Genomic DNA, 115343 nt, shown 5'->3' on the forward strand with positions numbered 1-115343 from the left:
GCTCTGGCTGCCGCCCAGCCCGCCACCTCCGCCGAGCCCGCCGGCCCCACCGGTGGCCCCCGTCAGGCCGCCGCCCGCGCCACCAGCCGCAAAGTCGCCGCTGCCGCCGCCGCCGCCGGCCACCAGGACCCGGTTGGTCAGGGCCGTGCCCCCGGCGCGGATGTCGCTGGCCCCGCCGCCGCCATCCTGGTAGGTACTGGCACCGCCGCCGTTGTAGCCGCCAGCGCCCGCGGTCCCGGCTCCGCCCACCACCACGGTGAGCACCTGGCCCGGCGTCACAGCCAGCGTGGCCTGCACCCGCCCGCCCCCGCCCCCGCTGGATGCCCCGGCCATGTCCACGGCCAGCGACGTCACGCCCGCCGGCACGGTGTAGGTCTGCACCCCGCCCGTGTAGGCAAACGTCACGCTCGTTGCGGGCGGCGGGGTGGTGTCAGCCAGGGCCGCCACCCATCTGGTACCGTTCCAGGTGTTGAGCAGCCTGGTGCTGGTATTATAGATGGTCAGGCCCGCCGCTGGGGCGGCGATGGCGTCGCGCTGGGTCTGGCTCAGGCGCGGGGGCAGCAGCCCCTTGGCGGTGCTGCTCACGTCGAGCGCGGCCGAGGGGTCGGGGGTGCCGGCCGTGCCGATGCGCACGCCGCCGGTTTGGGCCTGAGCGGCCAGCGGTACAGTGGCCAGTAGCCCAACCAGGAGCGCTAGGCCCCGGCCCGCGCCGCGCCGCAACGGCGCCGAAATAGAGGAGAGACGTTGCATAAGAAAACGGAACATGGGATTAGCGAAAAGCGAATGAATGGTGGGGACTGCGGAGGGCAGCGGGGCCGGCGCTGCCGAACAGCGGCGTCGCGGAGAAAAAGGCGTCTTGGTTTGTAAGGAGGTATGCCAAAAAACCAAGGCAAGCGCCGGCCGGCAGGTGCGCCCACGGGGGCAATGCCCGGCCAGCGAGGCTGCCGCTCTTAAGGTTTTCCCACATGGGTTTGTTGCGTCCGTAACCCGTCGTTGGCTTTGTGTTGGGGCAGTGGCTGCAGTGGCCGCAACTGCCCCACAAAATTCCTCCTTTTCCGCCCAACACGTGTGCACATTCCTGCCAATCTTGCACAAACTGGAGGCTGAGCTGCATTTTGGCAGAAAATTGCACGTGCCCAGCGGGCCCGCTTCGCTGCTTCTGCCACTGTCGGGATTTCCCGCGTGTGCTTTCATTTTTCCCCACTCACGCGCTGCCCCTAACTGGCCCCCGGCGGCGCGACAACGCTCCCGGGCGCGCCACCCGGCGCGGGGGTGACGGCGTACGACGCGCTATGCCGCTCTCCGCGGCGCGCTAAGGACGGGGGGGACGGTAGTCGCTGGGCCGGCGGCCAAACCGCTCGACGTAGAGGTCGCTGAAGTTCCGGGCCGAGCCGAAGCCCACCGCCTCGGCCACCGCCGCCACCGTGCCGAAGCCGCCCGCTTCGAGCAGCAGCCGGGCTCGGTGCAGTCGCATTTCACGCAGCCAGGCCGCGGGCGTAAGGCCCGCCAACTCGCCGAGCCGGCGGTAGAGCGTGCGCTCGCTCACGGCCAGCAGGCGGGCCAGCTCGGGCGGGCCAAACCGCTCATCGGCCAAGTGCGCGGCCACGCGCGCCTGCCATTGCTCCAGCTGTTCGCCCGCCCCGGCTGGCGGCGGAGCTAGAACTTCGGCCCCGCCTGTCTCCGCCGCGACTAGCGCGGCCACTGCAACAGCGGCCGGCTCGTTCACCTCTTCCACCGGCCGGGCGGCAAATTGGCGGCGCACGTCGTGGCGGGCCAGCAGCGTGCGCACCCGGGCCAGCAGTTCAGCTGGGGCGAAGGGTTTGGTCAGGTAATCGTCCACGCCCACGGTGAGGGCGGTCCGGCGGTGGGCCGAATCGGCCCGGGCCGTAAGCATGAGCACGGGCACGCCGGCCCGCGCGGGGTCGGCCTTGAGGCGGGCCACCAACTCCGTGCCGCTCAGGCGCGGCATCATGGCGTCGGTGGCGATGAGGTCGACGGGCGCTTCGCGGCTCAGCAGCTCCAGCGCCTCCTGGCCGTCGGCGGCGGTGAGCACCTCGCAGGTGGAGGACAGCAGCTCGCCCAGGTACTCGCGCAGGTCGGGCTGGTCTTCCACCACCAGCACCCGCGGACGGGAGAAGTATGCAGGGGAAGCAGCGACGGCATCCGTTGCGGTGGCTCGCCCGGTTCCTTCGGCCTCCCCGTCCTCAAATCGAGCCGCTTTAACGGCATCACGCTGGGCTTGCATCTGCTCGTCCGTCGCTACCTCCGCCGGGAAACGCAGGGTGAAAGCGGCGCCCTGGCCCGGCGTGCTGTTCAGCGTGAGCCTGCCGCCCAGCAGCTCGGCCAGCTCGCGGCTCAGGGCCAGGCCCAGACCGGTACCGCCCTGCGCCTGGCTTTGCGGGCTTTGGTAAAACCGCTCGAACACCCGCTCCTGCTCGGCCGGCGCGATGCCGGGGCCGGTGTCGCACACGGTCAGGGTATAGTACCCGTCGGCGGCGGGCAAGACGGCCGTCAGGCGCACGGTACCGCTGGCGGGGGTGTGGTTCAAGGCGTTGCCTAACAGGTTGGTCAGAATCTGGTCCACTTTGTCGGCGTCGAAAAACAGGAACAGCTTCTCGGGCAGCGGCTCGGCGCCGTGCAGGGCCAGGCCCCGGGCGGCGGCCAGCGGGGCAAACGACGCCACCACCCGCCGCAGAAAAGGTGCTACGGCCGTGGGCTCGGGCTGCACAGGCAGGCGGCCGGCCTGCAGGCGCGTTAGGTCCAGAATGCGGTTCACCAGCTCGTGCAGGCGCCGGGCTTGGCGGTGGGCCAGGGCCACGGGCGCGCGCGCAGCTGGGGGCAGCTTGTGCGCGGGGTTGCTCAACAGCCCTTCGAGGGGCGCCAGCACCAGCGTGAGCGGGGTGCGCAACTCGTGGCTGGCGTTGGCAAAAAACTGGTTTTTAGCCGCGTCCAACTCGCCCAGTCGCTCGGCCTGGGCGTGCAGTTGGGCGGTTTGGACGGCCAGCCGCCGGTTGAGGCGGCGGGTGATGTAGAAGGCCAGCGAAATGGCCAGCGCCAGCAAGGCCAGCAGCCCGGCCCCGGCCCCGGCCAGGCGCACCAGGCGGGCCTGCTGGCGTTCGCGCTCGGTGAGGTGGGCAATCTGGGTGGCCTGCTCGCGGGCACGAAACCGGCCCTCGGTCGCGGCTAGGGCCGCAAACTGCTGGGCCTGCCGCAGCGTGTCGGTGATACCCTGAGTGCGACAGGCGTACAGGTAGGCGCTGTCGTAGCGGTCAACCCGGGCATAAGCCTGTGCCAGCTGTTTAGTGGTTTGGCTCAGGGGCAGTGAGCTGTGTAGTTGCTGGTAACTCCGCCGCAGCGGCCGCAACAAGGTCAGCGCGACGACCGGCTCTCCCATGGCCAGGGCAAAGCCCGCCAGCTTCTGGCAGGACTTGCGCTGGGAAGAGGTGGGGGTTTCTTGGGTGAGCAGGGCCACGGCCTCGGCCAGCAGGCGGCGGGCACGTTCGGGCTGCGCCGCGTGCTGCTGCCAAGCGGTTAGCCCCAGCGTTAAGGCCCGCGTCTCCGTGTAGGCAAAGTCCTGGCCCTGCCAAAGGGCCGTCGTCGTGTGGGCCGAAACCCCGTGCAGCAGCCAGGCGCGGGCGCGGGCCAGCCAGGGGGCCGCCTTCGCGGGCGCTCCGGCCTGCAGCGCCAGTTGCGCCGGCACCAAGCTGAGGCCCGTGATTAGCAGGGCAACATTGGGGTCGGCGCGTCGGGCAGCGGGCGAGGTCCCCGCCTGTAACATGGCCGTGGCTTCGGCAACCAGGGCGGTGGCGTCGGCGTCCGACCGGCGGCTGTGCCCCTCCAGCACCAGGGGTAGGTAATAGTTCAGCAACACGTCGGCCAGTATCACCCCCGCTCCGACCCCGGCGGGAAGTTGCTGTTCGTAGCGGCGCGCAGTGGCCAGCGCCTGCTCATAGGCGACTTCGGCCTGGGAATAGTTACCCTGGGCCGCGTACGTTTCGCCTATCAAGCTCTGCATCCAGCTAATACCGGCCAAGATGTGCTGCTTCTGGTAGAGGTTCCGGCCCCGCTCGTAGTAGCGCAGGGCCTGCGGCAAGCGGCCTAAGGCGCGATAGGCTGAGCCGGTATTGGCCAGAATACCGGCCAGCGGGGCTTCTTCCAGCCAGCTGATAGCGGCGGGCTGGGCCGTGGCCGGGGATGGCACCGAACTGCTGTCGAAGCCCGCCACGCGAAACTGCCGGGCCGCTTGCCGGTAGTAGTAAAGTGCGCTGTCGTAGTTGCCACGCCAATAGTGCTGTATCCCGATGGTGTGAGCCAACTTTATTACCTCAACCGGCAGTTGCTTCCGTTGCCGGACACCGGCCAGCCGCCAAGCTCTCCCCAGGTAATAGAACGCGGAGTCGGGGCGATGCAGGGCTAAAAAATCATTCGCCAAGCGCACGCACGCCCGCAGTCGGGCCAGCGAGTCGGCAGGCCAACGGGCACGGGCTGCTTGCAGGCGGGCCAGGTCGGCGGGCCGGAGTGGTGGCCGGGCCAGGGAACGGGGCCGCGGGCGCAGGGTATCGGCGCGCCGGCTGGCCGGCGCGCGCTGTAGGGAGTCGTGGCGGGCATCCCCGTGGGCTTGGGCCACGCGCACGGCCGGCAGACCGCGCAGGTCGTGGGCGAGGGCCGCCGGGCGGGCGTCGGCGAATGCAAGCCCAGGCAGTAGAAGCAACGCGCCAAACAGCCTGCGAATCAACTTTTTTCGGCGGCCCGGACCAGACAACTGCTGGAACAGTTCTATAATACAGTGCATAACAGCTTCATAACAAGCGCGGTGCTCGGGCCTAAGAGGCGTCAAAAATATGTCCCAATCTTGTTGTTCGGCGCCTCTTTCACCGGTCAGGCTCAATAGAGAACGGCGGCTGGCTTACGTGTTCCGCGATGCAGCGCGCCGGGATTTCTGCACCAGCGTCGCTTGCAAGCGGCTTCGGCCCAAACCGGATTCCCAGCGCCTGCACCCGCGGCTTTTCCTGCGCTACCGCTCACCATGTCGAGAACTGCCGATACGTCGGGTGCTGTGGTGCCGATGCCCACGTTGTTAGTCGGGGTCTGGTGGGCCAGCAGCCCCCGACCGAGCAGGAAGGACTAGCTGGAGCCTTTACAGAAGTAAAACGCCGGGGAGGAAAAGGTTTTCATCATTTATAATAACGAGCGTGTCAAAATAGGAAAGCAGGCGGCAACGGGTGGGGATGCCCACGAATGGGCAATGTTCACCGGAGCCGTTTCGCCCTGGCTTTCACGCTTGGTACTATCTCACCCATACTCCATCGTTGGTCCTGCCCCTGTGGGAGCCAGTCATGTGCCTACAGGCGCTATCTATGCTTACATAAAGCTCCTAATTCCCACACCAAAACATGTGCGCATTTCTGCCAATTTCGCACAAACGAGCTTTTGTGCTGCATTTTGGCAGGGATTTGCGCTTGTTTAAGGACCTAGCTCTGGGTTTCCCTAGCAGTTGAGCTTGCCACACGGGCTTTGCCGCTGCCCTGCAGCTTGGCGGCGAGTTACACTTAGGACATGCGTTAATGACCAGAGAAGTGGCGGGCGGGACCAGCGGGCGTAACCGTGAAGGTCATCAGCTCCACTAACGGAATTAACCGTTCAGTGAAAGGGTCCAAGTAGCGAAACGAGCCTATTACAATGCCGGCTAGTGCGGTGCGCCGTTCAGGGGCAAGGCCACGGAGAAGGTGGTGCCCCGGCCTTCCTGACTCTCCACGCGGAGCGTGCCCCCGTGCCCCTGCGCGATGATATCATGGCTCAGACTCAGCCCCAGTCCGGTGCCTTCGCCGGTGGGCTTGGTGGTGAAGAAGGGCTGGAATATCTTGGCCAGTACCGCGGCCGGCATGCCCGGGCCGTTGTCACTCACCCGGATTTCGACGTGGCCGTTCACCCGCTCGGTGGCCACTCCGACGGTGGGCGCGTAGCCCGCCTCGCCGGTCTGCTGGCGCTGGCGCACGGCGTAGAACGCGTTGTTGAACAGGTTGAGCAGCACCCGTCCGACATCGGCGCCCACGGCCTCGACCAGCGGCAAATCCGGTGCAAAGTCGGTTGTCAGCGCGGCGTTGAAGCTTTTGTCTTTGGCCCGCAATCCCTGGTAGGCCAGGCGCAGGTATTCGTCGCAGAGCGGGTTGAGGTCGGTCGGCGCCCGCTCGCCGGTGCTTTGGCGTGAGTGCTCCAACATGCCCTTCACAATGCCCGCCGCCCGGCGGCCGTGCTCGGTGATTTTGCCCAGGTTCTGGCGCACGTCGGCGGCCAGGGCCGCTACCTCTCCCGTGTCGCCCGCCGCCTGGGCTTCTTCCAGCTCGCTCATCAGCTCGGCGCTGACTTCGGAGAAGTTGTTGACGAAGTTGAGCGGGTTCTGAATCTCGTGGGCGATGCCGGCGGTTAGTTCGCCCAGGCTGGCCATTTTCTCCTTCTGAAGGAGCTGCGCCTGCGTGGCGCGCAGGTTGGTGAGCGAGCGCTGCAGCTCGCCGGTGCGCTGGGTCACCTGCGTTTCGAGCGTTTCATTTTGAGCGGCCAGCAGGGCTTGTTTCTCCTGCTCCTGGGCCAGGGTTTGGGCCGAAAGGCGTTCGACTTCGCCCAGCTTGACTGCCAGCAGTTGGGCATCGAGGGCAAACTCTCGGGCCAGGTACAGCGAAATGGCCAAGACCGGAGCCAGGCCCGCCAGTGTCCACAGCGCCCCGTAAATGAGAGGATAAGCGTCCAACGACGCCCACTGCGGAAACAGGGCGTCCAGCGCCACCATCGCCAGCACCAGCAGCAAGCCCGTGGCAAAGCCGCTGCCGACCAATAGGCTCCCGCGTTGGCGACGCTGCACGGCTTGCCACGTCAGGCGAATCTGCATCAGCGTCGTCCCCACGAAAACGCTCAGGTAGGGCCAGGAAGAGGGGGGGGCGCCGAGCAAGTTGGAATACGCCTGCCAGGGCACCAACAGGCCGGCTAACAGGCACAGGCCCGCGTACACCCAGCCGGGCCGCATGCCAAACAAGGCGTAGAGCGCCCGCAACCCGGCAATAAATCCGAAATACAGCACCGCATACCGGACGATGGAAAGCACCAAGCTGGTCCCTCCCAATACAAGGCGTGGCGGGTAAAGAACGTTGAGCAAATAGTCCGCCACCGCCAGCAGCGCATACAGGGCGAAGTAGGCGTTGGCGCGTTGGGCCGGGTTGTGGCGAAAAAACGCCACGTGCAGCAAGCAGAGCAGCAGGAACATCCCGGCTTTCAGGGCCGAGAGCGAATCCGCGATTTTCGCTTGCTCCGCTTGCTGGCGCAACTGCGGCTGTTTGCACAAGCGAAGCTCAAAATCCATTAAATGCTCGCTTGGGACCCGCCAGGCCCGCCCGGGCAGCGCGGGCCGGTAAGGGGCAAAGCGGACGGCCAACAGCAGTTCCGGCCCAGGGCCGGACCAAACCAAGTCCATATTCAGCAGCGAGCCCCGGCGGCTGACGGGCCGCACCCGGGCGGGGAGGGTGCTGAAGATGCCGGAGCGGCCGATGCGGCGGCCATCGGCGTACACTTCCAGGCCCGCCGATTGTTCGGCCAGTTGCAGTGCCAACGCCTGGGCCCGCAGGCTATCAACCAGGCGCAGGCGCAGCCGAAACCACCCCGCGCCGGCGCGGGCGCGCACCGGGAGCGGCAAGCCATTGCGGGCCACGGTAACCGTATCCCAGCCGCTATCATCAAAGCCCGGCTGGGCCCAGGCGGGGTCGTCGCCGGCGTGGTAGCGCCAGCCCTTTTGTAGCAGCAGGCCGGCGGCGGGCAGGGCATTTATGCGCAGCGCAGCGGTGTCGGCGGGGGACCGCGGCGTGGCCCGGGCGGGCAGGGCCAGCAGCCAGATGGCCGCCAGCAACAGAACGTAACGCATGGGGCAGGGCCACGCCGCCAGCCCTGCGCGGCAGTGGAATGAATTAAAGGGAAAGTTGGGCTTTGAACAGGCAAGCTACGACCCAATGGGGTGCTTTTTACCCGCCACCGGGGTGACAACCAACAATGTTGGAAATGCCAGTGCTGACCGAGGGCGTGAGTTTAAGCAAAGGGTGGATTTCGTATTCTATTTCCCAAATCCACGCTGCCCCATGTGGGCTGGCTCATTCATCGCCTTAGTTAAAAGAGGGCAAAAGTCGCATGTGCTCACTCTTTCAGGAATTGTCCACGAAGGAGGCAGGTGCTATTTAATATCCAGCCGATTAAGTTGGCTCATAAACTATGGGTCAACTATGATGGCACTAACCAGTTGGCCATACTGCCATGCTTTGCATTAATCATTTACTAGATGATGTTAGCTATGCTGGTCCTCGGCTCCGTATGGCGTGCCTTTCTGGTCCTACTCGTGCTATGTAAGAGTTGCCTGCGCTTGTACTAATGAGCATACGAACGCGGGCAGCCCCGTTAATCGAAGCCAGAGCAATTCGCGTCGAGCGGCAACTTTACTAGGGCGCTGATGAGACCTGTTTCCTTTAAGCGTGCTGGTAATTGAATCACGATATCGTGGCAATGGGTTTGTTGTCAGGTACTGGCTCGCAAATCCGTGAGTGGGCTCAAATAATTTCCAAAATCGGATAGGGGTATTAAAGACATCGTGTCTCTTAGAGTCAGCCAAGTCGGCATCGCGGGCATTGGTCGAGTGACTGATTCAAACGGCCGATTACGTGGCCCCTGGCCCGCCAAGGCATTCATCTTTGATATAAAACCGCAAGGAATGGGTTGCGCCCGCCTTGCGGCCCCATACTACTCCTCATTTAGCGCTCCGCCATGCAACGTTTCGAAGACGACACTGACGGCCTGCTCCGCACGGTATTGAAAGCCGATGAATATGCCCGGTTGCAAGCCAAGCGCGCTTCCCGGAAACGGGTCCGGATTTCTGGGAGGCGGCCACCCGAGTAAGAAGAGCTCGCGCGCCAAGTCCCGGCTTGTCGCATGATGCTAACTATACCAAAGGGGAGCGGAGCGACCTGCCGCACTGCGCTGATTAATAGTCTTTCTGCGCGGCCAAGGCAAGTAACCTGCCCCTTTACAAGAACCCTGGTTCAGCGCGGCTGGTGCACGGAAACCACCAGGCTGAGCCGTGGTAGTGCGGCGCAGGTGCCCTACCTGAGGTAAGGCACCTGCGCCGCCATGTTTGATTCATTTTTCACCATTTCTTCCAACTTTTATGCGGATTTCTTCCCTCCTACGACTAGCCAGCGCGGCAATGCTGCTGTGCTCCATGAGCAGCTTCGGCTGCGAAAAAGAAAATGTCGGCCCCAACGGCGGCTGCCAGAAGAAAACCACGACGACCACCACCACGACCACCACGACGACTGGTACCACTAAACCCGGCGGGGCCAGCTAAAATACCCGTGGCGGCTCCGTGGCCGCCGCGGGCTTGGTGGGGCCTGGCCTTTCTCTGCGAAGAAAGGCCAGGCTTTGCGGCCGGATTTTGCGCTGGCGGCGTGGTTTTTTCATGCTATGCAGCGGGCGGCTTACTCGCAACAGTTGATTGCGCTCATTCAACCCCCTTTTTCCTTAACCAAGGTGCTACCCTATTCATCTACCAACCGCAACCGACCATCTCCGCTGCACGAAGCAGCAAGCGACCTTATCAAAGCCTATTTGCCAGCAGGTCGCCCCCTCACGCCCACGATGCACCTGCGCGATGAAGTCGGGCTGGATTCGCTTGAGTTTGTGGAGCTGGCAATGCGTCTGGAAAGCCGCTTCCGGGTGACGCTGCCCGATGAACAAATTGGCAAATGGCAGACGGTGGCCGATGTGTTGCATTGCCTGGACCAGTTTGTGCCGCAGCAAGTATCGCAGGCCGTTTAGCACCTGATATTTTGACTACACCAGCTACCGAATATTTGGGCAGGATTGTGACTGCCGCAGGTTTAATGGGCCGATACCAAAGGGCCCTGTTGCTGGTGGCGGGCCTGCTCGCGGCTGGTTCCGCCGTGGGCCAAACCGCCGAAACAGGGCAACGGCCGATGCCCGCCGATAGCAGCAGTCACCGGCCAGAAACGGATGTTTCCGACGTGGCCCGCCGCCTCTTTCCACGCCTGCTTTCCTCGGCGCGCGACACGGCGGCGGTAGCGCCCGGGCGACGGTACACGGTGCTGCTGCCGGCGGTGAGCTATTCGCTGGCCACGCGCGGCTTGGCCCAGGTGGCCAGCAGCACCGCCTTCCGGCGCCCCGGGGCCAACATGTCGAGCGTGGTGGCGTCGCTGGCTTACACCCAGAACAACCAGTTGGTATTCAGCACCATTTCCTCGGTGTGGACCGCTGCCAACCGCTACTACCTAGTGGGTGACTGGCGCCTGATGCACTACCCGCTAAGTACCTACGGCCTGGGCATGCACACCACCGTAGCCAATGCCATTCCCATGGATTACAAGTACCTGCGGCTGTACCAGAGCGTGCTGCGCCAGGTGCGACCCCGCCTGTACGCGGGCCTGGGCTACCAGCTCGATTACCACTGGGACGTGACGAGCCAGCAGAACCAGCGGCCCGTGGCGGCCGTGTCGGAGCACCGGCAGGGCGTGCAGGGCAGTTCCACGTCGTCGGGCGTGGCGCTTACGCTGCTCTACGACAGCCGCAGCAACGGCATCAACGCCGTGGCGGGCGGCACCTACCTGAACCTGCTGCTGCGCTCAAATAATGGGGCCCTGGGCAGCGACGCCAACTACCAGTCCATCATCGTCGATGCGCGCCGATACCTGCGCCTGCGGCCCGGCTCGCGCAATGTGCTGGCCCTGTGGTCCTACGACGCCTTTGTTTTTGGCGGGCAGGCCCCGTTCCTCGACCTGCCCGGCACGGGCTGGGATACCTACAGCAATACCGGCCGCGGCTACATTCAGGGCCGCTACCGGGGCCAGGGCTTCCTCTACACCGAAGCCGAATACCGCTACGGCATCACCCACAACGGCCTGCTTGGCGGGGTCGTTTTCGTGAATGCCCAGAGTGCCTCGGAGCCCCGCCGCCAGCGGTTCGACGCGGTGGCCCCCGCCGCCGGCGTGGGCCTGCGCCTGAACATCAATAAGCACACGCGCACCAACCTGGCCGTGGACTACGGCGTAGGCCTGCAGGGCTCTCGGGGACTGTTTTTCAACTTTGGAGAGGTGTTTTAAATCCTTTGTAAGTATGCAGTTAGCTGTTCTCGCTCGCTCATCTCTGCGGTCCTGCTGGGGGTGCTTGCTGCTTTTGCTATTCACGGGGTTGAGGGAAAGCACGGCCCACCCCATGCCCAACTCCCTGGTGGTGCTGGACCTGCAGCCGGGCGGCGTGGCCGCCGAGTTACAACTGCCGCTCAGCGAATTGGAGCCGGCTTTTGGGCACGACATCGCTCAGCATCCCCAAAGCGTAGTGACCACCTTCGGCCCTGAGTTGCGGGCCTACCTTGCCCGGCACGTGCGCCCCGTTAGCCCGGACGGCCGGCCGTGGACGGTGCGCGTGGGCGAGCTGCAGGTGCACGCGGCCGAGCAAACCGCCACCGGGCCCTATCAGGAGCTCACCGCCCAGCTGTGGCTGCAACCGCCGGCCGGGGCCAGCCCGCGCACGTTCACGCTGCGCTACGACGTCATCCTGCACCAGGTCGTCACGCACGTGGCGCTGGTGTCGGTGCGGCGCGACTGGGAGGCGGGCCGCGTGGCCGCCGATGCGCTGACCGAAGTGGGCATCATTCGGCTCGACGTGGTGAACAACGTCATTCCCCCACTGGAGGTAAATCAGGGCGGGGCCGGCGGCGGCTGGTGGGCCGGCTTCCGGGGCATGGTGGGGCTGGGGGTGCGCCATATTGCCGAGGGCACCGACCACCTGCTGTTTCTATTGGTGCTGCTGCTGCCCGCGCCCCTGCTGCTGGACGACAAGCACAGGTATATGAACCGGCGGCGCATCCCCATGGATGTGCGCCGGCCGCGCTGGGGGAGTTTTGGCGGGGTGCGCTACAGCGTGTGGCGCCTGTTGGCCATTGTGACGGCCTTTACCCTGGGCCACTCGCTCACGCTGCTGCTTGGCGCGCTGGGCTGGGTGCGCTTGCCCGCGCAACCCGTGGAGGTGCTCATCGCCGTGTCCATCCTCGTGTCGGCGGTGCATGCCTGGCGGCCGCTGTTTCCGGGCCGGGAAGCCTACGTGGCCGCGGGCTTCGGCCTGGTGCACGGCCTGGCCTTTGCCGGCACGCTCGCGGGCCTGCACCTACCGGCCGGCCCCTTGGCGTTGAGCATCCTGGGGTTCAACATCGGCATCGAACTGATGCAATTGCTGGTCATCGCCCTGACGGTGCCGTGGCTCCTGCTGCTCAGCCAGACGCCGGCCTACCCGGCGGTGCGCGTGGCGGGAGCCGCGGGCGCGGCCATCGCGGCAGTGGCGTGGATACTGGAGCGCACCGTGCTGCCCACCACGCCTTTTTCAGCGGGTATTGCCCGGGTGGCGGCCCTGGCGCCTTGGCTGTTGGCGGCTTTGGCGGCCGGGGCGCTGCTCAGTTACTGGCGGATGCGCCGCCGGGCTCCGGCCGCCGCCTGAGCCCCACCTATTCACCCTCAATTTTTTGGTCTTATTGTTCAACCCTTACCCCAGTCGTGATGAATAAATTCGTGTTTGTAGCTCCGCTGCTGCTTGCGGCCGCGACCTACGAGAAAGTAGCCGAGCTGTTGGCGCCGGCGGCGGCACCAACCTATGTTGCGGCACCTGCAGCAGCTCCCCAGACCACTGCGGGCGCTAAAAAAGCACAAGGCACCGCCGCCGTTTCCGACGTGGTGAACGCGGCCAACGCCTTCCTGGCCACGCTCACCGCCGCGCAGCAGAGCACCGTGCTGCAAACGTTCAACGCGGCCAATGTCGTGAAGTGGTCGAACTTCCCGATTGCCGGGTACAACGGGCGCATCGGCATCCGCCTCGACGCGCTGACCGCCGCGCAGCGAACCGCTGCGATGGCCGTGGTGCAAGCTGCCACCGGCACCCTGCCCAACGAAGGCTTCAACGAGATTCAGCAGATACGAACGGCCGACGATTACCTGGTGTCCGCTGGCAGCAACAGCGCCATCTTCGGCAGCAACATTTACTTCATCGCTTTCCTGGGTACGCCCAGCACCACGGGCACGTGGATGCTGCAATGCGGCGGCCACCATTCGGCGACCAACATCACCTTCGGCGGCGGCAACGTGACCGGTGCCACCCCCAAGTTTGAAGGCGTGGAGCCGCTGACCTACACCGCCCCGAACGCCAACGTGCTGCCCACCGGCACGGCCTGTGCGCCCCAGGCCCAGGAGCAAGCCGGGATGGTGGCCCTGATTAGCGGCCTGACCACGGCGCAGCAATCCACAGCCCGGCTCACCCAAACCTTTAACGACATTGTCATCGGGCCCCAGCGCGACGGGCAGTTTCCGGCCACGCGGGTTGGCTTGCCGGTGAGCCAGCTCAGCGCCGCCCAGCAGCAGCTGGTGATAGACGCCATGGCGCCCTGGGTGCTGGACGCGGACGACGCCACCGGAGCGGCGCTGCTGAGCACCTACCGGTCGCAGCTGGCCAGCACCTACATCGCCTATTCGGGCACCGGGGCCTTCAACACCGTCTCGGATTACGTCCGCATCGACGGGCCTAACGTGTGGATTGAGCTGGTTGTGCAGCGGGGAGCCGAAAACCCGGCCATTGTGCACTACCACACCGTGTACCGCGACCGGGCCCGCGACTACGGCGGCAATTTCTACGGCACCTACACCACCGCGCTAGGCACGAAAGCGGCCGCCGCGGCGCAGACGTTCTCGGTATTTCCCAACCCCACCGCCGGCAGCCGCGGCCTGCAAGTGAAGCTGGCCAAACCGGCCGCCAAGGCCTCGTACACGCTGCGCAACGTCCTGGGCCAAACCATCGCCACCCACGCCTTTGCCGGCGAGTCAGTGGAAGTGTCCACCCAAGGCTTGGCGCCCGGCACCTACGTGCTCAGCCTCGAAGCCGACGGCCAGGAGCCCGTCACCCACCGTTTCGTGGTGGAATAGGCCCTGCCAACGCGCAGCCGGTTAACAAAAACAGCAGCTCCGGCCATAAGGTCGGAGCTGCTGTTTTTGCTTGACTTCTGGTTGGTTAGTTGCCCCCGTAGTCGCTCGTTCGGTCCCGCCAGACGGAGTGTGGGTGCACCGTGCCCGGAAAATCCCGGCTGGGTTGCGCCGAGTATTCGAGCCAGAGACTTGGGCCGTCCAGCCGCACGTATTCGTCGCCCTGGCTCAGGGTGCCGCTGCCGACGTAGGCCAGGTAGGTATCGGCCAGCTGGGTGGTGTAGCGGGCCAGGATGGGCGCCGCCGTGGCCGGGTCGAGGTCGTTGACGTAGCGCTTAATGGCTTGCAGGGCCAGCTGCTGCTGGGCAGCGCTCAGCTCGCCCAGGCGCAGGCCCTGCCGGGTGGCGGGAAACTGGCCGTCCTGGCCCGGCCCCAGAAGCACGTCCCGGAACGAAGTCGACAGTTTGGCCGTGGCCTGCTGCGGCGGGCTGAGGCTGCCCAGTAGCGCGGCAAAGGCTTGCCGCTCCTGTTCCATGGGCTGGTAAGTGCGGCCGTTGGCTTTCACCGGCGTCATCGGCTCCACCCCGCGGAAGGAGGGCGTCACGCCGACGATTTTGCCGGCCTGGTAGGTGTTGGCAAAGGCGAAATGGTGCCCGCCGTACTGCAGCTCCCAGCGGCCGGTGAGGCTGGGTGTGCCCAGAAACGCGAGGAGGTAATTGCCCGCGCCAAAGGTGTCGGTTTTTCCCGTGGCCTCGCCCAGATATGTATCGGCCGCCAGGCCGCCTTCCAGCTCCTCGTAGCCTTCGTTTGTCACCCCAGCGGCGAGCACCGACGCCATCAGGGCTTTGGCGGCCGCCAGCTGGGTAGCGCTGAGCGAACCGAAGCGCAGGCCCACGCGCTGGGGCCGCGAGAAGGCCTGCGGGAAGTTCGACCATTTCGCGGCGTCGGCTTTGGCATAGGGCCGCTGCACTAGCGCTAGCTGGTCCGGCGTCAGGGTGGCTTTGAACGCGTCGGCCAGGCAAATCACCTTCGCCAGCCCCTTCGCCGAGCCGCAGTCCGGGGAGGCTGCGGTGGGGCTCTTTCGGGCGGGCCCGGCCACCGCTGGCCGCAGGTGAGGCAGCACAAAGAAGGCAGGCAGGAGCAGCAGCGTCATGCCGGTAATCAGGGAGGGGGTCTTCATGACTTCAAAGTTGGCGAAGGAGGGTTGCAAAAATGGCGTGGTCCCAAGCGACGGGCCGGCGGCTGGTAGGCTGTTAAACGGAAAACCATCAGCTGCCCCGCTGGGCGACTGATGGTAGTATTCCCGCAGACTGGTTGCCGCGTCATGTGCGTTAGTTGCCGCCGTAGTCTTTGGTTTTGTCGCGCCACACCGAGTGCGGGTGCGTGGGCGAGAGCACAATGCCGTTCTGGCACGTGTACTCTATCCAGACCGAAGGACCGTCAATCCGAGCGTAGTCGTTGCGGGTTGTCATGGCCGTGGTGCCGGAGAAGGACACGTAGGTGTTGTCTAACTCACTGGCGTACTTGGCCATGATGGTGGCCGCGTCGGCGGCGTCTACATCGCCCACGTAGGTTTGGATGGCCGCCAGCACCAGTGCTTTCTGCGCCGCCGAGAGGTTGCTGCCTTTGATGCCAACCGGCGTGGCAGGGAACGCGCCATCCTGCTGCGGCCCGAGCAAAATGTCGCTGAAGGTACTGCTTAGCCGGGCGGTGGTTTGCTCACTCGACGAGAGGCCATTGAGCATGGCCGACAGCGCATCTTTCTCTTGCACCAGCGGCTGGTTGCTGGTCCCGTTCCAGTTAAACACCGCAAACGGCTCCACGGCCCGGAACGAGGGCGTTGCGCCTACCAGCACTCCGTCTTTGTAGGTGTGCGACACGGCTAAATGGTGCCCGCCAAACTGGATTTCGAAGGTGCCCGTCAGGGCCGGCGTGCCGAGCAGGGCAATGTAGTAATTGCCCGCGCCGTAGGTAGTGCCGCCGCCGTTGGCCGCCAGGTACTCGTCGGCGTTGATGATTTGCTGAATCTCGTCCCAGCCCTCGTTGGCCGCGGTGCCGGCCACTTCTTTGATAAGCGCCTTGGCGTACTGAATTTGGGTGGTGGTCATCGCGCCGAAGTTCAGGCCCACGCGCTTGTTGGCACTCGACACCAGGCCTTGCGGCAGGTTCGACCATTTTTTGGCTTCGGCCACCGAGTAGGTCCGCTGCACGGTGGCGAGCTGCGTGGCGTCGAGCTGCGACTTGAACGCCTCGGCCAGGCAAATGACCTTGGCGATGCCCGTGGCCGACGTGCACGCGGTGACGGCAATCGGCTCGGGGTTGGCGGCCGTGTTGCTGCTGGTGGTGGTTACGGTGTCGTCTTTCGAGCAGGCCGTAAAGCAGGCCGCAGCGGCTACGGCGGCCAAGAAGAATTTAATACGCATGGCGATGCAAGGGGCTGAAAAGGTTGGGGTGAAGTATACCGGTTAGCATCCGCGCACGGCTTTATTAGCTGATTTAGTTACGTTTATCTTTTTGCCCTGAACAGAACAACAGGCTTTAAACAGGGCCTGCTTCATTCTTTTGTGGCTGCACACCCCTACCCCCCCGCAAGACTTCGTTGAAAGCACATCTGTGGGAAGCCGGGTCCGAGCTAGGCCTTTGGCGGCCGCCGTCCGGAGCGGTATTGGCGCTTGAGGGCGGTCCGCTGGCCCTGATATTTGGCGAAGTCGTTGGCGGACAGCAGAGTCCGAAGTTGCTCGTTATCGGAGTCGGCAAGGTGGTGAGCTGGCAGCTTCATCAGTTGAGAGTATGAGTTTGGTGGAGGTATGAAGGGCAGAAACGAACTCCGGCAAAGCTCGGCGGCCCGCTCCCCGGAAAGGTGCTTGATTCGGCCACTGTGCCTTTCTCATCGACCAGCCTGTCGCTTGATGCGCCCAATACCGCCCAGAGGCGCCCATTTTGATTTCGCCTGCGTAGACGGATGGTTTGGTAGAGCTGGGGAGGCATTGCGTCGATATGTTTCGCCTTCTGTGGCCTTGTTACCTCCACCTTCGCGCACCTGGTGCCTGCCTTGGGTACGTGAAACACCTGGTTTCTCGTCTAATCCTTCCCGTTGCCTATGCCTGCTGCTGACCCCGTAACTGCTGCTCCCCTCACCGAACGACTGGAGCGCTGGCAGGACCGGATTCGCGAGCCTTCCCTGACGGTGCTGCTCCTCGGGCAAGTGCTGCTGCTGTTCGTAGTCACGCCCCTTTCCAGCGCCCGCGTGCTTACCTACGCATCGGTGAACGCGCTGCAAATCCTGCTCCTGTTCATCGCCTCCTTCGCGTTGCCTCGCCGCAGCAAAATGCTCCGGGGGCTCGTCCTGGTCTGCGTCGCGGCAATGCTCGGGGTGACTTTTGTTGGGTCGAACCAATACATTGGCCTGCTGCTGCGCATGGTCGGGACCCTGAGCATCACCCTGGCCGTGGGCCGGGCCGTGTTTCAGGCGCAACGCATCACCACGCACCAGCTGCTGGGGGCCGTCGTGGTTTACCTGAACATGGCCCTGCTGTTCATGGGCGGCTTTATTGCTCTCAATACGGTCTTGCCCGGAGCCTTCACCACTGTTGCCGGGGCTGCCCTGAAACCGGGCGAACTGCTGTATTTCAGCCTCACCACGCTCACCTCTACCGGGTACGGCGACATTGTGCCGGTGCACCCGCTGGCGCGCAGCCTGGCCAACCTGGAAGCAGTGCTTGGGCAACTGTTTCTGGCCATTTTGCTGGCCCGCCTCGTGAGCCAGCACACGCAGCGCTAACCGCCGCAAATAGTCGCCCGGCCTGCTTATTATTGCGGGCCCGGATTGGTCCGAAATGCTTTTCCTGGTGGCGCTGGGCGGCCTGGGTTCGCCACTGCCTGCCTCCTCTTCGTAGTCCGTTGCATGGCCGCTCCCGATGACGCTGCGCTGAATGCCCGCCTGACGCAGCTGCGCCAGACCGACCCGGCGGCCTTCATCGAACAATTGTTCAAGACCTTTTACGCGCCGCTTGGGGCCGTGGTGTACCGCGTGGTGCCCGACCGCGACGTGGTAGAAGATATTCTGCAGGACGTATTTCTGCGCCTGTGGCAGGGCATCGAGGCCTTGCCGGCCATCGATTCCTACCGGGCCTACCTCAACCGCATGGCCCTGAACGCGGCCCTGCGCCACCAGCAGCGCGCCCAGCGCCAGGTGGCCTGGGACGATGCCCCGCCCGACACCGCCCCCGTCGCGCCCGATGCCCTGGCCGGCCTGCACGCCGCCGAAGCCGCCGATGCCGTGGCTGCGGCCCTGGCGCAGCTGCCGCCCCAGTGCCGCATCGTGTTCGAGCTGAGCCGCTACGAGGAAATGAGCTACCAGCAGATTGCCGAAGCCCTGGAAATTTCGCCCAAAACGGTGGAGAATCAGATGGGCAAGGCCCTGCGCATTCTGCGCCGCGAGCTGGCCGGCGTGCTGAAAAACCTGTACGGGCTGCTGCTGTGCGGCGGACTGGCGTTGCTCAGCCGGCACGCCCCGCCCACTGCCGCCCCCGCGACGCCCGGCGGCCAGCGCGCCCATCCCGCTATTTTTGGGGGCCGCGTGGGGGTAACGCCCCCGTCGCGTATCTAGTAGTTATACCGGGCATGTGTCCGGGCCTGAATTCATTATGACGCAGAATTACCCCGACCCGGTTGATGCCCCCTGGGCGCTGCTGGCCCGCCACCTGGCTGCCGAAGCGACGGCCAGCGAGCGGGCGGACCTGCGCGCCTGGGTGCAGGCCGACCCCACCCACCTGCAAATCCTGACGACCGTCACCCGCGCCTGGGAGCGGGCCGCCGAGGCCGCGCCCGCCCCGGTGCTGTTCTCGCCCGCCGACGTGGAAGCCGCCTGGCAGCGTTTCCGCCCCCTGATGGCCGCCGCGACGTATCCGGCCCCGGCAACCGAGCCGGTGACCGCGGCACCCGCTGCCCCGGCCGCGCAACCAGCAGCCGAACCATTGGCGCCGCCCGCCGCCCGTCCCATCTGGCCGCTGCAGCGCCGCGCCGCCGCCCGGCGCTGGCAGTTGGTGGCCTCCCTGGCCCTGCTCCTGGGTGTCGGATTCGTGCTAGCCAGAACGTGGCTTTTCAAGCCGCAACAGCACATGGTCAGCTACGCCAGTGCCGATGGCCGCCGCCAGATACGGCTGCCCGACGGCAGCACCGTCTGGCTCAACGCCCATTCGCGGCTGCGCTACACCGGCGCGGGCCCCGCGCCGGCCCACGGCCTGCGGGCGGTGCAGCTCACGGGCGAAGCTTATTTTGAAGTGCAGCACAATGCCGACCGACCCTTTATCGTGAGCACCGCCACGGCCCGCGTGCGGGTCACGGGCACCGCCTTCAACGTGCGCGCCTACGCCGCCGAAGACTCGGTGGAAGTCAGCGTGACCCACGGCCGCGTGTGGCTCACCCATCTGTCGGCCGCCGACAGCGTGCAGCTCACGGCGGGTACCCGCGCGGCCCTGCACGCCGCCGACGCCCCCGGCCGCATTGCCGCCCGCCTGCAAAGCCAGCCAGCCGCCGACCCGAATTTCCGAGCCTGGCAGACCGATACCCTACGCTTCGCCGATGTGCCCGTGGCCCAGGTAGCCCGCACGCTGCAAGCCAATTTCGGCACCGCCGTGCAGCTGAGTACGCCCGGGCTGGGCCAGTGCCGCTTCACCGGAACGTTCCCCCACCCGCAGCCCGCTCAGGTGCTGGCGGTGCTGGCAGCCGCCACGGCCAGCCAACTGGCGGACGATGGCCACGGCGGCTACCTGCTGCAGGGGGCTGGTTGCGGCGCACCCGGCCGCGCTACCCGCCGCTTCCGCACCGGCCACCCAGCCTTCCGGCCGTGATTAAGCCGCGTGGGCATAACTCCCGGCAGTGGCATGTCTGGCGGTTGCTGGTGGTGGCGTTATGGCTTGGCTTAGGCGCTGGGCGGGCGTGGGCGCAACCAACCGACCCAGTACTGGCGCGGCTTGTGCGCCCCACTCCGGGCACCCGTCCGCTCGGCGAGGTGTTAGCCGAGCTTTCGCGCCAGGGCCACTTGCCCTTAAGCTACAGCAGCTCGCTGGTGCCCGTGGCGCACCCGTGTCGCTTACCGGCTGGTCCGGCCCGGCCGTTGGGCACGGTTCTGGGAGAGGTATTGGCGGCCGAGCATTTGTCATTTGGGCTGCTGAATGGGCAGCTGGTGCTATGGCCCGCGCAAGTTGCGATACCCGCCGGGGTGGTGGCCGTGAATGGCCAATCTACGCGGCCAGCGCCGCTGGCTGGTTCGCAGGAGACTCGCGGGGCGACTACCGCCGCAGCTACGCTACCCGTTCTCGCTACGAATGAGAGCAAAAGTGCGGCTAAAATCGTTGCAACAGGAAGCTTGCCGGTTGTCTCACCTGCCCCAACACCGGCCGCAGGAAGGGCCGTTGCGTCCGCAGTACTAGCACAGCGCAAAGGAACAATTGCCCGGAAAGAGCCAGCCAATGCTGGCAATCGCATCGCCACGACGCGCCCAACGTCCGGCGCATCTCCAGTTGCTCCAGCAAGGCAGCTACCGACGGATGTCTCCATTAATTCGAGGACCGAATCTCGGACTGTTCGCCCAGTATCCACTACCAAGCGGGCATCCTCTTCGGCCACGGGCATTGTTTCAAACCCGCGCGGCAAAACGGGACCACCACTGGAATCCGGCCTTACCCCAGGCCGAGGCCGCCCTTCGGAAGTTCGCCCGGAGGGCAGCGTCGTTACGCGGCCATCTTCGGTTGGGTCTGCCCTTCCATCCAACACTGCCCGTACCACCACCGCCAAATCTGCCCGCGTCCCCGCACCCGCCGCTTCCCTTACCCGGGGAGCCACAGCCAGTGCGCAACGCGCCGGCATTGGACGTCCGAATATTCGGGAACAAGCCGTGCGCCCCCGGGTACCGGGGCCGCCCCCTTCCGCAGCTCCGGCACGAGGTCCCGTGGCCTTGCTGCCGACCATAGCGGTGATGCCGGCTCCGGTTTCGGGTTCCGGCGAGTTGCCTCCCTCACTTCCGATACCAAGTGGGCTGGCGCTCCCTGCCGCGCAAAACCCGTCCGCGAGGTCGGATAATGCGGCGGCGGCGAAGACTCCTTTTGCGCTGACCAGCCTGTTGCATCCCAGCTACCTGCACGCCGAAGCGTGGGGCAGCGAAAGCCTGCCGCTAAATGCGGCCGTTAAGGTGGGCTTCCCCCGCATTTACCTGACCCTGGGGATAGCCGCCGGGCCGGGTGGCCGCCAGTCCGGCGGGGTGGCCGGGGGCGTGGGCCTCGGCACGGTGGGCCAGCCCCGGGGGCGCTTCACCCCCAGCCTCGATGTGATGCAGTGGTTCCTGTCCGGCAACCGGGAAACGCCGGGCAGCTCACTCACCCAGCTGCGGCCCTTGCTGGCCTGGCAGCTCAAGTCGGGCGGACGCCTGCAGCTCATCGGGGGCCCCACGCTCAACCTGGCCACCGGCCGCCGCGAAGACGGCCGCACCCGCGAAGGCCTGGGGCAAGACCAATGGCTCTGGCTCAATTCCAGCGACGAGCATTCTTTCCTGCGCCTCTGGCCGGGCCTGCAGCTCGGATTGCGGTTCTGAAAAGGGTAAACATCGCCCCGTTTGATACGACACCAATAAAAAGGGCGTCCGGCAGTTGCCGGACGCCCTTTTCAGCATGTAGCGGGCGCTTAGTTCGCGCCGGTCGTGGTGGGCGTCGTGGTCGTGGTCACGGCAGTGATGCAGCCAATTTCAGCCGTTGCAGTCGAGCTGGTGGTTTTGGAGCTGCCGCAGTCGGCTTTTTTGGTGTAGTAGCCGATGGTCACCTGCTGGCCGGCGGTGGCGCCGAACGAGGTCCAGTTCGTGCCGCTGGGGGTCAGGATGGTGCCGTCGGCCAGTTGCAGCGCCAGGGTGCCGGAGGCACTCGTTACCACGGTGGCGGCGGTGTTGCACACGCTGTTGTCGGGGGTGGTGCTTTCTTCTTTTTCGAAGCAACCGGTGAGCATCGTGCTGGCGCTCAGGCCCAGTAAAGTGAGGGTGGCGAATATGCGAGCGCGATTTGCAAGGCTTTTCATAAAAAATGGGGATTGATTGGGGTTGAACATGAAGGTTGAAAAAATGGGTAAGCGAGAAAAAAACGGAGGCAAAACGGGGCGGCCCGGCGCCGGGCAAGGGTCAGGGCCGCACTTCGAGCCAGCCCTTGAAGCGGCGCCCGTCGGTGAAGGTGACGAGGTAGTAGTAGACGCCGCCGACCCCTGCGCCTGGCCACTGGAAGGTGCGCGCCGGCGACTGGTACACCTGCTGGCCCCAACGCGAGAAAATGCGCACGCCGGCAAACTGGCTGCCACAGAAATTGGGCGGCAGGGCCTGGTCGAGGGCGAAATACTCGTTGAGCCCGTCGCCGTTGGGCGTGATGATGTTGGGCGGGCGAAAAGCCAGCGAATCATTGGGCCGAACCACCTCGAAGCGGATGAGGCGGGTGAGCGTTTTCGGGCTGCACACGGCGCTTTGCACCAGGTCGAATTGCACCACCAGCCCGGTATCGCGGGCCGTGGCCAGCCCGCAGGCCGGCAGCCAGTCGAAGGTGGCCGTGGCCCGGCCCGGGCCGTTGGCGGCGCTAAAGCGCATGCCCACGGCGGCTAGGTCGAACCCTCGGCCCGTGGCTTTCAATGCCAGCGGATTGGGGGCCGCATCGGTGCCGAGCAGCGTGGCGGTGTAGGGCTGCCCCAGGGCCACGCGCACCACCACGGGCGCGGCTTCGGGCGACGGGGCCGGCGGAAACGAGGTGGTGAGCACCGGCGTGGTGAGCACCGGCGGCGCGGCCATAAAGGCCACCTGCACCGTGTCGCGCTTGGGCAGCGGGCAGCCGTTGTCGGCCACCAGCACGTTCACCAAGTACACTTTGCCCTTGGTATCGGCGCATTCCGGAAAGCAGAGCGTGGCCGTGAGCGTGTCGCGGACGCCGCTCACCGTGCCGCTGGTGCTGGTGGTGAAGCTCGGCGCGGTGGCCGCATCGGTGAAGTTGACGGGCTGCGCGGTGAGCGTGAGCGTCGAGCTCGGGTCCGGGTCGGTGTAGCGAATGGTGAGGCAGCGCGTGCCGCCGGGCAGCAGGCGCACGGTGTCGCGCCCGGCCAGGTAGCGGCGGCCGCTGGCCTGCACGCTCACCGCGGGCGGGTTGTTGGTGGGGCAGGTTAGCACGTAGAGCTGGAAATCCCGGCGCGTTTCGCCGATTTTCACGCCCCGCCGGTACTCCGAGCAGCGCACCCCGAACACGAACAAGCCCAGGCGGTTGGGCCGCACCGTCAGGCGCCCGGTGCGCGCATCAATGCCCAGCGCGGGCGCGCCCGGTATCTGGTTGGCGGTGCTCAGGCCGGTGGTCCAGGTCACGGGGGTATAGGGCGCGGCTGCGGGCGCAGGCGTGTTGTTGGTGGCCGTGGAGTGGCCTTTGAGGGGCGTCACCATGTCGTAGGCCAGGGAGTCGCCGTCGGGGTCCTGCCCGCCAAAATCGTAGTAGAACAGGTTGTTCAGGCAGGCGTAGTCGCCCAGCGCGGGGAAGATGCGCGGCGTGGAGTCGATGAACGCCGCGCCGTTGCGCACCACGGCCGGAAACTCCAGGTAGAACGTCTGGCCGGCCGCGCCGGGGCTGATGATGTTGCTGATGCTCAGGTTGCGGCAGCAGCGCTCCACCGCCGCGTAGTAACCGCCGGCGCTGGCGTAGGTGGCTGCGTCGAGGGTGATGTCTTTGCTATACATCAGCTTGCGCGTGCTGAGCGTGCCCACCGCGCAGGCCGGATTGGTGTAGCCCACGAACGTGTTGCTGGTCAGCGGCAGCACCACGCTGGTGATTTGGCGGTTGGTGGCTTTCTCAAAAATGCCCGCCGTCAGGTTTTGGTCGAGGGCGGCGGGGTCGCCGTTGATGGCGTCGAAGTACAAGGTCAGCGTGAGGGTGTAGGTGCTGCCGGTTTGGTGCAGCAGGTCCATTTCGCCGCCCACAATGTGGGTGGCCCAGGCCGGCCCGGCCAGCATAGTCAATAGCAGGACAGTCAGCCCCCACCGCGCAATGCGCAGCGGAGCGGAATAAGTGGGTTTCATAAGAAAAAACAGCTATTCGGGTACTAGGCGGCGCGGCGCTTGAGGGCAGCTCTTCGCCCCGGTTTTGGAGCAGCGGCCGGCTTGCTGGGCACACGCACCGGCGGGGCCGTCCAACCCGCTAAGTCGCGGGTGATTTCGGCGAGAGAAAGAGGTATCATCGGCTGGTCGTCCTGGACCAGTAGCCGGCCCGCCTCCATCTCGTCATAAACGGCTTGCTGATAGTCCAGCAGGTAATTCCGGCGTTGTTCAGTGGTCCGCAACGGCTGGGCCAGGTTGGGCGCACGGCCCAGAACCGGCGCGGCATCCTGGGCTGGCTCAACGGCTGGGCTGGCCAGATTCAGGCGGTAGGTAACCAACGCCCGGGGCGGGAGTCCTTGGGCCGGGCCGAAATCCGCCAGGGCAACCAGCCAGTACACTACCGGGCCCCGGGCCCGATTGAACGCCGCGGTCTGGCACACCACCCGCGCGGCAACGCCCTGGTATGGCAGCGTGTATTCGGAGAAATAGGTGAGGTACGTCACGGCTGGCGTTGGCAATAATCCCGGTGAAAGTGGCTGGCCCCTCGGGGGCTTTCCCGCCGGTTGGGCGGCTCAACTACTAGATTCACAAAGGCGGCGCTACCCCTACGCGCCGACAACTTTTATTTTGAAAAAACCGGCTGTTTTTGCGAAATGGCGGGTTTTAAGGCAATTAGTGGAGTGGCCTCAGCGGATGTTGCCGCCCACGGGCAGGCCGCTGGGCACGGCGGTGGGCACGGTGCGGTCGTAGGTGCTGGCCGTGAGCGTGCCCAGGAAATCGATAATGGCTTGCTTGTTGTTGACGCGGCCCGGAAAAAGCGGGTCGCGCTGCCCGGCCGACACGTGCGGATTGGGCGTGCCGTTGCCGCGGCCGGGGTCGTAGAAATCGAGCACGGCCGCCAGGGTGTTCAGCGTGCCGCTGTGCATGTAGGGCGCGGTGAGGGCCACGTTGCGCAGGCTGGGCGTGCGGAAGGCGTAGTTGCCGTTCGGGCCGGCGTCGGTGGCGGCGTTTTTGCCGTTGTCGGCCACGCCGAGGGTGTGCAGCTGGTAGTCGCTGAGCATGGGGCCGCTGTGGCACTTGGCGCAGCCGCTGGCCACGAAGGCATTCAGCCCGGCTATTTCCTGGGTGCTGAGGGCCGCCTGATTGCCGCGCAGGTACTGGTCAAACCGCGAATCGGTGGCCACCAGCGTGCGCTCAAAGCAGGCAATGGCTTTGCCGATGTTGGTGGCCGTAATGGGCGTAGCCTCGGAGAAGGCTGCGCTGAACATGGCCGCATACGCCGGAATGCGCCGCAGCCGGGCCACCACCGAGTCGAGGGCCACGCCCTCGGCGTACTGGTGGCCGCGCATCTCTTCCAGCGAGGCCACGGGCAGCAACGACTGCGCTTCCAGCGACTGGGTGCGCAAATCCCAGAACATGGGGGCCGTGGCCGGGTCTATGCCGCCGGCCGCGTTCAGGCCGTTAAACGCCGCGTTGAGCACCGTCGGCGAGTTGCGCTTGACAAAGGGAATGTTATTAGGGGTACGGAAATGGCGGCTGGTGCCCAGGCCCTGGCCATTTTCCCCAATGGAAAGGTCGATGGCGTCGGCGTAGCCGTTGGCGGGGTGGTGGCAGCTGGCGCAGCTCACGTCCTTGCCGCCGGAGAGCACCGGGTCCCAGAATAGGGCCCGGCCCAGCGCGATTTTCTCCGGGCTGCCCGCGTTGTTGGCCGGCGCAGGCGCCACCAGCGGCAGGGCGGTGAAGTCGTTGGCGGGCGTTTCGGCCTCCTTCTGGCAGGCCACCACCGCCAGCAGCAGGCCGGCGGCAGCGAGCACAGAAGTAAGCCGGGCGGCAGTAGAGGAAACCCTTAATAGCATAATGCTTTCGATAAACTATATCCACTAAAGACAGAGGGGCTGGCACCGGCATTCGCGGGCATTGCGGAGCGCACAACGCCGGCCGGGGCAGCTAATAGAGAGATACAGCAGGCCGGCCTCACCCCTACGCCCGTTGAATATTTAGTTGAAAAACTATCCTCACCAATGAAGGCCGACACCTGAATTAACCACTTACTCAGAGTGCTTCCGTCGTTTGCTGGCTTAGAGCTGGAACTGGGCCGTGACCTTGACACCGAAGTTGTGCGCACCCGGCAGGTCGCGGTAGGTGAGGCGGTGCAGGAAATCGACGCGCACGAAGTGGAAGATATTTTCCACGCCGTACCCGACCTCGGCGTAGGGCAGCGCGCCGAGCGACTGCGGTGGCGTGAGGGGGTTGCCCTGCAGGTCGGTGAGGGGCAGGAGGTTGCGGTTGGTGGCTGAGAGGCCGCCGTAAAGCACGTTGCCCGAAGCCACGAGGCGCCAGTCCAGGGCCCGCAGGCCGGGCACGGCGTTGAGCAGTAGGCCCTGCAGGTGCTGCTCCACGCGCAGCGACACTGAGCGGTCGGTCACGAACTCGAAGTAGCGCATCAGGTTGAAGGCGTTGGGGTTGAGAAACGGCGTTTCGTTGCCCAGCGGAATCTTCAGTTCCGGGTAGGGCAGCGCGCCGGGAATGTAGCTGCCTTCGAGGCGGTAATCGAGCCGGCCCAGCTGGCCCAGGCCCAGGCTCTGGGTTACCAACAAGTTGAGCTTGTGGTATTTGAAATCGGACTGCAGTAGGTTATTCAGCCCCAGCGTGTAGCGAAACGTGAACACCGGCCAGTGCATCACGCTGATGGACTGGCGGCCGGTTTCGCCCTGCACCAGGTTTTCGTCGCGGGCGTAGCGCGACTGCAGCACGATTTCCGATAAGTCGAAGTTGCTGGCCAGCGCCCCGCTGGCGTCCAACGCCTGGCCGGGGCTGGTGTAGTACGCGAAATTGTAGAGCGGCTGCAGTTGCTGGTAGCGCAGCAGCACCGTCTGGGTGAAGCCATGAAACAGGTCGCGCTGCACGCTCAGGGTCGTCAAATCGCGCAACACCGGCCGGCCCCGCTGGAAGTTGCCCCAGTGGGAAGTGGCCGCAAACAGGCCGTTGTTGGTGAGAAAGTCGTTGTCGAGCAGGGCCACTTGCTCCAGGTCGTGGCGGTACTCGGCCCCGAACACCGTCCAGTGGCGGCGCTCGGCGATGTAGCTCGTTTTCAGCCCGTACTTGAAGCTGGCATCCTTGGTGCCGTAGGCCACGTAGGCCTGCGTCAGCCAGTCGCGACTGATGGCGGGCGTGGTGCGGAAACCCACCCGAAAGCGGTTGCCTTCTATGTCGTTATAGGCGTAGCTGTCGGCCACGGGGCCGTACTCGAACTTGCCGGCACTCTTATAGCCATTGGCCAGCAGCTCCACCCAGTCCAGGGTGCTGCGCACCGAGCGCAGTTGCAGGGCCGAGTCGAGCACGGCAAATGTCTGGCTTTCTGCCAGGCTGAGCGTGTCGGGCCGGTGCCGGTCAAAGTAGCGGTGGGAGAGGTCGGCACTGTCGGCCACGGGTGCGGTGGGCCGGCCCGCCCGCCGGGCATCGCTTTCAATTGCCGCCGCGGAGGCATCGTAGAAGTTACCGGGCCGGGGCTGGTTGCGCACAAAATGCGAATTAATCGTGGTAAAGCGCACCTGCATGGCCGCCAGGTTCTTGCCGGGCCGCAGCCCAATCACGAAGCGGCTTTTGGTGGGCAGGCCCGGGCCCTGGTCGGGCGGCGTCAGCTCCTGGAAAAGGCGCAGGTCGCTCACGAAGTTGATGTTGGCATCCGGGCTGGCCACCACGTCGAGGCGCCGCAGCGCGTAGCTGCCGGCCGTAATCCAGATGGTGCCCGTGAAGGCCAGGTCGTGTGGGCGCTTGGGCGTGACGCCGATTTGGTAGCACCAGTCCTGGCCGATGAACACCGAATCCTGCAGTTCGTAGGAGTAGGTGAGGCGCCCGCCCTCGGCGATGGGCGAGATAAAATCCTTGCCGAGCAGGCTCTGCCAGTTGGGATAAAAGTCGAAAGCCTGCAGGTTGCCACCCAGCAGTTGCGCCAGGACCGTGTTTTCGCCGGGGCCCGGCCCCCGCAGCTGGCGGTGCAGAATGTCTTCGCGTCGGCGCGACGGGCTGAACTGCTGGTACACTCGCGAGCTGACTTCCGCCGCGAAGAGCGGCAGCGGGGCGTTGGGGTCGGTGGCCGCGCTGGCCCCGCGCCGCACGGCCAGCGCCTGAATGTCCTTCACCACCTTGCGGTTGGCCATTGCTTTGGGCAGGTCCGTCATCCCGGCCTCGGTGCGGTTGTACGAGTCGAACTCCGCTGCCTGCAGGGCCGCCTGCGCGTTTTGCGGCTTGTGGCGCTGCACCTCGCGCAGGATGCGGAAGGCGGGGTTTTCGGGCTGGCTCGAGTTGACCACGACCTCGCCTAGAGCCACGCCCGCGCCCGCTTTCAGGCGAAGCATGACCACTTGGGCGGCGGCCGCAGTAAGCGCCGCCCGGCCCACCGCAAAGCCCAAGGCGGAAGCCGCCACCGAATCAGCCTGATTACTAACAGCTAGCTTGAACCGGCCCTCCACATCGGCCGTGACGCCTGCTGTGGTGCGCGGCACAAACACGGAGGCGAAGGGCACGGGCGCGCCGGTGGCCGCCTCCACTACCTGACCGCTCACCACGCGCTGTGCAGCGGCCGGCAGCGTGGTGAGTACAAGCAAGAGCACAGAACACCCGGCAGTCCACCGGAAGGACCAGCGGATGACCCGGGAAAAGCAGGAATAAACCAACATTAAATCAAGTGGATTGGAGGTTTGAGGCCATGCACGGAACCTCGCAAATACAACGTCAGCGGCCTTGTCAGGCCCGCTAACCACAAGGCAGATACCTGGGACCGGCCAGTCCCCTACCCCGGCATAAATTATTTATCCAAATCCCGGAAGAGCGAGGGCAGGGGTTTGCCTGGAAAACACTGCCCGGAGCCCGTTCTGCTTGCCGTTGAAAGTGCCGGTGGCTAGTCTGCCGTTGGGTTTGCTTAATGGCTGACGTATTCTAAAATGGCTCCTACCTGCTGGGCGTGCTCGGCCGCATTATGCTGGCGCCAAATGCCGGCCGCAACCTGTTGAGCCCGGTCCGGAGCGGTAGCATCACCCAGAACCCGCGCGAGCCCCCGGACGCACGCAACTACGTCGTGCACCGGAAACTGGCCAGCTAGCTGCTGAGTGGCGGAGGTTCCGGTTTCTGTTGAAGCGCAGCTGACCACGGGGCAGCCCGAAGCCAGGGCGTGCAACAGCGGCAAGTCCGTGGCATCGGCCGGCGCGGGGAGCAACAGCGCCGTCGCTGCTCGGAAGAACAGCGCCGATGCGTAGCCATTATGCAACGGGCGCAAGTGCACAAACTGCTCAACATGGAGCTGCAACGCTACTTTCCGCATCCGGTCCCACCGCGCCGGGCAATCCGGCGAATCGGGGCCGCCCACCACGACCAGTTCGGCGGCCGACCCGTATTCTTGCCGCAGGTGGTAAAGGGCTTCTACGGCGAAGGCGGCGCCCTCGCCCCCCCGGTCCAGCACGCCCACCAGGGGCACTGTTTGGGGTAAGTCGAGCAGCCGCCGGGCCGTAGGGGGCGAGCAGGACGTTTCTGCGCAGCCTAAGCCGGGGGGCAGCGCCGGGGCCACCACCCATATCCGCCGCAAATCAAACGCGTGCTGCCGCCGCAGGTAGTGTGCCTGGGCCATTGTCGGGGCCAGCCACGCATCCACGAACCGCAGCTGCCATGTTAGCCACCGCCCGTGCCGGGGGCTGCGCACGGGCAGGGGCTCGGCCTGATGATGCACCCAGCGCAACGGCGGGCCTGCCAGCTTGAGCAGCGTGGCGATGCCCAGGTCCATCGGGTGCGTGGTCAGCAGCAGGCCGACTTTCTCGCGGCGCAGCCACGCGCTGAGCTGCAGTACCGTGCGGCCAGTGCCGGCCGGCAGCGCGAGGCTGGGCAGGCCGTGGGCCTGCGCCTGCTGCTGCAGCGGCGAGCCCGCCCGCACCAGCAACGTCAGCGGGTGCCCGTCGTCGCGCAGTTGGCTGGCTAGGCGGAAGGTTTGTTCTTCCAGGCCTCGCCAATACTCCGACAAGCACAGTAGGGCCACGGGGCTTTTGTGCACATCCTGCGGCTGAATAGTTGACCAGGAGGCCGCGCTTGAAGCAGTTTTCATAATCGGCGGGTAAGAGTAAAACGCTTAACTTCCGAAAGCTAGCTTTCCATAAGGCCCGGTGCCTCCCATAATAGATGGGTAGCCGGAGGCGCTAGACGGCTGCCGAAATTCAGCCGCTGGGACACCCCTTTCTGGACGCCTTGCACGTCGTCAGCTGTTACCGGCCGCATTCGGGTAGATGGCCGAAACCACCGGGGAGGCGACCCTTTCGCATCAGGCGGCCGTCAAGAATCTTGGTAAGGAACGTTGTTCAGCGTCCACTTGACTACGGTCAAATGCGGCTTCTTCTCCTCCAAAATCATCGAGCAAGGCCTCCAACTGGCTGGTTCCGCCGCGCTGGCAGGCGGCTTTTAGCTGCAATACCTGCTGCTTTAGCACTTTTTGCACCAGCGCCTTCGTCGCCTCTTCCAACAGATGCAGCTGCGCCGGGCTGGCGCTCTTGCGAAAACGGGCCATTTCCTTTTGGCGTAGCTGCTCCAGGTTGTTTTTCATCTGCTGAACGAGCGGAGCTAGGCCCCGCTCGCGGGTCCAGCGGGCAAACCCGTCCGTGCTCTCGGCGATGATGGCGCGCACCTGCGGAATGGCGGCCACCCGCCGGGCCAGCGCCGCCGAGGCTTTGCTTTGAATGGCGTCGAGGTTGTAGACCAACACGCCCGGCACCTCTTCCATATCGGCCGCGATGCTGCGCGGCACCGATAAATCAATGAAGAACTTGGGTTGCTGAATCACAAGCCCGGCCACTACTTGCCGGGTGAAAAACGGAGTTGCCGTGTTCAGAGAAGAAATAATGACGTCGGCGTCTTGCAGGCCCTGGCTTAGCTGCGAAAATGCGAGCTGCCGCAAGCCACATTCTGCGGCCAGCGCGGCAGCCGTGGCCGTGGTGCGGTTGCAAATAGTTACCTCGGCAAAGGCCTTGCTTTTGGCAAAATGACGGCAGATATCGGCGCCGATTTCGCCGAGGCCCACAATGAGTACCCGTGGCCGGTCGATGCTGACGGTCAGCTCCTGCACCAGCTCCAGGGTGGCGTAGGAAGTGGACGCGGCCCCGTCGCGGAAGGAGGTTTCCAGCTGCACTCGCTTGTTGGCCCTCAGCACGGTGTGCAACAGGCGGTGCAGGAACGGCCCGGCGGCCCGGGCGTCGGCCGAGCGTTGGTACGCCCGTTTCACCTGGCTGCTGATTTGCATGTCGCCCACCACCTGCGCGTCCAGCCCGAGGGCCACTTCAAACAAGTGCCGGGTTGCCTCCGGAGCCGCGTTGAAGACGGCGAAATACCGATAGTAAGCCGCCACGTCGGGCAAGTCCGCCGCCTGTCCGATGGCCGCCACGATGGCTACGCTCTGCTCATCGGCTGACGCGTAGTACACTTCCGTGCGGTTGCAGGTACTGAGCACCAATACGTCCGCTAGCCCAAGCTCGTGCTGAAGGATACGCAGAAGGCATTGGCAGGCAGCTTCGTTGAGTGCCAACAGCTCCCGGATTGCCAGTGGGGCTTTCTTATGCGTAAGGCTCAGCGCCTTAAAAGGATGAGTCATGGGGAGGGAAAGAGCTATTATACTTTTTAAGCGACTGCATCGTGTTGCAGCAATAAATTGTCGGGCGGCCTCCAACGGCCGCCTTACTGAATGTTGCCGCCCACGGGCAGTCGGCTGGGCACGCTGGTGGGCACGGTGCGGTCGTAGGTAGTAGAGGTAAGCGTACCCAGGAAGGCAATGATGGCCTGCGCGTTGTTGACGTTGTTGGGGAAGAGCGGGTCGCGCTGGGCGGCGCTCACGCGGGGGTTGGCCGTGCCGTTCCCCCGGCCAGGGTTGTAGAAGTTGAGCACCGCCTGCAGGTTGGCCTGCGTGCCGCTGTGCATGTAAGGGGCGGTGAGGGCCACGTTGCGCAGGCTGGGCGTGCGGAAGGCGTAGTTGCCGTTCGGGCCGGCATCGGTCGCGGCGTTTTTGCCGTTATCGGCCACGCCCAGGGTGTGGAGCTGGTAGTCGCTGAGCATGGGCCCGTTGTGGCACTTATCGCAGCCGCTGGCCACGAAGGCATTCAGCCCTTGTACTTCCTGGGCGTTGAGTGCCGTTTGGTCGCCGCGCAGGTACTGGTCGAAGCGCGAATCGGTGCCCACCAGCGTCCGCTCGAAGCTCGCCAGGGCTTTGCCCAGGTTGGTGGCCGTCACGGGTACATCCTCCGCAAACGCGGCGCTGAACATCGTCGCGTAAGTCGGAATGCGCCGCAGCCGGGCCACCACCGAGTCGAGCGCCGCCCCTTCGGTGAACTGGTGGCCGCGCATCTCTTCCAGGGAAGCAATGGGCAGCAGCGACTGCGCTTCCAGCGACCGCGCCCGCAGGTCCCAGAACATGGGCGCCGTGGCCGGGTCAATGTCGCCCGCGGCATTCAGGCCATTAAAGGCGGCGTTGAGCACCGTGGGCGAGTTGCGCTTGACGAAGGAAATGTCATTGGGCGCGGGGAAGCGCCGAGCGGCCCCCAGCCCCTGCCCGTTGCTGCCAATGGCCAAGTCAATGGCGTCGGCGTAGCCATTGGCGGGATGATGGCAGGTAGCGCAACTCACGTCCTTGCCGCCCGAGAGCACCGGGTCCCAGAACAGGGCCCGGCCCAGCGCGATTTTCTGCGGGCTGCCCGCGTTGTTGGCCGGCGCAGGGGCCACGAGCGGCAACGCAGTAAACGGACCCACCGCCCCGGGGACTACGACGCCGCCGGGCACGGCCGTCACTGCGCCGGTCGGCGTTTCGGTATCTTTCTGGCAGGAAACCACGGCTAGTAGCACGCTGGCAGCAGCGGCTATTGAAGACAGCCGCATGGAGGTGGAGGAAATCATAGGTAGCATTTGGATGGTTATTTTTAATTTATAGGAAACGCAATCGATTGGGGGTGTGAAACTGCTTGTAACGGTCTCAACTGGTCCCGGCTAACCCGCACCGGCGCGTGGGCGCTTATAGGTGGTTCAGGGCTTCGGTAGCGGCGGCATCGGCGGGCCGAATGAGCAGCACTTTGCCGTATAGGGAGCGGGCTTCGGCCTTTCTGCCCAGGCTGTGGTAAGCAGCGGCCAGCGAAAAGTTGGCGTCGTAATCGAATGGATATAGGCTGACCACGCGCTCAAAGTGGGAGGCCGCTTGGGCGTAGGCTTTGCGGTTGAAGTAGATAATGCCCGTCCAGTAGTTGGCCTGGGTATTCTGAGGGTTGATGTGGAGAATATCGGTGTAGAGCTGCAGGACTTTATCCATCTGGCCCATCGCGTTGAGCGGCTTGACCAGCCCGAACTTGGCTTCCAGGGCGGCGGGCCGTTGCTCGACAGCTTTTTGGTAGTGGGCCGTTGACGAGGAATAATTCTTAGCCAGAAAGAAGAGCCAGCCGAGGCGCACATTTTGCTCGTACGTGCCCGTGTAAACCGCCTGTAGCGCCCCGATGGCATCGGGGTAGTTAGCCTTGGCTTCGGCCGCGTAGCTGGTGGCAAAGGCATCCGCCTGGCTCTGGGCCCAGCATTTAAGGGAAGAAACGCTGCTGAGCAGGCCAACCACTAAACTTACGCGTACCCGATTCATGCAAAGACCTCCGTCCGAAGAAATAGCCTGGACGGCATGGTAGGTAGATGCACGAAGCAGTTTAGACCCCTACGTGCCTGTGTTATTTGGTTATGGCGAATAATTTGGGTTTAATCCAAGTTGTTATTGTTCAGAATATTTACGCCTGTTCAGCTCAGAACCCCTAAGGCCGGACGAGTACCTGGGCCAGGGCCAGGCGGGTTTGCAGGTCCGGCACCAGTTCCCCGGGCTCCAGCAGGGAAGCGGGAGCATAGAACTGCTGGATGTTTTGCTGCACGGCCAGGGCCACGGCCCCGCGTGGGGTGAGGGCCAACCGGCGAACCCACCGCGCGTAGGTCCGGTCGGCCAGGGAGTAATCGGTGGCCACGGTGGGCTCGCCGGTGTCGAGGTTCAGATTGGGCAGGGGCGCGGCCAAGTTGGCCAGCAGGCGCTGGTAGCTCCCCAGCGCCTCGCCGAAACTGGCTTGCATGGTGGCCACGGCCGCGGGCGGCAGGGGGCGGTAGGCCAGCATCGAGGCCACTCCGAGGCGGGGCAGCGCGGGCGCCAGCACCACCAGCACGCGCATGCCCAGGCTCAGGTGGTCGGGGCGCTGGCCCCAGCGCCGCCGAAAGCGGCCGGTGTTGATGCGCTCATAGTAGCGTTGGCGGGCAACGACCGGCAGCTGCTCCAATTGCCCGGGCGGCACGTACTCGCTGGCCCGCACGGCCGCCGGCAACAGCTCGGAAGCGACGAAGCGGAAGGCGGCCAGACCGGATTTGAGGTGGGGCAGCACCTGCGCGAGGGGCAGCCCGTAGGTGCATTGGAAAGCGCGCTCCAGCACCGGCCGGCTCACCCGCAGGCCAATGGCTTCGTGGAATTCCTCGGAGCGGTAGTAGCCAGCCTGCACCTGGGCCACGTCGAAGGCGTATTCTACCTGCGCGTGTTGCAAGGGGGCCTGGGCGTAGGTGACGGCGGTGCCGGGGCCGTTTCCGATGCCTGGAAACACCAGGTCGGTCACCGCATTGGCGCCCGTGGGGTGGCCCACGCCGTCGGCCGCGTAGTGGGCCAGGGCGCCGAGGGCAAAGGCCAGCTCGTTGCGGTCGTGCGCTTCTTCGATGAGGGCCCGCACGAAGTCCCCGGTGCGCACGTAGTGCGCCAGGTCGGTGAAGAGCGGCGCATTGCCTGGGAAGTAACCCAGGTCCTGCACCAGCGCGCCCCCGTAGGCGTAGCTGCGGGCCTCGCGCAGCTGGGCAGCAGTCGCGCCGGGGAAGCGGCTTTCCAGCACCGGCACCAGATGCCGGGCCCAGCACGAATCCACCACGGCCTGGTGGGTCAGGGCCGAAAAGGCCCGAGCACGCCCCGAAAGGAGCAGCAAAAACAGGAGTAGCAACCTAATACGGCGTACCATAAGCAACCAAAAAGAAACGCAACGGACCAACTGCTAGCACAAGCTGCCGGACAGGTAGAAGAAGGAGACGCGTAACTTTAGGCCATGGAGTCAGAATAGGGAAAACGCCGGTTGTAATCAGCAGGGCAAAGTTCATTAGCCGGATTGGCTGCCCCGAATGGAATCGGCCGATTCGCTTAACCATTCGACCAACTGGCACTTTGGCCACCGGCCGGAAGCCGCGGGCCTGCCAGCGCCAGCTGCATCATGAAAGCAAGCAGCTGGCGCTGACGACACTACGCCGCGACCCGGTGAAGTAAAGTCGGCGCCGTGACCAGCCTGGTCTGCTCCTGCAGCACCCGGTCAATGATGGCCGCCGTTTCGTCGGGGTACTCTACCGCAACCGGCCGGCCGTGGTCGAGCCAGTGGCGCAGCAGCACGGCATCGGCCCCGGTTAGGCTGTGCGCCACGGGCACGGCCAGCTGGGCAATGGCCGCCGCGTTGCAGGCCTGCTCGTACTGGTCCTTCATCGGAATCACGCACACCTTTTTGCCCAGAAACAGGGCCTCGGCCGGCGTTTCGAAGCCCGCGCCGCACAGCACGCCGGCGCTGCGGGCCATGCTGTCGAGAAACGCGTCGGCGCTGACCGGCAGGACGCGCACCTTGCCCCGCGTCACGGCCCGGCGGCTGAACTTGGAGAACACCTCCCAGCGCACGGTGGGGTTGAGCCGTTGCAGCGAATGCACCAGCGTGTCCTCATCGAAAGCCGGCAGGTACACCGTGTAGTGGCCCTCGTTGGTGGGCCGCAAGGCCCGCACCTGCTGCCGAATTACGGGCGTGAACACGTTGGGCTCGTAGCGCTGAAAGTGGAAGCCGTAGTGCTCCGTGGCCGGCGCGTAGTGCTGCAAGACCGTGCGGCCCAGCCGGTCGTCTTCCGCCGGGCGCGGGGCGCGCCGGCTCAGCACGCCGCTTTGGTGGCTGAGCGAGACGCAGGGCAAGCCCCGCAGCCGGCAGGCCCAGGCCGTTACGGGCTCGTAGTCGCTGATGACCAGGTCGTAGCTGCCCACCGGCACCTGGCGGATTTCGCGGACCAGCGTGGGCAGCCGCAGCTGCCAGAAGGTTTTGGTGAAGCTCAGGCCGCCGCGGCGGTTCATGACGTAGCTCAGGCCCTGGCAGCGGTAGCGCACCGGGTAGGGAAAGGGCATGTCGCTGGCCGGGCCGCTGATGAGCACGTCGAGCTGCTCGACGCGGGCCTGCAAGAGCGGAATAATGTCCAGGGCACGGGTGAGGTGGCCGTTGCCACAGCCTTGGATAGCATACAGTACGCGGGGCATGGGATTGGGAACATTAGGGCCAGGTGGCCGTGAAAAAAATCCAATGAATGGGAAGCCTGCTTATTGGCGGCTTCGCGCGGGCACGAGTACCCGCAGGGCCGTGGCACCGGGAATGCGGACGCGGGCCGGGGCCGGCGCGGGAAGGGCCACGGGCGTGAACGTGACCAGCAAACAGGGCAGCAGCACCAGGTTCGAGAAGTTGGTAATCAGCAGCGACGCGCCCATGAGCAGGCCCAGCGCCTGCGTGCCGCCGAAGTCGCTGAAGGCAAAAATGCCGAAGCCCAGCAGCAGCACCACGCTGGTATAGAGCAGGCTGGTGCCCGCCTCGCGCAGGGTGGTGGCAATGGCCCGCCGCGCCCACCCCCCGTTGGCAGCCAGCTCCTGCCGGAACTTGGCCAGCAGGTGAATGGAGTTGTCGCCGTCGATGCCCAGGGCGATGCTGAAAATGAGGGCCGTGCTGGGCTTGAGCGGAATGCCTAAATACCCCATCAGGCCCCCGGTAAGCACCAGCGTCACCAGGTTGGGCAGGAGTGCGAAGGCCACGGCCCGCACGCTGCGGAACAACAGCAGCACCACCAGACCCACCAGCCCAAAGGCCAGCAGGAGGCTGTCTTTCAGCGTGTGAATCAGGTAGGCAGTGCCCTTGGTGAAGAGCAGCGTCGTGCCCGTGAGGTGGGCCTGCAGACGGGAGCCAGCGAAGAGGCGGCGCGCGGCGGGCGCAATCTGCTGATTCATCAGCGTGTCGAGCCGGTTCGACCCGACATCGGCCATGCGCAGCGAAAGGCGCGCCTGCTGGCCCGTGGAGTCCACCAGGGTGCGCAGCAGGGCCGATGGGCTGCTCCCGGCTGGCTGCGCCCCGGCCAGTGCCCGCAGCACAAACCCCTGCTCGGTGGCATCGGGCAGCCGGAACGTGCCGGGCGCATCATTGTAAAAGGCTTGGGTGGCCGCTTTCAGGCCGGTGACGACACTCACCGAGGGCGTCAGGCCGGGCAGGGTGGCCAGGTATTGCTCAAACTGGTCGATGCGGGCCAGGTTCTGGCGGGACAGCACGCCGCCTTTCCGGCCGGTGTCGACCACAATTTCCAGGGGCATGACTCCGCTGAACTGGCGCTGGAAGAACTGCAGGTCGGCCCGCACAGAGCTGTTCTGGGGGATGTCGTCGACCATGTAGGCCACCGCGTGTACCCGGCTCAAGCCCGCCGCCGCCGTAAGCAGCAGCCCGCCCGTGACGGCATACACCGCGCGGCGGTGGTGCAGAACGAGCTGTTCCACCGCATCCAGCACCCGCCGGAGTGGCCGGGCTTGCAGGTGCGCCAGTTGCCGGGGCGTAGGCGCGGGCAGCAGCACGAATACGACCGGAATCAGAATAAACGAGACCAGAAAGCCCACGAAGATGTTGAGCGTGGCCACCAGCCCGAACTGGTAGAGAATGGCGATGTCGGTGAAGCAGAACACGAAAAAGCCAATGGCCGTCGTGGTGTTGTTCATCAGCGTCACCAGCCCAATCTTGCCCACCACCCGCGTCATGGCCAGCACCCGGTTGCCGGACTGGCGCAGGTCGTAGTGGTAGCGGGCCAGCAGGTAGGTGCAGTTGGGAATGCCCACGACCACAATGATGGTGGGCAGCAAGCCGGTGAGCAGGGTGATTTTATACCCCAGCAGCACCAGTGAGCCGATAGTCCAGACCACAACAATCAGCACCACCAGCAGCGGAAACACCACGGCCGTCCCCGAGCGGAAGAAGGCAAACAAAGCCCCGGCCATGATAAGCACCGACCATACCAGAAAGGCTTTCATTTCGTGCGTCACCTTGGCCGTGATAACGGCGCGCACGTAGGGCAGCCCCGCAAAATGCAGGTGAATGCCCGTCTGCTGCTGAAACCGGTCGGCCTGGTCGGTGATGTGCTGCAGCACGTCCTGCATCCGGGCCGAATTCACAAACGCGGGGTCGAGGTTCACCGCCAGCAGCGTGGCGCCCGTGCGGGTATTGAGCAGCTGGCCCTGGTAGAGCGGCTGGAGGCGGACCACCTGCAACAGGCTGTCGAGCCGGTGCTGGGTGGTGGGGAAGGGCGCAAACAGGGGGCGGACCGTGAGCTTTTTCCTCCACGCGTCCTTCTGCAGGCCCCTCAGCGTGGGCAGGGCCACGACGCCAAGCACGCCCGGTACGCGCGTCAGGGCCCGGCTGAAATCGCGCAGAGCTGTAAAACCGGCCAGTTGGTAAGCCCGGGCATCATCCAACCCGATGACGAGCACGTTACCATCCTCCCCGAACGTGTGGCGGAATTGCTGGAAGTAGCGCAAGTCGGGGTCTTGGGGGCTGACGACGTTGTCTAAGTTATAGGTAATTTCCGCGTCCTTGGCGTGCCAGCCCAGGAAGCCGGTCAGCAGCAGCAAGACGCTCACCAGCAGGAGCCGATACCGCAGAATATAAATAGCCAGGGTCTTCCACATGGCTTATTTCCCCCAAAAATGAGCGGTCCAATTCCGGCTCTGGTTACCACGGCGCGGGCCGGCCGGCAGCACGGCGCTCAGCTGCTCCCGCCAGGCAATGGCTTCGAAGTACAGCGCGACTACATTCAGGCAACCGCTCAGCAAGAGCAATGACAGGTGCTGTGACATTAAGGTAGGCTTAGGGTAAAAGCGGCAGAGGCAGGCCACTGTTGGGGAGAGCCCGAGCGGGGGGCGGCCCCCTATGCCTGAGCCAATTATTTTTCGGCGAATGGGCGGGCTAGTCGTGCTCCCGGTGCATTCGGGAAACGAACGAGGGGCCAAACGTCTTCGTGCAGGAAGGTTGTTGTAGATGGACCGTTCCGCGATTAGCGCAGACCAATCAGGCGGTGTAATCGACGGTTTCCGCCACCGGACCGGCGGCGCAACCAAACTCCACGTGCTGTTCGGGGCGGTGTCGCCTGGTATCCGATTTCGCTGATGAGGCGTGCTTCGTATCAAGCCGGTGATGCGTGAAGCTCCCTTGATGAATTCAGGTGGGCTGAGTTAGCCGGCACCAAACGGCGGTCATCGTGAATAGCGTCAAGTCAGCGCACTCCGGGAGGCCTTTTTCATCCGGTGAGCATGATGCTTTGGCTTCATAGCTTTCGTTGTTGTGCGACGGAACCAATGACCTCGGCGGCATGAAGCCGCAATTGGTCGAAAACTATGTGAAATGCCGCGTAGAAGCCCCGTATTTTTAGCTGCCCGTTCTGAGAAGCAGCTGGCATCCCTGGCTTCGGCCCAGGTGGCGCGGCCGGGGTGAACCATCAAAACCCGGGACCGCCCGTTGGTCGAACTTGCCGAAGCAGTTTTCGCGGCCGCAACTTGTGGCTTTCATTAATACGAAGCAAACCAACCGCTTCCCTAGCTTTTGCTATGATGAACAGAATGATGTACGGGGTGCTGCTGCTGGCCGGCACCGCAGCTGGGTGGTTCACCCTGGCTTCGGCCCAGGTGGTGCGGCCGGGGAATTCGAGCGCACTGACAACCCCAATTGCCCCGCCGCAGGCCCAGACCCAGGCCACCGTGGCGGCGGCCACGGCCTTTCTCAATACGCTCAGTGCCGAGCAGCGGAGCAAAGTGCAGTTTGCCTTTGTCCCGCAGCCCAAGGCGACGGCCGCCAACTTTAAGGGCGGCATGGGCGGGCGCATGACCTTCGTGGGCGAGCAGTACGGGCAGGCCGTGTGGTCGAACTTTCCCGTCAGTGACGTGACCCGGCCGGGAGTACAGCTCGGCAGCCTCAGCGCCCAGCAGCGCGAGTCCGCCATGCACCTGCTACAAGTGCTGCTCAGCCCCAAAGGCTACCAGAAAGTACTGGCCATCATGGGTTCCGACCAGGCCCTGGCGGATGGGGGCACCCACTTTGCCGCCGGCAAGGACACCTACACGCTGGCCTTGTTTGGCCCGCCGAGTGCCACGGCCCCCTGGCTGGTGCAGTTCGGCGGGCACCACCTGGGCCTGAACGTGCTGATTGCCGGAGCCCACGGCGTCCTCACGCCCACGCTGACCGGCGCGCAGCCGGCCGTGTACCAGAGCCAGGGCAAGACGGTGCGCGTGCTGGCCCAGGAAAACGACAAAGCCTTCGCCCTGCTCAATGCGCTCGACGCCGCGCAGCGCCAGAAAGCCATGCTGACGTATGAAGTCAGAGACCTCGTACTCGGTCCGGGCCACGACGGCGAAACCATCGTGCCCGAAGGGCTGAAGGGCTCCGAGATGACAGCCGCGCAGCAGGCCATGCTGCTCGACCTGATGGGCGAGTGGGCCGGCATTATCCAGGAGAGCTACGTGAAGGCCCGCATAACCGAGCTAAAGGCCGGCCTGAACGACACCTACTTTGCCTGGAGCGGCCCCACCACGCACGCGCCGGACCGCAACGGCACTTCCTACTACCGCATTCAGGGGCCGAAGGTGGTGATTGAGTTCTCGCCCCAGGGCGTGGGCGGCGACCCGAGCATGCACGTGCACACCATCTACCGCGACCCCACCAACGAATACGGGCACGCCTTCACGAGCCGATGAGAGCGTGCTGGGCAGTCTTGCTCGTAGCCGCCTTGTTGGCGTTGGCCCCGTCCGCCCGCGCGCACCGGCTCAACGAGTACCTGCAGGCCACCACGCTGGAATTGGCCCCCAACCACCTCACCCTGCACCTGCGCCTGACGCCGGGCACCGACGTGGCGGCGCAGGTGCTGGCCGGCCTCGATGCCAACCACGACGGCATCTTCTCGCCCACCGAGCAGCACGCTTACGCCGCCCGCGTGCAGCATGACCTCGCGCTCACCCTCGACGGCCGGCCCACGCCACTGCACCTGATAGAGGCAGCTTTTCCGCCGCCCCGGCAGCTCACCGCCGGCCTGGGTGACATTGGGCTCACCTTCGAGGCCCCCGTACCGGCCAGCCGAACCCCTCACCACCTTACGCTCCTCAATCAGCACCAGCCGGCGCTGGCTGCCTACCTGGTCAACTGCCTGCTGCCGCGCCAGCCCGGCCTGCGCGTGCTGAGACAGGCCCGCAGCTTCACGCAAGCCCGCTACGAGCTGACGTTTGCCACCGCCAGCGCCGCGCCGGCTGGCACTGATGGGAACTTGTCTCTTCACCGCGCCGACCAGCTGGCGGTGATGCGCGCCTATTTCGGGCACGGCCTGGGACATATTCTGACCGGCTACGACCATTTGCTATTTCTGGCGGCGCTGGTGCTGGGGGCGGCCAGCCTTTGGGAGCTAGTGAAAGTAATCAGCGCCTTCACGCTGGCCCACGCCCTCACGCTAACCCTGGCGGCCTATCAACTGGTGCAGGTACCCGAGGCACTCGTGGAAATACTGATTGCTGGCAGCATCGTGGCGGTAGCCCTCCAGAATATTTTTTGGCCAAGTGCGGCCTCGCGAGGAAGCCGCCTAGCGGTGGCTTTTGGCTTCGGGCTCGTACACGGGTTGGGGTTTGCCAGCGGGTTGCTCACGCTGCTGCACCAACTACCACATGAAGTGTTGCTGCTGGCCCTGCTCGGCTTTAGCCTGGGCCTGGAAGCCGGCCAGCAGCTAGTAATGCTGCCGGTATTCGGTTTGCGGCAGGTATTGAGCCTTCCTATGCGCAGTGCCAGTCAGCCGGCCATTAGTTTCACCGGCTTGCTACGCCTTGGGTCGATGGTGATTGCCGGGGCGGGTGTGTTCTACTTCTGCCGGGCCGTTGCTGCCATGGTTTAGAAAAAGCACGCTTTCAAATTAGCAGGATGAAAACTGGCCTCAGAAAGGCGCACCTTACTGACACCTCCATCCTCCCCCACGCAATTAGGCTGAAAAGGTGCTTTCTGCGGGGTCAAGAAGTGGGTTCTGAAAGTTTTTGCGGGTTTGCTTTGTGAGCTATACTTTCTGAATCAAGTCGTTAATCAGGCTGGCTTCTCACTGCGGGCATCCCGCTTAGACAGGGCCCGTACTTGACATCATTGTTAGAAATCGATTACATCATAGGCTTTCGAACGTGGCGCCTGTTTTCCTGTCTTTTAGACAGCTAAATACGGGGGACCCGTCGGGGGACCCGTGGCTACTCTTCCCTATCTCAAGACGCATCAGACTAGACAACCGCGGGTAGTGCGAAATGCCAAGAAGGCCAGCGGAGACGGTTTTTGGCTGTTCTCGTCTAGCTCAATAGGTAATTTCCGGGCCTTACACGACCACAAAAAGGCCTTCACAGCAATGTGAGGGCCTTTTTGCATACTTAGGGTACACTCTGAGGCACAAGCGTTGCTTTTCGTTGCTGGTTTTTCCGGCTTTTTTGAAGGTCGCTTCCAGGCGCAGTGCCTCCGTCCATGCTTTCCGAACAAGGAGTTGCCGACACGTACTAAAGATTGAGCGAATCGCTCATGGCTGTTGAATACCCCCGCCCGATTGCTTACTGAGCGTTTCCGCTGAATCGCCTCACCGCATCAGCTATTCCCTTCTTGCGTAGGTGGATTTGCTGCCGCCAGCAGTTCGGTTTCAAACGCTTGAATCCAGTTCTTTGGCTCTCCCCGGCGCTCTGTGGCTTCGCGAATCAGACGCAGGTTACGAGCCGTTGTTTCGGGCCCGAAGGGGTCATAAGCCGTGGTGAGGGCCTGGCCCAGGTACTGGTCAGCAGCGGCTTCGTCGTCGGCCAGAACGGCCAGTTCCAGCAGGGTAGCGTAATCCCAGTAGTCGGGGGAGCCCGCGCTGACTTTGCGCTCCACGGCGTACCGCACCACCGGCAGGAGCTGCTGCTGCCGAGGGTCAACCTTGTCGGCCAGGCCCATGAGCGTCACGGCATTGATGCCGGGGTAGGCATCCCGCCAGTCAGCTTCGAATCCCCGCAGGTAAGTCGTAATCGCCTTGTCGAGCAAGGCGGCAGCCACTCGCCTGTCGCCCCGGACCAGGGCCGCTTCCCACTGGTCTTTGTACACCCGCCCCAGAATGCCGAGGGTTTCGCTGCTGGGCCCCCGGCGCTTCACCAGGTCGGTTAGCACCCGCTCGGCGTCCGGCCCCTGGCCGGCGCGGTTCAGCGCAAAGCCGTATTGCTCCTGCACCAGGGCGGTATCGGCCAAGGGGCGGGGCATGTGCTCCACCAGTTGGGTCATCCCGGTCCAGGATTTGACGGCCCGGTAAGACAACAGCAAATCAATGAGGACACCGGCCTCCAGGCTGCTTAGGTCGCCCAGGGTGGCCGCTACTTGCTGCACGGCAGCCAGCCCTTGCGTGCGCGCTTGGGCCAGCTGCTTCTTAATCGTTTCGGAATAGGCCACCTGGTCCCGGAAGATGTCGGTTTTGGTGTGGTCGATGGCCGGATAGCCTTCCACTATCTGGTAGAGCGGGCTGTCAATTGGCCCCTTTTCATGCTCTCCCGCCGTTCTCTGGACCTCATTCAGCAAGGCGGTGAGGGCAGCCTGGTCGGTTTCGGCGGCGCTGGGGCTGCCGGTTGGGTCCAGTTGGTAAGGCAGCGTGCGAATGGGCGCAATGTCGAACGGCAGGCGCCCGCCCTGGGCAAACAGCAGGACGGTGCTCCACGGGCGCGCGGCGTGGCGCACGCCCAGCTCGTAAAACACGTTGGCGTTGGCGGCCGTCAAATCGGCCACGGCGTACTCGCACAAAAGCAGGCGCTCAAACATCGGCTTATGAATGAAGCCCCCGATGACCTCCTCATCGGCCCGCAGCGGTTCCAGGCCCGCCTGCTCAATGGCGGGCTTGATGAGCTGGTGGTACACCTTATCGAAGTTGACGGTGCCGCCCATGCCATCGGGCTTGGTGCCAAAAGGCATCAGCACGAAACACAGTGGGCGGTGGGCTTGTAGGGTGGCTAGAGGGGGGGCCATAGGGATGTGAGGAAGCTTAACTGAGAAGTTTAGGTGCGTGCGGCGGCTTATTCCGTACGCTTCGTAATTGGTGCGGCTGGGGTGAAGGCGTAGTACCGGTGCCAGACATTGGCGGCTTTGAACCGGCATTGTTGATAATGCGCGCGCCCCTGGCGCTGGTACGCTTCGTTTATTTTCCGCCACTCCGCGAGCGGGCAGCAGTTAGCAGTCAGGGCGTTGGCATCCAGTACCGTGCCGGTCAGGGCCTGCACCTGCTTTTCAAACAGCGACGGCGGCAAATCCAGGTCGGCCCGGACGTCCCACAGGCGAGGCCCTTCGGCTCCCCAGAACAGGACGTGGCCTTCGGCCGCATCGAACGTGGCGTCCTCTACCTTGGTCCCGTACTGCACCGGGGTGCCCAGCGGCTGCCCGGTGGCCGCGAGCCAGCGTCGCACGCTGCCATCGACTCCCCAGGACAGCACCTGGTCTTCGCGGGGGCTGAATGCGGCTCCCTGCAGGCTTTCGTGGGACATCGCCACCGTGATGGGCCGCCCCGAAGCCGCCTGCCACAGCTGCATTTTTTGGTTGCCCCACGACAACAGCCGTTGCCCGTTCCGGCTGAAGGCGGCCCCGGTGCAGGCTTCGTGCCGCAGCAAAGCCCCGGCGGGCTTGCCGGTGGCGGCCCGCCACAGCTGGATGCCCCCATCGCCCCAGGTCAAAATCAGTTTGCCATCCCGGCTGAATTTTGCCCCGTCAATGAGAAATTCTTTCTGCTCCAGGCTACGCAGCCGCCTCGATGGCAGGTGCCCCAGCCACGTCGCCTTGTTGTCGCCGGTGGCTACCACCCGGCTTTCGTCGGGGCTCCATGCCACGGCATTGATGGTGCCCGCGATGCGCAGGGGCGCGCCAATCGGGGTTCCTTTGGCCACATCCCAAAGCTGAATGAGGCCCTCGTCCCCGTCGTTTCCCCACGCCAGCAGGCGTCCTTCGCTGCGGTTAAACATTGCTTCCCTAACCCCTTTTTGGACCATGGCAGGGCCCAGGGGCTGCCCCGTGGCCGCCTGCCACAGCCGGATGGCCCCGCCCCCCCACGATAAAATCCGCCGGCCGCGCTGGTCGAAGGCCGCCCCGCCCACGTAGTCGCCGTGGTAGATGGGCGGGCCAGCCGGCCGCCCGGTGGCGGTGTTCCAGCGCTGAATGGTTTTGGCGCCCCAGGACATCAGCTGCTGGTCGTCGGGGCTGAACACCGCCTGGTTGACGAAGGCACGGGGGCGCATGAGGGGAACCAGCGAATCCTGGGTGCTGGCATCCCACAGGCGCAGGCCGTCGGTCGACCACGACAGGATTCGGCGATTATCATGGCTGAAAACGGCGCCGGGCACCAGCCACAACACCTGGCTTAGGTCCGAGGTGGCGCCGGGGCTGGCCGCGAGGTGTGGCATGGGCCGCCCGGTCGGCGGTTCGCCGGCGGCAGCGCGCCACAGCCGGATTCCATCGGGCCCCCACGACATCACCCGGCGCGCCCCGCCAACGAACGCGGCGCCGCTCACCGCGCGCTGGTGGTGCAGCACGGCCAGGAGCTGCCCCGTGGCCGCTTCCCACACTCGCACGGTGCCGTCGTTGCCCCAGGATAAAATCCGGCTTTCGTCCGGGCTGAGCACGGCGCCTTGCACCTGCGGGTGGCTCATGGGGTAGGCGTTCCGGATTGCAACCGGCTGCAGCTGCACTTTATCGTTTCCCCAAGAGAGCACCCGCTCCTCATCTTGGCTGAGAAGGGCGCCCTGCACCCCGGCGTCGGGGGTTTTATTTGGGGGCCCCGACTGTGACAGCCGCTCCCACGCCGGGCCCACCCATATATGCACGCCGTCGTTTCCCCACGACAGCACGCGGCTTTCGTTTGGGCTGGCGGCGGCGCCCATCAGCATGTGTTGGCGCATGAGCGGGCCCAGCACCTGCCCGGTGCTGGCCTGCCACCACTGGCTGCCAATGATTCCCCAGGCCAGCACCCGTTGTCCGTCGCGGCTGAACGCGGCCCCGTGCGTGGCCTGCAGCTCGCCGCTGAAGGAGCGTCCGGTGGCCAGCTGCCACACCCGGAATCCTTCACCGCTATAAGTTAAAAGCTGCTTGTCATCGGGACTGAACACGGCACCCCGCCCGGAGAATCTGTCGGCTTCCAAGGGCGGGCCAATGGACACGCCGGTGCCGCTAGCCCAGCGGCGGATGCTATGGGCGCCCCACGACACGATTTGTTGTTCGTCGTGACTGAAAGCCGCCCCCACAATGTTCTCGTCGTGGCGCAGGGACGGGCCCGCCGGGGCCCCGCTGACCCGCCACAAGCGGGCGTGCTGGTTGTTCCAAACCAACAGCTGGCTGCCGTCGTGGTTGAAAGCCGCGCCGCGCACGGTCAGGTCGCGGGCGTCGACGCCGTGCTGGTACACCACCGAGTCCGGCAGGCGTTGTTCGGGTTTTATGCGTTTTCCAGCGGGCCGGCCCGAGGCCACGTCCCACACCTGGGCACCAGCCGGCCCCCACCCCAGCACCTGGCGCTGGTCGGGGCTGAGCACGGCACCTTCGATGGCCTCTTCGATGTGCGCCGCCAGTCGGTACGTAGGCAGGGCTGACTGCGCATCGGTGAGCAGGCTTTGCGTCAGTGAGTCGTCGGTGGTGCTGTTCAGGGCTTGCCCGACCAGATGCAGGTAGTCCACCACCTGGTTGCCGGCCAGGGCCGTGCGCCCGCTGTTCCAAAAATTCTGGGCCAGCTGCTTTTGCGCATTGTTGCGCTGCGTGAAGGCTTCGGCTTTGCTGGCTTCGGCCTGCCGCCACAGGAAAGACAGGCCCACGGCGGCCCCCAGCAACACCAGGCCCACCACGCCGGCCAGGTAGCGCTGCCGCCGCAATTTTCGCTTTTCTTCCTGGCGCCAGGTGGGCAGAATTTCTCCCGGCGTCCGGCCGCTGAGGTGCGCCGCCAGCTTGGTGAGCTCCTCTTCGTAATCCCGCACTTTCGGCCAGCTTTTCGACTGGCTTTTGGAGCCCCGCAGGTCATAAAAAATACGCTGATGCAGCTGGCTCGCCAGCACTGGCTGTGGAAACAGGTAGTCGATGTTGCCGCTCAGGTCCGCGCCATCCGTGACGGCAACCAGCACTCTGTCGGCGCCTTTGTGGCGGATAAACCAGTCCACTTCAAAAGCGACGTATTTGGACTTGGCCGCATTGGGCGAGCAAAGCACCAGCAGGTAATTCGATTGCGCCAAGTACTCTACCAGCACCTGCGTCACGGAGTCTTCGCCCTGGGCCAGCGCGGGCGCCCCGGCTTTGATTTTATGCATCGAGAAGTCGCTGCCATCCCGGCATATCTGCAAGTGTTTCAGCGCCTGGCCATTGGGCAGCTTTAGGGTGTGAAAGCCTTCCAGAAAGCTTTCCACGCGGCGGCTCAGGGCGTAGTCCGGGTCCATCGAATAGCTGATGAAGACGTCGTAGGCCAGGGCGGCAGCGGGTTGGGCATCCATTATGCGTGTACTAGACTCCTGAGAGCAAGGTAATCACCAGATTCGGGCTTTGCTGATTAATGAAAAATGGAGACAACGGGCTGTTAGCCGCTCGGCTGATGCAGGGCGGCGATTCAGGGCCTGTTTAAACTGCAATGGCGTCTGGGAATCCTCAAAATAGTAGCCCGAATTCCTTGTACATTTGGTGCAAGCGGCTTTTGCCTGCGGCTTTTGATTACAATACGGTTCGTTTCGAACGCCCCATGTCTACCCTGTTTCCTGAGTTTGAGTACGACATCTTCATCAGCTACCGGCACAACGACAATCTGTTCAGTGGGTGGGTAACGGAATTTGTGGCGCGCCTGCAGGAGGAATTAGCGGCCACGGTGAAGGAGCGGCTGACCATTTACTTCGACCAAGACCGCACCGACGGCTTGGGCGACACCCACCAGGTGGGCCCCAGCCTGGCGCACCGCCTGCGCTCGTTCATCTTCATTCCCCTCGTGTCGCAGACCTATTGCGACACGGAGCGGTTTGCGTGGCAGCACGAGTTTCTGCCGTTTCTGCAGCAGGCCGGCCACGACCGCCTGGGACTGACGCTGCGCCTGCCCAGCGGCAACTACGGCAGCCGGGTACTGCCGGTGCGCATCCACAACCTCGCCCCGGCCGACGTGCAGCTGCTGGAGCACCACCTGCACGGCCAGCTTCGCACCATCGATTTCGTGTACCAGGACCTGGGCGTGAACCGGCCTCTGCGCGCCAAAGACGACGAGCTGCCCCGCCCCGCCGACGGCCTGCTCTACCGCAACCAAATCAACAAAGTGGCCAACGCCGTGAAGGAACTGGTGGCGGCCGGCAAGCGGCTGCCCCCGCCCGCCGCCACCGCCCCCCTCCTGCCCCGGCTTGCCCCGCTGGCCCCGGCGGCGCCCGCCGCCACCAGCCCGGTGGTGTTTCTGGCCTGGGCCTCGAAGGAGCTGACGGCCCGGCGCGAGGAGCTGGCCCTGATGTGCACCAAAGCCGGCATGCAGGTGGTGCCCGCCACCGACTGCCCGCTCGACGAAGACGAATTCCGGGCCCGCACCCGCGAGGCCCTGGCCGCGGCTACGTGCGCGCTGCACTTGCTGGGCAACGAGTTTGGCCGCCGGTTTGAGGACGACGAAGACTGCTCCTTCCCCATGTTTGCCTACCGGGAGGCCCGCCGCGCCACGGCCGAGCAGGCCGGGTTCCGGCAGTTTGTGTGGTATTGCCCCGACGAAGGCCTGGCCGTGCGGCCCGCGCAGCGCGACTTCGTCACCAGCATCCGCAACGAGCTCACCGAGCGCTGCACCTTCACCAGTGCCCCGAGTGCCATGCAGCTGGTGGAGGACCTGCGCAGCACGCTGGAGCGGGTGGCGCCGCCCGCCGCCGAAATTGAGAAGGAAATCGAAATCTTCTTCGTTTTCAACGAGCTCGACAGCGAAGAAGCCAACCAGATTACCGACCGCTTGAGCGAAGAATTTCCGGTGGAAATGCTGACCATTGAGCCCGACAGCGAGGACCAGTATAAGGAGCTTACGGTGCGCAACATTCCCAAGAGCAAGCTGGCCGTGGTGTACTTCAAGCACAGCGCCGACTGGGCCCTGCCCTTCGTGAAGCAGGTGTGGCGGCTGGTGGGCGGCGCGGGCTCGAACACGCCCATCCTGTTTGTGGGCGAGGACGACCCGGTGCAAAACCGGATGCGGATTTTCAAGGCCCCGCGCGTCATTTCCCGCATTCAGCCGCACCGCGGGGTGAGCGACGAAGTGCGGCGCGTGATGCAGCAAATTAACGCCGGCGCGTAGATGGCCGCTATCGACGACTCCCTTTCCGCCTTGTTTGGGGCCGAAGAGCCGATTTGCCCCTACACGGGGCTGCGCACCTTCACCGAAGACGAAGCCATTTATTTCCGGGGCCGCGAAAGCCACGTGGCCAAGTGCCTGGACTTGCTGGCCGCGCAGCGCTTCGTGATGGTGACCGGCGCGTCGGGCGACGGCAAATCGTCGCTCGTGTTTGCCGGGCTGCTGCCCGAAGTCCGGGCCGGCTTTTTGCGGGCGCGCTACAGCAGCTGGGCGGTGGCCACGTTCCGGCCCGAGCGCAGCCCGCTGCGCAACCTGGCCCAGGCGCTGGCCACGGCTCTGCAAGTGGAAAGCAGCACCGGCGCCGTCGAAACCGAGCTGGAACAGGGCTTTTCGGCACTGGTGCAGCTCTACCGGGCCTCGCCGCTGTGCCCGCCCGCCGAGCTGCCCGAGGGCCTGACGCCGGCCGAGCAGCGCCGCTACCAACTGCAAGCGAGCAACCTGCTGATTGTCGTCGACCAGTTCGAGGAGTTTTTCACCAACCCCGAAAACTACACCCCGGACGGCCCTAACGCCGCGGCCCAAACCGTGGTGAACCTACTGCTGGAAACCACCCGGCTGGCCCGGGCCGAGGGCCTGCCCATCTACATCGTGTGCACCATGCGCTCCGATTTTGTGGGGCAGTGCGCCGAGTTTCGGGGCCTGATTGAGCAGATTGGAACCAGCCAGTACTTCGTGCCCCGGCTGCTGCGCCACGAGTTCGTGGAAGTCATCAAGGAGCCGGCCCTGCTCAGCGGCAACCGCATCAGCGAGCGGCTGGTGCAGCGCCTGCTCTACGACATTCGCAACGGCCAGGACCAGCTGCCGGTGCTGCAGCACGCGCTGCGCCGCATCTGGCTGGCCGCCGACCATGGCCGCGAGGAAATGGACCTCCTTCACTACGCCATGGTGGGCGGGCTGAGCGACGAGCTGCCGCCCGAAGACCAGGCCCGGTTTGCCCAGTGGCGCGCCGCCGTGCCCGGCCCGGAGCAGCGCTTTCTGCTGGCCAATGCCTCGCTGCGCAACGTGCTCGACGCCCACGCCAACCAGCTCTACTACGCCGCCACCGACCTTTACAACCAGGCCTTCGAGCCCGCGCTGCCGCCGGGCACCGCCGAATGGGTGGTGGAGCAGACGTTCCGCCTCCTCACCCGCACCGACGGCCAGCGCGTGGTGCGCAACCGCCTGACCGGGGCCGAAATCACGGCCATCATCAACGACGCGGCCTTGCCCTGGCCGGTGGTGTGCCGCATTTTGCGGCCCTTCCGCCAGCCCGGCACCACCTTTCTCTCGCCCCTGCTGGGCGAAGGCGACGACAACCGCGCCGTGCTGCCCCCCGATGCGGTGCTGGACATCACCCACGAGAGCCTGATTCGCAACTGGGCCCACCTCGCCCAGTGGGCCGTGCAGGAAGCCCACGACGTGCGGGTGGCGCAGGACTTTATGCAGCAGGCCAACCGCTGGCAGGCCAACGCCGAAAATCCGGGCTTTCTGCTGCCCATTGGTCCCTACACCTATTTTTCGCAATGGCGCGGCCGCCAAACCAGCCTTGCCCACTGGCTGGCACACTACGTGGCCAGCGGCCGTAGCACCAGCCCCGACGCCGGCCACCGCCTGGCCCCGGCCGCGGCGCAGGCCGGCACGCTCACCCGCTTTCTGGAAGCCAGCCGCCGCCGCTTGGTGGTGCCGCTGCTGGTGGCCCGCTACGGCCTCGGCCGCCTGGCCGCCGCGGTGCTGCTGCCCGTGCTGCTGCTGGGCCTGGGCTGGTGGGCGTGGTCGGCGCGTCAGCGGCAGAGCGACTACGTGGCGTATTCCATCATCAAGGAGCGCACGCCTTTTCTGAAATCGCCCTATGTGTCGGTGGATGACAAGGCGCGGTTTCTGCTGCACGCCGACCGGCTGAAAAACGCGGTGTACCGGCCGTGGCTGGGCGGCCGCCCGGCGGAAGATTACTCCTTCGCCCGCATGCTGGACGCCGTGGACGATGATAGCCTGGCGCTGGATATTGAGCTGAGCATGTATTCCTGGGCCAACAACGTTGACTACGACTCCGTGGAGCGGGAAAACCCTTACCTGCAACCGCTGCTCTTCGATTTAGACCACCGGCTCGACCAGGCGGCCCGCCGCACGCCTTTTCCCGACGCCGCCCGCTTTGCCAACACCAATCAGCGCGCCCAGGCGGTCTACACGGCCCTCACCGTGATGGCGATTACGCATTATTTGCTAAGCGCCGCGCAGCAAAAAACGGCCATAGCCCCGCCCCTGAAGGCCCGCCAGGCCACGAGCCAGCGCCTTGAAGCCAGCAAGCAAAAGCTGCTGCGCCGCTTGCGCTGCTACGTGCAGCAGGAAATACGGCAAACGGCGGGCCCCGCCCCCAGCTCCGTAGATTTTGGTTTGTGTCTCCGGGTGCTGTTGGGGCAGGGCGACTTTCCGCCGGCCACCCTGGCTTTCCTGGAAGGCCTGAGTCCGTTTGGCGCGCCGGCGGCCCGGCAGCAGTTCGACCGCTTGTTTCCCCCGCGGCAGTTGCTCGTTGCCGAGGAGGGCATTAGCAGTACCGCGCACAGCGGCGGCTACCTCAGCGGGGCTATCGTGTTTGCCGCGTTGCGGCAGCCGGCGCGGGTGGCGCAGTGCCTGGACTCGCTCAGTACTGCCGCCAACAAGCCCTCTACCCGCGATGGCGGCATGGCGGTGCTGCCGTACCTGGTGAAATACGGGCTTTTCACGCCGGAAAACACCCTTGGCTTGTTGCGCCGCTGCAGCCGGGTGGGCGGGGAAAATCTCAACAAGCTGTACGCGGCCACGGTGTACAGCTTGCTGAGCGTGAGCCCCTCTTATGCGGTGTACGACGTCAACCCGGCCTTTGGCAGAGCCTACACGGCCGATGAGGCGCGCGCCGGAGCGGTCAATCCCGACTACCTCAATTCTGACCGCGTCAGCTTTTCGGTGCCCCTTGCCCTGCGCGACCAGGCGTGGCAGGCATTGCTAGGCTCGGCTCCTGCGGTGGCCGCCGGCGAACCGCTTTTTCTGGAGCAGAACGAGCGGGCCTTCCACGCGCACCCGATTACGGCCGCCAAATACCGGCGAAACGCCTTGTTTTTGCAAGCCTTTCTGGCCAAAATGCAGGGTGTTTATTTGCAAGAGCTGAAGCATCAGCCGGCCGAAGCGGCGCAGGCCTTTGCGCAGTTTAGTGCGCGCGCAGCCGAGCTACAGCAAGTTGGTGAGGCGAGCGAAGCGGTGAGCATCGCGGACTGGAGCTTGGGCTTTCCCGAAGACGGGTTCAACGGCCATGCCAATAGCCAGAGTGCCCTCGCCTTTTTGCGGGCGCCCGGCCGGCCCAAAACCTTGCTGTTTGAATCGTATTACACCTGTTCCTTCAATTCGTTTTTCACCTACCAGCTGCGCCACGAAGCGGCCCAGCCGCTACCCGACGCCGGCGTGGTGCGGATGCTGGACAGTGTGGCCTTCGTGGAAGCCGCCTTCCCGGACCGATTTTCGGACACCCGCGGTTATTCCATCCGGACAGCGGCGCTGTCCCGGCTTCACCACGACTTGCCCAATCTGGCCTGGATGAAGGCCCTGGCCCGGGTACCGCTGCCAGGCCCCGTGGCGCGTCGGCAGCGCAATGCCACCCTGCTCGCCCTTGTCGCGTCGCTGCAAAATCCGGTCCGGCTGCAGCAGCTGGCCATTACGCCCGCGCTGCTGGCGTTTGCCAGGCAGGTACCGGGCCAGCCGGCGTTCAGCCGGGAGCCGCTGCAGGTGGTGTTTTCGGACCTGACCAGCGCGCTGGCCCACGCCGGGCGCATTCCGGAGGCTTTTGCGCTGGCCAACGCCTTGGGCGAGCCAATGGCAACCATCTCCAAAATCCGCATCAGCGAGCAGGCCATCCTCACGAATAACCAGGAGCATCAGGCCTTGCTGGACGGTTTTCTGGAGCAGTACCAACGGCAAATCAGCCCGAAGCCCCTGAGTGCCGCCGCCAGCATTATCAGCGTGCTCTACTGGCGCCCCTACGCTGATAAGCGGAAAAATGAAGATTTTTATCAATTTGCCCGGTTCCTCATCAAGGAGGGCAACAGCACGGTGAACAGCAAGGGCCAGTTGGCCATGTGCAAAGGCCGCAGCTTTGCCAACCACGGCTACGAAGCCGTGCGCGACATCCCGGCCTACGAGTCGGAACGGTTTCGGCAGCCCTATTTTAATGCCGTTTTGTTGGGCCTGGCACACCTCAAAACCGCTGCCAAGGGCGATGGCTGGCGCGAATACGACGAAGTGCAGCTCGTGTACCCGAAGGATTATGACGGGCCCATCAACTGAGTTTTTGCCGGCATCAATTACCCGACCAGATAGGATATAAAAATGGCCCCCAGCTCCGAACGGAAACTGGGGGCCACTGGCTTTTGCGGCGCCGTGCGCCCTGCCGGCCTTATTCTATTATCAGGCGCTGCACTACGCTGGCGCTGCCCGTTTGCAGGCGCACGGCATACACGCCCGGCGCCAGGCCTTGCACATTCAGCAACATGCGGGTGCCGGCAGCGGCCAGGGGCGCATCCTGCCGGCCCACCACCTGCCCCAGCTCGTTGAGGAGCGTGGCCCGCAGCTGCGATGCACCCGGCACCGCCGGCACCTGCACCACCACCTGACTGTGCGCCGGGTTGGGATACAGGGCAATGCCGCGCAGGGCTTGCTGGGCATTGGTGGCCGTAGCTACCGTGGGACCAAAGCGAAGCACAAAACGGCCGGTGATGGGAACGTTGGCTCGACGGAAAGCGTAATTTGGCCACGTTGCGGGCGGCCTGCTCAGGTTCACCGAGGTACCAGTCGAGTCATCGTCCAGAAAAGCCGATAAGCCGGTGGGCACTTGCACAATGATTGGCTGTATGGTGTAATTCCCGCGCTTCAGCACTCTGGCGGTAAGGGGTATTCGGGTGGTGGCATTGGTAGGTATGGTGCGAAGCGCTTTGATGGAAAGCTCGTCTTCCGGGGCGGGGGCGCTGATGCTCAAGCTCAGGCTATCGGTGCTGGGAATGCGGTAGGCGTCGGTATTGGGGCTAAAGCCGGCGGCGTTGGGCACGGCCAGGGCGTCTTCGTAAATAACAGTGGGGGGCTTGCCCCCGCCGGTGCCACCGGGCGGGCGCGAAAAGCTCAGGGCCACGCCGTTGCCATTGCTGCTGAAGCGGTTGAAGGCGGCCTGGGAAGCGTAGCTGGTCACGCGCTGGCGGTTGTCGAGCGCGAGGCTGGCGCTGGACTGGTTGTCGCTCACGCGCACGAAGAAGGACTGTCCGGCGGCGATGATGGGGGTGTCGCCCCAGCCGTTCACGTACGTGGTGTAGAAGCCGGTGGTAGGCCCCGTACTCACGTACGTGTAGATGGCGGCATCAAGGTTGGGCCGGTCGGCGCCGGTGACCCGGCTCCAGTCCAGGGGCGAGGGGTACGGGTTGCCCACCAGGTTCCAGCCCGCGTTGGAAGCCCGTGGTATCTGCCCCGTATTGGTCCGGGTGAGGGCCAGCGTTTGCGGGCCCGATGTGAGCGCGCCGGAAAAGCTGACCTTGTCGCTGGCCGCTATATTTACGGCGTAGCCCTGGCCCACCGCCAGCGAAGCATTGGTGGCAACCGGAGCCAGCCCGCTGCTAATGGTGGCCGTTGCCGTATTTAAGCGCGTCGGGTCGTAGGTCGAGGCGTTGACGAACGTGGGCATCGCAGCAAAAGAACCGACGGTAGCCCCCGATACCGGGGAACTGTAGTAACGGGCGCCTCGGCCTGGGTTAAAGGTCTGGTCAATGTAGCGTTCCATGGTAGCCGTGCCACCCGCGGCCCCGCCGGTTGAGCTGTTCACCACCAAGGCAGTACCACTGGCCGAAGAAGGCAACCGGAGCGGTTGGTTGTTAAGATTGAAATCGTTGGCACTGGCAATGGTCAGGACCTGGCTTACGGAAATAGCGCGGCTAAGCGAAAGCGTAGCCCCCGCCTGGGTGGTGCTGTCGGTCAGGTTGCGCACCAGGGCCGGCAGGGCGTTGCCGGTGACTTGGGTGCCGATGCCGGTGTACACGTAGCTGGAGCTATCGGCGAAGCTGCGGGTCGCCGTGCGTACGGCCCCGGTTTGGCCACTTGTGGTGATGCCAGCCGGGTCGCCCACGCTCAAGGTTGCGCCGGGCTCTATCATAAACTTGCTGCTGGAGGCACCGGACATCACAAGGTTAGCCCCTAAGCGCAAAGTACCTCCTCTTTTCACCAGCACGGTGTCATATATGGTGACATTGCCGGTTAGTTTTCCAACCCCGCCCGCCTTTACGATTATTGTGTTGAACGTGTCTCTGGCAGCAGTTGAAGCCGCTGTAGAAGGTTCAATAATCAGCCTACGGGTATCCACCACCGTTACGGCATTGGAAGTAGCCGACTGACTACCGATGGTGGCGGTAGCAGTGTAAATACCGCTTGTTGTCACCCGCAGGGGGTTTGCAGTGGCAGTTAGCAAGCTGCCGTTTCTGCTCCAGCTATACGTCGCGCCCGACACCAGCACCCCGGTGGTGGGGTCCAGGGCCCCGGTAGGAGTCAGCCGGGCGCTGCGGTCGGATAGCGCGGAGCCGACGCTTGTAAAATCACCGCCGATTATCACTTTGGCATCGGCTTGCACCGCCAAAGCCCTTACCTGGCCATTCGGAACGCTGCTGGGAAAGGTATTGTCCCGGGTGGCGTTGGCATTCAGACGCGCCAGGTAGGTCGGGGCCGTGCCCCCGCTGGGAGTAAAGCTTCCCCCCAACAGGATTTTGCCGTTCCGGTGAAAGCCAAGGGCTGAAACCGTCCCGCCCCCCGTATTGTAAGAGCCGCGCTGGACGCCCGCCACACTAAAGTGGTAAACGTAATTGAACTGCCCTACGAAAGGTGCCGAACCCGAACTCGGAAACGTGGCATAGCGCGCTACCAGGATGCTGTCACCTTTCACAGTCAGCGCCGTCGCGCCTATCGGGGCTGTTATCTGGGCCCCAAACGATTTTGCTACTATCAACGGACTGGGACCATCTGAATCACCGGGTAGCGCAAATCCTCTCACAAAATCTACCCCGAACGACAAATTGGTCGTTGGTCTTATTACCGCCAATGTGTATCCATAAGAATCCGTAAAGGCAGTAGCTCTTATCGTCAGCAGCCCGGCTACCAGTATATCCTGGTTGGGCAGCACCGCAAGTCCCGTAACATAGCTATTGGTATAAATGGTGAAATTAGTCTGGAAATTCTGCTCTCTTACGCCGGTTTTCGAAAGCCGGGTAACGATATCGGGACTAGAATACCCGCCTACCAAAATCAGCGAATCGGGTTGCACCGCAATGGCGTTGATGGTTCCACTCAGGTCACTGGACGCGATATTGAAACTGACGTCACGCCGGCCATTGGTATGCAGGCGCACTACCGGGGCACAATTAGCGCCATTATAGCGGGTGAAATTGCCGCCTGCCAATATCTTGGGGTTGTTGGGCCTTGCCGCAATGGGTTCCACCACAATGGTCCGGACGCTTCCATCGAGCCCGGTGCCGTCCATGGCGAAGCTGGTATCAAGGGTGCCGTCGGTGTTGAGCCGCACAATTTTGCCGCAGGCCACGCGGTTGTAAGTCGTGAACGCGCCCCCCACCAGCACCCGCCCATCGGGGAGCAAGGTGGTGGCCAGCACCGCCCCGTCAAACCCCGCGATTACGGTAGCCGTCAGAACCTGGCTTGAATGCGTGGGAGTCAGGGTCACGGGTCCGGCCGGTATTACACTCACCCTAAAGGGGGCAGTGGTTTGGGCGTGGGCTGCCCGTAGGCAACTCAGTTCGAACAGCAAAGCAAGTAGCCCCCAGGCAGGACGACGAAAAAGAGTAGAGAGGGCCATAATGCAGGTTGCGTATTGGATATGAGAGATTAAAACTGAGCAGTCAGAAATCGGCTGTTGGAACACCACGTCAACTCCTGCTCACGCAGCAAGGAATGGGGGGTGGCGGCCAGGTAGCGCCCATCGGCCGACAATGCAAAGACGGTTTTCTGTAGCACTTCCTGCGGCCTCAGCGGAGGGCGAAGGGCGCGAATTGGCTATTTTACTTTTCGGTAATTCAGCGAATTGCCCCGGGCGGTGTAGCTGAGTTCCAGGCTTTCGTCGTCTACGCCAACCACTTCCCAGCACATGTCCTGCTGGGGTTCCACCAGGTAGTTTTCGTTGTCGCCGGGGTGGCCGGCCCCCGGCTGAGAAGGGCACGCCCGGTCCAGGATGAAGGCGGCCGTACTGAGGCGCTTGCCATCGTAGTAATCGATGTATTGGTGCTCCTTAATCTCAATGACGCTCCTGTCGTCGTCGGTGCTTTGCCATTTGCCCTGCAGCCGTTGGTAAACAGTTGTGGTCACGGTCGCCTTCGGCTGCGGTGCCGCAGCCGCGGTGCCCGGCGCCCCGGGCGCAGCAGCCGTTTCCTGTTTCGGCGAACAAGCCACGAGCGCACTCAGAAGAAAAAACAACAGCGGGGCAAACTTCATACTAGAGGGCGTAGCGGCGCTTCAGCGCCGGGTGGTAGCAGCACGGGGCAAGATGGCCAGCAATGGCATCGGCGCCGGTGCCCGGCTATACGATGGCCCGGCGAAATCGCCGAAAAGCCCCGGACAGCAATGCGTAACGGGCTGGGCCGGGGATGCTAGGCTTGCAGCAGCGCGTAAAAGGCCTTGAAGTGCTTGATGCGCTCGTCCAGGCCGTTGGTGCCGCCGTTCACGCGTTTGGTCACCAGGGTCACCACCGCGTCGGTGGCTCCTTGCGTCGACAGCTCGATAATCTGGTTGCTGTGAAAAAACCAGGCGGCCGAGAGCAACGGGTACTTCTGGGCCACCAGTTCGGGGGTGCCCACCACGTCGTCGTCCACGAACTTGTTGAAGGCCGTGTAGTTCGATTTGCCGGTGAGTTGGATGAACCCGCGCCCCCGGTACTTCCACCCGTCTTTCGAGGCCTCGTCGCCGTTGCCCATCCGCGAAGCGTACACCCGGGCGGCAATGGCCTCGGGTTTGCGCGCGTAGGAGTCGCAGAGGGCCGGAGTCAGGAAGTACTTGCCGAACACGCTTTTGAGGGCAGCCGCCGAATAGTTCAGGTTTTCGGTGGTGGCGGTGAAGTTGAGGCTTTCGTGGGCGCACTGCGCCAGGAAGTGCGCCAGCTTGAGCGGCGTGTCGATATTGAATTTTTCAATAATTGCCGGAATTTGCGTTAGCACTTCCGTCGGGACATGCCCATTCAGCTTGGTAAGGGTGATGGCGGGCGCCGCTTTTTTAGGAGCGGCAATGCTGGGGGCCGCCGCTGCCGGAACAGGCGCGGGAATGTTGATAACATCACCCACCTGCACCCGGTCCGGGTTGGTAATTTGCCGGTTAGCCGCCAGCAGGTCGCGCATCGATACGCCCTGTGCCGCAGCAACGCGAGCGAGCGAATCACCTGCTTTAATCTTGTAAGTCATTGCCATGTGATGAGCGTGAAGTGAAAAAAACAGGTTGTGGTTAATGCTGGTGCTTGTAAATGGCATTGCCGCAAATCGTATGACAGGCTGCTCTTCCAGGGCTGCTGAGCCCGGACTCTGCCCCACCGCATGCAGCTCATTTCCCTCCCCCAGTGCCTGCCTGAAGCCGTCCCGGCTTTAAGTGCGCTGCAGCATGGCCGGCTCGCCAAGGAGCGTGGCCACCTGCTGTTGCAGGGCGTGCAGGGCGGTTTGCAGCTCGCTAATCCGGGTGCCTTGCGCGCGGGTCAACTCGTTCAGGGCGGCGTTTTGCTGGTGCAGGTCCTGCACTTGGCGGGCCAGCTCCTGCGTGGCGCTCACGTTGAGCATGGCCACGGCTTCGTAGTCCACGGCGCGCACGTTGGCGTGCTCCAGGCCGAAGACAAACACCTCCGCGGGCGCGTCGGCCAGGCTGTCGGCCCCCGTCACCAGCAGCTGCCGGCTGCCCGCTTCAACGGCTTCGGCCAGGGCAACCAGCACCTCGCCGGCCGGGCCGATGAGCTTCAGCCGCTGCCCGGCCGTGGCGGCCTCGGGCAGGCCAGTCGACAGGCCAATCAGCAAGGCCTCGCCCTGGCGCTGCACCTGGCTGGCGGTGGCGTAAATGTCGGGCAGGAACCCGGTGTGCTGATGAACCGCTTGCGGGAATACCTCTTCCAGTTCCTGGGCGATGATTTTCTTGAAAGCCTGGTCGCCAAACTGCACCCGGTCGCGCATGGTGTAGTCGGTGATGCGCAGGCGGCGCAACACGGCCAGGTCGGCGGCGTGGTCGCTCCGGCCGATGACGGTTTTGAGGCGGGCATCCGAAATGGCGTTGAACTCCGCTCCTACCACGCGGGCCGTGGCGTAGAGGCTCACATCGGTTTGCCCGGAGCTAATGCCACCAGGCCCGTTGATATTGTAATACCTATAGTTTTGAAGCGGAGTACCGCCCGCCTTGTTGATGTGGAGCGGATATTTGGGGTCTTGGGTGCCAATGCCCACGTTGCCGGTGCCGCGCTGAATGGTCAGGTAGTTGGCGCCACTAAAATTATTGCCGTCCGATATCTTGATGTCGTCATTTGCCGCGTGGTCCTGGCCAAAAGAAAACCAGTGCGTGCCCGGCGTGTGGAACACCATGTAGGCGTTGGCGTTGGGGCGCCGGATTTCGAGCGGGGCAACGGGGTCGCTGGCGCCAATGCCCACGTTGCCGGTGCCCCGAATGCACATCAGCTCGGTGCCGTTGCCGTTCTTGCCCCCGGCGTAGAACGCGTGCCGGGCAGCAGCGCCATCGACGTGGTAGTTGAGCTGCCCGCCGCTCACCCCGAAGCCGTAGTGGTTGTCCAGGCCGCCGCCATCCCAAAGGGTTATTTTGGCCTCCGTGACATTCGGGCTGATGCTCAGGTGCGAGTTGGGCGCGGTGGTGCCGATGCCCACATTGCCCCCATTGGTGAGCACAAACTGCGAGGTGCTGGGCCCATTGCCCGACAGGTACAAGTCGCCCGCCGTCGTGTACAGGCCCACGTGGTTGTTGCTGTTTATTTCGGGAAAGCCGCGCCGCAGGCCGTGGTTGGGGTTGCCCAGGTACACGGCCCCGCCGCTGGCCCCCCGGGTGCCCACGGTGATGGCCGCCGACTTGTCTTCGGTGCGCACGTCCAGGGTGGTGGCCGGAGCAGCCGAAGTGCCAATGCCCACGTTGCCCGTGCCGCCTCTGGTGTTTAGCAGAATTGCGCCATTGCCTTTGGCATCCAGGGCCAGGTCACCGGCGGGGTTGGTGCCGGTTTTGCGGATGCCGCCCCACCACAGGCCAACGCCCTGGGTCAGGTTTTGGGCCTGCACGTCGAAGACGTTGGTGGCCACCTCATTGTCGGCCGATACCACCTGCAGCCGCGAAGCCGGCACGGCGGTGCCGATGCCCACGTTGCCATCCGCCGTCCGGATGAACAAGCGGCTGGCCTGCCCATCGGCGATGTCCAGGCCGGCGGTGGCCGGCTCCCCGTTTCTCGCCGGCTTGTGGCTGATTTTCCACAGCGCCACGCCCTCACCAAAGCTCTTGTACAAGTTCAGCAGCTCGCCCGCCCCGCGCGCCTCCAACTCAACCGGGCCGTTCACCGCCCGGCGGAGGCCGTCCTCCTCCTGGTTCAGGCTGCTGTCAATCAACTCGTGGAAATCTTCCTGCTTCGGAATCTTATTGGTGAGGAAGTAGTCGCGGAGGGCAGTTCTGTTTTTCATGCGGCGTAAGGAGTTTGAGTTGATTGATTTTCAGAATAAAGAAAGCCGCTGGTTACGTTTGAACACTGCGGCGAAAGCCCCGCGGGAAGCATGAGCCGGGTTGGTGGAAGAATCAGGGCATCAAGCCGTTCCGGCGAGCAGCAATTAAAAAGTTAAGGACCCGGCACCGCCGGGCAGCAACCGGTGCCGGCCGGCTAGCCGACAGCAAAATCATGCCCCATCATGGCGTAGCCGATGCCAGTCAGCAGGCGTTCCTCGAACCGGCTTTCCCGGATGATGTCGAAAATGTGCTCCTGGGCCGACACGAGGATGTACTCGGGCGGCAGGGTCCGCATTTTATCGTCGCTGCCGTCAGCCATTTTCGTCATGGGGATGTACTGCTGGCCGTCTTCGCTCAGAAAGAGCACCACGCTGGCCGCAAATTCCACGTAGCTTTTGCCCGCGATGAAATTGACAATCATGTCCGGGTAGAGTTTCCCGCCCACGATGATGTCCTTGCCTTCCTCGTAGGCCCAGGGCGCCAGGTAGCGCTTCAGGTCGGCTTCGAGCTGGCGCACCGCGTGCGCTTCGCCGTAGCCCGGCCGGATTTTTATCGCGGCCCGCACCTTCACCCGCATGTACGAGGGGTTTTTCACCTGCACCGCCGCGTAGGCCGGCGCCCGCCGCTCCACAAACTGCCGAATCTGGAGCAGCAGCGCAGCCGGAGCCCGGGGCTCGGCCGTGGCAACGGGCATTTTCCCGCGGATGTCCGCAATCACAATCAGGTCGACGCGCCCCGGCGCGTGGGCGGCGGGCAGGCACTTGGCTTTGTAAATCTGGGGGAACTCCTCCAACACGAGGCGCTCGTAATCCCAGGGCGTCAGGGCCCGGTTTTTATGCCGCACCCGTTCGCTGACGCGGTTGTAGAAAACGGCGGCGGTTTCGGCCGGCCGCCCCCCCGAGGAGCCAAAAGGCTGCCGGAGCCTGGCAATTTCCGGGATATCAGCCCGCGGCTTCGTGATGCTGCCCGGCAGCAGGGGCACCAGCAGGTGGTCGGCAGCGTTGTCCGACCGCTCGTCAAAAACGACACTAATCCCCTGGGCCTCAATGGCAATAATAGCAGAAATGGCATCGATGGGCGCATCGAATCCGGCCTTCAGCCAGTAGAGTCCTTTGGGCGACATCCAGGTGTTTTCGGCGAGGCTGCCAGCAGGCCAGATGGGCAGCTGCAGCTCCAGAATGCCGGTGTTCATCAGCCCGTTGGTAGTGTCGGACACCACGGCCGCCTCCCCCAGCGGCCGCCATTCGTTGCCGGCCAGGTAGCTCCACGCCAGCGGCCCGGGCGTCAGGTCCGGCTGCGCGGTGGCCTCTGCCAGCTGGAAGAAAAGCGGCAGTATTTGCGGGGTGTCCACCGCGCTCAGGCCCAGCAACAGCTCGCTGCGGTACTCCGGAAAAGGCAGCAAACGGGTGTTGGGGCCCAGGGTGAGGGCCTTGTAGCCAAACGCGCCGAGGTGCAGCACCAAGGCGTCGGCGTCGGCCCCGCCGCCCTGCTCCACCTCGAAGGACGCGGTGTAGCCGGCGGTCAGCGACTTGAGCAGCGGCGTGTACGGCGGGTTCAGCCGCAACTGGCGCAAGGCCTTGTTGGTTTCCGTATCGGTATTCAGAAAAGCCTGTTGCACCAGCAGCTCGGAATAGGCGGCATGTTGAAAATCGGGGCTTTTCAGCTCCAGCCGGAAGTACCGGCCCCACTCCATCAGGTCCGTTTCGTTCTCGTCCGGCTCGGGTCTTCCGGCCCGATGGGCCGGGAAGTTTAGCGTCCAGGCAGCATCGGGCCGAAAAAGCGTAACCCGCTGCGGCGCGCCTTCCACCTGCTGGTCAATTACGCTGAGCTCGGCGGTAAATGCGTCATTGCTGGCTATATCCCCGAACGGTTTCTCGGGCGTAAGCGAATGTGCCCGGATTTTCCAGTAATTCTCGTAGTGAGTCTCGAACTTCGGCGGCGCGCCCATCCACTGTGGCGTCAGCGTCAGCGAGTCAAGCCGCTTGCTGCTGAGCTCCAGATGGGCCAGGTAGAGGCTGACGCCCGCCTGAGGCGAAGGGCCAAACGGCTCGAACGGCTTTTTGCCGTTCACGAAGCCGTAGTCGTTTTGGAGCCGCAGGGTCCGGATTCCCGTCACGGCCACTTCCACCTTCAGCCGGTTGAGCTTCAACTCTCTGAACAGTTGATAAATGTTTTCTCCATCTTGGCGCTGGTCGTCCAGGGCCTCGGGCGGGGCCTGGTTGAGTTGCAGGGCCAGCACCGGCACGTTGCCCGGCGTGGGCCACGCCTCGTCGGCCGCGCCGGGGGCTTCCACCGGCGGGTCCGTGGCCTGCCGCACAAACTGCACCTGCATCGCGTGCAGGTACACCTGCGCAGCGTTGTACAGGCCGGCTTCGTGCCCGGCACCGACCTTGCCCTTGGCCGTCACGCTCACTTTCGTGGCGGGCGCCGCGGTAGCCGATATCAGGTAAATGGCCCCATCGGCGGCAACCAGATAGTTACCGATTTCGTCTTCCGCAAACCGCGCTTTATCGGCCTTCGTGGCCACGCCGTCCAGCACCGCGAACGGGTACGCCCGCGCCGCCTTCCCTACCACAAAATCGCCGAAAACGGGCGGGCGGGTCGGCTCCACCTCCACCCAGCGCTTCTGGCCGCTGAGGGCCCAGGTTATGGCCTCGGGCTGCGCGGCCAGCGCTTCCCGCAGCGCATCGAGCCGCGCCGTGCCATCCGGCTGAAACGCGCAGGTGAGCGTGAGCGTCCGCACGCCTTCGGCCAGGGCGAGCTGGGGCGAGGCCACCGCGAAGCACAGGCGGGCGAGCGGGGCCGGGCCGGCGGGCGCGCGGGCGTCGTCGCGGGCGTGCACATTGCCCCACACCTCCTTCATAGGCATCGGCAGCGCGATGTTCCCTTGTTTGCGGGCGGCCCGCTCCAGCGCCACATACACCTTGTCCCAGTCAGCCGGGCTTGCCTGGTCCGCCGCGCTGCTGGTGTCAAGCACCAGCTTCAGCTCGCGCTCGGTGAGGTACTCTTCGGCCAGGGCCTGGAGCTCGTCGTCGCTGGTCACGGCCGGGGGGCTCGCCTCGTCGCCCGCGGCAGGCAGCAGCAGGGCTGGCAGTCCGGGTACGCCAAACGTGGCCCGCAGCAGGGTCATGTATACCGACTTTGTCGTGCTTTCGCGCAGCTTCTTCAGCGCCTGCTGCCGGTCAAAAATCGTTTTGTCCTTGAACGCCTGCTCCAGCACGAAGTAGGCCTTGTCCCATTCGGAGCTATTGCCGTTTTTGCTGTTGGTTTGCAGTTCCAGCAGGAACGCAGCGTCTGACGGTGAGACAAAAAGCTGCTTGGCGACCTCCGCCAACGACGCTTCGGTCAGATAAGGCAGCTCGGTTGGGGCCGGTTCGGCGGGGCGCAGAAATTCGTGCGCGAACTGCATCATGCGCAGGAACCCGGCATCTGGCTCCATGGTGGCCATTTCCCGGGCTGTTTTTATTGTCAGGGTTTCTTTCTCGACGAAAAGGTGGGCGCTGCGCTGCAACCGGGCCCGGCTGATGCCGGTGCTTTTGCTTACCCGGTACACCAGGTCCTTGCCCAGGCTGTCTTTGCCCGCCAGCAAGGCCGTACCCTGTTCCAGAAACAGCTGGTCTACGTCTTCGGCCAGCGAGACGATGACGTGCGCCAAGTCGGGCACGGCCTCGCCCACGCTCATTCCCAGCACCTGCCGGTAGTAATAGTCCAGCTGCCGGCCGGTGAAGCCGTTCAGCTGCTCCCGCACCGGCTCCAGCAGCTGCAGAAAGGTCAGAAACAGCACCAGATGTGGGCGGGAGAGCCGCTGCTGCAATTCTGGCCGGTCGGCAACGCTGGCCGGGTCGTTGAGGTAGGCGCTGATATCGGCTATCCATTGCGTGCCCGACGCCGGCGGGGCCGTCTCGTCGGCGTTGCCCAGTGACTGGCCCGGCAGAAAGGCCTCCCAGGTGCCCAGCCGGTTGTTGTTTTCCCCAAAGAACTGGATGAACCGGGCGTATTTCTGCGCCAGCGCCAGCAGGTCGGCCGTGCGGCGCGCGTCCGGCACGGCATAGCCGGGGGCCAGCGCCTCGGCGGGCCGCTGGTTTTGTGTGGTGCCGTCGCCGTACAGGAACTGCGGGGGAATCAGGGTGTCGAGCATGGTGTGTTTTTTCGGGTCACCGCTTCCTTAGCCGGCTTTGAGCGTGGCATTCGTTGTGATAAAACTGCCGGACCCGGCATACTGCGGGGCCGGGTCCGGCACGGGCGGGCCGGGCGGCGCGGGCTGTTGAGCCGGGGTTTGCACCATCAGCTTCGCCACCAGATTTGTGCCTTTCAGCACCAGCGCCTTGCCGCCCAGCTTGGTTTTTTGCGACAACTGGCCGGGGCCCAACGCGGAAATCTGAATGGTGCCCACGCCGGGGATGCTAAACGGCCCGGCCGTGTACATGCAGCCCGGCACCGACAGCTGCTTCTCGTCGCCCTCGATGCACACCTTTTTGCCTTTCAGCGTCATTTTGCCGCTCCCCTGCATCACCCCGGGCCGCACCACGACGACGGCCGGGCCAAAGGCGGGCAAAAACGTTACCTGGTCGCCGTGCACGATTACAAAGTCTTCCATTTTCGGTCCGGTAAGCGCGGCTAGCCGCCAGTCGCTTCGTTGAGGTAAAACGGGTACACAAAGTTGAAGCGGCTGTTCACGGCCCGCACGGTGTAGGCAATATCCACCAGCAGCAGGCCGGCGTCGGTGCGGCTGCGCTGCACTTCCACCCCATCGAGCACGATGCGGGACTCGTGCAGCAGAATGGCCTGGCTAATGACTTCGCGCAAGCCCGTCATCAGATGCTGGTCTACTTCCTCGAACATAAACTGCAGCAAATCACAGCCGTACGAAGCGGCCATCGGCCGCTCGCCCAAGGCTGTGTGCAGCAGCACGTGCAGGCTTTCCCGAATGTCGTCGGGGCCGGCCACCATTTCGACTTCCGCCCCGCTGGCAAAAAACCGGGGCGGAAACCCCCACCCTCTTCCTAAAAACGCATCGTCTGGTTCCATGGCGTTGGCGGCAGTGCCCGCTTAAGACTGGGATGTGGCCTGCAAGGGAGCGCCCGCCGGCTCCGGTTCGCCGAGTTGGGCCTGGGCCTGGCGCTGCAGCACCTCGATGAGTTCGTACACCCGCAGGTAGGGCTGGCTGCCCAGCGCCTCCAGCAGGAGGTTAATCTGTCCAACGGTCAACTTCAGCGTGATTTCCTGCATGGTAGTGGAGGGAAAGGGTTATTTGATATCGATTTTGGCGCCCTTGATTTCGACGCCTTTTGTGCCCTCGATGTGCACGGTACCTTTGGAGGTGATGAACACATCCTTGCCGCTTTCCAGCACGATGCCGTCGGCGGTGAGGCGGATGACGTTGCTGCGGCTGTCCTTAATCTCCACCGATTTTTTGTCCTCGTCCAGGGTGATGGAGCTGCCATCGGCCGTGGCCAGGCTCACCAGCTTTTTCTCGTCGTCGAAGAGCAGCGTTGTGCCGCCTTTCGTCACCAGTCCTTTCTGCGCGTTGGTATCGGCGGGCGCCCACGGCGGCTGGTTGGCCGAACTGTAGAGCGCGCCCAGAATCACCGGCTGCCGGGGGTCGTCGTTGAGAAACCCGAGAATGACTTCGTCGCCGGGTTCGGGCCAAAAGAAGAGTCCCCGGTTTTTGCCGGCGTCCGGGGCGGCCAAGCGTCCCCACACCAGCCCGCTTGCCTGGCCAATGACGGGTATCATGATTTTTACCCGGTGCTCTTTGTTGGGGTCTTCTTCGTACTTCTGCACAATGCCAATCTGCAGGCCGCTGATGCCCGGCAGCATCCCCGACGCGGGACTGTCGGCAATGCCCGGCGTGGCCGCGAACGGGATGGGCGACAACCCAAACTGAATGCTCGTAAACCAGCCTTCCGCGTTCACCTGGTGCCGCAGCCCCGTCACGATGGTCTTGCCCGAAAAGCGCTGGGTTAGCCCTTTTAGCTCGATGGTGTCGCCCAGGGCCAAGCTGGCCAGACCGGGCACCCGAAAACTACCCCGCACCATGGCGAGGCGGCTACGCAGCAGCGTGGCATCGGCCCATGCCTTGGCTTCGCCGTCCTGCAGCGCGGTGCCGGTCAGCAGCAGCTGGTTGCTCGCGCCCACTGCCTCGGCCAGGGCCGCGGGCTTCAGGTTGCCCTGCGACAGGGAAACCGGCGCGGCCTCCTGAGTCGCCGTCAGCTCCTGCCGCTTGGCATCCCACGACGCACTCTTGACTGCCCCCACCTGGTACCGCGCGTCAACTTCCATCTGAAAATCAAAAATTTCGGTCAGGCCAAATTCGAATGTCTGCCTGGCCGCCGCAATGGCCGGGGGCGTGGCCGAAATGGTGCCGCCGGCCGCCGCCACCAGCAGGCCGTTCTGGGCCGCCCGCAGCAGCATAAAATCCCAGTCCGTGGCCTGGTACTGCACAATGCGCTGGTGTTCCACCTCGGTGGCTCCGATGCTCCCAGCCGTGAGGCTGTTCGCTCTAATCAGCGCGGCGATGATGGCGCTGTCGGTTTTTCCGGCAAACACGTTGCTCTTGCGGAGGCTGGTCATTTTAACGGCCAGGTCGCTCAACTCCACTTCCAGCGTGCAGCCCTCGCGGTCCAGCCGGAGCCCCTGCTTCAACACAATGCCCTTGAATACTGCCACCTCTTTGTTGGGCAGGCCTTCGTAGCGCAGGCTGATGCTGATTTCTTTGCCGGGCTCGAAAAAGGCGCTGTCGCTGATGGGAAACGCCCGCGTGGCGGGGTTGCCGTCCAGGAGCACCAGCTCGGCGGTGGGCACCCGGTTGTATTCGCTGCTCACGTCGATGGAGAGCAGCTCGTAGGCCGCCGGCATGCCCGTGCCGTCACTGGTGATGGTGGTGGTTACAATCATGTCACTTTTCCAGGGGCGGGAAGACCAGGCGTTGGCCCGGTACCAGGTTGCGGAAGTTGTCTAGGCCGTTGGCTTCAGCCACTTGGAGGTAGTAGCCCGGCGAGCCGTATATCTCCTGGCACAGCAGCGGCAGCGTCTGGTGCGCCTGCACGATTCGGACGTGGGTCAGGTCGGGCGACGACTTGCCTTCGGCCCGCAGCCGGGCGGCATCGGGTTGGTCTTGGATGAAGACGGTATCCAGCTCCGCCCGCAGCGGCAGGCCGCTGTTGTCGAACAGCGGGTAGGTTATCTGGGCCTGCTCGAGCCGGCACGGAAAGGTGAACTTCCCCCACTGAACCGCCAGAAACTTGGGCTCGTGAATTTTACCGTCCATGTGGGCCGCCAGCTTCAGAAACCGGTCGACCTGGTCCTGCACGTCGACGCGGGGAGCCAGCCCAATTTCCGTCACCCCCGTGCCATCGATGATAATCTTGAGCGAAAACTTCGTGGGCTGGCCAAAAACGTAGTCGGCCGCCCGGCCGCTGGTATTGATGCCCTGCCCGGTGCTGTACACGTTTTTGTACGCCAGCGAATACGACTCAGGGTTGAACATGAGCTCAAACTTGGCCGTGGGCGTCTGCCGGTCAGCGCTTTCATACACGATGATTTTCAGCTTCTCGAGCTTGAATAAATCCGACGAAGCCATGGCTACCGGTTTTTTTCCTTTTTGAGAATTTTCAGCACCTGCTCCACGCAGGCCTGAATCAGCTCCTGCTGATTCAGGCCGTTACCGGCGGCTATGTCGGGCGCCGTGTTGCTTACCTGTGCCGCATCACCGCCCGTGGTGATGACTGCTTTTATAACCAATTCCTTGATTTCTACAGGCATGGCATCGGCTTATACATGTATGGTTTGAAACCGGCTGTAGGCCAGTTCCAGGGTATTGATGGCCACGGCCGGGCTACTGGCATCCAGGGCGCCCAGCGCCCACCCCACCGGGTACGCCTTGATGAACATCCAGGCCGCCAGCGGCTCGTTCTGGGAGCCGAGCAGGGTGACCAGGACGTTGGACGGGGCGAAGCGGAACAGGGAAAAAGCCGCGTCGAACTCCATGCTGAGCGGGGAGCCCACCACCAGCCCGCGCTCCAGCACCAGGTTGTTGTAGGCCGCGCGGGTGGGCAGGCGGTGGCTGTACAGGTTTTGCCCGCCCTCGCTGATGCTTTCGGTTTGAAACGACGTGCTCAGCCCCGATACTTTCTGGAAGCGGGTATCGATGGGGTTGGGCACCCGCCCGCCCGCGAAGAAAAACACCCCAAAACGGTGGTTCAGCGGCGGGTCGGGGTTCAGGATGTTTAGGGTATCCATGCTGCTACAGGTATTCCAGGGTGAGCCGGGGCGCGATGAGCTCCAGGGTTTCGATGGCAACGTCGTTGGAGGCGGCCGCAAAGGCCGGCGCGGTCATCTTCAGGGGCAGGGCCTTGTCGATTTTCCAGCGCACAATGGCGGCGCCGGTGGGGTCGCACAGGTCGATGGTCAGGTCTTTTTTGGTCGGCTCGCTAAACCAGCGCCACAGCTCGCTGCGCTTGGGGGCAATGCCGCGGCGGAGCGAGAGCGTGACCGGGTTGGGTTCGGTTCGGATGATGTTCGGCCCCATGGCGTAGCTAAGGCCGTGCTTGTAGATGACCTTGTCGTATTCCAGGTCCAGGCCCGATACTTCCGAAAACGAAAGCACCTCCAACCCGACCTGGACCCGGTAGTTGAAAACGGGCAACGGGTAGGCAGGCGCACGCTCATTCTTCGCGGGTTCCATAGGCAGGCAGCGTCCGCATTGGGTGCGGCCGGGGGGTTGCGTTTCAGCGTTTCAGAAAAAGGGTCGAATCAGGACTCGCTTATTTCCAGGCTGCTGGCCATGAATTCCATGGACTCGATGGCCACTTCGTTGGCCGTGGCGCTGAAGGTGGGCGCGGTCAGCTTGGTCGGGAAGGCATCGATGACCTTCCAGCGCACCACCGAATCGCCCTTTTCGTCGCACAAATGAACCGTCACATCCTTCTTCTCCACCCGGTTCAGCTCGATGCTTTTAATCCAGTCATAGAGCACAGCAATGCTTTTGGACCGCACGTAGCCTTTTTTGAGCGTGAGCTGCACCGGCTTAGGCAGGCCCGGCATGTGCATCACCACGGGCCCGGGCTTGCCCGAAGCGCTGCGGCTTTCGCTGTAGGAAATGGTGTCGAACGCCATCTCCATGCCGGATATTTCCGAAAACGCAATGGTGGCCGTGCCGATGTCCACCCGGTAGTTGTAGACGGGCAGCGGGTAATCCGTTTTAATCTGTTCAGGGGTCAGTGCCATGGGGTTGGGGGCTGTTAGGTAGTATTAGGCCGGGCCAGCGGGCTTAGGCTTCCTGGAGTTTGTGCGAGAAAGTGAGGACGATAAATTCGGCGGGCCGGACGGCGGCCAGGCCGATTTCGATAATCATCCGGCCGTTGTTCACGTCGTCGGTGGTCATCGTTGTGCCCAGCCCCACCCGCACGTAGTAGGCGGCTTTGGGCGAGGGGCCGGCCAGCGCCCCCTGCTGCCAGAGGGTGTAGAGGTAGCTTTCAATCATGCCCCGGACTTTCAGCCAGGTGGCGGCATCGTTGGGCTCGAAAACGGCGAAGAACGTGGCTTTCTTGGCCGACTCTTCTACCATGCTGAACAGCCGCCGCACCGAGATGTAGCGCCATTCGTTGTCGTTGCCGGCCAGGGTGCGGGCGCCCCAAATGAGCGTCCCCTTGCCGGTAAAGCTGCGGATGGCGTTAATGGACTTGCCGGAGTCGGCGTCGATGTTCAAACGCCCCTGCTGCCCGGCGTCGATTTTCTGGGCGGGGGCCACCACGGCGCTCAGGCTCACGTTGGCCGGGGCTTTCCACACGCCGCGCTCCCGGTCCACCGTGGCATACACCCCCGCCACGGCCGGCGAAGGCGGCAAGGTGACAGTCTCCAGACTCAAGCGCTGCTTGATGGCATTGTAGAGCGCCGTTTGGGTGTTCTTTATCTCATCCAACGTGGTTGTACTGTTGGAAGAACTTGCTCCGGGTGTCGTGCCAGAGGCAGGTGCAACGGGGGGAGCAGTGGCAGCCGGCGGCGTTACGACGACAACGAGCTTAGCCGCAGCACCATTATTCGTTACTTTAAGGCCTCCCGCGACGGTTTTGCTCCGGCCTTTGGCTATCGTCTCGTTTTCTATTGCCCCCAACAGCTCGGTGTTTCCAAGCTCTGAGTCGAGGTCAAAACCCTTTTTCTCCAGGTCCGTCCGCTTGTTCCATTCGTCCACGACGGTCTGGGTTTGCGTGTCGCTTTCAATGCTAATGGTCAGCGAATTGGTGTCGACCGCAAACGTTGGAGCCGCCGCCACGCGGGCCGGCGCACCGGCATTGGTTGTGCTGCTGGTGCCGGCCGAGCCCGTGGTAGTCGCTTTTGGGGCCGACGCCGTTCCGCGGTTAATCACCGTCACCCCGGCATCTTCGTACTGAAAGCCGATGGATGTCTTTAGAAAGGGGTAGTAGGCCGCGCCGTACTTCAGGTTATTGTTTCCAATGCCTGTTTTAAAGTCCGCCGCGTCTTTGTCGATGCGAATGACGTCAATCAGGCAAAACCGGTCCATAAGCTGGTTGCACTGCGCGAGGGCGGCGCTGCACAACTCGTAATAATCGGCCTCCGGCAGGCTGCTGGCTTCGGATAAGACGATGAGAGTTGGCTCGTCTTCCATGGCCACAATGTCCAGTGCCGCCGAAAACCGTTCTTTCGTCTTGGCCTCCTGATACGTCCCCACCGACAGCACGTAGCAGTCGCTGCCCCCGTTCTTAAAAAAATGGTCGAGGGCGTAGAACAGCTTATGCGTTTCCGGAATGGCGTCGGCATCGGTTTCCACCCGCAGGGCATAGGGCAAGGCGTTGTTCTCCACCGTCACGGTGTAGTTGCGCGGGGCCGGCCCCCCAAAGTACAGCCGGTATTCCGGCAGCGAATTGATGCGGACTGGCACCCCCTCGCCCTTCACCGTTAGCTCGGTGTGGCCGATGAAGATGGGAACGGCCGTCGATACTTCCGCTACCGATGGCGGCAGAGTAGCCTCTTCTTTGATGTAGACATCCGGGGTGAGTAAATTCATGTGCGGGGTAGTTGCCTTTTAAACGTGAGGAGAAAGCAATGCAAGGGGAAAGCCAATTATTGATGGCCAGCGGCGTGGGTGGTCTTCCACAGGGTTCAGCGGGCTTTTCGCCGCGCGGACCAGCCGGGCGAGAGGGGGCGGTTGAATTCAGAATAGCTGATTACCGATGGCCTCCCGCCGGTCAGCCCCGGCCGGAATTATGCCATTTTACTGGCTTACAGCAATTTGTACTTCGGGCTCCTTATTGCTCAAACTGTCGGTGGCCAGCGACGTGGTCCGGATTTCGCGGACGGTGACTGGCGTTACCGCGTCCTCCCCGCGGTCGCGGAAAACCAGAATCCCGACCTTGTATAAGGCGGAGGGGTGGTACTGGGTTTTCAACGAATTCCACAGTTCGTTTTGCTGCGACAAAGACATGGTAACCAGCTCCATGCGCAGCTGCTGGATTTCCGGATGGTCTTTGAGCTCCGGGCAGTTCTCGCCGTCTAGGGTCAGGTTTTGCTGAAAGAACTGCATGATGTGCGACAGGAACTTCAGCGACTGTTCGTAGGCCGAAAACCGGCACACAAACAGCACAAACAGGTTGATGCTAATGGGCGGATGCTTGCCCGTTCTCACCCCCGTGGCGTGGTCGTAGTGCTCCTGGTAGCGGTTGGCGGGCCGTAGCATTTTTTCCTCCTCAATGTTGATGAGCAAGGGCACCACATTGTTCAGCGGAAACACGATGGGGTCGGTGTTTTCACCGGCCAAAAACACCGCTTTGTCTTCCTGTAGCTGCGTCTGTGTGCGGAAGTAGCGGTTCAGCTTATTGCGCAGCAGGCTCAATACCTCATCAATCATTGCGTGGGTAGAGGAACGGTTGTTTAATGTGCACCTGCGGGGCTGCCGCAGGCCAGGTAGAGGCATTTAAAACAAACCGTCTTGCCGTTAAACGCAAGAATGTTCAAGTTTTTGTTAGGATAGTATTTAGCTCGATGGGCCAAATGTAAAGAGGAGTTTATATAGCTACAAGCAAAAATTTATGGAGCGTTGTTTTTTACATGCTCCAGAACCACCTCGCATTACAGAACACTTTGGCAGACAAGGCAAATCAGGTTGCCCGAGTGCGCCCGGTTGCTTGGGTCAGCCGCAGCCGGAAGCTGATACTCTCCCTCATATTATGGATTTAGCCAACGGAATCAAATCAATTATTTGATTACTACTCATGCGCTTATGTGCGTGCCTGCTATTATTTAATCAATTCGAGCATTTACAAAACTTGCACGGACCCACTTTGCGTGAGTACGTTAGCGCTCAATAGAAAAATAGGCAGACTACATTTACTCCTGGTAAGACCTGCTTCCTGCCGAGATGCCGATAGATTGCGCTGGGGGTAGCTTTTAATCCGACAGCTACACTGGCCGCTCGACCTGGCCGGGCGCTGCCGGATGACGTTTCCGGGCAGCCCTGACCACCAAGCCACTCCCGCTGACAGCCGGTAAAAAGCCGGGCGTTCAGTAGCTGCGGCATTAAAACCTTCTTTCCCTGTTTCAGACCCAGCATCCGGCGCGCATCGGCCGACCACGAGGGCCCGCACACTTCTACCCAGTTTTCTTATGGCTGCTGCACGTCCCGTAAGCATCTCCAACGCCCCCCCGGCACACCCGGCCCTGGATTTTGACTTTTTGTTTGCCGAAGGCCTGCGCCACATCCGGCGGCTGGCGGGCAGCACCTGGACCGACCACAACACCCACGACCCCGGCATCACCATCCTGGAGCAGTTGTGCTACGTGCTGACCGACCTGGCCTACCGCATCAACTACGACATCCGGGACCTGCTGACCCGGGAAGACGGCACGCTGGGGGACAGCATGTTCAGCCCGGCGCAGCTGCTCACCGTCAATCCGGTCACGCTGGCCGACATCCGGAAGGTGGTGCTGGACGTGCCCGGCGTGAAAAACGCCTGGGTGGAAAAAGTGTCGCAGCCCGCGCCGGACATTTTTTACGACGCCCGCCGCCACACGCTCGAAGTGGCCGATGCCGGCGGGCAGGCCGCGCCGCTGCTCATCAATGGGCTGTACCGCGTGCTGGTGGAGCCGGATGAACTGCTCGACACCCACGCCACCGAGGCCGCCGTGTGGGCCCGGCTGCACCAATGCCGCGGCCTGTGCGAAGACTTCGTCGAAGTACGGTCGTTGCCGGCCCAGGGAATCGCGCTTTTGGGCACCATCGAGCTGGAAGCCACCGCCGACATCGATGCGCTGGCGGCGGCGGTGCGGTTTCAGGTGGCCGAGCTGATTTCCCCGCACATCCGGTTTTACACGCTGCAGGAGCGCATCGCCAGCGGCCTCACCACCGAGGAGATATTTGACGGTCCCGCGCTGCAGCACGGCTTTATCGACGACCGGGAGCTCGACGCGTTTGGGCGCCGGACAGAAATCCACGTCTCCGACATCATCCGGGTAATCATGGCCCTGCCCGGGGTAAAGGCCGTGAACGGCATCGCGCTCCAGGAGGACAAGCAACCGGCCCGGCTGTGGTCGTTCACGCTCGACCCTAAGAAGACCCCGCGCCTGCTGTGGTTGCTCAACCCCGACGCCGCGGCCGAACTGCAAGGGCCCGCCTTTGTGCAGAAAGGCATTGTGGTGCGGCCGGATGCCCGGCGGGTCGAGGCCCTTTTCGACCAGCTGCGGGCGGCCAACTCCTCCCGGCCACTGGACCGCAGCCACCGCGACCGCACGGCTCCGGCCGGCCAGTACCGGCAGGCGGGCACCTATTATTCCATCCAGCACCACTTCCCAGCCGTGTACGGGCTGGGCGATTTCGGCTTGCCCGACGATGCGTCGCCGCAGCGGCAGGCGCAGGCCAAGCAGCTCAAGGCCTACCTGTTGTTCTTCGAGCAAATTCTGGCCGATTATTTTGCGCAGGTTGGGGGATTGAAGAGCCTGGTGGCGTTCGATGTGGAGCCGGCGGCCGTGCCCGCTTTCCAGCCGCTGGCCGGCATTGTGCCCGGGGTGCATGCGGTGCTTCGAGAGCCTGGCGTGACCTTGGGTACCGAGCCCGGGCCGGAAACCGCGGCGGCCCAGCCGTACGAGCCGCACGAGCGGATGGACCGGTTTTTAGACCATTTGCTGGCCCGCTTTGGCGAAAGCCTGACCGATGTTTCGCGGGCGTTGCCGCCGGCAGCGCAGGCGCAACTCAAGCAGGAGCTGCCCGCGCAGCTGCTCAACGCCAAGCTACGCTTCCTGAAAGCCTACCCGCAGCTCAGCAACGACCGGGGCAAAGCCTTCGATTACACAGCGCCGGGCTGGGACACCCTGAACGTGTCCGGGCTCGAAAAGCGGGTGGCGGCAAAGCTGGGCATTGCGGACTGGCGCCGCCGAAGCCTGGCATCCGCCAACGAAGAAGGCTTTCACCTGATTGAGCACGTACTGCTGCGCCCCCTGGCCAGCGACGTGGCCCCGACGGTGGCCGCCTTGCTACCGGTGAGCATCACCGCCTTTGAGGCATCGGACCAGCCCGGCCGCACGCTGTGCCGGTGCGCTACAAATGGCCTGGCCACCGGCGAATCCGTGCTAATCATCAATGCCGGCGCTTACGACGGCACGCAGACGGTGGGGCAAATCAAACCCGATTCCTTCGAAATTGAAGTGCCGTACCAGCCGCTGGCCGAGGCGAAGCGCGGGCCCGGGCCGGCCTGGCTGCGCACGGGCCTGAACACGACCCTGCTGGCGTTGGCCCGGCAGCCCATAGCCTCCTTTAAGCCGAGCTCGGCCCAGCGCACGGTGTGCACGGCGCCCGACCACCAGCTGGAAGTGGGCGCCCAAATCAGAATCATCAATACGGCGCACTACAACGGCACCTACGTGGTGAGCCGGCTGACGCGCAACACGTTTGAGATTAACAAAAGCTTCTCGGAAGACGAAGCCGGCGGCAGTTGGATTGACGACCGGCTGCTGCCGGACCCGTACTCGCTGCAGCTCACCTTTGTGTTTCCGGACTGGCCGCCGCGCTTTCAGGAGGAGGCGTTTCGGGCGTTTGCCCAACAAACCATTCGGGCGCAGACGCCGGCTCACCTTCAGGTTTATGTAAAATGGCTGTCGGCGGCGGCCATGGGCGAATTTGAGGGCGCTTACCAACAATTTCTGGAGCAACTGCAACTCAAGGGGTATGGACAACAATAATTACTTGCTTCGGGCGGCGCGCAATGTGCTCGTGCGGCAACTGGGCCTAGCCGCTCCCGCCCCATTGCCCGATTTGCCGGTGCTGGCCGAAGAAAAAGTGGTGATGCACGGCAATTTCACCTTGATTGACATTGCCTACAGCCAGCCCGGTGTGCAATACCGGCTGTGCGACGGCGAGGGCCGCCCCGTCAGCGGGACCAAAGCCGAGGCCGAAGGCACTGGCGGCACCCTGCAGCTAAAAACCAACAGCCTGGACGACGAAGATTTTTCGTTTGGCGTCCGGGCGGTTCGGACCCCGCCGGAAACCGAAGCCTTCCTGGCCAGCTTTCCCGAGGTGAAGCTGCTGCAGGCGGCGCTCGTGCAGGTCCGGATTGACACGGAGCTACCCACCGCCCTGAAAGAACCGGCCATCGCCTTCGCTGCGCCGGCCGAGGTTTGGGTGCTGGGCGCGCAAAGCAAAACCCAGTACCAACTGGTGGACGAGCAGGAGCAGCCCCTGGGGACGGCGGTGGTCACCCGGGTTAGCGGCGATTTGCAGCTCTGGACGGATGCGCTGACCGAAGACACCACCATCGTGGTGCGGGCTACCAGCACGAAAACCAGTAAAACCAGCCTGAGCGACTTGCTGACGCATCGTTTGCGGGTGGAAGTAAAACCCAATGTGGACTTGGCCGCCGTGCTGAGCCCGCCCGTCGTCGACTACAACAGCAGGGCGGTGATTCGCCTGGCCGACACCCAAAAAACGGCCAGCTACCAGTTGCTTATCACCGACGCAGACGGCACGGCCCAACCGGCCGACGCGCTGCCCGTGGCCGGCACAGGGGGCGAAATCGAGCTGCCAATCGGGGCATTGCGGGAGGACTGCACCGTCGGCATCAGAGCCACGAAGGTGGCGTCGGGCCTGGCCGAGGTGCTGCCCGTGCAACTGACCGTGCCGGTAAGGCCGGACCCGGCCAAAGAATTGTCGCTGGTGGAAAGCCTGACCGAGGCGGGCAAAAACACGGCGGTGAGCGACGTAGCGGCCGGCACGGCGGCAATTATTAAGGTGGCCAACACCCAGCTGGGCGTGTGCTACCAGCTTCGCGCCGGCACCTCCCCCATCGGCATGCCGGCGTACCATCACATCAATGCCGGCATCGGCAAGGCCAGGGTCGGGTTGGAATTTGCGGTAGACACGTTCAGCGGCGACGCCGTGTACCTGCCAACCGGGGTGCTCACGCAGGACACCGCGTTTAGCGTGTTCGCGTATAAGCCCACCCGCGAAGCGGAAGGCGTGGTAGTGGGCACGATAGCCGTGCCCGTCCGGCCCGACGGCGCATGAGCCAGCAGACACACATTATCCGGCGCCAGCTGGTTGAAGTGCACCTGCCCCCGGGCACCGATAGCCACGCGGTGCAGGAACGGGTCAGCCGCATTTGCCGGGAGGTGTTTACCGCGCTGCTGGACGAGTACCTGAGCCGCTACGCCGGCCCGGACAAAGTGCAGCTGACTCGCCTCGAAATCGACCTGGGCACTATCGCCCTTGCCGACCTGGAACTGACGCTGCCCCAGCGGCTGGCCCACGAGCTGGAGCGGGTGCTGCCGCCGGCCGTGCTGGCGGCAGCAGGCCCGGCGGTGGACCAGCGCAACCCCAGCAACAGCAGCGACAAGCCCGGAAAAACGCTGGGCAGCGACACCGACCTCATCGCCTATTTTCTCCGTTTCGGCCTGCTGCCCTGGTGGGCCACGCCGGTTTCCTCCCAACGCCTGGCCGACGCTTTTGCCCGTGCCCAGCGGCAGGATGCCCGCGCTCTGAAACGGTTGCTAACCAATATTCTGGATGAGCCGGCCGCTACGGCGCGGCTTTTTTATTCTTGCGCGGACACGCTGCTAGAGCAGCTGCTGGGGCTGTGGCTACCCGCGCCACCGCCGGGCCTACAGGGGCTGAAGGCCGCCCTGTTGGGCCCGCAAGGCGCCATTGCGGAATCTGTGGCCGGACGGCAGGCCTGGTGGTATGGCTTGTTTAAAACTGCCACCCACGAGGGCGTGGCTGCCGGCCACTACGATGCCCCAGCTATTTATCACCTGCTCAGCCGTTTTCTGGCCGCCAAAGCGGACGGCATCCCGGCCGCAGCGCTGCCTGGGCAAGATACGCTGGCGCTGCTCGCGGAGGTTTTCTCGCTTGGAAAAGCAATTTCTGCTCCCACACGGGCCGCTATGCCGGGGCTTCCCGCACCGTTGGAGCCGGCAAAGCCGGCGGCTTTGGAGGACGAAGGCGGCCGGGCGGACACCACTGAATCGTCGCTCCGGCGCCCGCCTTTTTCAAGCAGCGCGCCCTCCCCTGCCGAAACCCTGCTTCAGGGACTGGCACCGGGGCAACCGGGCCCAGCGGCAACCAGCCGAATCTTGCCCCTGGGCCGGGCGGATACGTTCAGCGATTCCGACAAAATCGGCATCCGGAACGCGGGACTGGTGCTGCTTTGGCCCTTTCTGCCCCGGTTTTTTGCCGCGCTCGGCCTCACCAGCGAAGGCCGATTTCCGGATGCGGACGCGGCCACCCGGGCCTGCCTGATGCTGCAATACCTCGCGGAAGGCACGACCGACGACGTCTTTGAGGCGGCGCTTCCGCTCAACAAATTGTTGTGCGGCCTGGCGCTGGGCCAGCCCCTGCCTACGGCCTGGGTTATTCGTCCGGAGGAAGCAAGCGCCGCCACAACCTTGCTCGAAGCCGTGATTCAGAACGGCCCGCTGTGGCGGACGGTATCCGTCGAGGGCTTCCGGCAGGCCTTTTTGCAGCGGGAAGGCTTGCTCAGCACCCGCGACGGCCACTGGCTGCTGCAAGCGGCCCGCGAAACCCACGACATCATCATCGACCGGCTGCCGTGGGCGGTGCGCCACGTGAAGCTGCCCTGGATGGAGCGCCTGATTTTTGTTGAATGGCAGCAGGCCTGACCGGCCGCTACCATCTGCTTAGCTAACACCTGCCCTTCAAATGTCACCCTCTTCGCCTTCCCATGCGGCCGTGCTGGCCGCCGAGCTTCACTGGCTGCAGCAGCTAATTGACCTGCGGCTGCGCCTCTTTTTTGAAGTAGAGCCCTCCTTCGCCAGCCTGGCCGAACTGCCGCCCCCACCGCTGCCGCCGGGCTCGGCCTACGCCGATTTCGTGACCAGCCACGCGCTGAGCACGCCGGAGCGCACCGTGCTGGCGCTGACCCTGGCCCCGCACCTGCGCCCGGAAATGCTGGACGGCTTCTTCGCCCACAACACCACTTACAACAAACGATTTACGGAATTTGGCGGGTGGACGGGCCGCAGCGGCAACTTCCTGCCCACCGGCGAAACGGCCCTTTTCCTGCTGGCCGGCGCCGACGTCGCGGCGCGCATTGCGCAGGCGCCGGCCCTGGCGCCCGAGGGCGCGCTGCTCCGGAGCCGGGCCGTGCGCCTGGAACCGGTGGGCAAAGACGAGCCGCTGCTGAGCGGCGGGCTGTGCCTGGCCGAAGACTACGCGGCCTACTTCACCACCGGAACCTTCGGCGCGCCGCCGTACAACGAGCGGTTCCCCGCCAAAATAGTAGCCACGACCCACGAATGGGCCGACCTGGTGCACGACCCCTACACGCTGCAGGGCGTGACCGAAATCCAGAGCTGGCTGGAGCACGGCGCCGCGCTGCTCCGCGACACCGACCTGGGCCGGTGGCTGAAACCCGGCTACCGGGCCCTCTTCTACGGCCCGCCCGGCACGGGCAAGACGGTGACGGCCGCCCTGCTGGGCAAAAGCACCGGCCGCGACGTGTACCGCGTCGACCTTTCGATGATTGTGTCCAAGTACATCGGCGAGACGGAAAAAAACCTGGCGGCCGTGTTCGACCAGGCCGAAGACAAGGATTGGATTTTGTTCTTCGATGAAGCCGACGCCTTGTTCGGGAAGCGGGTGGAAACCGCCAGCGCCAACGACCGTTTCGCCAACCAGGAGGTTGCCTACCTGCTGCAGCGCATCGAGGACCACCGCGGCGTAATAATTCTGGCGTCTAACCTGAAAGACAACATCGACAAGGCCTTTCTGCGCCGGTTTCAGACGGTGGTGTATTTCCCGGTGCCCGGCGAGGCCCTGCGCCACACGCTCTGGCAGCGCGCCTTTGCGAGCGGCCTGCCGCTGGCGGCCGACGTAGACCTGGCCCGCATCGCGCAGAAATGGGAGCTCGCCGGCGGGTCGATGATTAACGTGATTCGCTACTGCAACCTGAAAGCGCGGGCAGCGGGGGCCTCCGCCATTCAGCAGCCGGAAATAGAAGCTGGCATCCGGCGTGAATTGCAAAAGGAAGGCATCCTTTTAACGCACTAACGCACTAACCCGCGGCCCGCGCCCCGGACACAGGTGGGCTCCGGCGGGCAGCCCGCCGTGCCGGGCAGCCGCCCCAATGCCACTTCCGCTGCCTGGGGCTACTTCCCAACGATGCGGCCGACCAGCATTTTGCGAACCGGGCCAGCGAAACCTTACTTGCTTTTCTCAGAAGAAACGGGAACTTTGTGCAAACGTTTTCACAACCTGTTCTCCTATGCATTCCCACCGCTTGTTTACGAACCGCTTTTCGCTGCAGAATGCGGCCCGCACCGTGCTGCTTTTCGGCCTTTGCCTGCTGTGGCAGGCCGCCCGGGCCGAGGACATTAACTCGCCCAACGGCCAGCTGAAGCTGACGTTTGCGCTGCAAAGCGACGGCGTGCCCACCTACCGCCTCACCTACAAGGGCCGCGGCGTCATCAAAACCAGCAAGCTGGGGCTCGACCTCAAAAACGCCACCGCCCTCACCAGCGGCTTTGCCGTGGCCGAGAGCAAGCAGCGCAGTTTCGATGAGAGCTGGGCACCGGTATGGGGCGAGGTGAAAACCATTCGGAACCATTACAATGAGCTGGCCGTCACGCTGGCGCAGGCCGCCACCGGCCGCAGTATCCGGGTGCGGTTTCGGGTATTTGACGACGGCTTGGGCTTCCGCTACGAGTTTCCGCGCCAGCCCAAGCTCGACTACTTCACCATCAAGGAGGAGCGCACGCAGTTTGCCCTGGCCGGCGACCACAAGGCCTTCTGGCTGCCCGGCGACTACGACACCCAGGAATACAGTACCGTGACGTCGAAGCTCTCCGAGGTGCGCGGCAAAATGAAAGCCGCCGTGACGCCCAACGCCTCGCAAACCACCTTCTCCCCCACCGGCCTGCAGACGCCGCTGATGCTCAAAAGCCAGGACGGCCTTTACATTAACATCCACGAGGCGGCGCTGATTGACTACTCGTGCATGAGCCTGGAGCTGGACGACAAGAACATGGTGCTCGAATCGCACCTCACGCCCGACGCGGTGGGCGACAAGGGCCTGATTCAGACGCCGGCGCTCTCGCCCTGGCGCACGGTGATTGTGAGCGACCGGGCCGGCGACATTCTGGAATCGAAGCTGGTGCTGAACCTCAACGAGCCCACCAAATTCAAGGACACGGGCTGGATTAAGCCGGTGAAGTACGTGGGCGTGTGGTGGGAGATGATTACGGGCAAAAGCACGTGGTCGTACACCAACATGGACAACATCAAGCTCGATTCGGTTGATTATAAGTCGGTGAAGCCCAACGGCACGCACGGCGCCAACACTGCCCGCGTGAAGGAATACATCGATTTTGCCGCCCTGCACGGCTTCGACGCGGTGCTGGTGGAAGGCTGGAACACCGGCTGGGAAGACTGGTTCGGCAAGCACAAGGACTACGTGTTCGACTTCGTGACGCCCTACCCCGATTTCGACGTGGCCGAATTGCAACGCTATGCGGCCAGCAAGAACGTGAAAATCATCATGCACCACGAAACCTCGGGCTCGGTGCGCAACTACGAGCGCCACCTCGACGCCGCTTTCGACTTCATGAACAAGTACGGCTACGACGCCGTGAAAACCGGCTACGTGGGCGATATCGTGCCCCTGGGCCACCACCACTATGACCAGTGGCTGATTAACCACTACAACTTCGTGCTGCAGAAAGCCGCCGAGCACCACATCATGGTGAACGGCCACGAGGCCGTGCGCCCCACCGGCCTGGCCCGCACCTATCCCAACCTCATCGGCAACGAGGCCGCCCGCGGCACCGAGTACGAGTCCTTCGGCGGCAACAACGCCGACCACACCACCATCCTGCCCTTCACGCGCCTCATTGGCGGGCCGATGGACTACACGCCGGGCATTTTCCAGACGCAAATCAGCGCCATCAACCCCAGCAACAAGTCGTTCGTGCACAGTACCCTGGTGCGCCAAATGGCGCTGTATGTGACGATGTACTCGCCCCTGCAAATGGCCGCCGACCTGCCCGAAAACTACAACAAGCACCTCGACGCCTTCCAGTTCATCAAGGACGTGGCCGTGGACTGGGACGACACCCACGTGCTCGAAGCCGAGCCCGGCGACTACATTACCATCGCCCGCAAGGCCAAGGGCAAAAGCAGCTGGTTCATCGGCAGCACCTGCGACGAAAACGGCCGCACCTCGAACATCAACCTGAGCTTCCTGGAGCCCGGCAAAAAGTACGTGGCCACCATCTATGCCGACGCCAAGGACGCCCACTATGAGAAGAACCCGCAGGCCTACACCATCCGCAAAATGAACGTGACGCGCAAAAGCAAGCTGGCGCAGTACTGCGCACCGGGTGGCGGCTACGCCATCAGCGTGGTGGAGGCCGGGAAGTAGGCAGTACGGGTTGGCAAAACAAGTACCCCGAAGCTATGCTTCGGCTCGCGTTGAACGATGAATGTTCTGACGAGTCGAAGCACAGCTTCGGGGTACTTGTTTTGCCGGCCTCCCAAGCAGTCCGGAATTTTTGCTGAAAGTCAGCACCGGGAGGCGAAGTACAACGTTTGGACGATAAACCACGCCTTGCTGCCGATAGCCGCTTGGCCGGGCTTTTGCATAGGCTGATTGGTCCGTTATTTAGCGACCGGGTTGGAGCCCTCAACAGCCGAATTCTCAACGCCCGGGATGGCCTGAAACTGCCGCCCCCCGTTGCAAACCACCTAATTTTTCCAAATGACAAACCCGTTTTCAAACCGCGTGGCCGGTTTTCTGCTGCCGCTGGCCGTGGCCGGCAGCGTTGCTTTTTTGCCCCACAAGGCCACCAGGCTTTACGTTTCGGACTACGAGAACGTGCTGGGTACGTCCCTCGAAATCAAGATTGATGCTGACGCCGAACAGCACGCCACCCAAGCCGAAAGCGCCGCCCTGCACGAAGTGGACCGCCTGAACAAAATCCTGAGCAGCTACGATGCCAGCAGCGAGTTCAGCCGCTGGATGCGGGCTGGCAAAGCGCCGCTGGCCGTGTCGCCGGAGCTGTACGAGGTGCTGGCCCTGTTTGAGCAGTGGCGCCTGAAAAGCGACGGCGCGCTGGATGCTTCGGCCGAAACCGTGGGCCAGCTCTGGCGCGAGGCCGCCAAGCAAAACCGGCAGCCCACCGCCGCCGAAATCAGCGCCGCTGTGGCAGCTGTGCACCAGCAGCATTACGTGCTGAATGCCCAAAACCACACGGCCCAGCGCACCAGCACGGCACCGCTGGCCCTCAATTCCTTCGCCAAGAGCTACATCATGAACAAAGCCGCCGAGGCGGCCCTGGCCACGCCCGGCGTGAGCGGCCTGGTGGTGAATATTGGGGGCGACATTCTGGTGCGGGGCGAGCACACCGAGCAAATCAACGTGAGCAACCCTAGGGCCGACGCCGAAAACGACCAGCCCGTGGCCCAGCTGCAGGTGAGCGACAAAACCATTGCCACCAGCGGCAACTACCGCCGCGGCGAGCTGATTGGCGGCCGCTGGTACTCGCACATCATCGATCCGCGCACGGGCCGGCCGGCCAGTGAGGTCATCAGCGCCACCGTGGTGGCCGATAAGGCGACGGATGCTGGCGCGCTGGCCACGGCCCTGAACGTGCTGCCCACCACCGAAGGCCCGGCCCTGGTAGCCGCCGTACCCGGCGCCGAATTTATGCTCCTCACCGCCGACGGCCGCCGGCTGGAAAGCGCCGGTTGGCGCAAGCTGGCGCGGCCCGCCACGAAACCGGCCGCCGAAAAACCGGCCGCCCCAACCAAAGACAAGCCTTGGGACCCGGCCTACGAAGTAGCTATAAACCTGGAGCTGGCCACCATTGAGGGCGTGCGCGTGCACCGGCCCTTCGTGGCCGTGTGGGTGGTGGACGAGAAAAAGCAGCCCGTGCGCCAGATTGCGCTGTGGTACAACAAGCCCCGCTGGCTCGACGACATGCGCTTCTGGTACGCCACTTACTACGACCAATTCGCAGCCGCCAACAGTACCCTCAGCTCCACCGCCAGCGCCACCCGCTCGCCGGGCAAGTACACCCTGAAATGGGATGGCAAGGACGACAAAGGCAACCTCGTGCCCCAGGGCGGCACCTACACGGTGCTCGTTGAAGTAGCCCGCGAGCACGGCACTCACCAGATGCTGAAGCAAGACCTCAACGTGGCCAAGAAGAAGCCTCTGCATTTCGAACTGCCGCCTAATACCGAGGTAGCGTCGGCGTCGGTGGACTTCCGCAAAAAGGCTGATGACAAGTAGCAAGGAGCCGCTGAAGCCAACTGCCGACGCCCCCGGCAAGTCTGCCAAGCAGGTCTGGAAAAAGCGCGGGGCCGCGTGGTCGCGCTGGCTGCACCTGTACTTGTCGATGCTCAGCTTCTTCGTGGTGCTGTTTTTCTCGGTCACGGGCCTCACCCTGAACCACGCCGAGTGGTTCGACGGGCAGCAGGCCGAGAGCAAGCGCACCGGCACCCTCCCCGCGATATGGGTGAACGCGCCCGACACCGCTCGCATTCGCAAGCTGGAAATCGTGGAGCTACTGCGCAGTAAATACGGCGTGAAGGGCGCCATGAGCGACTTTCTAGTGGAAGACGACCAGTGCTCCGTCTCCTTCAAAGGCCCCGGCTACAGCGCCGATGCCTTCATCGACCGCGCGGCCGGCACCTTCAAGCTCACGGAGTTGCGGCTGGGCTGGGTGGCCGTACTCAACGACCTGCACAAGGGCCGCGACAGCGGCCCGGGCTGGAGCTGGCTGATTGACATTTCGGCGGTTTTTTTGGTCGTGGTGTCGCTCAGCGGGCTGGCCATGCTATTTTTCCTGAAAAACAAGCGAGTAAGAGGCATGATAGTGGGCATTGTCGGCGGCGTCATTTGCTACCTGCTCTACTGGCTGCTGGTGCCGTGAGTAGGTAACGGGTGACATCAAAAAAGCCCCGACGCTGTGCAGCGTCGGGGCTTTTTTGTGGGATTCAACCTGCGCTAGCTCTGCTAGCCGCCGCGCACATCGGTGCCGGTGGCGAAGTCAATCAGGTCGCGGTTGAGCTTGTCTTTGTCGGTGATGAACAGGCCGTGCGGCGCGCCTTCGTAGGTGATGTAGGTGGCGTGGGGCAGGTGCTGGCTCATGCGGTCGGCGCTATTTTTGATGGGCACCGTCTTATCGTCTTCGCCGTGGATGACGAGGGCCGGCACTTTGATGGTAGCCAAATCCTGGCGGAAATCGGTTTCGGCGAAGGCATGGCCGCAAGCCACCGTGGCCTGGTGCGAGCCCAACGAGGCCATGCCAAACGACCAATCCAGCACGGCCTGGCTTACGGGGTTGCTTAGTGGCCCCTCGCCGTAGAACTGCTTGCCAAAGGTTTGCAGGAAGCCGAACCGGTCCTTGGCAATGTTTTCCTGGATGTCGTCGAAAGTCGACTTGTCCACGCCGTCGGGGTTGTCGTCGGTTTTGAGCAGGTAGGGCGTCACGGCCGACACGAAGGCCACTTTGGCCACGCGGGCACCGCCGTGGCGGCTCATGTAACGGGCCACTTCGCCGCCGCCCATCGAGAAGCCCACCAGCGTCACGTTTTGTAGGTTCAGGGTGTCGAGCACGGCTTTCAGGTCGTCGGCCAGCGTGTCGTAGTCGTAGCCCTCGAAGGGCTTGGACGAGTTGCCGAAGCCGCGGCGGGTGTAGGCCACCACGCGCAGGCCGTGCTTGGGCAATTCGCCCAACTGGTAAGTCCAGGCCTCGTGGCTCTGGGGCCAGCCGTGAATGAGCACCACCGTGGCGCCCTGGCCCTGGTCGGTGTAATGCAGTTTGATGTCTTCGCCGTTGGCGTCCTGGCCGGCCTTGATGTAACTCATGCGAAAGGAAGGTTTGGGTGAATGATGTTGTTTTATTACGAGGCGCTTCCGCATTACGGTTCTTTTTCAGCCGCCTGTTTTTTTTCAGCTAAGCTTGCCCCAATTCACAAAATCGCCACTTCTTTTGGCAGCATCATACCCATTACCAACGCTTTGCCGGATTATTCTTCCGGCCCGCGGCCGTACTAATTTTGCCGCGGCTCCCAGGGCTGCGAGCCGCCGAAAATGGTTTTTAGCGTGTACTTTTTAGCTTCTTTGGCTGTGAGCTGGTGCGCCCATTTCACCCGGCCGGCCGAGTTGGCGCCGGGGCCGCGGGAGTTGAACTCGGCATAGTAGGCCGTTTGCTCATTGGTGGGTGCGTGCCAGTTGTCCCAGCCGGCGGCGGTGATGTGGGCACCCATCTCGGTGTTGAGAAAAACCGTGTTAGAATGGGGCCGCCAGGGCCGGCCAAGGTAGACCTTGGTGGCGGCAGGTGCGGCCGTGAGGGTGCAATCGAGGAACACGAAACCGAACTTCTGGCGCGGCGAAGTGGAGGCGGCCGTGATGTAGGAATTCGACTTGCTGAAGATGGTGCAATGGTCGAACACCACCGTGCTGCCGCCGAAAATGAAGTCTGTGGTGCCTTCGATGTAGCAGTCCTGGTAGTACTGCCGGCTGTTCTCGGTGGCCGGAAACAGCGTGTCCTGGTTGCCCAGCATGCGGCAATGGCGAAAGGTGGCGCGGTCGCCCTCCACGTGCAGGGCCACGGCCTGCCCCACCGGCCCGGCCGAGTTTTCGAACGTAATGTTTTCGGCCGTGAAGTCGTTGCCCTGCACCCGCGCCGTGGAGGAGCTGTAGGTGCTGTGCTTCTCAGCATCGCCCGAGTAATCGCCGAAGGTGATGACCACGCCCTCGCGGCTCTCGCCCAGCAGGGTGATGTGGGTTTTCTGCGAAGGCACCAGCAGCTTCTCTTTGTACGTGCCGTTTTTGATGAAGATGGTGGCCGTCACTTGCATAAAATCGCGCACGGCCAGCACGGCCTCCTGCACGGTGCGGTAGTCGCCGGAGCCGTCCGGCGCCACCGTGAGGCGGATGGGCACCAGAAAGGTTTCCACCTTGGCTGGCACGGCCGGAGTGGGCGGCGTGGCCTGAGCGAAGAGGCTTTGGCTGGCGAGAAGCAGGCTGCCAGCCAGCAAGAAACGGCGGAGAATCATAGCGTTTGGAGAAGAAGGAAGTAGCCGCAATCGGAATGGAACAGCAAGTACCGCAGCGCGGCGCAAAGCACTCGCGCGGGCCCGGCCAGAAACCTAACTTTGTGCAACGGCTTCCGAAGTTCAACTGAACTAAAAAAGCTCGTTGTGCTGAATGCCTTTTTTGCTTCATCAGGCTCCCCTCTCCTTTGGGAGAGGGGCTGGGGGTGAGGCGCCACGTAAGAACGAAGCGGTAGAGATGCTTCGACTGCGCTCAGCATGACGTTTTTTTACCCATTAATTCCACCACCCCCACTCCCACCCATGACGCCCACCCTCGAAAACTATACCCTCGGCCGCTGGACGCCCGGCGCCACCGCCCCGCAGGAACTCCTCGACGCCAGCACCGGCGAAGTCATTGCCCTGGCCAATACCGGCGGCTTCGATTTCGAAGCCATCCTCGACTACGGCCGCCGCGTGGGCAACCCCAAGCTGCGCCGCATGACGTTTCACGAGCGCGGCCGGATGCTCAAGGCCCTGGCTTTCCACCTGCTGGAGAAAAAGGAAATTTTCTACGAGCTGAGCTACCGCTCCGGCGCTACCCGGGCCGATTCGTGGGTCGACATCGAGGGCGGTATCGGCAACCTGTTTGCCAATGCCTCGCTGCGCCGCAAGTTCCCGGACAAGCCGTTTTACGTGGAGGGCGAGCCGGTGGGCCTGAGCAAGGGCGGCACCTTCATGGCCCAGCACCTGATGGTGCCGCGCGAGGGCGTGGCCGTGCACATCAACGCCTACAACTTCCCGGTGTGGGGCATGCTGGAGAAAATTGCCGTGAACCTGCTGGCCGGCATGCCCGCCGTGGTGAAGCCCGCCGTGCCCTCGGCCTACCTCACCGAAGCCGTGGTGCGCGAAATCATCGCCTCCGGCATCCTGCCCGAGGGCGCGTTGCAACTGGTGGTGGGCACCGGCGAGGGCCTGCTCGACCACGTGACCTACCAGGACGTGGTGACCTTCACCGGCTCGGCCGCCACCGGGCGCAAGCTACGCGCCCACCCGCGCATCCTCGCCGAAGCCGTGCCCTTCACCATGGAAGCCGACTCGCTGAACGCCGCCGTGCTGGGCCTCGACGCCAAGCCCGGCACGCCGGAATTTGACCTGTTTGTGAAGGAGGTGCGCAAGGAAATGACCGGCAAGTCGGGCCAGAAATGCACGGCCATCCGCCGCATTCTGGTGCCCGAAGACGTGCTCGAAGACGTACAGATTGCGCTGGGCAAGCTGTTGAAACAAACCACCATTGGCCACCCCTTGGCGGAGGGCGTGCGCATGGGCGCGCTGGCCGGCCGCGAGCAGCTGCAGCGCCTGCGCGAGCAAGTGACGCACCTCGCCAAAAACACGCCCATTGTGTACGGCGACCTCGAAAACGTGGAGTTGCTGGGCCAGGACCGCGGCGCCCACGCCGAAAAAGGCGCCTTCTGCTCGCCCATCCTGCTGCTCAACAAGGAGCCCTTCAAGCACCTCGACTCGCACGAAATCGAGGCCTTCGGCCCCGTGGCCACCCTCATGCCTTACCACGACACCGAGGAAGCCGTGCAACTCGTGAACATGGGCCGCGGCTCGCTGGTGTGCTCCATCGCCACCAACGACCCGCGTACGGCCCAGGATTTCGTGCTGGGCGCGGCCACCAACCACGGCCGCATCCTGGTCATCAACGAGGAAATGGCCAAGGAAAGCACCGGGCACGGCTCGCCCCTGCCCCTGCTCATCCACGGCGGGCCGGGCCGGGCGGGCGGCGGCCAGGAAATGGGCGGCATGCGCGGCGTGGAGCACTTCATGCAACGCGTGGCCCTGCAAGGCTCACCCAGCATGATTACGGCCATTACGGAAGTGTATCAGCCCAAAGCGAAGCAGATTGAGAAGGACAAGCACCCCTTTCAGCACTACTTCGAGGAGCTGGAAATCGGCCAGACTTATACCACGCACAAGCACACGGTGACGGAGGCCGACATTAGCGCCTTCGCGCAGGTGTCGGGCGATAATTTCTACGCCCACGTCGATGCTACCTCGCTGGAAGGCACGCTCTTCACCGGCCGCGTAGCCCACGGCTACTACATCCTAAGCAAGGCCGCCGGCATGTTCGTCGACCCGCGCAAAGGGCCCGTGCTGCTCAACTACGGCCTCGACGAGTGCCGCTTTACCAAGCCCGTGTATCCCGGCACCACCATCGGCGTGACGCTGACAGTGAAGGAAAAAATCGGCCAGGAAAAGCGCGACGAAACCGACGTAGCCAAAGGCATCGTGCGGTGGTATGTAGAAGTGACCGACCAAACCGGCGAAACCGTAGCCGTGGCCACTATTCTGACGATGGTGAAGAAGAAAAACCAGGAATAAGAGGCAGGTCCGCTTGGTCGGCACCCGCCCTAAAACGGTCATGCTGAGCGCCGCCGAAGCATCCCTACTGCAATAGTAAATTTAATTACTCTCGCAGTAGAGATGCTTCGGCGGCGCTCAGCATGACCATTTTTATTAATCTGACACACAGTACTTAGGAAACCGCTTTTAGCGCGCGGCTTCCTGCTGGCGCACCTTCTTCGATGCCGCCTTGCGCACTGACGACTGGCGCACCACCAGCGTCGGCGGCAGCATTAGTTGCTGCAGGGGGCGGGGCGCCCCGTCGGAGCAGTTTTTTAGTTCCTCCAGCAGAATGTCGATGACGTTTTTGGCAATGGCCTCCACCGGCTGCGCAATCACCGTGATGGCCGGCGTGTAGAGCCGGAACAGGTCGTGGTCGTCGTAAGAAACCAGGGCTAGGTCGTCGGGAATGCGCAGGCCCAGTTGGCCAATGGCTTCGAGGCCGTAGATGCTGAGGTAATTGGTGGAGAAGATGATGGCGTCGCATTGCCGGTGTGCGTGGATGAACGCCCGTATTTCGGCAATGACGGCCTCGGGTTCCTGGCCCACGGCCACCTGCTTCACGGTTTCGGGCAGCTGGTGCTCCTGCATGGCCCGCCGATAGCCCGCCAGGCGCGCCTGCATCTGGGTTTGCTCCGAGCTGGTGGTGACGAAGGCAATGTTGGAGAAGCCCTGCTCCAGCAGGTGCCGAGCAGCGGCGTGGGTGCCCTGGGCGCCGTCCACCACCACGTGGTTGGTGGGCTGTTGCGGCAGGTAGCGGTCAAAGAGCACCATGGGGGTTTGCTCGCGCAAAATCTCGGCCAACTGCCCCTCCACGCCCTCGGCGGGCACCACGATGTAGCCGTCCACGTGCCGCTCCTGAAACATGGTAATCAGCTCACGGGCGCGGGCCGGGTCGTTGTTGGTGCTGCAATAAATGATGCGGTAGCCGCGCTCAAAAGCCTGCCGCTCAATGAGGGCGGCCACGGTGGCGAAGAACGGGTTGGCAATGTCTTCCACCACCAGCCCGATGACGTGGGTTTTGCCCGTGCGCAGGCTTTTGGCCAGCTGGTTGGGCTTGTAGCCCACTTCCTTCACGTAGGCCAGCACGCGGGCGGCCACGGCGTCGCTGATGCGGCTCTGCTTGGCCTTGCCGTTGAGCACCAGCGACACCGTGGCAATGGAAACTTCCAAATGGCTGGCGATGTCGCTAATCAGCGTGCGCTTTTTTACTTTCTCACTCATTTAAGGGGCTTTGCGGGCTTAAGGGGCGCAAAGGTAGAAACCCTTCCAGACTTGCCAGCGCAGGGCCACCTTTGCTTACGTTGCCGCGCGGCTTCCGACCGAAACCGGGGCACCCACAGTTGCAGCAGCCACTTGAGCATTGGCCACAAGCTTGCAGAGCCGGTTTTCGGGGCTACTTTGGGGGAATGTGCGCCCTTTCGGCCCCGCCAACCCCACACCTCCTTTCTGCTTTCCTCACGCCCCTGCCCCATGGCCGCCAAAAAACAACAGACTTCCATCCGCGACTTAGCCCAGCAGCTCAATCTCTCCATCTCCACGGTTTCGCGGGCGCTGGCCGACCACAAAGACATCAGCGAAACCACCAAGCAGCGGGTGCGCGAGCTGGCCCAGGAGCTCAGCTACCGCCCCAACCAGCTGGCCGCTGCCCTGCGCAAAGGCCACAGCAAGACGCTGGGCGTGATTGTGCCCCACATCAAGGGCTATTTTTTTCCGGCCGTGATGAACGGCATCGAGAAAGTAGCCACCCGCGAAGGCTTCAACGTGATGATGTGCCAGAGCAACGAGGACGTGCGGCGCGAGCAGCGCAACATCGAAACCTTCCTCGATGCGCAGGTGGAGGGCATTCTCATGTCCGTGTCGGCCACCACGCACGGCGAGGTGCAGCACTTCGAGCAGGTGCGGCGCCAGGGCATTCCGCTGGTGTTCTTCGACCGCGTGCCCGAACTACCCAACAGCATGGCCGTTATTCTCGACGACTTGCAGGGTGCCTACCAAGCCGTTTCGCACCTTATTGCGCAGGGCTGCACGCGCATTGCCCACCTCGCCGGCCCGCAGCACCTCAACACCAGCCGCAACCGCTACCTGGGCTACCGCGAGGCCCTGCGCGCTCACGGCCTGCCCTACGAGGAGGAATGGACCTACGCCCTGCCCGCCCTCACTCACGAGGCCGGCCGCCTGGGCATGCAGCACCTACTGGCCCTCAATGCCGGGCTCGATGCCGTGTTCGCGGCCTACGCCATCCCCACGGTGGGCGCCATGGAGGTGCTGCGCGACCAGGGACGTCGCGTGCCGCAGGACCTGGCCATCGCCTGCTTCAGCAACGACCCCTTCACGGCCATGACGCAGCCCCAAATCACCGTCATCGACCAGCGCCCCGAGCAAATGGGCGAAACCGCCGTGCGCCTGTTTCTGCAGCTCCTCAAGCGCGGCCCGGCCTACACGCCGCCCCACCTCATCCTCAAGCCCGAGTTGGTCATCCGCACCTCGTCGTTGCACCGCTCGCAGGAAAGCGTGGTGCGGTGAACGACGTAGGCCGGCGTCGTTCTGTTAAAGCGCTTTGCGCAAGCATACGCTATTCTCCACCCCGATGTACTGGCCGTAGTTCGGCGTGAATTCGTAGCCGCTTTTCTCGTATAGCCGAATGGCTTCGGGCTGTTTTTTGCCGGTTTCGAGCACGCAGGCGGTGTATTTCTGCTCCCGGGCCCAGCGCTCCAGCTCGGCCAGCACGGCGGGGGCCACGCCCGTGCCGCGGTGCGCCGGCTGCACAAACATGCGCTTGATTTCCATCTGGCCGGCCTCAAATTCCTTCATGGCGCCGCAGCCCACGGGCTCGTCGCCGAGGTAGGCCACCACGGCGTGGTTGATTTTGGCAATCTTGTTGAACTGCGCATAAAACGCGTGTTCGGCCCCGTCGCGGCGGGCCAAATCCTGGTCGAGCAGCTGCACAAGCGCCCGGAAATCGGCGTTTTCAGAAGTGGTGCGAACGAGGCGTAGCATGGGGTTTATTCCGGTAAATGGCGGTCGAAGTGGTTTTTGAGCACGTCGTTGAGCTTTTCCTTGGTCAGGGGCTTGTTGAGGAAGCCGGCAATATTGAGGCCCTGCACCCGGTCCACGTCCTGCGGGTGCAGCGAGGTAGTGAGCATCACGATGATGATGGCGTCTTTTTCGGGCAGCGGCAACTCGTTGTAGGCCTCTAGGAACTGAAAGCCGTCCATTACCGGCATTTTCACGTCCAGCAGAATCAGGGCCGGGCAGTCGGGCGTGGCCTCGTTGCAGTGGATTTTCACCAGCTCCAGTGCCTCCTGGCCGTTAAGGGCGACGAGGAGCTTGTCGGTAATCTGTAGCCGATTAATCAGCAGCTGGTTGAGGTAATTGGTCGTCGAGTCGTCGTCGACGAGCAGGGCGCAGGTGAGCTTTTGCATGAGCAAATCAGACGAAAACAGGGGTTGTCAGCACGCCCGAAGGTCGCAGACTACTGGCTAAAGTATATCAAAAAGGTAGTACCACTGCCGAGCTTGCTGCTTACGGCAATGCGTCCGCCGGCATTATCCACCATCTTTTTCACCATGTAAAGCCCAATCCCTGAACCCTCCACATGGTCATGGAAGCGCTGAAACATGCCAAACAGCTTGTGCTCGTTGGTCGCGTCGAAGCCCAGGCCGTTGTCCTGCACTTCCAGTACCACGGCCGCGCCTTCAGGCCGGGTGCGGAGGCTCACCTGCGGCGCGCGGTCGGGCGCGCGGTACTTGAGGGCGTTGGACAGCAGGTTGAACACCACCGAGCGCAGGTTTTTCTCCGAAAACAGTACGATGGGCGCAGCCGCCACGTCCACCGTCAGTTGCGCGCCGGTGCTTTGGATGAGCGGTTCCAGGTCGAGGCGCACGTTGCGGACTACGGCGGCCAGGTCCACGGGCTCGGTGGGCAGGCCGTGCTCTTTTTGCAGCTTGCTCACATCGGTCAGCTGCTCGATGGTGCGCTTGAAGCGGTTCACCGAGTCGTGCATGAGGCGCAGAATGGGCTGCACGGGCTCCTGCTGGCTGGTTTCGGGCGGCAGCTCAGCCAGCAGGGCATCGAGCAGGCCCTCGATGTTGCTGATGGGCGCCTTGAGGTCGTGCGAGGCGGTGTAGATGAAGTTATCCAAATCCACGTTCACGCGGGTAAGCTGCTCGTTGTTGTCGCGCAGCTCGCGCTGGCCCTGGTCGATGCGTTCCAGTGCCAGCTTGTGCTCGTGGATGTCGGTGTAGGTGCCAATCCACTGCACAATCTCGCCCAGCTCGTTGCGCGAGGGCTGGGCCCGGCCCAGCATCCAGCGGTAGCCGCCGGCCCCGTTGCGGATGCGGCATTCCACCTCAAACGGCGCGCCGGTGCGCAGGCTCTCGTCCCAGCGGGCCAGGGTGGCGGGGGCGTCGTCGGGGTGCAGGCGCTCGCGCCAGGCGCGGCCGATGCCGGGGCCTTCGCCGGGCTCCTGCCCGATGTAATCGTACCAACGGCGGTTGCGGTAGGTGTTGGCGCCGGTGGGGCTCACGGTCCAGGCAATGTGGGAGATGCCTTCCAGCATGCGGCTGGCCTCGGCGGCGGCGCGCTCGCCGGCCAGGCGGGCGGCTTCTTCGCGCTTCAGCTCGGCGTTGGTGCGGTCGAGTAGCTCATTTTGCTCGGCCACCTGCGCCCGAATGGCCGTGATTTCGCGCCGGGCTGAGAGGTCCGTCACAATCACCGCCAGCGTGGGCGTCTCGTTGAAGCTCAGCACGTTCATGCTCACCGAAAACGGCACGAGGGCGCCGTTGCGGGTTTGCAGCGGCAGCTCGCCCTTGCTCTTGCCCTCGGCCCAGCCCTTAAGCAGCAGCCCGGCCCAGTACTCCTGAAACGCCAGCGGCACAAAGGTTTCGAAGGTGCTGCCCATCACCTCGCTCAGGTCACACTCCAGCAGGCCGGCCAGGCAGGCGTTGCAGTAAAGCACCGTGGTGTCTTCGCTCAGCAGCAGGGCGCCTTCGTTCATCTGTTCGATGAGGGTGCGATAGCCTTGGTCGGCCCCTTGCAGCGTGAAAATGCGCGGCCCCTCGGCGCCCTGCACGGCCAGCGCGTCCACGGCCCCGGTCCGAATGGCCTGAATCAGGTCGTGCGCCTCTTCCAGCTGGTAGCGCAGCTCCTCGTTGGCGCGGGCCAGCTCGGCGGCGGTGGACAGCGGGGTGCTACTCATGGCCGGGCGCGCCGTCAGCGGGCTCAATGCCGAGGGCTTTCAGCACCCGGTCGCGGTTCGAAAGGTCGCCCACCAGGCGGCGCACCAGGCCGGGTTTCAACTTGATGAGGGTGGGCACGCCGATGAGGTCTTCCTGCTGGGCCAGCTCGGGCTGCTGAAAAATATCCACAATCAGCAGCTCGTAGCGCCCTTTCAGATACTGCTCGCAGATGTCTTTGATGTTGCGCACGGCGCGCGTCGAATTCACCGTGGCCCCCGTGATGTAGAGGTGCAGCACGTATTCGGGGCCGTTGGCGGCCGGGTCCAGAAACTCCGGAAATGGTTCAGGTTCCATCAGCCGGGCTATTTGTTGGTCAGGGAGCGCACGTCGAGGCCCACGAGCACCTTTTCTTCGTTCGAGAGGTCGCCGATGATTTTGCGAATGGGCTCGGGCACTTTGCGCACCAGCGTGGGAATAGCCAGAATCTGGTCGCCCTCGGCCAACTGCGGGTTTTCTTGCAAGTCAATAACCTCCAGCTTGTAACGGCCTTTAAGGTGCTGCTCGCAGTACTTGCGCAGGTTGGCCACGGCCGTCACCGACTTGGGCGTTTGGCCGGCCACGTACAGGCGCAATTCCCAGGTCTCTTCGTCGAGGGGTTCGTTAAAATCTTCAGCCATGGAAAGGGTAATAAAAGCGGAGGCCGGAGGCAACTCCTGCATACGAGTTACTTGCCGGTTTCGCCGGAATCCGGGGCTTTCGGGGCGGGCGGGTTGGCGGAGGTAATGCGCTGTTTGCCGCTGACGAGGGCCTCGTGGCGGGTTTGCTCGTGCGTGCTGATTTGGCGCAGCTCCTCTTCCACGCTCTCGAACTCGGTGCGTAGGTTGGCGATGTTGGCTTCGAGCATGCGGCGGCGGCGCTCCAGCTCCCGGTCGCGACGCTCGGCTTCCTGCTGGGCGGCCAGGGCCTGGGCGCGCTCCTCCAGCTGCTGGGTGAGGCGGCCGGCCCCGGTCACGATGCCCGTCGGGCCCAGCACCACGTCGAGCAGCTCGATGCCGTGGTCGGTCACAATAAACTCGCGCACTTGGTTGGAATGGGCCATGCCGCGCGATTTGAGAATGCTCAGGCCGCGGTTGCGCTCGCCAATGCCTTCGAGGTCGCGCACCGAAATCCAGGTATCAACCAGCGACGAGACGCCTTCCTCGGTCATTTCGGCCCGGCCCACGCCGCCGTTCACCAGCGCCGTGAAAAAGGCCGTGATGCCGCTCACCTTCAGGAAGTCGATGAGGCGAGTGAGCATGCTGCGCACCTCCGACAGGTTGCCGACGGTGATGAGGTTGGTGATGGGGTCGATGACCACGGCGTCGGGCTTGAACTCCTTCACCAGCCGGTGCAGCGTCACGAGGTGCTGCTCCAGGCCGTTGAGCGTGGGGCGCGAGGCCTCGATGCGCAGGCGGTTTTCGCGCACGTGCTTTTCCAGGTCGATGCTCACCGAACTCATGTTGCGGATGAGCTGCTGCGGCGATTCTTCAAAGGCAAAAAACAGGCAGCGCTGGCCGGTTTGGCATATTTTTTCGGCAAAGGCCGAGGCCAGGGTGGTTTTGGCGGTGCCGGCCGTGCCGGTGATGAGCACGCTGCTGCCCTGGTAGAAGCCGCGCCGGCCGAACATCTCGTCCAGGGCCGGAATGCCCGACGACACGATGTTGTTCGACACCTGGTGCTCCAGGCGCAACGAGGTGACGGGCAGCACCGAAATGCCGTCCTCGGTTATCAGGTACGGGTATTCGTTGGTGCCGTGGGTGCTGCCCCGGTACTTCACAATGCGCAGCCGCCGGGTGGTAATCTGGTCAATCACGCGGTTGTCGAGCAGAATCACGCAGTCCGATACGTATTCTTCCAGGCCTTGGCGGGTGAGCGTGCCGTCGCCGCGCTCGGCGGTGATGACGGTGGTCACGCCCCGGTCCTTGAGCCAGCGAAACAGCCGGCGGATTTCGGAGCGCAGCACGGCTTGGTTGGGGAAACCTGAAAACAGCGACTCGATGGTGTCGAGCACCACGCGCTTGGCCCCGATGGCATCGATGGCGTAGCCAAGCCGGATGAACAGCCCTTCAAGGTCGTACTCGCCGGTTTCCTCAATCTCGGAGCGGTCGACGTGCACGTGGTCGACGCGCAGCATCTTGCGTTCCTGCAGGTCCTTCAGGTCGAAGCCCAGCGAGGCCACGTTGGCGGCCAGCTCTTCGCCGGTTTCCTCGAAAGCCATGAGCACACCCGGCTCGTCGTATTCCTGAATGCCGCGCACCAGGAACTCAATGCCCATCAGCGTCTTGCCGCAGCCCGCGCTGCCGCAGATGAGCGTGGGCCGGCCCTTTGGCAGGCCGCCTTCGGTGATTTCGTCGAGGCCCTCAATGCCGGTGGGCGACTTGGGCAGCTGGGGCAAGGCGGCCGGCTTGGATAAGGTATTTTCCTGCATGAAAAAGGGGATAACCCGGCAAAGGTAATCGGTGCGGCATGCCCGGCGGTTTGGGGGCGTTGGATGAGGTGAACAGTCGCCGAAAAAACAAAGAACGTCATGTCGAGCGCAGCCGAGACATCTCGCGTGCCGAAGTAATCAAACCCGTTTTCACGATTGAGTTACTACCCCACGCGAGATGTCTCGGCTGCGCTCGACATGACGTTCCTTTCTAAAACTGCCTGCCTCTACCGGCTGCCGGCCTCAAAATCCAGCCAGCCGGCGCGATGCTCGTCCATTTCCCCGGCGCTGATGCCGTAGGCGGCGCAGGCTTCGTCGGCATTCATGAGGCCCTGCTCCACGGCGTTGAGCACGGCCCACACCTTGAGCTTGCGCTCGGCGTCGGCGCTGCCATCCGGCTCGGGGCGGCCGTCGGTGTCGAAATAATTGGGCTCAAGCTCGCTCATATGCACTGCAAGATACTCGGATATTTATTAAGCCAGAGTGAATTTTTCGCCTTTTCGTTGCGCTTATTCGCCATTATTTCCAGCGGCTGAAAAACTGGTCGAACGCCTCGCGGTAGCCGTCACTTACGGGCAGGGTTTCGCCCTGGATTTGCACCGTGCCGCGCCCCACGGCCTGGATGTGCCCTAAGCCCACGATGTAGCTGCGGTGGATGCGCAGGAACTTGCTGGCGGGCAGCTTTTCCTCCATGCTGCGCAGGCTGGTGAGCGAGAGCAGGGGCCGCGTCTGGCTGGCCAAATGCACCTTCACGTAGTCCTTGAGGCCCTCCACGTACACGATGTCGGCCAAGGCCACGCGCACCAGCTGGTACTCCACTTTGAGGTAGATGTGGTCCTGCTCGGGCTCCGGGGTTGCGGCGGCGGGTACGGCGGGCGGCGCGTCGTGGGCCTGCTTCAGCTCGAAGTAAGTTTTGGCCTTGAGGGCGGCGCGCAGGAATTCCTCGTAGTTGAAGGGCTTGAGCAGGTAGTCGAGCGCATCGACGCGGAAGCCTTCCAGCGCGTACTGGTTGAAAGCGGTGGTGAAGATGACGCGCGGGCCGCGCTGCAGCACCCGCGCCAGCTCCATGCCGCTGAGGTCGGGCATCTTGATGTCGAGAAACAGCAGCTGGATTTCGGGCTGCTCGTGCAGGGCTTTGAGGGCGGCCACGGCGCTTTCGTGGCGGCCGACGAGGCGCAGAAACGGCGTTTGCTCGATGAAGGAGCACACCAGCCCCAGGGCCAGCGGCTCGTCGTCGACGGCCATGCAGTTGATGACAAGCGGGGTTACAGATTCAGCTGGAGACATACTTCGTACTCGTTGGAGGCGTTGCGGGGCGTGACGTGGATGGTGTGCTGCTGGGGGTAAAGCAAATCGAGGCGGCGCTGGGTATTCACCAGGCCGATGCCGCCGGGCTCGTCGTCGTCGGCCTCGTCGGGCCGGTCGGGGAATACGGTGTTGCGCACGCAGAGCTCCACGGAGTGAGCCGTGGGCTGGCGCAGCTCGATGCTGATGCGGCTGGGCGAGGTGGCGCTCACGCCGTGCTTGAAGGCGTTTTCGACAAAGGGCTGAAACAGCATGGGCGCGATGAACGGGTCGGGGCTGAGCGGGTCGGGCCGCTCGAACTGCACCTGCACTTTGTTGGTGAGGCGCAGGTGCATGAGGTCGATGTAGTCCTGCAGAAAGTCGATTTCCTGGCTCAGGCGCGTGTGGCCGGCGGGCGACTCGTACAGCACGTAGCGCATCATGCGCGAGAGACGGTGCAGGGCGGCGCGGGCCTGGTCGGCGTTGAGCAGCGTGAGGGCGTAGATGTTGTTGAGGGTGTTGAAGAAGAAGTGCGGGTTGATTTGGGCTTTGAGCAGGCTCAGCTCGGTGGCTACCTGGCGGCGCTCCAGTTCCAGGCGGCTTTCGGCGTCGCGCTGGCCCTTTTGCATGGCGGCCAGGCTGGTGGCAATGCCCAGCACCATGAGCGTGATGAGCAGCACGCCGGTGTTGAACAGCGGCCGGCCTTCCTCCGGCCCCAGCTGCGGGTGCGGGCGCGGGCCCGACCACGGGTTGGGCGGGTTCAGCACGGCTTCGCGGGCGGTGGCCACCAGCTCGGGCACGCCGAGGCGCTGCTCCACCTGCTGATGAATGGCCAGCACCACCAGCACCAGCCCGGCGTTCAGCCCAACGTAGGCCCACCACTTGCCGCCGTAGAGCAGGCGCGGCGCGGCCCACGCCACATTCAAGTAAAACACGCCCACCAGCAGGCCCAGCACCACAGCCTGCGTCAGCCAGAACTCGGTGGGCTTCGGGCCGGGGTAGTCGGGCTGCTGGGCCCAGAGCAGCACCATCACCAGCCCCCACACCAGGGCGTGCAGCAGCAGCGTGGAAGCAGAACGGAGTAGCGGTAAGGGCATGGGCGGAATGGCAAGTGAAGGAGCTGCAAGCTACAACCCGCGCCTACGGCGCAACGGGTGGTATCGGCCAGCCGGGCGGGTTCACCGGCCAGTCGGCCGTTTGGGGCGCTGGCCCTGAAATTAAATCCCGCCCAAAAGCCGACGGCGCCACCGGCCCACCCAAACCGGCAACTGGGCGACGCCGGCAAGCAACTCGCCGATTCCTGTTGGCTACGGCGCTTTCCAACAAGCAAATTTGAAGTAACGAGTCCCCCGGCCCACTGGCCATTTCCCGCTCTCACTCCCCTCCCGCTTCCAAATGGCCGCTTCTATACTTCCCCGGGTTGCATCGATGCTGGCTGCCGCCACGCTGCTCGTTGTAGTGGCTTGCCAGAAGCAGGATAACACCCCCAACGCCGCCGACCTGGCCACCCTCACGGCCCTGCCCCTGGTGGCACCCGCCCCGGCCAACAACCCCGGCAGCCCGGCCAAAATCGCCCTCGGCCGCGCCCTGTACTGGGACCCCGTGCTCTCGGGCGGCAAGGACGTGAGCTGCGCCAGCTGCCACCACCCCGCCAACGGCTACGCCGACGCCGTGGACCTGAGTATCGGCGTGAATGGCCAGGGCCTGGGCACCAGCCGCCACTTCCGCGCACCGAACGATATTCCTTTCGTGAAGCGCAACTCGCCCACGGTGCTCAACGCCGCCTTCAACGGCCTGAAAGCCGACGGCAGCTGCGACCCCAACACGGCCGCCATGTTCTGGGACGTGCGGGCCCAGTCGCTCGAAACGCAGTCGCTAATGCCCGTGGCTACGCTGGAGGAAATGCGCGGCCACCAGTACGCCGAGGGCGTGGCCCTCGACTCGGTAGTGGCGCGGCTGCGGCGCATTCCGGCGTATGCGGCCATGTTTAGCGCCGCGTTTGCGGAGGCGGCGCCGGTTAACAGCGTCAACATTGGCAAGGCGCTGGCTTGCTTCGAGCGCACGCTCATTGCCACCGATTCGCCCTTCGACCGCTACCAGCGTGGCGAGACATCGGCCCTCACGGCCCAGCAGGTGCAGGGTCTAAACGACTTCGTGACCAGCGGCTGCGCCAAGTGCCACAGCGGCCCGATGCTGAGCGACTACAAAACCCACGTGCTGGGCGTGGCTGATAATGGCAAAAATCCCACCTCCGACGCGGGCCTGAACGGCACCTACGCCTTCCGCACGCCCAGCCTGCGCAACGTGGCCCTCACGGCGCCCTACATGCACGACGGCACGCTGGCCAACCTGCAGGCCGTGCTCAATTTCTACGACCCCGGCCGGGGCGGCCAGGCCCCCTCGGCCAACCCGCACGTGAGCCTGGCCCAGCGCGACCCGCTGTTTCCGGGCCGCGTGGCCAACCCGGCCAATATCATCGCCTTCCTGCAGTCGCTCACGGCCGCCAGCTACGACCGCACCGTGCCCACCAGCGTGCCCAGCGGCCTGCCCGTGGGCGGCAACCTCTAGCAGCATCCTTCTTTTCAGCTTACCCAATTCATTTTTTCACCCTTTTTCCCATTTCAGTTTTATGCGTACCACTTCCATTCTTCGCATTGTCAGCGCGGCCGCGCTGATTTGCTCCATGAGCAGCTTCTCGGGCTGCGAGAAAGACAACGTGAGCCCGAGCGGCGGTTGCCAGAACAAGAAAACGACGACGACCACGACGCCGACGACCACAACGACGACGACGCCCACCACCACGAGCAGCAGCTCGTCGGGCGGGGCCGGCTAAGCCGCCGGAGGTTTTGTTCTACCCGGCCGGGCCCGGCTCTTCGGAGCGGGGCCCGGCATTGGGATTGGCGCGGTTTAGAAACCGGTTTTCAGGAAATTCTTCAGCAACAGTACGTGTATCCTTTAGGCACTATCATTTGAAACAACCGCTTACTAATCAACACGGAATACTTACTACTTCTTTATCATGAAGCGTTTCTGGACGGTTCTATTCTCTTCTCCGTGGCTATTGCTGGGGCTGCTGCTGGCCCCGCTGGGGGCATCGGCCACGCACATCGTGGGCGGCGAGCTGGATTTGCAATACAAGTCCGGCAGCAACTACGCCCTCACGCTCAACCTGTATTTCGACGCCATCAACGGCGACCCCAACGCCCTCGACCCGTCGCTGACGGCGGGCATTTTTGCCAAAGGCACCAACCAGCGCATGACCAACGTGGTGCTGCCGCTCACCAGCGACACCTTCGTGCAGTACACCAACCCGGCTTGTTCGGTGGGCGGGCTGAGCACGCGCAAGCTGGTGTATAGCAAGGACATTGTCCTCGACGCCGCCACCTATACCAATGCCGCCGGCTACTACGTGGCCGTAGAGCGCTGCTGCCGCAACATCACCATCGGCAACATTGTGAACCCCGGCGGCGCCGCCCAAACCTTTTACCTGGAGTTTCCGGCCGTCGTCCGCTCGGGCGCGGCGTTTATTGACTCGACGCCGCGCATTTTCCCGCCCCTCGGCGACTATGCCTGCCTCAACGAGCTGTTTTACTACGACTTTGGCGGGCAGGACGTGGACGGCGACTCGCTGGTGTACGACATGGTGACGCCGCTCAACGGCCACGCCACGGCCGCTGTGGGCAACACCGCCCCCACGCCCCTGAGCGCTCCTTACTCCACCATCACCTGGAACCCGGGCCTGAGCACCACCAACCAGATTCCGGGCGCGCCGGCCCTGGGCATCAATGCGCGCACCGGCCGCCTCACGGTGCGGCCCGCCAGCCTGGGCTTATTTGTGTTCGGGGTGCGCTGCTCGGAATACCGGCGGGGCGTAAAAATCGGCGAGACGCGCCGCGACTTCCAGCTCTACGTGCTGGCCTGCCCCACCAACGTGGCCCCCAAAGCCACCGTGCGCGCCGCCGGCAGCCTCGTGCCTTATCGCCCCGGCCGCGACACGCTGCGCCTGCTGCCCGGCGGCAACCGCTGCCTCACCATCCGCTACACCGATTCGGACCCCAACTCGGTGCTGACCATGAGCGCCCGGCCGGTGAATTTTACGACGCCGGCCGTGGCCTTCACCACCAGCACCAGCGGCACGGTGCGCACCGCCGCCGACACGCTCACGGCCACGCTCTGCTTCCCGACGTGCACCGACACCAAGGGCAAGGTGTATTTGCTCGACATCATTGTGGCCGACAACGGCTGCAGCCTGCCCAAGCATGACACCGTGCGGGTGGCCTTCACGGCGGCGCTGGCGCCCAATGCGGCGCCGGTGCTCACCAGCACCCTGCCGCCCGCGCCGCTTCCGGTGTCGGACCAGGCGCCCGCCGTGGTGCACGTCGTTATTGGCCAGCGCTACACCGCCACCCTGGCCGGCACCGACGCCGACCGCGACGCCCTGACGATGACGGCCACTGGCGTGGGGTTTGATTTGGGGGCCGTGGGCATGCAGTTTGCGGCCCAGGGCGGCGCGGGGCAGGCCAGCGGCACCTTCACTTGGGAGCCCACGTGCACGGCCGTGGCGGCGGCCGGCGAGGGCGGCGGCCTGCTGGTGCGCTTCACGCTGGCCGAAACCGGGCCCTGCGTGCCCGTGCCGCAGGAGCGCCTCGTGCGCTTCGAGGTGGTGCCGGTGGCAGAGGCCGAGACCTTCATTCCGCCCAACATCATCACGCCCAACGCCGATGGCGTGAACGACGAGTTCCGGATGCCCAGCCTGCCGGTGGATTTCTGCGACCGTAAATTTGCGGGCATCAAAATCTTCTCGCGCTGGGGGCAGCAGGTGTACGAGTCGGACGCGCGCGACTTCCGCTGGAGCGGCGCCGGGGCGGGCGGCCTGTATTATTACCTCGTCACGTACACCGACGGCCGTAAGTTTAAGGGCTGGGTGGAGGTGATTCCGTAGCGCAGAAGCGGCCTTTTAGCACAATGGATGAGGCCGTCATGCTGAGCGTAGTCGAAGCATCTCTACCGCACAACTGACCAATCCTGTTGTAACAAAGCGGTAGAGATGCTTCGACTACGCTCAGCATGACGTTCCTTTAAGACCCAACTTCAACCGCTTTTCTGCCATCTCCTCCCTTCCATGAAGCTCAGAAAGAACATTGCCACCAGCGAGGCCGGGTTCATCTTCAACCCCGCCACCGGCGACTCCTTCGCGGCCAACCAGCTGGCGGCCGACATCCTGGCGCGCACCAAGGCCGGGCAGGACGCGGCGGCTATTAAGGCCGACATTCTGGAGCGCTATGAGGTGGCGCCCGGCCAGCTCGAAAAGGACTGGGACGACCTGCTGGCCCAGCTGCGCGAATTCAACCTCTTAGACTAAGCCGCCGTGCCCCTTTCCGCTACCCGCCCGCGCCTGACCGTGGCCGTGACCGGCCTCAACGCCACCGACAGCCCGGGGCCGGGCGTGGCCGTCATCCGCGCCCTGCGCGAAACGACGGATTTTGACTTGCGTATCATCGGGCTAAGCTACGAGGCGCTGGAGCCGGGTATCTACCTGCGCGACATGGTGGACCGCACCTACCAGCTGCCCTACCCCTCGGCCGGCACGGCGGCCCTGCTAGAGCGGCTCCAGTATATCAAAGAGCAGGAAGACGTGGCCGTGCTCATCCCCAATTTCGACGCCGAGCTGTACAACTTCATCAAGCTCGAGCCGCAGTTGCGGGCGCTGGGCATCCGCACGTTTCTGCCCACGCTGGCTCAGTTGGACGCGCGCGACAAGCTGAACCTGCCCGCCTTCGGGGCGGCGCACGGGCTGCACGTGCCCGCCAGCCGCTCGTTGCACCACGCCGCCGAGTTGCTGGCCGCGGCCGAGGAGCTGGGCTGGCCCCTGGTGCTGAAGGGCCGCTACTACGACGCCGCCGTGGTGCACACGCTGGCCCAAGCCGAGCAGGCTTTCCTCCGGCTAGCGGGGCAGTGGGGCGTGCCGCTCATCGCGCAGCAGTTTGTGGCGGGGCAGGAAATCAATATTGCCGGGCTGAGCGATGGCCACGGGCGCGCCCTGAGCGTAGTGCCTATGCGCAAACTCACCATCACCGACAAGGGCAAGGCCTGGGCCGGCATCACCCTCGAAGACGAGGCCCTGCTGGGCCTGGCCCGGCGCTTTGCCGAGGCCACGAAGTGGCGCGGCGGCTTCGAGCTGGAAATCATGCGGGCAGCCACCGGCGAGCTGTTCATCATGGAAATCAACCCGCGCTTTCCGGCCTGGATATACCTCACGGCCGCCGCCGGCCAGAACCAGCCGGCCGCATTGTTGCGCCTGGCCCTGGGCTTGCCCGTGACGCAGATGGAGGACTACGCGGTGGGCAAAATGTTCGTGCGCTACGCCTGGGACCTGATTACCGACCACACCCAGTTTCAGCAAGTGGCCGCGCTGGGCGAACTTTGAGCCGACGCTTGATAGAAGACGTCTGTCATCCTGAGCGCAGCGAAGGACCTTATCACGGCTGAACAGCTTGCAGTAATTTCAATTGGCTCAGCCGTGATAAGTTCGCTGCGCTCAGGATGACAAACTCTGCCTTGTCCGCCCGACTCTCCCACTTCCCCATGAAACAACCCTACGAACGCCCCACCCTCCGCAAGCTCACGGCCGGCGCCCTGAACAAGTTCGGGCCGCGCGCCGGGGCCCGGGCCGTGACGGCCCTCGACGGCGTGGCAGTGGCGGAATTGGTGGCGCGCTTCGGCTCGCCGCTGTTTGTGCTGAGCGAGCGGCAGTTGCGGCGCAGCTACCAGGCGGCGGTGCGGGCCTTCGGCACGCGCTACCCGCGGGTGCAGCTGGCATGGTCGTACAAGACGAATTACCTGAACGCGGTGTGCCGGGTCTTTCATCAGGAAGGGGCCTGGGCCGAGGTGGTGAGCGGCATGGAGCTGGAAAAGGCCCTGCTCAACGGCGTGCCCGGCCCGCACATTCTTTTCAATGGACCGGGCAAGCGCCGCGCCGATTTGGAGCGCGCCTGCGCGGTCGATGCCGTCATTCACCTCGACAATGCCGACGAGCTGCACCTGCTGCTGGACGTGGCCGCCGGCCGGGCCCACCGGCCCCGCGTGGCCCTGCGTGTGAACCTCGACGCCGGCATCGTGCCGCAGTGGGACCGGTTTGGCTTCAACCTGGAGAACGGCGAGGCCTGGCAGGCGCTGGGCCGCGTGGTGGCCTCGGGGCGGCTGGAGCTGGTGGGGCTGCACTGCCACATCGGCACTTACATTCTGCAGCCGGCGGCCTACGGCGCGGCAGCCACCAAGCTGGCGGCGCTGGCCCGGCGCTGCGCGCAGGAGCTGCACACGGCCGTGCACTACCTCGACCTGGGCGGCGGCTTCCCGTCGACCAATACGCTGAAAGGCGCCTACCTGCCCGCCACCGACACGGTGCCCGCCCTGGACGAGTACGCCGAAGCCGTGGCCGGGGCGCTGCTGAGCGCCGGCTTCCCCGCCGAGGAGCTGCCCCTGCTGGTGCTGGAGGCCGGCCGCGCGCTGGTGGACGAAGCGGGCTCGCTCATCGGCACGGTGCTGGCCAACAAGCGCCTGGCCGACGGCCGCCGCGCCACCATCCTCGACTTCGGGGTAAACCTGCTTTTTACCTCCTTTTGGTACGACCACCACATCAGCCCCACCCGCGAGTTTTCCAACCAGACGGAGCCTACCGTGCTCTACGGCCCCTTGTGCATGAACATTGACATGCTGCGCGAGAGCATTGCTCTGCCCCTGCTGGCCCCCGGCGATACCGTGGTGGTGCACAAGGTGGGCGCCTACAACATGAGCCAATGGCAGCAGTTCATCAACCTGCGCCCCAACGTGGTGCTCATTGACCAAGCCGGCGCGGTGCATGTTATCAGAGGCGCCGAGACGCTGGAATATCTGCAGCAGCTGGAGCAGGTGCCGGCGCACTTGCTTACTTAATTTTCATCTCCCTCCACGTACGCCTCACCCCCCGGCCCCCTCTCCTCAGGGAGAGGGGGAGCCAGACACCCCCACTTAGTGCATAACCGGTGTCCCCTCTCCCTGAGGAGAGGGGGTCAGGGGGTGAGGCGAACTGCCAGAATAATGACTTCCTCCACCTCGTCCTTTTCTCGCGCCGTGCTGCACAGCTACGCCATGCTGTTCTTTTCGCAGCACCGCGGCTTTGCGTGCGTACTGCTGCTGGTCACCTTCGGCCACCCGGCGGCGGGGGTGGCGGGGCTGGCCAGCGCGGCACTGGCGGTGGCGGGTGCCCGGGCGGCGGGCTTCAATAGGGAGTGGACGGACAGCGGGGCCTACAGCTTCAACGCCCTGCTGACCGGGCTGGCGCTGGCCTCGTTCTACCCGGCGGGGTGGGCGCTGGCGGGGCTGGTGGTGGTGGGCGCGGGCGTGGCCCTGCTGCTGAGCGTGGCCTTGGGCGGCTGGCTGGGGGGCCGGGGGCTGCCGGCGCTGAGCCTGCCGTTTGTGGGCACGGTGTGGCTGCTGCTGCTGGGCGGCGGGCCGCTGCTGCACCTGCCGGCCGGCGAGGGCGGCCTCTACTGGCTCAATGAAGTGTATGCCCTGGGCGGGCCGCGCCTGGTGGCGGTGGCCCAGTGGGTGGGCGACTGGCCCTGGCCGCCGCCGCTGGCCACCTACCTGCGGGCGCTGGGCTCGGTGCTGTTTCAGGACAGCGCCGCCGCCGGGCTGCTGGTGGCGGGGGGGCTGCTGTGGCACTCGCGCATTGCGTTTTCGCTGTCGGGGCTGGCGTTTTTGGGGGCGTATGGCTTGAGTGTGCTGGCCGGGCCGGCAGCGGGCGGGCTCAATGAGTACAACTTGGGGGCCAATTACATGGTGGCCGCTATGGCAGTGGGCAGCGTGTTCGTCATTCCCTCGCCGGCCAGCTACGCCTGGGCGCTGGGCAGCGTGCTGGTGACGGTGCTGCTGCTGGCGGCCAGCGCGGCCCTGCTCGATAGGCTGGGCCTGCCGGCGCTCTCGCTGCCCTACTGCGGCACGGCGCTGCTCTTTCTCTATGTGCTGCTGCTGCGCGAGCGGCCCGGCGCGGGCCTAGCGCTCACGCCGGTGCAGCGCTACTCGCCCGAGCGCAACCTCTACGCCTATGCCACCGACCGCGCGCGGCTGCCCGCCCCGGGCGCGGTGGCCCTCACCCTGCCCTTCCTGGGCGCCTGGACCTGCACGCAGGGCTACGCCGACGGCGGCCCCACCCACCTCGGCGACTGGGCCCAGGCCCTGGACTTCGCCATTCTCGACGCCGACGGCCACAGTTACCAGGGTGCGGGCCTCTCGCCTTCCGACTTTTATGCCTACAACAAGCCCGTGCTGGCCCCCGCCGACGGCGTGGTGGAAGAAGTCATTCAGCACATCGAAGACAACGCCGTGGGCGAGGTGAACCTGGCCCAGAACTGGGGCAACACCGTCGTCATCCGCCACGCGCCCGGCCTGTTTACGCAGCTTTCGCACCTGCGCGCCCACTCGGTGCCGGTGAAGGTGGGCGACTTCGTGCGGCGCGGCGACATCATCGGCACCTGCGGCAACTCGGGCCGCTCGCCCGAGCCGCACCTGCACTTCCAGGTGCAGGCCACGCCCTATGTGGGCTCGAAGACGCTGGCCTACCCGCTGGCTTATTTTGTGGCCGAAACAGGCAATGCAGCGCCTAGTAGTATCGCCAAAGCGTTTGTCGACTCATTCGAAATCCAACGCGGTACCGTCCGAAAAGCGGCTGGCACCATTCAAGCCATTGCCTCCACCGCTCACGCAGTTGCTGCCACCGACACAAAGTCTGCCCTGCCCCAACTCCGCCATTTCGGTGTGCCTGTGGTAGGCGAAACTGTGCGCCCGCCCGCCTTCAACCGCGCCTTGAGCCAGGCGCTGCGCTTCCCGCCCGGCTATGCCCTGGCCGTGCGCGACGCCGATAGGCCCGCCGCGCCGGCCCAGCGCTGGGAGGTGTTCACCGATGCCTACAACCTGCCCTACCTGCGCTGCCACGCCACGGGCGCGGTGGCTTACTTCGGCGGCGATGCCTCGGTGTTCTATTTCACGGCCTTCTATGGGGCCGAAGACTCCTGGCTCTACCGCTTCTACCAGGCCGTCTACCGGGTGCCGCTGGCCAGCCTGCCCGGCCAGGTGGTGCACGACGCCTTTCCGTTGTCGGTGGTGAAAAACCCGGCCCTGGCCTGGGCGCAGGACGTGCTGGCGCCGTTCTACCGCTTCGTGCGGCCCACCTTTTGGCTCGAAGAAGTGCCGGCTGGCGCGGCCGGCCGGCCCGGCCGCGCCCTGTGCCTGCGCAGCCGCGTGGCCGTGGCCTGGTTCGGCCGCGAGCAGGAAACCCAAGCCGCCGAGCTGCTGGTGGAAGCCGGCACCCTGGCCGCCCTGCGCGTGCGCCGCCCGGGCGAGGAGCTGAACCTGACCTTTTCATTGGCCGACGCATGAGAAGCACAGTTGAAGCCATTTGGAGTATGTTGGATGTAGGGGTGGGGCTCGCCCCCACCCGGCTATTCGCGCTATGCCAACGATTTTGTTCAATAACGGGCGGAGGCAAGCCCCGCCCCTACGTCGTTCAACAGCCTGCCGCCCGCGGCCCCCGGCAGTTACTCTTGCTTTTCGTATGTCTGCTGCTCCACCTCGCCCCGCGCGCACAGGCCCAGCAGCTCCTTAACTTCGCCTACGCCGACAGCCTGACGCATGCCCTGGCCACCCAGTACCGCTGGGCCGAACTCGACTCGGTGGGCCGTGCCGCCCTGCAGCTCGGCACCGACTACCCGGCCCTGCGCCGCCGCCTGGGGCAGGCAGCCCTGGCCCAGGACCGCCCCGCGCTGGCCCTGCGCCACTACGGCCGCGCCCTGCACGACAACCCCCTCGACACCACCGCCCGCTACGGCCTCGCCCTGGCCTACCTCGAACTGAACCAGCCCGGCCCCGCCGCCCTGCTGGCCCGCGCCCTGCCCGACTCGCTGCGCCGCCCGCTGCACCTGATGGGCTTCCGCCCCGTCACGCGCGTGGAACTGGAGGCCAGCGGCCAGCACACCAGCAACCAGCACCGCGGCGGGGCCGGCTACGGGCGCCTGGGCCTGAGCAGCCGCCTCGGCCCGCGCCTGACCCTGACGCAGAACGTGAGCCACTTCGGCCAGGAAATTGAGCTACCCGACCAGCGCCGCACCCGCTTCGGGGAGCGCTACGGCGTGCGCCAAAACCAGTACCACGCCCTGCTGGGCGTACAGCTGGCCCCGCGCTGGCGGGCGCTGGCGGGCTACCATTCGCTCAGCAGCGACTTTGGCCGCCAGGAGCTGGCCCCCGACCGCCTGGGCTACGCCGCCCTGGCCTACGCCCGCCCCTACTGGACGGCCCAGGTGGGCTACTACTTCGGCACCCTCACCGACACCGCCCGCCAGCAGGCCGACCTGCGCCTGACGGTGTACCCGCTCGGCAACCTGCGCCTCTACGGCTTCGGGCGGGCCAGCGTGGTGCGCTCTGGTGGCCGCTCCTACCCCAACGGCGTGCTGGGCGTGGGCGGCCGGCTGCACCGCCGCGTGTGGGCCGAAGCCTACGGCGGCCTGGGCCAGGTGCCCGTGCTGGCCGAGCTGGATGGCACCTACGTCTACAACCTTTTCGACGCCGTGCGGCAGCGCGGCAGCGCCAGTCTGCTTATTTTGCTGGCCCGCCCGCTGCTGCTGCGCCTCAGCGCGGGCGCCGAGCAGCGCCGCGACGCCCTCAACGGCAGCCCCTACACCCTGAACTCCTTAAGCACCTCCCTCGCATGGACCTGGTAAAGCTGACCTACTCCGCCGCTACCGTGCTGGCCTGCGCGGCCCCGGCCGCGGCCTGGGCCCAGGCCGACCAGGCCCCCGCCTTTGCCAGCAGCTACGCCGCCGAAGCCAAGGCCGACTACGCCGACGCCATTGCGCCCATCAAGGCCATCTACACCGGCACCTACGAGCAGAACCTGCGCCTGGGCTGGCTCTACTTTCTGGCCAAAAACTACACCGCCGCCGCCGCCCACTACCAGAAAGCCGTGGAGCAGCGCCCCTATGCCCTGGAGCCCAAGTTTGGCCTGGTGAAGCCCCTGAACGCGCTGGGCCAGGTGGAGAAGATGCTGAACCTCTACCAGGACATCCTCAAAATCGACGTCCAGAACACCCAGGCCAACTACTGGATTGGCGTCATCTACCTCAATAGAAAAGCCTACGCCCAGGCCGCCCGCTACTTCGAGCGCGTGGTGAATCTGTATCCCTTCGACTACGATTCCAACATCTCGCTGGCCTGGGCCTATCTCAACCTCGGCAAGAAAGCCGAAGCCCGCGCCCTTTACACCAAGGCCCTGCTCATCCGGCCCGGCGACGCGGCCGCCACCGCCGGCCTTAAGCGCCTGTAGGCCGCTCAGGCGGCCAGCCGCCGCTCCACGTAGGCGGCCAGCTGGCCGAAGGTTTCCACCTGCCCCAGCTCGGCATCCTCCAGCTGCACCTGCAGGGCCTGCTCCACGTCGCAATACAACTCGTTGCGCTCCTCGCGGCTGCCCAGCACGGCGCTGAGCCTGCGGCGCGGAATGAGCTGGCCCGAAGCAATGAGGTGCCGCCGCAAAATCCGGCGCAACACCCGATAAACCTGCTTTTTCATCGCAATAACTGGATTTGAATTCGGTAATGGATAACGGATAATGACTAACAGCCGGGGTGCGTCCAACGTAGCCGCCGGCCTACTTATTGGGCCGGCGGCCCGGCCGGAAGGCGCGCTTCTGGGCGGCGCGCTTGGCCCGGAACTTGGCAAACTCGTCGGCTTTGAGCACGGCGCGGAGTTGGGAATCAAACTCGTCTTCTTGGTAACGCTGCATGGGGCAAGGGGCGAAAAGGGTGGAACTTGGCATCGAGGTGCGGCGGTGCACAAAAGCCCGCCGACAGGAGCAAAAGTGCGGGCCCTCGCCGCCAAGTCCCTGCGCAATCGACCAGTGGCCCGCCCGCACCGACCAGCCCGCCCTTTGGCCCTGGCGGCAGCCAGCCGGGCTGCGTTTATAGCCCTTGGCCGCCTCGTTGCGCGCCTTCGCGCGCAGAATTCCGCCTTTTATCGGCACTTTAAACTATGTCATCGATAAAGCGTCGAACCTCTACTGCAGAAACTCAATATTTGCTTTCCGTTACGGCCGTGGTTATCTTTCGCTGCGAAGCATGCCGTTATTTTCTCATTTCTGACATTTGCTTGTTCGGTCCATGCCCGACTCCACCCGCGATTCTTACTTGGCAATCGACTTTTTAAGCAGCGGCTGCGCTGTTTCGCCCGATGTACCGGCCCAAGCGCCGGCCAATGGCGCTGGCCTGCACGAAGGCTACACCCGCGAAAACGGCGGCCAGTTCATTCTCGACCAGAACTACCCCAACCCCTTTGTGGGCGCTACCACCGTGCCCTTTACCCTGCACACCGCCGCCGACGTGCGCCTCGACCTCTTCGACATGATGGGCCGCAAGGTGGCCGGCGTGGTGCGCAAGGGCCGTAGCGCGGGCGCCCAAAGCATCAAGCTGAACCTGGAAGGCCTGGGCCTCTCGGCCGGCGACTACAGCTACCAGCTCGAAGTGACCACCCGCCACGGCGTGTACCGCCAGCGCATGCTCATGACGGCCGAATAAAAACAGGAGGTGACGTGAAGCTCCCCCGGAGGCTGGCCGCTGCAACGGCCAGCCTCTTTTTTTGGTTTATCCGAACGCCGGGGCCACTCCTTTGGGGCCGGCGCTTTCAGGTTAGGCAGCGGCGGGCGTACTTTGCTGCCGGAGCCGCCGCTGGGGCGGCCCGCTCGTTCTGCCGCTTTCACCTCCCACCGCGGCCCCGCCGCACCATTTCCTTTTTATGGCTGACCAAACCCTAACCGGCCTGCGCGCCGGCGTGCTGCACGGCGACGAAGTGCAGGCGCTTTTCAAAAATGCCAAGGCCAACGGCTACGCCCTGCCCGCCGTGAACGTGACCGGCACCAATACCGTGAACGGCGTGCTCGAAACCGCCAAGGCGGTGAACTCGCCGGTGATGATTCAGTTTTCGAACGGCGGCGCGCAGTTCTTCGCCGGCAAATCGGTGCCGAACGACAAGCAGCAGGCCAGCATTGCGGGCGGCATTTCGGGCGCCTACCACGTGCACCAGATGGCCGCCCTCTACGACGTGCCCGTGGTGCTGCACACCGACCACGCCGCCAAAAAACTCCTGCCCTGGATTGACGGCCTGCTCGACGCCGGCGAGAAATACTTCGCCCAGCACGGCCAGCCCCTCTACAGCTCGCACATGCTGGATTTGTCGGAGGAGCCGATTGAGGAGAACATCGAAATCTGCAAGCGCTACCTCGAGCGCATGGCCAAAATCGGCATGACGCTGGAGATTGAGCTTGGCGTGACCGGCGGCGAGGAAGACGGCGTGGACAACTCCGACGTGGACTCCTCGAAGCTCTACACCCAGCCCGAGGAAGTGGCCTACGCCTACGAGCAGCTGAGCGAAATCAGCCCGCGCTTCACCATTGCGGCCGCGTTCGGCAACGTGCACGGCGTGTACAAGCCCGGCAATGTGAAGCTGCAGCCCAAGATTCTGCACAACTCGCAGGAGTTCCTGCGCCAGAAGCACAACATCCAGGAGGCCCTGCCCATCGACTTCGTGTTCCACGGCGGCTCGGGCTCGTCGCAGGAGGAAATCCGCGAGGCCATCAGCTACGGCGCCATCAAGATGAACATCGACACCGACCTGCAGTGGGCGTTCTGGGAAGGCATCAAGAACTACTACGTGAAGAACGAAGGCTTCCTGCAGGGCCAGATTGGCAACCCCACCGGCGCCGACTCGCCCAACAAGAAGTACTACGACCCGCGCGTGTGGCTGCGCAAAGGCGAAGAAACCTTCGTGGCGCGCCTCAAGCAGGCCTTTGAGGACCTGAACTGCATCAACCGCCGCTACTAGGCCTGCTGAAGAAAAAAGAACGTCATGCTGAGCGAAGTCGAAGCATCTCACGTGTGGTAGTAATCCAATCGACAGGATTTACTACTGCACGCGAGATGCTTCGACTTCGCTCAGCATGACGTTCTTTTATTACGCTATTTCCCAATTCATCCCACCATGTCCTACCAGCCCGCCCCCACCCGCTACCAGGAAATGACGTATCGCCGCTGTGGCCGTAGCGGCCTCAGGCTGCCGGCCCTCTCGCTGGGCCTCTGGCACAACTTCGGTGGCGTGGACGTGCTCGAAAACGGCCGCGCCATCCTGCGCCGCGCCTTCGACCGGGGCATTACGCACTTCGACCTGGCCAACAACTACGGCCCGCCCCCCGGCTCGGCCGAAACGAACTTTGGCCGCATTCTGCGCGAAGATTTCGCCGCCCACCGCGACGAACTCATCATTTCCAGCAAGGCCGGCTACACCATGTGGGATGGCCCCTATGGCGACTGGGGCTCGAAGAAATACCTGGTCAGCAGCCTCGACCAAAGCCTGCGGCGCCTGGGCCTAGAGTACGTCGACATCTTCTACCACCACCGCCCCGACCCCGACACGCCCCTGGCCGAAACCATGGCCGCGCTCGACCTGCTGGTGCGCCAGGGCAAGGCCCTGTACGTTGGCCTGAGCAATTATCGCCCCGCCGAAGCGGCCGAGGCCATCAGGCTGCTGCGCACGTTGGGCACGCCCTGCCTCATCCACCAGCCCAAATACTCGATGTTTGAGCGCTGGGTAGAAGACGGCCTGCTCGACCTGTTGGGTAATGAAGGCGTGGGCTGCATCCCCTTCTCACCCCTGGCCCAGGGCCTGCTAACCAATAAATACCTGCATGGCATCCCCGAAGACTCGCGCGTGGCCAAAGGCGTGGGTTTCCTAAAAGAAAGTAACCTCACGCCCGAACGCCTTTCGCAGGTGCGTCGCCTCAACGACCTGGCCCAAACCCGCAATCAGAGCTTGGCCCAAATGGCGCTTTCCTGGCTGCTGAAGGATGAACGGGTAACCTCCGTGCTCATCGGGGCCAGCAAGCCCGAGCAGCTCGACGACTCGCTAAAGTGTCTGGGGAATCTGGCGTTCAGCGCAGAGGAATTGGCGGGAATAGAGGGAATTTTAAAAAGCTAGGAAGACGCAAATAGAACGTCATGCTGAGCGCAGCCGAAGCATCTCTACCGCCATACTAAAATTGATTAGTTACGCGGTAGAGATGCTTCGGCTGCGCTCAGCATGACGTTCTGCTTTATCCTTGGTTCCTACTTTCCAATGGAGCCAATCTTGGGCT

Annotated in this window: 84 protein-coding genes (1 of these 84 running past the window's edge); 34 read left to right on the plus strand and 50 right to left on the minus strand. The window is 64.1% G+C overall.

The annotated features are described in order from the left end of the window. The 3 genes from Q4S41_RS20790 to Q4S41_RS20800 form a co-directional block, all read right to left on the minus strand. Positions 1-750, minus strand: a 750-nt coding sequence (locus Q4S41_RS20790) for a glycine-rich protein (RefSeq protein ID WP_305033058.1), incomplete at its 3' end; no start/stop codon positions are given. 562 nt (positions 751-1312) lie between these two features. Next, the gene (locus Q4S41_RS20795) at positions 1313-4711 is read right to left on the minus strand and encodes an ATP-binding protein (protein WP_305033059.1); all 3399 of its coding nucleotides are present in this window, start codon (positions 4709-4711) and stop codon (positions 1313-1315) included. A 975-nt stretch (positions 4712-5686) separates the two neighbouring features. After that, the gene (locus tag Q4S41_RS20800) at positions 5687-7906 is read right to left on the minus strand and encodes a sensor histidine kinase (RefSeq protein ID WP_305033060.1); all 2220 of its coding nucleotides are present in this window, start codon (positions 7904-7906) and stop codon (positions 5687-5689) included. A 1287-nt stretch (positions 7907-9193) separates the two neighbouring features. Here Q4S41_RS20800 and Q4S41_RS20805 point away from each other — a divergent pair. From Q4S41_RS20805 to Q4S41_RS20825, 5 genes are all read left to right on the plus strand, one after another. Continuing rightward, a complete protein-coding gene (locus Q4S41_RS20805; RefSeq protein ID WP_305033061.1) occupies positions 9194-9373 on the plus strand; it encodes a hypothetical protein in 180 nt (59 codons plus the stop codon). A gap of 116 nt (positions 9374-9489) precedes the next feature. Further along, positions 9490-9843, plus strand: a complete 354-nt coding sequence (locus tag Q4S41_RS20810) for an acyl carrier protein (protein WP_305033062.1) — start codon at positions 9490-9492, stop codon at positions 9841-9843. A gap of 65 nt (positions 9844-9908) precedes the next feature. Continuing rightward, complete coding sequence (locus tag Q4S41_RS20815) at positions 9909-11141, plus strand: hypothetical protein (protein WP_305033063.1); 1233 nt, start codon at positions 9909-9911, stop codon at positions 11139-11141. Between the two features lie 112 nt (positions 11142-11253). After that, positions 11254-12531 (plus strand): HupE/UreJ family protein, encoded by a 1278-nt coding sequence (locus Q4S41_RS20820; protein WP_305033064.1) that lies wholly within the window; start codon positions 11254-11256, stop codon positions 12529-12531. Between the two features lie 59 nt (positions 12532-12590). After that, a complete protein-coding gene (locus tag Q4S41_RS20825) occupies positions 12591-14003 on the plus strand; it encodes a DUF3500 domain-containing protein (protein ID WP_305033184.1) in 1413 nt (470 codons plus the stop codon). An 85-nt stretch (positions 14004-14088) separates the two neighbouring features. Here the strand turns inward: Q4S41_RS20825 and Q4S41_RS20830 are convergent, their stop codons facing one another. Continuing rightward, the gene (locus Q4S41_RS20830; protein WP_305033066.1) at positions 14089-15180 is read right to left on the minus strand and encodes a DUF3500 domain-containing protein; all 1092 of its coding nucleotides are present in this window, start codon (positions 15178-15180) and stop codon (positions 14089-14091) included. 151 nt (positions 15181-15331) lie between these two features. Further along, entirely contained in the window at positions 15332-16423 is a 1092-nt protein-coding gene (locus Q4S41_RS20835) for a DUF3500 domain-containing protein (RefSeq protein ID WP_305033067.1), read from the minus strand. A gap of 677 nt (positions 16424-17100) precedes the next feature. Here Q4S41_RS20835 and Q4S41_RS20840 point away from each other — a divergent pair. The 4 genes from Q4S41_RS20840 (at position 17101) to Q4S41_RS20855 (ending at position 21591) form a co-directional block, all read left to right on the plus strand. Beyond that, positions 17101-17781, plus strand: coding sequence for a potassium channel family protein (locus tag Q4S41_RS20840; RefSeq protein WP_305033068.1), 681 nt, complete (start codon positions 17101-17103; stop codon positions 17779-17781). 123 nt (positions 17782-17904) lie between these two features. Further along, positions 17905-18609 carry an RNA polymerase sigma-70 factor gene (locus Q4S41_RS20845; RefSeq protein ID WP_305033069.1) on the plus strand — a complete coding sequence of 235 codons (705 nt, stop codon included), beginning with the start codon at positions 17905-17907 and terminating at the stop codon, positions 18607-18609. Between the two features lie 37 nt (positions 18610-18646). Continuing rightward, positions 18647-19852, plus strand: a complete 1206-nt coding sequence (locus Q4S41_RS20850) for a FecR family protein (protein ID WP_305033070.1) — start codon at positions 18647-18649, stop codon at positions 19850-19852. A 1271-nt stretch (positions 19853-21123) separates the two neighbouring features. Beyond that, positions 21124-21591 carry a hypothetical protein gene (locus Q4S41_RS20855; protein ID WP_305033071.1) on the plus strand — a complete coding sequence of 156 codons (468 nt, stop codon included), beginning with the start codon at positions 21124-21126 and terminating at the stop codon, positions 21589-21591. Between the two features lie 89 nt (positions 21592-21680). On the opposite strand, the gene Q4S41_RS20860 is transcribed toward Q4S41_RS20855, so the two are convergent. From Q4S41_RS20860 to Q4S41_RS20915, 12 genes are all read right to left on the minus strand, one after another. After that, positions 21681-22064, minus strand: a complete 384-nt coding sequence (locus Q4S41_RS20860) for a hypothetical protein (protein WP_305033072.1) — start codon at positions 22062-22064, stop codon at positions 21681-21683. 100 nt (positions 22065-22164) lie between these two features. Beyond that, on the minus strand, positions 22165-24081 hold the full coding sequence (locus Q4S41_RS20865; RefSeq protein ID WP_305033073.1) for a T9SS type B sorting domain-containing protein: 1917 nt from the start codon (positions 24079-24081) through the stop codon (positions 22165-22167). 23 nt (positions 24082-24104) lie between these two features. Then, complete coding sequence (locus Q4S41_RS20870) at positions 24105-24602, minus strand: hypothetical protein (RefSeq protein ID WP_305033074.1); 498 nt, start codon at positions 24600-24602, stop codon at positions 24105-24107. A gap of 183 nt (positions 24603-24785) precedes the next feature. Next, positions 24786-25913 (minus strand): cytochrome-c peroxidase, encoded by a 1128-nt coding sequence (locus Q4S41_RS20875; RefSeq protein ID WP_305033075.1) that lies wholly within the window; start codon positions 25911-25913, stop codon positions 24786-24788. 264 nt (positions 25914-26177) lie between these two features. After that, positions 26178-28712 carry a DUF5686 family protein gene (locus Q4S41_RS20880; RefSeq protein ID WP_305033076.1) on the minus strand — a complete coding sequence of 845 codons (2535 nt, stop codon included), beginning with the start codon at positions 28710-28712 and terminating at the stop codon, positions 26178-26180. 308 nt (positions 28713-29020) lie between these two features. Continuing rightward, a complete protein-coding gene (locus Q4S41_RS20885; RefSeq protein ID WP_305033077.1) occupies positions 29021-30190 on the minus strand; it encodes a glycosyltransferase family 4 protein in 1170 nt (389 codons plus the stop codon). Positions 30191-30403: 213 nt separating this feature from the next. Next, positions 30404-31723 (minus strand): glutamyl-tRNA reductase, encoded by a 1320-nt coding sequence (gene hemA, locus Q4S41_RS20890; RefSeq protein WP_305033078.1) that lies wholly within the window; start codon positions 31721-31723, stop codon positions 30404-30406. Between the two features lie 83 nt (positions 31724-31806). Beyond that, positions 31807-33015: a cytochrome-c peroxidase gene (locus Q4S41_RS20895; RefSeq protein WP_305033079.1), complete on the minus strand. Its 1209-nt coding sequence runs from the start codon at positions 33013-33015 to the stop codon at positions 31807-31809. 115 nt (positions 33016-33130) lie between these two features. Next, entirely contained in the window at positions 33131-33739 is a 609-nt protein-coding gene (locus Q4S41_RS20900) for a tetratricopeptide repeat protein (protein ID WP_305033080.1), read from the minus strand. A 163-nt stretch (positions 33740-33902) separates the two neighbouring features. After that, entirely contained in the window at positions 33903-35093 is a 1191-nt protein-coding gene (locus Q4S41_RS20905; RefSeq protein ID WP_305033081.1) for a zinc dependent phospholipase C family protein, read from the minus strand. 308 nt (positions 35094-35401) lie between these two features. Further along, positions 35402-36439: a glycosyltransferase family protein gene (locus tag Q4S41_RS20910; RefSeq protein WP_305033082.1), complete on the minus strand. Its 1038-nt coding sequence runs from the start codon at positions 36437-36439 to the stop codon at positions 35402-35404. 60 nt (positions 36440-36499) lie between these two features. Continuing rightward, on the minus strand, positions 36500-38890 hold the full coding sequence (locus Q4S41_RS20915; protein WP_305033083.1) for an efflux RND transporter permease subunit: 2391 nt from the start codon (positions 38888-38890) through the stop codon (positions 36500-36502). A gap of 915 nt (positions 38891-39805) precedes the next feature. Here Q4S41_RS20915 and Q4S41_RS20920 point away from each other — a divergent pair. Both Q4S41_RS20920 and Q4S41_RS20925 read left to right on the plus strand, forming a co-directional pair. Continuing rightward, complete coding sequence (locus Q4S41_RS20920) at positions 39806-40948, plus strand: DUF3500 domain-containing protein (protein WP_305033084.1); 1143 nt, start codon at positions 39806-39808, stop codon at positions 40946-40948. A gap of 41 nt (positions 40949-40989) precedes the next feature. Then, the gene (locus Q4S41_RS20925) at positions 40990-42126 is read left to right on the plus strand and encodes a HupE/UreJ family protein (RefSeq protein ID WP_305033085.1); all 1137 of its coding nucleotides are present in this window, start codon (positions 40990-40992) and stop codon (positions 42124-42126) included. A 719-nt stretch (positions 42127-42845) separates the two neighbouring features. Here the strand turns inward: Q4S41_RS20925 and Q4S41_RS20930 are convergent. Both Q4S41_RS20930 and Q4S41_RS20935 read right to left on the minus strand, forming a co-directional pair. Beyond that, the gene (locus Q4S41_RS20930) at positions 42846-44240 is read right to left on the minus strand and encodes a TRAFs-binding domain-containing protein (RefSeq protein WP_305033086.1); all 1395 of its coding nucleotides are present in this window, start codon (positions 44238-44240) and stop codon (positions 42846-42848) included. Between the two features lie 47 nt (positions 44241-44287). Then, positions 44288-47725 carry a TIR domain-containing protein gene (locus tag Q4S41_RS20935; protein ID WP_305033087.1) on the minus strand — a complete coding sequence of 1146 codons (3438 nt, stop codon included), beginning with the start codon at positions 47723-47725 and terminating at the stop codon, positions 44288-44290. 242 nt (positions 47726-47967) lie between these two features. Between Q4S41_RS20935 and Q4S41_RS20940 the strand changes: the two genes are divergently transcribed. Then, the gene (locus Q4S41_RS20940; protein WP_305033088.1) at positions 47968-49524 is read left to right on the plus strand and encodes a hypothetical protein; all 1557 of its coding nucleotides are present in this window, start codon (positions 47968-47970) and stop codon (positions 49522-49524) included. Further along, positions 49525-53871 carry an nSTAND1 domain-containing NTPase gene (locus Q4S41_RS20945; protein ID WP_305033090.1) on the plus strand — a complete coding sequence of 1449 codons (4347 nt, stop codon included), beginning with the start codon at positions 49525-49527 and terminating at the stop codon, positions 53869-53871. Positions 53872-53980: 109 nt separating this feature from the next. Here the strand turns inward: Q4S41_RS20945 and Q4S41_RS20950 are convergent, their stop codons facing one another. The 16 genes from Q4S41_RS20950 to Q4S41_RS21025 form a co-directional block, all read right to left on the minus strand. Beyond that, on the minus strand, positions 53981-57313 hold the full coding sequence (locus Q4S41_RS20950; protein WP_305033091.1) for a T9SS type A sorting domain-containing protein: 3333 nt from the start codon (positions 57311-57313) through the stop codon (positions 53981-53983). A 305-nt stretch (positions 57314-57618) separates the two neighbouring features. Beyond that, positions 57619-57927 carry a hypothetical protein gene (locus Q4S41_RS20955; RefSeq protein ID WP_305033092.1) on the minus strand — a complete coding sequence of 103 codons (309 nt, stop codon included), beginning with the start codon at positions 57925-57927 and terminating at the stop codon, positions 57619-57621. A 281-nt stretch (positions 57928-58208) separates the two neighbouring features. Then, positions 58209-59018, minus strand: coding sequence for a LysM peptidoglycan-binding domain-containing protein (locus Q4S41_RS20960; RefSeq protein WP_305033093.1), 810 nt, complete (start codon positions 59016-59018; stop codon positions 58209-58211). Between the two features lie 171 nt (positions 59019-59189). Continuing rightward, positions 59190-61256: a tail fiber domain-containing protein gene (locus Q4S41_RS20965; RefSeq protein ID WP_305033094.1), complete on the minus strand. Its 2067-nt coding sequence runs from the start codon at positions 61254-61256 to the stop codon at positions 59190-59192. Between the two features lie 194 nt (positions 61257-61450). Then, the gene (locus tag Q4S41_RS20970) at positions 61451-65434 is read right to left on the minus strand and encodes a baseplate J/gp47 family protein (protein WP_305033095.1); all 3984 of its coding nucleotides are present in this window, start codon (positions 65432-65434) and stop codon (positions 61451-61453) included. 27 nt (positions 65435-65461) lie between these two features. Further along, complete coding sequence (locus Q4S41_RS20975) at positions 65462-65893, minus strand: hypothetical protein (protein WP_305033096.1); 432 nt, start codon at positions 65891-65893, stop codon at positions 65462-65464. A gap of 20 nt (positions 65894-65913) precedes the next feature. Further along, entirely contained in the window at positions 65914-66324 is a 411-nt protein-coding gene (locus Q4S41_RS20980) for a GPW/gp25 family protein (protein WP_305033097.1), read from the minus strand. Positions 66325-66345: 21 nt separating this feature from the next. Next, positions 66346-66525 carry a hypothetical protein gene (locus Q4S41_RS20985; RefSeq protein WP_305033098.1) on the minus strand — a complete coding sequence of 60 codons (180 nt, stop codon included), beginning with the start codon at positions 66523-66525 and terminating at the stop codon, positions 66346-66348. Positions 66526-66543: 18 nt separating this feature from the next. Continuing rightward, entirely contained in the window at positions 66544-68193 is a 1650-nt protein-coding gene (gene vgrG, locus Q4S41_RS20990; protein ID WP_305033099.1) for a type VI secretion system tip protein VgrG, read from the minus strand. A gap of 1 nt (position 68194) precedes the next feature. After that, positions 68195-68878 (minus strand): CIS tube protein, encoded by a 684-nt coding sequence (locus tag Q4S41_RS20995; protein ID WP_305033100.1) that lies wholly within the window; start codon positions 68876-68878, stop codon positions 68195-68197. Positions 68879-68880: 2 nt separating this feature from the next. Then, positions 68881-69060 (minus strand): DUF5908 family protein, encoded by a 180-nt coding sequence (locus Q4S41_RS21000; RefSeq protein ID WP_305033101.1) that lies wholly within the window; start codon positions 69058-69060, stop codon positions 68881-68883. 9 nt (positions 69061-69069) lie between these two features. Next, positions 69070-69537 carry a phage tail protein gene (locus Q4S41_RS21005; protein WP_305033102.1) on the minus strand — a complete coding sequence of 156 codons (468 nt, stop codon included), beginning with the start codon at positions 69535-69537 and terminating at the stop codon, positions 69070-69072. A 4-nt stretch (positions 69538-69541) separates the two neighbouring features. Beyond that, the gene (locus Q4S41_RS21010) at positions 69542-69943 is read right to left on the minus strand and encodes a phage tail protein (protein ID WP_305033103.1); all 402 of its coding nucleotides are present in this window, start codon (positions 69941-69943) and stop codon (positions 69542-69544) included. Between the two features lie 107 nt (positions 69944-70050). Continuing rightward, the gene (locus tag Q4S41_RS21015; protein WP_305033104.1) at positions 70051-70524 is read right to left on the minus strand and encodes a phage tail protein; all 474 of its coding nucleotides are present in this window, start codon (positions 70522-70524) and stop codon (positions 70051-70053) included. Positions 70525-70567: 43 nt separating this feature from the next. Continuing rightward, positions 70568-72322, minus strand: coding sequence for a phage tail sheath family protein (locus Q4S41_RS21020; RefSeq protein WP_305033105.1), 1755 nt, complete (start codon positions 72320-72322; stop codon positions 70568-70570). Between the two features lie 207 nt (positions 72323-72529). Beyond that, positions 72530-73162 carry a DUF4255 domain-containing protein gene (locus Q4S41_RS21025; RefSeq protein WP_305033106.1) on the minus strand — a complete coding sequence of 211 codons (633 nt, stop codon included), beginning with the start codon at positions 73160-73162 and terminating at the stop codon, positions 72530-72532. Between the two features lie 755 nt (positions 73163-73917). On the opposite strand from Q4S41_RS21025, the gene Q4S41_RS21030 reads away from it, so the two are divergent. The 7 genes from Q4S41_RS21030 to Q4S41_RS21060 all read left to right on the plus strand — a co-directional run bounded on the left by Q4S41_RS21030 (position 73918) and on the right by Q4S41_RS21060 (position 85689). Next, entirely contained in the window at positions 73918-76485 is a 2568-nt protein-coding gene (locus Q4S41_RS21030; RefSeq protein ID WP_305033107.1) for a hypothetical protein, read from the plus strand. Continuing rightward, on the plus strand, positions 76472-77806 hold the full coding sequence (locus Q4S41_RS21035) for a hypothetical protein (protein ID WP_305033108.1): 1335 nt from the start codon (positions 76472-76474) through the stop codon (positions 77804-77806). Before Q4S41_RS21030 ends, Q4S41_RS21035 begins: the two co-directional genes overlap by 14 nt. Further along, positions 77803-79416, plus strand: a complete 1614-nt coding sequence (locus Q4S41_RS21040) for a contractile injection system tape measure protein (RefSeq protein WP_305033109.1) — start codon at positions 77803-77805, stop codon at positions 79414-79416. The genes Q4S41_RS21035 and Q4S41_RS21040 overlap by 4 nt, the downstream gene beginning before the upstream one ends. Positions 79417-79456: 40 nt before the next feature. After that, positions 79457-80806 carry an ATP-binding protein gene (locus Q4S41_RS21045; protein WP_305033110.1) on the plus strand — a complete coding sequence of 450 codons (1350 nt, stop codon included), beginning with the start codon at positions 79457-79459 and terminating at the stop codon, positions 80804-80806. 214 nt (positions 80807-81020) lie between these two features. Beyond that, positions 81021-83174: a glycoside hydrolase family 97 protein gene (locus tag Q4S41_RS21050; protein ID WP_305033111.1), complete on the plus strand. Its 2154-nt coding sequence runs from the start codon at positions 81021-81023 to the stop codon at positions 83172-83174. 336 nt (positions 83175-83510) lie between these two features. Next, a complete protein-coding gene (locus Q4S41_RS21055) occupies positions 83511-85046 on the plus strand; it encodes a DUF2271 domain-containing protein (protein ID WP_305033112.1) in 1536 nt (511 codons plus the stop codon). After that, positions 85036-85689, plus strand: a complete 654-nt coding sequence (locus Q4S41_RS21060; RefSeq protein WP_305033113.1) for a PepSY-associated TM helix domain-containing protein — start codon at positions 85036-85038, stop codon at positions 85687-85689. The genes Q4S41_RS21055 and Q4S41_RS21060 overlap by 11 nt, the downstream gene beginning before the upstream one ends. A gap of 83 nt (positions 85690-85772) precedes the next feature. On the opposite strand, the gene Q4S41_RS21065 is transcribed toward Q4S41_RS21060, so the two are convergent. Together Q4S41_RS21065 and Q4S41_RS21070 are read right to left on the minus strand one after the other, a co-directional pair. Further along, positions 85773-86627, minus strand: coding sequence for an alpha/beta fold hydrolase (locus tag Q4S41_RS21065; RefSeq protein ID WP_305033114.1), 855 nt, complete (start codon positions 86625-86627; stop codon positions 85773-85775). Positions 86628-86812: 185 nt separating this feature from the next. Then, a complete protein-coding gene (locus Q4S41_RS21070) occupies positions 86813-87820 on the minus strand; it encodes a pectinesterase family protein (RefSeq protein ID WP_305033115.1) in 1008 nt (335 codons plus the stop codon). A gap of 300 nt (positions 87821-88120) precedes the next feature. Here Q4S41_RS21070 and paaZ point away from each other — a divergent pair, with 300 nt between their 5' ends. Continuing rightward, positions 88121-90184, plus strand: coding sequence for a phenylacetic acid degradation bifunctional protein PaaZ (paaZ, locus tag Q4S41_RS21075; protein ID WP_305033116.1), 2064 nt, complete (start codon positions 88121-88123; stop codon positions 90182-90184). 168 nt (positions 90185-90352) lie between these two features. On the opposite strand, the gene Q4S41_RS21080 is transcribed toward paaZ, so the two are convergent. Next, positions 90353-91429 (minus strand): LacI family DNA-binding transcriptional regulator, encoded by a 1077-nt coding sequence (locus tag Q4S41_RS21080; RefSeq protein ID WP_305033117.1) that lies wholly within the window; start codon positions 91427-91429, stop codon positions 90353-90355. A 249-nt stretch (positions 91430-91678) separates the two neighbouring features. Between Q4S41_RS21080 and Q4S41_RS21085 the strand changes: the two genes are divergently transcribed. Further along, positions 91679-92731, plus strand: coding sequence for a LacI family DNA-binding transcriptional regulator (locus tag Q4S41_RS21085; protein WP_305033118.1), 1053 nt, complete (start codon positions 91679-91681; stop codon positions 92729-92731). Positions 92732-92755: 24 nt separating this feature from the next. Here Q4S41_RS21085 and Q4S41_RS21090 read toward each other — a convergent pair whose 3' ends face one another. From Q4S41_RS21090 to Q4S41_RS21130, 9 genes are all read right to left on the minus strand, one after another. Then, a complete protein-coding gene (locus Q4S41_RS21090) occupies positions 92756-93205 on the minus strand; it encodes a GNAT family N-acetyltransferase (RefSeq protein ID WP_305033119.1) in 450 nt (149 codons plus the stop codon). Between the two features lie 5 nt (positions 93206-93210). Continuing rightward, the gene (locus Q4S41_RS21095; protein ID WP_305033120.1) at positions 93211-93630 is read right to left on the minus strand and encodes a response regulator; all 420 of its coding nucleotides are present in this window, start codon (positions 93628-93630) and stop codon (positions 93211-93213) included. A 50-nt stretch (positions 93631-93680) separates the two neighbouring features. Further along, positions 93681-95405: a sensor histidine kinase gene (locus Q4S41_RS21100; RefSeq protein WP_305033121.1), complete on the minus strand. Its 1725-nt coding sequence runs from the start codon at positions 95403-95405 to the stop codon at positions 93681-93683. Next, positions 95398-95739: a circadian clock KaiB family protein gene (locus tag Q4S41_RS21105; RefSeq protein ID WP_305033122.1), complete on the minus strand. Its 342-nt coding sequence runs from the start codon at positions 95737-95739 to the stop codon at positions 95398-95400. The genes Q4S41_RS21100 and Q4S41_RS21105 overlap by 8 nt, the downstream gene beginning before the upstream one ends. Before the next feature lie 8 nt (positions 95740-95747). After that, positions 95748-96062: a circadian clock KaiB family protein gene (locus Q4S41_RS21110; RefSeq protein WP_305033123.1), complete on the minus strand. Its 315-nt coding sequence runs from the start codon at positions 96060-96062 to the stop codon at positions 95748-95750. 47 nt (positions 96063-96109) lie between these two features. After that, a complete protein-coding gene (kaiC, locus tag Q4S41_RS21115) occupies positions 96110-97852 on the minus strand; it encodes a circadian clock protein KaiC (protein WP_305033124.1) in 1743 nt (580 codons plus the stop codon). A gap of 227 nt (positions 97853-98079) precedes the next feature. Continuing rightward, positions 98080-98298: a DUF1153 domain-containing protein gene (locus Q4S41_RS21120; RefSeq protein WP_305033125.1), complete on the minus strand. Its 219-nt coding sequence runs from the start codon at positions 98296-98298 to the stop codon at positions 98080-98082. Positions 98299-98371: 73 nt separating this feature from the next. Continuing rightward, positions 98372-99139, minus strand: a complete 768-nt coding sequence (locus tag Q4S41_RS21125; RefSeq protein WP_305033126.1) for a LytR/AlgR family response regulator transcription factor — start codon at positions 99137-99139, stop codon at positions 98372-98374. Beyond that, a complete protein-coding gene (locus Q4S41_RS21130; protein WP_305033127.1) occupies positions 99118-100233 on the minus strand; it encodes a sensor histidine kinase in 1116 nt (371 codons plus the stop codon). Before Q4S41_RS21130 ends, Q4S41_RS21125 begins: the two co-directional genes overlap by 22 nt. A 331-nt stretch (positions 100234-100564) precedes the next feature. On the opposite strand from Q4S41_RS21130, the gene Q4S41_RS21135 reads away from it, so the two are divergent. The 9 genes from Q4S41_RS21135 (at position 100565) to Q4S41_RS21175 (ending at position 111491) form a co-directional block, all read left to right on the plus strand. Then, positions 100565-101704, plus strand: a complete 1140-nt coding sequence (locus tag Q4S41_RS21135) for a cytochrome-c peroxidase (protein WP_305033128.1) — start codon at positions 100565-100567, stop codon at positions 101702-101704. Positions 101705-101765: 61 nt separating this feature from the next. After that, entirely contained in the window at positions 101766-101969 is a 204-nt protein-coding gene (locus Q4S41_RS21140; protein ID WP_305033129.1) for a hypothetical protein, read from the plus strand. Positions 101970-102155: 186 nt separating this feature from the next. Next, positions 102156-104078 (plus strand): T9SS type B sorting domain-containing protein, encoded by a 1923-nt coding sequence (locus Q4S41_RS21145; protein WP_305033130.1) that lies wholly within the window; start codon positions 102156-102158, stop codon positions 104076-104078. A gap of 180 nt (positions 104079-104258) precedes the next feature. After that, positions 104259-104498 carry a PqqD family protein gene (locus Q4S41_RS21150; protein WP_305033131.1) on the plus strand — a complete coding sequence of 80 codons (240 nt, stop codon included), beginning with the start codon at positions 104259-104261 and terminating at the stop codon, positions 104496-104498. Positions 104499-104504: 6 nt separating this feature from the next. After that, positions 104505-105563, plus strand: a complete 1059-nt coding sequence (locus Q4S41_RS21155) for an ATP-grasp domain-containing protein (RefSeq protein ID WP_305033132.1) — start codon at positions 104505-104507, stop codon at positions 105561-105563. 158 nt (positions 105564-105721) lie between these two features. After that, on the plus strand, positions 105722-107068 hold the full coding sequence (locus Q4S41_RS21160) for a diaminopimelate decarboxylase (RefSeq protein WP_305033133.1): 1347 nt from the start codon (positions 105722-105724) through the stop codon (positions 107066-107068). A 144-nt stretch (positions 107069-107212) separates the two neighbouring features. Continuing rightward, a complete protein-coding gene (locus Q4S41_RS21165; protein ID WP_305033134.1) occupies positions 107213-109552 on the plus strand; it encodes an urea transporter in 2340 nt (779 codons plus the stop codon). A 164-nt stretch (positions 109553-109716) separates the two neighbouring features. Continuing rightward, the gene (locus Q4S41_RS21170) at positions 109717-110889 is read left to right on the plus strand and encodes a hypothetical protein (protein ID WP_305033135.1); all 1173 of its coding nucleotides are present in this window, start codon (positions 109717-109719) and stop codon (positions 110887-110889) included. Continuing rightward, positions 110877-111491, plus strand: a complete 615-nt coding sequence (locus Q4S41_RS21175; RefSeq protein WP_305033136.1) for a tetratricopeptide repeat protein — start codon at positions 110877-110879, stop codon at positions 111489-111491. Before Q4S41_RS21170 ends, Q4S41_RS21175 begins: the two co-directional genes overlap by 13 nt. A gap of 5 nt (positions 111492-111496) precedes the next feature. Here the strand turns inward: Q4S41_RS21175 and Q4S41_RS21180 are convergent, their stop codons facing one another. Beyond that, positions 111497-111733, minus strand: coding sequence for a hypothetical protein (locus tag Q4S41_RS21180; protein WP_305033137.1), 237 nt, complete (start codon positions 111731-111733; stop codon positions 111497-111499). A gap of 79 nt (positions 111734-111812) precedes the next feature. Further along, positions 111813-111947, minus strand: a complete 135-nt coding sequence (locus tag Q4S41_RS21185) for a hypothetical protein (RefSeq protein WP_305033138.1) — start codon at positions 111945-111947, stop codon at positions 111813-111815. A 373-nt stretch (positions 111948-112320) separates the two neighbouring features. Between Q4S41_RS21185 and Q4S41_RS21190 the strand changes: the two genes are divergently transcribed. The 3 genes from Q4S41_RS21190 to mgrA all read left to right on the plus strand — a co-directional run bounded on the left by Q4S41_RS21190 (position 112321) and on the right by mgrA (position 115186). Continuing rightward, positions 112321-112734 carry a T9SS type A sorting domain-containing protein gene (locus Q4S41_RS21190; RefSeq protein WP_305033139.1) on the plus strand — a complete coding sequence of 138 codons (414 nt, stop codon included), beginning with the start codon at positions 112321-112323 and terminating at the stop codon, positions 112732-112734. A gap of 217 nt (positions 112735-112951) precedes the next feature. Continuing rightward, positions 112952-114037 carry a class II fructose-bisphosphate aldolase gene (gene fbaA, locus Q4S41_RS21195; protein WP_305033140.1) on the plus strand — a complete coding sequence of 362 codons (1086 nt, stop codon included), beginning with the start codon at positions 112952-112954 and terminating at the stop codon, positions 114035-114037. A 156-nt stretch (positions 114038-114193) separates the two neighbouring features. Beyond that, the gene (gene mgrA, locus Q4S41_RS21200; RefSeq protein ID WP_305033141.1) at positions 114194-115186 is read left to right on the plus strand and encodes an L-glyceraldehyde 3-phosphate reductase; all 993 of its coding nucleotides are present in this window, start codon (positions 114194-114196) and stop codon (positions 115184-115186) included. 128 nt (positions 115187-115314) lie between these two features. On the opposite strand, the gene Q4S41_RS21205 is transcribed toward mgrA, so the two are convergent. Beyond that, on the minus strand, positions 115315-115343 hold the 3' end of the coding sequence (locus Q4S41_RS21205) for a hypothetical protein (RefSeq protein WP_305033142.1). It continues 631 nt past the right edge of the window; the window shows 29 of its 660 coding nt (coding positions 632-660); its start codon lies off the right edge, out of view — the gene reads right to left on this strand; the stop codon is at positions 115315-115317.

It is taken from the genome of Hymenobacter convexus (assembly GCF_030580955.1).
Lineage (GTDB): Bacteria > Bacteroidota > Bacteroidia > Cytophagales > Hymenobacteraceae > Hymenobacter.

Excerpts from the sequence above, each read along its gene's own strand:
- Q4S41_RS20800 (WP_305033060.1), bottom strand. The coding sequence starts at position 7,906 with ATGCGTTACGTTCTGTTGCTGGCGGCCATCTGGCTGCTGGCCCTGCCC.
- Q4S41_RS20805 (WP_305033061.1), top strand. The coding sequence starts at position 9,194 with ATGCGGATTTCTTCCCTCCTACGACTAGCCAGCGCGGCAATGCTGCTG.
- Q4S41_RS20810 (WP_305033062.1), top strand. The coding sequence starts at position 9,490 with ATGCAGCGGGCGGCTTACTCGCAACAGTTGATTGCGCTCATTCAACCC.
- Q4S41_RS20815 (WP_305033063.1), top strand. The coding sequence starts at position 9,909 with ATGGGCCGATACCAAAGGGCCCTGTTGCTGGTGGCGGGCCTGCTCGCG.
- Q4S41_RS20820 (WP_305033064.1), top strand. The coding sequence starts at position 11,254 with ATGCCCAACTCCCTGGTGGTGCTGGACCTGCAGCCGGGCGGCGTGGCC.
- Q4S41_RS20825 (WP_305033184.1), top strand. The coding sequence starts at position 12,591 with ATGAATAAATTCGTGTTTGTAGCTCCGCTGCTGCTTGCGGCCGCGACC.
- Q4S41_RS20830 (WP_305033066.1), bottom strand. The coding sequence starts at position 15,180 with ATGAAGACCCCCTCCCTGATTACCGGCATGACGCTGCTGCTCCTGCCT.
- Q4S41_RS20835 (WP_305033067.1), bottom strand. The coding sequence starts at position 16,423 with ATGCGTATTAAATTCTTCTTGGCCGCCGTAGCCGCTGCGGCCTGCTTT.
- Q4S41_RS20840 (WP_305033068.1), top strand. The coding sequence starts at position 17,101 with ATGCCTGCTGCTGACCCCGTAACTGCTGCTCCCCTCACCGAACGACTG.
- Q4S41_RS20845 (WP_305033069.1), top strand. The coding sequence starts at position 17,905 with ATGGCCGCTCCCGATGACGCTGCGCTGAATGCCCGCCTGACGCAGCTG.
- Q4S41_RS20850 (WP_305033070.1), top strand. The coding sequence starts at position 18,647 with ATGACGCAGAATTACCCCGACCCGGTTGATGCCCCCTGGGCGCTGCTG.
- Q4S41_RS20860 (WP_305033072.1), bottom strand. The coding sequence starts at position 22,064 with ATGAAAAGCCTTGCAAATCGCGCTCGCATATTCGCCACCCTCACTTTA.
- Q4S41_RS20865 (WP_305033073.1), bottom strand. The coding sequence starts at position 24,081 with ATGAAACCCACTTATTCCGCTCCGCTGCGCATTGCGCGGTGGGGGCTG.
- Q4S41_RS20885 (WP_305033077.1), bottom strand. The coding sequence starts at position 30,190 with ATGAAAACTGCTTCAAGCGCGGCCTCCTGGTCAACTATTCAGCCGCAG.
- hemA (WP_305033078.1), bottom strand. The coding sequence starts at position 31,723 with ATGACTCATCCTTTTAAGGCGCTGAGCCTTACGCATAAGAAAGCCCCA.
- Q4S41_RS20895 (WP_305033079.1), bottom strand. The coding sequence starts at position 33,015 with ATGATTTCCTCCACCTCCATGCGGCTGTCTTCAATAGCCGCTGCTGCC.
- Q4S41_RS20900 (WP_305033080.1), bottom strand. The coding sequence starts at position 33,739 with ATGAATCGGGTACGCGTAAGTTTAGTGGTTGGCCTGCTCAGCAGCGTT.
- Q4S41_RS20910 (WP_305033082.1), bottom strand. The coding sequence starts at position 36,439 with ATGCCCCGCGTACTGTATGCTATCCAAGGCTGTGGCAACGGCCACCTC.
- Q4S41_RS20915 (WP_305033083.1), bottom strand. The coding sequence starts at position 38,890 with ATGTGGAAGACCCTGGCTATTTATATTCTGCGGTATCGGCTCCTGCTG.
- Q4S41_RS20920 (WP_305033084.1), top strand. The coding sequence starts at position 39,806 with ATGATGAACAGAATGATGTACGGGGTGCTGCTGCTGGCCGGCACCGCA.
- Q4S41_RS20930 (WP_305033086.1), bottom strand. The coding sequence starts at position 44,240 with ATGGCCCCCCCTCTAGCCACCCTACAAGCCCACCGCCCACTGTGTTTC.
- Q4S41_RS20935 (WP_305033087.1), bottom strand. The coding sequence starts at position 47,725 with ATGGATGCCCAACCCGCTGCCGCCCTGGCCTACGACGTCTTCATCAGC.
- Q4S41_RS20940 (WP_305033088.1), top strand. The coding sequence starts at position 47,968 with ATGTCTACCCTGTTTCCTGAGTTTGAGTACGACATCTTCATCAGCTAC.
- Q4S41_RS20945 (WP_305033090.1), top strand. The coding sequence starts at position 49,525 with ATGGCCGCTATCGACGACTCCCTTTCCGCCTTGTTTGGGGCCGAAGAG.
- Q4S41_RS20960 (WP_305033093.1), bottom strand. The coding sequence starts at position 59,018 with ATGGCAATGACTTACAAGATTAAAGCAGGTGATTCGCTCGCTCGCGTT.
- Q4S41_RS20965 (WP_305033094.1), bottom strand. The coding sequence starts at position 61,256 with ATGAAAAACAGAACTGCCCTCCGCGACTACTTCCTCACCAATAAGATT.
- Q4S41_RS20970 (WP_305033095.1), bottom strand. The coding sequence starts at position 65,434 with ATGCTCGACACCCTGATTCCCCCGCAGTTCCTGTACGGCGACGGCACC.
- Q4S41_RS20975 (WP_305033096.1), bottom strand. The coding sequence starts at position 65,893 with ATGGAAGACTTTGTAATCGTGCACGGCGACCAGGTAACGTTTTTGCCC.
- Q4S41_RS20980 (WP_305033097.1), bottom strand. The coding sequence starts at position 66,324 with ATGGAACCAGACGATGCGTTTTTAGGAAGAGGGTGGGGGTTTCCGCCC.
- Q4S41_RS20985 (WP_305033098.1), bottom strand. The coding sequence starts at position 66,525 with ATGCAGGAAATCACGCTGAAGTTGACCGTTGGACAGATTAACCTCCTG.
- vgrG (WP_305033099.1), bottom strand. The coding sequence starts at position 68,193 with ATGATTGTAACCACCACCATCACCAGTGACGGCACGGGCATGCCGGCG.
- Q4S41_RS20995 (WP_305033100.1), bottom strand. The coding sequence starts at position 68,878 with ATGGCTTCGTCGGATTTATTCAAGCTCGAGAAGCTGAAAATCATCGTG.
- Q4S41_RS21000 (WP_305033101.1), bottom strand. The coding sequence starts at position 69,060 with ATGCCTGTAGAAATCAAGGAATTGGTTATAAAAGCAGTCATCACCACG.
- Q4S41_RS21005 (WP_305033102.1), bottom strand. The coding sequence starts at position 69,537 with ATGGATACCCTAAACATCCTGAACCCCGACCCGCCGCTGAACCACCGT.
- Q4S41_RS21015 (WP_305033104.1), bottom strand. The coding sequence starts at position 70,524 with ATGGCACTGACCCCTGAACAGATTAAAACGGATTACCCGCTGCCCGTC.
- Q4S41_RS21020 (WP_305033105.1), bottom strand. The coding sequence starts at position 72,322 with ATGAATTTACTCACCCCGGATGTCTACATCAAAGAAGAGGCTACTCTG.
- Q4S41_RS21025 (WP_305033106.1), bottom strand. The coding sequence starts at position 73,162 with ATGATTGATGAGGTATTGAGCCTGCTGCGCAATAAGCTGAACCGCTAC.
- Q4S41_RS21030 (WP_305033107.1), top strand. The coding sequence starts at position 73,918 with ATGGCTGCTGCACGTCCCGTAAGCATCTCCAACGCCCCCCCGGCACAC.
- Q4S41_RS21035 (WP_305033108.1), top strand. The coding sequence starts at position 76,472 with ATGGACAACAATAATTACTTGCTTCGGGCGGCGCGCAATGTGCTCGTG.
- Q4S41_RS21040 (WP_305033109.1), top strand. The coding sequence starts at position 77,803 with ATGAGCCAGCAGACACACATTATCCGGCGCCAGCTGGTTGAAGTGCAC.
- Q4S41_RS21045 (WP_305033110.1), top strand. The coding sequence starts at position 79,457 with ATGTCACCCTCTTCGCCTTCCCATGCGGCCGTGCTGGCCGCCGAGCTT.
- Q4S41_RS21050 (WP_305033111.1), top strand. The coding sequence starts at position 81,021 with ATGCATTCCCACCGCTTGTTTACGAACCGCTTTTCGCTGCAGAATGCG.
- Q4S41_RS21055 (WP_305033112.1), top strand. The coding sequence starts at position 83,511 with ATGACAAACCCGTTTTCAAACCGCGTGGCCGGTTTTCTGCTGCCGCTG.
- Q4S41_RS21060 (WP_305033113.1), top strand. The coding sequence starts at position 85,036 with ATGACAAGTAGCAAGGAGCCGCTGAAGCCAACTGCCGACGCCCCCGGC.
- Q4S41_RS21065 (WP_305033114.1), bottom strand. The coding sequence starts at position 86,627 with ATGAGTTACATCAAGGCCGGCCAGGACGCCAACGGCGAAGACATCAAA.
- Q4S41_RS21070 (WP_305033115.1), bottom strand. The coding sequence starts at position 87,820 with ATGATTCTCCGCCGTTTCTTGCTGGCTGGCAGCCTGCTTCTCGCCAGC.
- paaZ (WP_305033116.1), top strand. The coding sequence starts at position 88,121 with ATGACGCCCACCCTCGAAAACTATACCCTCGGCCGCTGGACGCCCGGC.
- Q4S41_RS21080 (WP_305033117.1), bottom strand. The coding sequence starts at position 91,429 with ATGAGTGAGAAAGTAAAAAAGCGCACGCTGATTAGCGACATCGCCAGC.
- Q4S41_RS21085 (WP_305033118.1), top strand. The coding sequence starts at position 91,679 with ATGGCCGCCAAAAAACAACAGACTTCCATCCGCGACTTAGCCCAGCAG.
- Q4S41_RS21090 (WP_305033119.1), bottom strand. The coding sequence starts at position 93,205 with ATGCTACGCCTCGTTCGCACCACTTCTGAAAACGCCGATTTCCGGGCG.
- Q4S41_RS21095 (WP_305033120.1), bottom strand. The coding sequence starts at position 93,630 with ATGCAAAAGCTCACCTGCGCCCTGCTCGTCGACGACGACTCGACGACC.
- Q4S41_RS21100 (WP_305033121.1), bottom strand. The coding sequence starts at position 95,405 with ATGAGTAGCACCCCGCTGTCCACCGCCGCCGAGCTGGCCCGCGCCAAC.
- Q4S41_RS21105 (WP_305033122.1), bottom strand. The coding sequence starts at position 95,739 with ATGGAACCTGAACCATTTCCGGAGTTTCTGGACCCGGCCGCCAACGGC.
- Q4S41_RS21110 (WP_305033123.1), bottom strand. The coding sequence starts at position 96,062 with ATGGCTGAAGATTTTAACGAACCCCTCGACGAAGAGACCTGGGAATTG.
- kaiC (WP_305033124.1), bottom strand. The coding sequence starts at position 97,852 with ATGCAGGAAAATACCTTATCCAAGCCGGCCGCCTTGCCCCAGCTGCCC.
- Q4S41_RS21120 (WP_305033125.1), bottom strand. The coding sequence starts at position 98,298 with ATGAGCGAGCTTGAGCCCAATTATTTCGACACCGACGGCCGCCCCGAG.
- Q4S41_RS21125 (WP_305033126.1), bottom strand. The coding sequence starts at position 99,139 with ATGTCTCCAGCTGAATCTGTAACCCCGCTTGTCATCAACTGCATGGCC.
- Q4S41_RS21130 (WP_305033127.1), bottom strand. The coding sequence starts at position 100,233 with ATGCCCTTACCGCTACTCCGTTCTGCTTCCACGCTGCTGCTGCACGCC.
- Q4S41_RS21135 (WP_305033128.1), top strand. The coding sequence starts at position 100,565 with ATGCTGGCTGCCGCCACGCTGCTCGTTGTAGTGGCTTGCCAGAAGCAG.
- Q4S41_RS21140 (WP_305033129.1), top strand. The coding sequence starts at position 101,766 with ATGCGTACCACTTCCATTCTTCGCATTGTCAGCGCGGCCGCGCTGATT.
- Q4S41_RS21145 (WP_305033130.1), top strand. The coding sequence starts at position 102,156 with ATGAAGCGTTTCTGGACGGTTCTATTCTCTTCTCCGTGGCTATTGCTG.
- Q4S41_RS21150 (WP_305033131.1), top strand. The coding sequence starts at position 104,259 with ATGAAGCTCAGAAAGAACATTGCCACCAGCGAGGCCGGGTTCATCTTC.
- Q4S41_RS21160 (WP_305033133.1), top strand. The coding sequence starts at position 105,722 with ATGAAACAACCCTACGAACGCCCCACCCTCCGCAAGCTCACGGCCGGC.
- Q4S41_RS21165 (WP_305033134.1), top strand. The coding sequence starts at position 107,213 with ATGACTTCCTCCACCTCGTCCTTTTCTCGCGCCGTGCTGCACAGCTAC.
- Q4S41_RS21175 (WP_305033136.1), top strand. The coding sequence starts at position 110,877 with ATGGACCTGGTAAAGCTGACCTACTCCGCCGCTACCGTGCTGGCCTGC.
- Q4S41_RS21180 (WP_305033137.1), bottom strand. The coding sequence starts at position 111,733 with ATGAAAAAGCAGGTTTATCGGGTGTTGCGCCGGATTTTGCGGCGGCAC.
- Q4S41_RS21185 (WP_305033138.1), bottom strand. The coding sequence starts at position 111,947 with ATGCAGCGTTACCAAGAAGACGAGTTTGATTCCCAACTCCGCGCCGTG.
- Q4S41_RS21190 (WP_305033139.1), top strand. The coding sequence starts at position 112,321 with ATGCCCGACTCCACCCGCGATTCTTACTTGGCAATCGACTTTTTAAGC.
- fbaA (WP_305033140.1), top strand. The coding sequence starts at position 112,952 with ATGGCTGACCAAACCCTAACCGGCCTGCGCGCCGGCGTGCTGCACGGC.
- mgrA (WP_305033141.1), top strand. The coding sequence starts at position 114,194 with ATGTCCTACCAGCCCGCCCCCACCCGCTACCAGGAAATGACGTATCGC.